Genomic DNA, 115,343 nt, shown 5'->3' with positions numbered 1-115,343 from the left:
GTCCTGGGGTGACCGAGCTATCCGGAAGGACGTAAATCGGAAAACGTGCACGAGAAGCGGATAGCCATGCCGGTGTGCGGTCCCTCGCCCTCGAGACTAAAGATCGTCTTCCTCTAAACATCGTCGTGCCGGCGCATTACCCGTCGGCGGCTCTGGAGCGGTCGAGGACAGAGTGACCGCTCCTGCGCAACGATGACCAATCACCGTCGATCGCAGTTGCAGCCCAGCCAATGTCGCCCTGCCATCTGATAGTCGGGGTTCCAGATTCGCGCACTCACGATCCTTCGGCTCACGACTTTTAGGCTGTTTGGCTTGAAGGAGCGCGATCACGCCGGGCGATCCTGAGAGCGCGCCCAGAGACCGCAAGATGAGGGTATAGGAATGCGGTTGTGTTGACGAACGCAATGTCATTTTCGCAACAGCTTGGCTGTCTCTAGACATGATGACGTCTGCTTCCGACCTTGGACACGCGCAGTCCAGGCGCGCGATTCAGCCGAACTGCAGACAAGGGGCGCTCTCCATCGTTGGCCTGGCTCTTGCTATCACCGATACTGTTGCAATGTGGCGAAACGCCAACTCGTTCAAACGCTCAGGAGGTCCGTATGAATTTCCGTCCGCTTCACGACCGCGTCGTAGTCAAGCGCATCGACGCTGAAGAGAAGACCGCTGGCGGTATCATCATTCCCGACACAGCCAAGGAGAAGCCCTCGCAAGGCGAAGTCATCGCCGTCGGCCCGGGCGGCCGCGATGAGACCGGCAAGCTGATTCCGATCGACGTCCAGGTCGGCGATCGTGTCCTGTTCGGCAAGTGGTCGGGCACCGAGGTCAAGGTCGACAGCCAGGAGCTGTTGATCATGAAGGAAAGCGACATCATGGGCGTTCTCACCGATGTGTTTTCCAAGAAGAAGGCCGCCTGACCCGGCTACTCGCACACCTCACCCCGACGGGCGCCTGCCCGGCGCGCCGAAGGATGAGAGAATAAACCGAAGGAATTGTTTATGTCAGCCAAAGAAGTCAAATTCGGAGTAGACGCGCGCGACCGCATGCTGCGTGGTGTCGACATCCTCGCCAACGCGGTGCAGGTCACGCTCGGTCCGAAGGGCCGCAACGTGGTGCTTGACAAGTCGTTCGGCGCTCCCCGCATCACCAAGGACGGCGTCGCCGTCGCCAAGGAGGTCGAGCTGGAGGAGAAGTTCGAGAACATGGGCGCCCAGATGGTGCGCGAAGTCGCGTCCAAGGCTGCCGACGCGGCCGGCGACGGCACCACCACGGCGACCGTGCTTGCGGCCGCAATCGTGCGCGAAGGCGCCAAGTCGGTCGCCGCCGGCATGAACCCGATGGATCTGAAGCGCGGTATCGACCTCGCGGTCGAAGCCGTCGTGGCCGACCTCCAGAAGAACTCGAAGAAGGTCACCTCGAACGAGGAGATCGCCCAGGTCGGCACCATTTCGGCCAACGGCGATTCCGAGATCGGCAAGTTCCTCGCCGACGCCATGAAGAAAGTCGGCAATGAGGGCGTGATCACGGTCGAGGAAGCCAAGTCGCTCGAGACCGAGCTCGACGTCGTCGAGGGCATGCAGTTCGACCGCGGCTACATCTCGCCCTACTTCGTCACCAACGCCGACAAGATGCGCGTTGAGATGGACGACGCCTACATCCTGATCAACGAGAAGAAGCTCTCCTCGCTGAACGAGCTGCTGCCGCTGCTCGAGGCCGTGGTGCAGACCGGCAAGCCGCTGGTCATCGTCGCTGAAGACGTCGAAGGCGAAGCCCTCGCCACCCTCGTCGTCAACCGCCTCCGCGGTGGCCTGAAGGTCGCGGCCGTCAAGGCTCCGGGCTTCGGCGATCGCCGCAAGGCCATGCTGCAGGACATCGCGATCCTGACCGGCGGCCAGGCGATCTCGGAAGACCTCGGCATCAAGCTCGAGAACGTCACGCTGCAGATGCTCGGCCGCGCCAAGAAGGTGATGATCGACAAGGAAAACACCACGATCGTCAACGGCGCCGGCAAGAAGGCCGACATCGACGCCCGCGTTGCCCAGATCAAGGCGCAGATCGAGGAGACCACCTCGGACTACGACCGTGAGAAGCTGCAGGAGCGTCTCGCCAAGCTCGCAGGTGGCGTCGCGGTGATCCGCGTCGGCGGCGCGACCGAGGTCGAGGTGAAGGAGCGCAAGGATCGCGTTGACGACGCGATGCATGCGACCCGTGCGGCGGTCGAGGAAGGTATCCTGCCGGGCGGCGGCGTCGCCCTGCTCCGTGCCTCCGAGCAGCTCAAGGGCCTGCGCACCAAAAACGACGACCAGAAGACCGGCGTCGAGATCGTGCGCAAGGCGCTGTCCTGGCCGGCCCGCCAGATCGCGATCAACGCTGGCGAAGACGGCTCGATCGTGGTCGGCAAAGTCCTCGAGAACGAGCAATATTCTTTCGGCTTCGATGCCCAGACGGGCGAGTACAGCAATCTCGTCTCCAAGGGCATCATCGACCCGACCAAGGTCGTGCGCACCGCGGTCCAGAACGCGTCCTCCGTGGCAGCTCTGCTGATCACCACGGAAGCGATGGTCGCCGAACTGCCGAAGAAGGCCGCGGCGGGTCCCGCAATCCCTCCCGGCGCTGGCATGGGCGGTATGGATTTCTGACGCCGTCCATCAAAGGGACGACACATGCGGAGCCCTGGCAGGAATGCCAGGGTTTTCAGCTTCGGGCGAACCATCTAGACACCATTTGAGCTGGATCGGCAGGTGGCGTCGAAAGCCGCATCGGTCATCCATGTCAGGAGCGGTTGGCCCGACCAGGCCGTCTGGTCTGACGCTCTGCGCCTCGGCAGGACAAAAAAAGAGCCCAGCTTGTGACGGAACCCTGGCTTGCGGGCCATTCGGCCTGACGAAGCTGCCACTGTTCATTCGAGTCTTTCGAAGAACCTCATCTGAGCAGACGCATATCCGGTGCCAAGCTACGGCTTTCACTTGCCGCCTACATTTACAATTCTGATGCGCAGTCCGAAGCGCCAGGTACCGTTCCTGGCTTCGGTCTGGCATCTCGTCGCCATCGGGCCGCGAAGTGCGTTCAAGAGGACGGATTCTTAAATTTCGCAGCGCATCTTCCTGGTATCGACACATCGATCCTGGAGCGACGTAACAGCAGGACATGTAATTGATGCTGTTGAGTGTTCGATCAGGCAGATCGCGGGACTCTGGCGAAGGAACAACTTGCTCAAGAGGCTGCAAAGATACTCCACTGCTGCGAGCCGTTCGCTTGATCAAAGATCAAGCGGCGCGGCAAGTTGTCCGGGCTGTACAAGCAACGGCCAAAGCCCATAGAGCCAACCGAGCATTGAACGCAGCCGCAAGACCGCCAATCTGATGCATCAGTTTCACAAATGAAGAGACCCCAGCGGGGAATCCCCGCTGAGGCCAGATTGAGGTTGCCGAACCGCTGGTCGCCGAAATCAGCAGCGGTACGTTGGGCTGAAAAAATACGAAATGAAAATTACCTGCCCATAGCAGCATGATCTGAAAAAACTTGGGTTCCGAAAATAACAGGTGTGAATCCTCTTGAGAATTGCCACATTTATAACGGCGGTATCATAGTCCCAACCTTCCAATTTCGCTTATCGGCTCCCTTTCCAAGAGCAAACACCAAAACTCCAGCCCCGCGCACCCAGTTCGTGGGTGGACACGTCAATCCGCTATGGAAATGCGCGCAAGATCGGCCGACTTTGGAGCAAAGCAGTGAGCCGCCCGGTCAGCGGTCTCGTGTTGTCCAGTGCTCCAAACTCGTCCTCGCAACCCGAGCTGAGCCGAAGGCCCGGCGTCGGCGAGCCATCGCGCTCGCCGACCGCTGGCGACACTCGGTCAGCCACTTCTCGACCCGGCCAGCTCATTCTTGTTGAGTCCCAGACTGCTGATTGCTTGACGCGCCCGTGTTCTGATTTATTGAATTGTTTGCCTTGCCTTCTGGCGACGCAGGACCTGAACCGGCCCCTGCTGTTCCTTCACTGCTTTTCCGTCCCGTTCATTGCTTCAAACACAGACATTCCATGCGGACCAATGCTCATAACGACAGGTTTGCCGTCCCGTGACTTCGCCTGAACAACGAACGACCTCGCAACGGCTTTGACGTCTGTAAAGCCGGCGTTCTGGAGGTCTTGTCGAATACGGCGGCTTCATCCCACGCCGACCTGGCGCACCGAGAGCCTCGACTCTCCATTAGAGCAGAGGTTCGCAAATGAAGCCTATGACCGCCTGCACCTAAGATGCGGATGAACTCTTCTTTTGTAGATCAAGCCACCTTGTCAGCTAGCGTTTTCAGCGCGTGGCTGAGAGGACGCGCAAGCTCCCCGAATACGCGGTCTGGCTGTAACACTTCGCCGATGGTAGCCGTACGTCCGGATGTCTTCGCGGATTTGCTCGCTCACCGACCGTACGACGCGTTTCTTCCGCCAGTTCCTGTTGAAATGGAGCGGAATGGAATCGCCCCGAGGAACGACGAGAAGGTCGTTCCGTTCGTTCACGTAGATATCGTACATGGATCCTCGCTCCCGACGAACATAGGCCGATGCTCAAGCGGTTTGGTGACTTTGACGACACAGTCGCGAGAAAGCACATGAGTCGCTTTGCTCCTCGAGAGGGTCACAATCAAGCCGCCGCCTCCACGGCAACGTGGCGCCGAGCGTGAACTAACCAAGTCGCCGGGAGAATCCCGCACGCGGACATCGAAAGACGCCTCGGCGTCTTCCTCAAGTTCAATTTTAGCGTCGGTCTTACTCAGCATGCTGCGGCAATAACCTGCAACGTAGTGAGCGAGAGGAAGGCCTCGGGATCTACAAGCAGCTTGCCGACCAACCTTTTTGACGTCCGCTGGAAAACGGCCCCAGCACCTCTGGGGGCCAAGGGCCGGTACTGGGGCCGCCATCTTGCCTGACTCTGGGATAAGAGACGGGCGGCTTGAAAATAAAGAGCGGGCCAAACTGGGCAATTAGCATATGTGAATCTCGGCCACGTTTTCCAACGAGAAGCGATCGGTGCAGACCTTGCACCCCCGCCTGAACTGGATGCGCGCCAATATTCTTTCCACCAAAGCGGCGGTTGACTCGCTTCTGAACGTTGGGCCCCCTCTGTCGCGAGGTCGGCGTAGCGTCTCGGTTCGAAATCGCTCCGACATCGATCGGGCCGGACTTCGTAAAGCTCGATGTGGGGAATCACCGGTGCCAGTCGGCGGGACGGTCCGGGTCGCCGTGTGGCAGACCGTCGGTCTGATCAAGACTCTTCCGCTTCGCAGAACTCTGCTGAGAGACCGGTGCCACGCGCCTGCTGCACGTCGTTCACTCATCGGGGCAGCGGACATCGCCAGGCGCCACGTTCTAATGCGGAGTAAAGGGGTCCTCAGAACTGGCGGTGCGCTCTGACCGGCAATTCCGCGGGCGCCCTGTTGCCTAGCGTCCCCCGCACAAATGCTGGGGGCTCTGGCGAGCGAGCTATACCAATGTGTATTCGGGCCAGCCGCGGGGATAATTGGCATAAAGCGCAGGGGCAATCATTCTGGCGGCATGGCTATGTCCTCTCAAGTTTGCGCCCTTTTCGAGGAGGCGCCGGAACGCTCAGCCGGAGTTCGTGCTTCCAGCCTATACTCCAGTCTGATCGATGACCTCAGTCAGTTAAATTTCGCAGACGCGGATGACCGTCGAGCATTCCCTCCGACCCTACATAGCATGCTGGCAAGGCATGGACTGTTCGGGCTCACCATACCGGCAGATCGCGGCGGATTGGCTCTTTCCTTGCAAAAGGCCATCGAGCTCATCTCTGCCACTGCATCTTTCGATGTCTCCGCTGCCTCTACCCTCGTCATCCATAACTTCCTGGCCTTGCCCTGCATCGAAGCGGCACCGCATCTCCCCAACCAAGAGCAGGTCATACGGGGGGCAACACGCGGCGATCTTTGCGCTTTCGCTTTGACGGAGCCTGGAGCAGGTTCTGCCCCGAGGCACATAGAAGCTTCGGCTTTCATGCATGAAGATACGGTTCGCATCTGCGGTCGTAAAATTTGGATTGGCCTCGCTGACTGGGCCCGGTGGATCGTTTGTTTTGCGCGAGCTTCCGGTCATGATGCCAAAGGTCGCCTCGTTGGTGTACTGGTTGATAGGCAGGCTCCCGGCCTTAAAGTCACGCACGAGCATCGCACCCTCGGTTTGCGTGGAATTATACAGAATACTCTCGAGTTCCAGGATGTCGAGGTGCCACGTGCCTACGTGCTTTCTCGCGACCAAGACGGTTGGGGCGCAGCAGCATCCAGTATGAACCGCGGCCGAATAGGTGTGGCTGCGATGGGCCTTGGCGCCCTTGAGCGCGCGATCCAGGTCGCGGCTTCATATGCAAATCATCGTCGCCTAGGTAAGCTGCGCATGATTGAGAACAGCTATATAGAGCAGCTGTTTGGGCAGATGGTACTTCGCCGCGAAGTCGTGAAGGCGATGCTTACGGCATCCTGCCGACTCGTCTCTGGGCAGGGCTCTCCCAATATCCACCTTGCGTCGGCAACGAAGGTACTGTCGTCCGAATGGTGCGGCCTTGTCGCCGATCAATGCGTCCAATTGTTGGGTGGCCGAGGGTACGACGAGGGGACCCCCTTAGCTAAAATCTATCGTGACGCTCGTATTCTCCGCATCTTCGAAGGTCCGACGGAGACGCTTTTATCCCATCTTGGCCGCTGTCTTCTTTCCAAAGCCACACGCGACGAAATAGCCGATCTTTTTGTCTCTCTGGGTGCGGCGTCAGTCCATGCGGACGCCGTTGAGGAGCTCCGCGGCCTCGATGAGACAGACGGTGCCGTGCTAATCTATGCAGGTTGGCTCACCACGTTGGGACTAGCACAAGCTGTCATGACTGCTGGCACTTTCACTGCCTCGGACTGTGCCACAGCGGCGGCTGATCTGGTCAGCACCGAACTAGCTGCTGTGCGTTCTCGCGCGCCGACACGCCTAAGTGTCGAACGCCGCACTCGTGCCAGCCAGACGCTGGCCAATTTTCTTCAAGACGCGGCCTGCTCCATCCGTTCCCCTGTTCTCACAGACGATTACCTTAAATTGGTACAATATGTCTAACGCCCAGCCACGAGGTGGAGCGAAGGCGATCTGCCACACAGGCACTGCGGATGCGCCGAGTCTCACCTCAACCATGACCTGACCTTGTCAGCGACAACAAGCCGCCGACCACGCAAAGCTGCCAGCTCATGATGGCGCATCGCGTCAGCCTTGAGCACGCTCCATCACCGCCCCGCCGGACGAAGGATCCACGATCGCGCGGCGCGGGACTTTCCGTTGAAAACGATCGGGTGGCTCCTGCAGTATTTTCGCTCTGGACCGTTGCTTGCTCTCGGCGTGTGCATTTGAGACGACATTGAACGGCATACGCTTGCTAAGTCTCGTATCTGCGTAACAATCCCTACTTCACTGAATCGATGCTCAAAACCGACTTGCACTTCATCTTTTCTGCTGATGCCTACGACGAAGCAGGCGTCGCCCCCCTCTTCCCCCTTCAGCATGTCTCGCAAGACGAACGCGAACAACCTTCACACCCGCTCGTTACTGAAATGAAGGAAGTTACAGACGTCAAAGTACTTTGCCTCATTCAAGCGGAATCCAAATGCCGATATTCGGCTCGTCAGAACACATGGATCGAAAGCAAACGCCTGGAAGCCGTTCGAGCAATCTAATCGGACGTAGTCATCTGTCCGCACGACAGCCTGAACGTTTATCCCGCAAAGATCATAATATTCTAGCCGCGCCACGGTCGCTGTCTCGCTGGTTGAAAAGAGCGACAACGCGAGATCAAAGGGCGTCTGGCACATTACCGTGAGAAATTCCATTGGACGATCCATGGTGCCAAGAAAATTGAACGGCAGAATGCAAAGCACTCTTCCGTCGTATCGCCGCATGATCTCACCGACCAGACGCCTCCTTTTAAAGAATTTGTTGGCCTCGCAGCGGACAACAGCCCCGTTGTCCCCCTTCAATCTTCGTGCACGAGGTGGATTGATATCGATACCAAGGTAATCACTATCATCGTTCTTGATACCGATAAGGCGGTAGCAACTGCAACCTACCTCAATAATTAACCGGTATGTGGTCGAACGCAGGAGCTCAAGACAGAAGGCTCTCTCACGTTCATGGAACTGACGCACCCGAGCGGTGAAGTAGCCCGGACGCATGAGACGTATGCCTTCGTCGCCCAGATAGATCGCTCGATTCACTTGGCGAGATCGGAATGCAGAGGAGTTCACTGGCGCCTCATCTGATTCCGCTTGCCCGAAACATAAAGTCTGCGACATCGGCGTCCGATCGCTGTGGTCAGCTCATCGCTCAGCATGTTCGCGGCCGAAGCCACATCTGCGACCGTCTGCTCGGGGCAGATCAGGTCGACCATTGTACCCGGCGCAGTCGAACTCTCGGGCAGATCGGTCACATCGATGCTGATGAGATCCATCGAAACGAAGCCGACGATTGGCGCGCGAGCACCACATATGAAGACATGACCTCGATTGCCGAGGCTACGCGGGAACCCATCTGCATAACCAATAGAGGCGGTCGCGACACGCATCCGTCTCTTCACTGGGTATGACCTGTGGTATCCGATCGCTTCCCCGACCTTTACCCTGCGACATTGAATAATTCGCGTTCGCAGGCGGACGACTTGCGATGGCCTGAAGTCGGGATCACCGGATATGGAAAGGCCGAGAATTCCTCCACCCGACCGTATGAGGTCGAAATGAAATTCACATCCGGCAAATAGTCCCGCGGAGTTCGACAGCGAAAGGATGGCTTTGGGAAACAGATAGGTGAGTTTACGGAACTGATACAATTGTTGCCGACTGATTTCGTCGCGCCACTCCGCGCAGGCGAGTTGGCTCATGAACAACACGACAGGCAGATCCGACAGCACCTTTTCATTCTCGGCGGCTTTTTGCAGCTCATCTATGGGAAACCCCAGTCGAGATAAGCCCGTGTCGACGTGGATACCTGCGGGCAACAGCCGATTGCGAAGGCGGCAATGCCGAAGCCATGCATCCAGCTGTTCCCTGCTGTTCAGGATCGGCAGCAAATCATGGTGCTCAATAGCCGCCTCCAAACCGGGCATAGCACCGTGAAGCAGGTAGATCTTCGCAGATAGTGGCAGTCCCTTGCGCAAGGCCGCGCCTTCTTCCACATCGGCCACGAAGAAATGCCCGCAGCCAAGCCGCGCAAGAAACGGCGCTATGCGCAGCGCGCCAAGGCCGTAGGCGTCTGCCTTGAGAACTGCGCCGCAAGCGCTTTGGGGCGCCAGCATCCGAAACTTCCGGTAGTTAGATTCTATCGCGCCGAGATCAACAACCATGGTCGATCTCGATGTGTTGGCATAACCGGCATCTGACGGATTATCAGAGAGATTGGAACTGAGACCAATCACATCCGGCATATGCCTTCCCTCATGTCGCCGTAATGGGGTGTCGATCCGCAGAATATAGGGATCGTACCGCCTCTTGCGCACATGCCGGTCCAAAGCGAAACCCATTACCCGAGCCACCGCCAATCACATGCAAACCTGCGATATCTTTCGCAGGACGGGAAAACGGGACTCCATCCGCCGAATAGCAGTCGCAGAACACACGTGCTGACGCCACCGCTGGCACCTCGGAGGAGAACCACTTGGCCAGAATTGCGTTGGCACGCGCGAGATCATCCGAACTGAGCCGCAGTTCATCGGTGACCGGCTTCACATCCCATTCCTGCGAGGTAAAGCTGAACAGCCAGTATCCTTGCTCGATCATGGGAATGAGGAACGCGTAGTCATCGAACAGCCCGATCATTGGACAGTTCGGCGTGGGCCGTGCGGCCAAATGGAGCGCGACGACCTTCTTAACTCGCAACCCCGGTTCGTCTGTTAGGTGCTGACGCAACGGTGACTCCGGTAACCATGGCCCGATCGCAAGAATGGCCCGCTTCGCCGCGAGTTCGCTGTTATCAGAGGTCTGGAGAAGAATATTGCGCGGCCCCTTCCGTATTCTTGTAATCGATGTACTCTCGCTTATCGTAACCCCCTTGATCTGGAGTCTTTGAGTCAGACCCTGAACAATGGAATCGACTTGACAGTACGAACCCCGATCTAACACGACGGCCACATCGCCGGGAACCAAGAACTGCGGCAGCGATAATAGCCGCTCGACAAGAGCGAAAGATGTTGATGGGATCAGGTGGCCTACGCTGCTCTGTTGCGCGAGTTCACCGGGATTGCGCGTCAACCAAAACACATCGCAGTCTCGTCCCTTGGGCCATTGTCCGTCGGGATAGATCCCGCGCCAGAATTTCGAACCACAGTCGATGAGGCTCCTTTCCTTCTGGTTACGACAGATGTTGATCTGGATCCCAGGCGCAAACCGGCTAGTACCAGATCCAACGATATCTCGTTCGGCGATGACTATTCTTTTTTCCGGGCGATCGCTCGCTGCGATGAAGGCAGCACTGAGGCCCATAACGCCAGCCCCGATGACTACGAGGTCACAGATACTGTCAGTCATTGAGCTTGTTTCCAGGATATGGAGAAGGCGCTCAGAACTTCGCTGCCACTATTCCGCAAATGATGGGTCTGATTTGGTCGCAGAAACACCAGATCGCCGGCCTTCACGGCCAACTCACCATCGTCGGTCACTACCTGACCGCGCCCGCTCGTGATTCGCCAGATCTCGGTGGAAGGATGAGAATGAGGCGCCGACACCGCAAGTGGATCGAGGCGGAATTCGATGAATTCGACCGGAACGGTGATCTCCGGATCATCTATCCCTTTGACGTCCTGTACCAGTACACCGGGGCTAAAGACCGTTACGTCCCCCAAAGTCATCAGCTGAGCATTCTTCATGGTGTATCTCCAATCATGCAGCTGATCGCGGCATGCTGCCCATTGTCGATCTTCAACGGGCGCTCTCGGGCACCGCGCCATTCCACTTGAGAGCTCCTGTTGCAGGTCCGCAATCGTAAGCCACCCGACCAATGATCGAATTGAGCACCGTTGAGGCGCGCCAAGGAACCAAACTCAGATTTGTGTCCGCGATGCCATGTTGAAATCGTGCGCCATTCTGGACGTATAGGCGGCAGCTTTCGGGGCCATCAAACCGGGCCCGGAACTCCTTGCCGACCACGATCTCCCGAGAGCCACCAGGCGCACTCACAATCGAAAGCCGGTTTGCGACCGGCTCCAGAAAGGGAGGGATCTCGGTACGATAGCCCGTGGCCAGCACAATAATGTCAGCGACATGTTCTGCGCGAACGCCGGTGGCCTGCTGACGCACCCCCAGGCGAAATGGAGATATGGCACGCAGCTCCTCAGCCATTGTGTCGACGCGTATTTCGACCTGAGCGGGATACGAACCTCGACACACTTCGCGATCGTAAAGTGCGTTGTAGATCGCGCGCAGTGTCGATGAGTTGACGCCATCGCTCGCCAAAGCTTGCTGTTCAAGGGTTTGCTTTCTGGCAGCTTCGCTTTGCTCAAGGAACCATCCGCCATACTGTGGAAAGAACCACTCATTGACGAAGGGACTATCTTCCAGGGCAAATATGCTTGCGCGGCGCGTGATCCAGGCCAGAGCTCCCAGCGCGCCGCATGCACCAGTTAGCAGATGAAGAAATATTTCTGCTCCGCTTTGGCCACCACCTATCACAACAACACGCTTGCTGGAGAACTCGCGGCGCCGCAGGAGGAAGGTACTCGCGTGAAACACCTGATTCTCCGGTGCATCTCTGCTCCAGTCAGGAACAGAGGGCACCCGGCCTACGCCGACCACTGTCGTACGGGTCTGATAATTGCGGCGATTGGTAGCGATACTGAACGCCTCGCCGCGTAGTTCGACTGAAATAACCTGTTCGCCGAATTGAACGTTCGCTAGCTTGTGTGCGGCCCATTTCAAATAATCTTCAAATTCATTCCGGCCAACCGAAGCGATTCCTCGAACAATGGCTTGATAAAGCCGTCTTTTCTCGTGCAGGTAGGCGAGAAAACTATATGCACTGGTCGGATCTGCCGGCGTTACCAGGTCCTTCAAGGGGCTGGTTTGCATGAAAGCCCCATCTAGAAGCAAACCTGGATGCCAATTTAGCGTCTCCGATCTTTCCAGGATGTGTAAGGAAATTTCCGGAATCGGGGCCGCGAGCGCTGCCAGGCTCAGATTCGCCGGGCCTGCGCCGATTGCCGTTACCTGATGGCCGCCGCCCTGCTTTGACATCACGCTATCCGCAAGATGAGCCACTTAACGCTCCCGGCTGGTCGAAAACACTTGGATTGCGAGAACGATTCCATTGCCACCGACAAGCATCATCATGCTCATCAGCAGATCATCGAAGCTGTGGGCGCTCACGATCTGCCCGGCGATATATGGAAATCCGAATAGGCCAACGAAGTAGGAAAGCGTGAAGACCTGAGAAGCAACCGCCAATGATGTCCCCTCTGCACCTGCAATGAGCACAACCATACCGTTTAGAGTCGAATAGCTAAGTCCGTATCCAAGGGCAAACATCGCTGTACCGAGGATGTAGATGTCTGCACTCCTTGCATTCATCAAAAGCAAGAATAGTCCCGCCATAGTGCACACGATGAGAAACGCAGCGACCCACTCAAGCCGGACCTTTCCGATGACCGGCGCCACCGCGAAGCGCAAGAAAACGGCTGTCAACGTGAAGACTAGAAAGAATGTATCGGCGGATTGCCCCCGCGATGATGCGTAAAGCGTCTGGAACGTGGACAGACCGGAAAACACGCATGCGCCGATTCCGATCATGACGATCGGATAACGAGTGTTCGACTTGAAAGCCTCCCGCACGCCCTCAACCGTGAGTCGAACAGCTGCCATCTTGATCTGAGGAGCCTGCGCCAGTGCCCTGCCGGCCAACTCCAGCAGCATCGCGCCAACGAGACATGCAGCCGCGAATAGAGAGTACGCTGCGATATAGGATCCGAAGATCTCCACGACGGTGCGCGCCAGGGGAACAGCAAGTCCGATCCCCAGCATCTGGGATCCGGAAAGCAAGGTGAGATACTTGACACGAGCCGCAGGCCGTACGCGTTCCAGGATTTGAAGCGGCGCCAGCATATAGAAGATTGACCATCCAATGCCGAGCGAGAGCCCGCCGAAATAAGCGAGGAACATAAAAATTGGAGCCGCTGCAAAACAGATCATTGCAATTGCCATCACCACGGCAGCAAGGATGATCGTTCGCATCACCCCACATAGATCGGCGATCCGGCCAGCCACAAGCGAACATAGTATTGTCGCGACCGTACCGGTCGAAATAACTGTTCCTGCTATGGATGCGCTCTGTGGTGCCGAGCGCAGAGCATCCACGAGAAAGAAGCTCGCCCCATAGGACGCGGCCACATTGATGCTACCAAGCATGAATGGAATCGAGACCTCGAGCGGCACTTCATCGGGCAGTTTCTCGGCGGCGACAATGTTCGCTGCGGCTCTCATTGTGCAACTTTTCCCGGAAGGCACGGCTCAATGTCTGCGGCCGTCAAGCTGCGCCCATCGATTCTTGGTACGCTTCCGCTTCGTTCGGATGAGGATCGCGCAGCGCAGGCTGCGAGGGGATGTCCTTCATGGCCGAGCCAGTGCCACAGAGCTTCTGTTATCCTGGGCATCAGCGGCCACCCCAGTATGCTGAAGCCCATCAGCCATGTGTAAGCGATCTGATGGTTCGGATTGGAATCAAGACAATCGAGCCATTCGGTCACCGATCTGGACGCGTGCGACACGCGCAGATGATCTAGCGAGAGAGCTGCGCTCTGTTGGCTGTACAGCCGGTTCAGCGTGATCATCATCGCATCATCTACGTGACACGCGGCAGAAGCCGGCATCGCTTTGATGATGTCCGTACAACGATTGATGACCACAGCGCTCTTGTCGAGAATCGCATTATAGCGATCAATCAATTGCTTCGGGATCAGATCGGTCTCCGCTTCTTCGGGGCAGATTTCCGACAGACACACTCTGAGAATATCGATACATATATCCGGCACTTGAGCGATTTCACCCGCCCAAATCACGTGGCCGCGACTGGTAGAGAACTTCGACCCGTTCAACCGAAGGAAATAATTGAAGAAAATTCGGTCAAATTGACGAAATGACTCCTGACCCAATGCACATCCGGTAACTCCCACGAGCATCGGGATTGTATTGTCGATGCCGGTCGCGCCGATCAGGAAAGTATCGGAATTGCGCGCAAAGGCACTTGGCGTGCCGGATGCCTCCGCATCTTTATGCCCACAATAGAGGGAATGAGCGTAGAGCAACGAGGAGTAGCTAAACAGGATCTGACGTGTGTTGAACTGCTGCGAATTCCAGGCCAATCCATGCAGGCCAGGAACGGTCAACCGCATTCGCTGCCCTTTACGTGCGATGTACCGCCTCCCTATCTCCACAAAGCCAGGTTCGATAGCCGCATCGTCCCACGCCCGGACGAGTTGGTCGTTTCGTGTAATTGAGAGAAAGGCAGAGATGTTATCTGTCCATTCTACGATCCGCCCTCGCCTCGACACTGGATTTCGCGCTTCATCTGGCTCGAAATGATCTCCACACTGTTCGCAGAAGAAGCTCCCTGCGGATGCTTCGCATACGGGGCAGGTTGCGCCAAACCAGCCTCCAATGCAGAAACGCTCTTCCGTTGGCGTCAGAGCAGAGCCCGCATCGTCGACGGGTAGCCGCGCTGCGCGAAACTCCAGCGATCCTGCTGCAGATAACGCATCCATGAGCGCGTGGCTGACATTGGAAAACCGCTGAAGATTTTTGCCATGGGCTGGATCATCGAAATGATCGAAAACGATCCCTAGTGAGGCGAGATCATGAGCAATCCCGACATGGAAGCCATGAGCCAAGTCCGACGGGTCGATGTTCTCGCGCGCTGCTCGGACTAGAACATGGTTCTCGAAACCGTCGGTCGTCAGACCGGAGCGAACATGATGCCCTGCCCTCTTCAGGTGCCTTTGTACGACGTCCATTCTGAGAAATGGCCCGGCAGCGTGGCCAAGATGTGCCCTGCCATTAGCCGTCAAGTTGACGGGCGATATATATACGTCGGCGGGATTCGTGTTCGCTACGCTTAGCGGCGTGATGATTGGGCTTCTTCTCATATCTGCACAAATGACATCCAGGAACAGATCCTGAAAACACCCGAATAGACATCCAGATAATTCGCCACGACAACGGGAATACGCGCGCGGCTTGACAGGTTACGGATCCCATCGGGTTGCGGATTTCGAACCAGGATGTTCAAAGCGTGTCACATACTCTTTGAGGTACCTCTAAACCCTCTCCTAGCTGGACGCTTCACGTATCGGTTCACCTCAGCTCGCAACCTGGCCAACCTCTTCACCTCTGCTTAGTCAATCGAACTGATCGCCCCTGGAGCGACCGAGATGTCGCCGTGAAGAAGCAAGTGACGCGCCAAATCAAAATCGTTGATTTTGACCGTGCCGCGGCCTGCATTTAGGTCGACTACCGACATCTGGTCACGAACCTGACAGGCGGTTCGGCCGGGCCGGCAGGAGTCCGCCATAGGTTCTTTTCCCTTCACTCCCTCATGAGCAACAGCGACTCGTGGGAGGGGTAACCGGCCCCGGCCAGGCGACTGCGAGCTCACGATCTATGCCAGGCGACCATTCCGGCCCTTGCAAGGTTGCTGATGATACCCCCCCTGCGGACGAGCGCGCAGCGATCAAATAGGCCCGCGCGAAACGGATGCACGAGCTCGCATTGGCAAGGATCCGATAGCTTGCTGCGAAAACTGCAGCGTGCCGACCAGCCGATTGCGCCTGGGAGTAGCTAGTTCCGCGCGTCGCGGAGAACCGGCCGGCCGGCGAACATGCCGACACTCGGAGGGTCGATGAAGCCATTGAAGCCAACGCCAGGAGCTTACCCCCTGTTTTTGAAGAATTTAGAGCTTCAGCCTTGCGCCTCAAAGAATCGAGTGGTCGTCCCAATCAACCGAGACCGTTCAGCAGACAACGTTATTGTGCCCTCCCGAGCCGCACAATCCGGGCGCAGGGCGATTCAGCCTTTGACGTGCGAGGCAGGCGTCCTCCGTCGTGCGTGAGCTGTCGGTCTCTTCCAAGTAAGCAAGGCAATCTCGCTAACGTACAGCACTTTCCCCGCAGAACTGTCCGGTCTCCGCCAAGCTGCGACACCTTCGGGGCACCACCGGGACGAATTTGTGCGGTCGAGAGCAGCAAATTCGACCTTCGATGGCTTCGGTGGCGCACCTCAAACCAATGCGGCTTCCGATCTCGATCGCCATTGTCAGGCAAGGAATTCGCGCCAGGACATCGGACTGGACCTCCGAAACCTCGATATGCTCACGTCATTCTTTGCGTGACGACCATGAATATATCAAGCCCGTTCACGTCACTGTAACGGTCGCCAAGGCTTTTGAACAACTCGCCCATCTGGTTTGACCGAACGGTAAATTCTCCATAATTTGGATCAAACAGGGTCGTCATTCCATTCGATGTCGAGGTCGCAATTGTATGCGCGCCACGCGGTTTAAAACGCAGGCTGATCAGATAGACCGATGGATCGTGGGTGATTTTATTCACTATCCGGGCAATTCCGGAGGACGTTCCAAGCTCATATCGAGTCTGATTGTTCGCAGGCTCTAATCCCGCCTCACGCAACATTGCGGTTTTTGCCTGAAGGTTGTTAGAATCGCCCACCCTGTCACTTCGCAACAACGCCTTGAGATCTTCATACCGTTGCTGCCGCACTGCCGCCGAGGCATGGTTTTGAGCGCCCGGCATCAGCGCGCTCATTCGGGACGAAGGGCTGCTGGCGAGATTGAGGAGCCACTCCGCGGCCAAGCCGACGCAAATGCCATCGACATTGGCGCCAGGCAATTCGGCAGTTCTGTACTGGAATAAAGGCTGGCTCGGCTCCGGTCTGCTGCAGCAGAGCCCCATTTTATCCGACAGCGCTTCGGGAGGCTGGCTCTCCTCCTGCGCGAGATCCGTAAGCGCTTGCTCGAAGTTGCTGTTGCCCGCCGACTGATTCAGTTCATCAGCTTGATCGGCGCGCGTGGCTTGGCCACTTACCGGATTGAACATGGCTTTCGCGTGCCTCTAGCGTATGCTTGCCTGGACCGAGTGACGCTGGCGAGCCCTACCTGCGAATCAATATTGCGGCAAGCTGACGACGAGCTGACGAGCAAGAACAGGTTGGAGAAGTCGCCGCATGGCGTCTCTCGGATGGCCACCTTTTCTGCTCACCCAATCCCGGCCGAAATGCCGGCGCCCAGGTCGACGACTTCGATGATACGGAGTGGTCGGGCACAATCGTCGGAGGATGCAATTTTATGCCGAGCTCGAGTTTGGCGCGGCTCTCCACGCAGATTTGACGCGGCGATGGTCCGCTTCTGACGCTGTCGTTCCGTCAATTCGCCAGCACGGGACTCGCCGGGCCCGTGCGTTATCATCACCTCCTGCTTTCGCTGGGCTGGCAAGCCCGCGACGTTAGGCAAACGGAAGAGCCGACACCTTCTGTTGCGGTGTGGGCTGACAGCAGCGCCGAACCACTGCTTTTCATCTGCCACGCGGACAATCCTTAGCCTACCTCATAATGCGGTCGCACTCATGCGCGCAAACCACATTGCCGCCTCCGATGGGCCGAGCCCAACGACGCCTACAAAGCCCGGTGGCGGCATTGGGATGTCCTGATGAGTTGGCCTCCACAGATGCAGGCAATACCGACTGTTATTTACATATTGCGAATGTGGGGGATGCAGTTGCATCACGCATTCCTCTTCATCCCAGAACAGGTCTTTGACGAAGCACATCTCTTCCCAATTCGGACAACGTCGCGGCGTTGAGACAGCGACATGCTCCCAGCCAGGACGGATTAATCCGCTGATCCTCAGTTCACAGCCGCAAGGCCCCTGTACAACGAACATGCCACAAGGACCTGATCCTGGAAGGCTGGCAAACTGGCCATATTGTACGCGACCGGCCTCCAGCTTCTCTATTATTTGCGCCCGCACGTTTCCTCCTTTGCCTCGTGGACCGCCTTGAAGTCGATGTAGATGACGTTGTTGTTTTTCAACTCGCGACTTGGCGCGTGTTCCGTCCTATTTGGGACGGCGCTCCAATACCATTCTTCAGCGAACCATCTGCTGAGAAAGCCGCAGATGTCCATCACTTGTTCTCCTCTTTTTTGGACGCTGACGCCCTGCCCGGGACGCTTGCGAATTCTTGCGGGGTCTTGATTGCCCGAATGCAAACCGTGCAAGATCCGCTCGATAATGACCCGGCGCATAGGTTGAGAATTGCCTCTCTGGGAGGCTTGACGGGCATGACGACCCGACATCTCGATCACAGCACGAGGCCCATGCGGAGCGCCTTGCTCATTGACTGCAGGGTACACCGCCGAACAACGCGCGCTTCAGCACATGATGTGGCCTTGAGCTTTCGCGGTTGACGCACAATGTTTCGTTGTGTGCGCCGCGTTGAGGTCTCGCGGAGATGTGCTTGATCCTACGGGGGCGTCGAGGGCCACCACCTCATCGCCGCCGGATCGCCATGCTTGGCATGCACTCCGAAATGGCCTGACATCTACATTCCATCATCGCTCGCAATACCACAGCGTAATTCGCCTATCCTCGCTCAATGCTTGGCAAGGGCGATTGCTGCCTCACCAACTGTCCTGCGGTCATTCGCCGCTTTCTGCTCGCCGAGTCTGAAACAGGGCCAATGCGTCATCTATGTGACCGTGATTGATTCGTCCGGGAGAAAAATCGAAACGGGCTAGCCTCACGCCGCGATGGTTAGGCATAACGTGTCTCTACACCGATAACATCCATGGGTTGATGAGGTCTCGTAAGCTAATGGTCAGAGAAGCTGATTAGTCTATCTTGAGGGACTGCAATCGCGCTGCCGTTGGCGGCTCCTTTGCCGCGTCCCTACAATGCAACTCCCAACCCCTGTTTGCCAAATGTCGCTAGCGAGCTCTTGCCTTTCGATGCGGATGTCGCCTTCCGGACAGCAAGGTCGCAACTCCGACCAAGTGCAGCGAGCTCGTGTCGCCAAACCGAGCGGGTGGCTTGCTTCGCATCAAGGCTGCGCCGGCACTAGTCCGCTCGTGGCATGCTGATTGCTGCAGTGAGTCCAGACGTCACTCATCTGGCTATCCTTTAGTTCTGAGCGATGCACTGCCCGGCGTCCCTCAGCTTTGGTAGCACCTCGTCTAACCGCCCACTGCATGAGAACACCATCACCTGGGTACAGGTCGCACCGCAAACAAGAATCCGATAACCCGAGCCATGAAGGAAGACTGCGAGCTTATGAACGATACGATGCATCCGGAGACCACCCGTTCCCCGCGGACCAGTGCGGCACGTGGTCAATGACTCACTGGCGCGCACCAAAGGACCCGACTGTCAGGCCTTACGACGCCGATTGCCGTTGTTTGCAGGCGCAACGGCGATGGAATCTATGGCCGCTGGCCGCGCTCCTCCTGGGTGCGCTGCTCTGGGCCAGCATTTACTGGATCGTCGCAGCGGTCTTCTTATGAGCCAAAGAAGCTCGCGGAACTGACAAATCACAAGTAAAGCTACGTCGGATGGCACGCGCGCGCACCTCCCGACCTCGGCGATCCGACTGTAGGCCAGGAATATCCCCACCGTCAGTTGGAAGCGGACACTTCTTTCACAGGTCAGCTTTGTGCCCCGGCGCGGCTAGCAGGATATGAATTCGCAACTGAGGCAGCAAGACGCCTCCAGCATACCATGCCGAACCAGCTTCGAGGCCACTCAATGTGCCTCGAAGCCGCAAGGCCTATCGTGGACCAAAACGCCAAATCCAGCGCTACTTGCTTGGATGTGCCGATTGCCGAGTGACATTTGCTCCGCGATCGGCGCTGCGGCCGTCCAGCTGAGGCGCGGCTTATCGAGGCCCGGCAAAGCCCTACAGCTCTCGCTCTGACCATGTTTCGTCCTCACTTCGGCGCGTCTGCCACTCTTGGGCACGCCGAGCCAGCTTATCGTACTCGATCGCAACGTTAAGAAGCCTGTCTCTGGGTTTACCATAAGCGAGTCCTTCCGCCTTTTTTCGCGTTGCTTCCGCGCGGCTTCGCCAGTGGTCGGGCTGGTAGAGTTTACTTTTCGGATTCATGCCGTGAGCATGCAATTTGGACATCAAAGAAATGCGACACCGGCGCTCCGTATAATCACCTAAGGGCTGGCGGCCACCAAAGCGCCATTTGCCACCGTAAGAGGATCTCGGTCGATTTGATCCAAGAAGGGACTTGAATCGCACGCAGCGTCAGATTGTACGATCCTGGACAGGTCGGGACCGCCTCCGACAATCCAGACGCTTCCTGCAGGCAATGAGAATAGCGAATGTGTCAAACATCTAAACTCAGCTGGCGAGAGTCGCTCGGGATCACACGCTTCCGCAGATACGTGCCTGTTCACACGTTATCCGAGGCTACCTCGGCCAGCAGCGGAAGAGATCGCGCCCTTCGATATTTCTACAGAAGGCGCTCTCATCCCGATCGCCGTCTCCACGTTAGTGTGGAGGGCAGGCCGACTACACTAAACATGACCTGGAGGCGTCTCATCAGGGTTCGTTACGCAGGATCAATTGCGTCATCAGCTATGGCTTGAGCGCACCTGGCTTTTGCTCATCTCTCTGCCTCGATAAGCCTGGCACCAGGCCGCAGGTCTTGTTCGATCCCGCATCGCGCCGGCCGTGGCGGCAACTATCGGCCGTGAGGTGGGCTGTGCTCAAATACCTCAAGACGTGCCACGCCGAATACTTCAGGACATCCAGGCATACTAGAGTCGGTAAAACGGAACTCGCAGGCATTGCACCTGGCGCTACACGTCTATTGCCGACGGACAGACCATTTTGCGCTTCGCTCAAGACATCGCAGACCTACCAACCTTAAGGAATGACATGACTCAAGACCAAGGTGCCGGTTTGGCTTCGCTCCTCAAATCCTGCCGCGCCATCGCTCTAGCTGCCGCAGTGACTACTGTAATCCCGTGGCAGGTAAACGCGCGAGATCAAGCTCCGACTCCCGAGGAGAGACAAGCGTGTATGGAGGACGTGTTCCGCCTTTGCAGCAATCACATACCGAGCCACGTCGCTATCCTTGCTTGCCTCAGATCCAAGCACGCCAGCCTCAGCCAGCAATGCCGTTACGTGATCTCCTCGCGAGATACGAGCAAGAACGGCGGCAACTCGAAGTAGAGGATCGGGTGGCCTGTTCGCCCGCCTCACGTTCCGAGATAGCCCACCTAGCACGCAGGACGTTCACGCGACGTCGGCTGGAGGCGACGAGCCCTGCCACTCACGACGGTTTGGTCCCTTCATCCTTATTTGGATAGGCAAATGCAACAATTGCCCTTCGATACCGTACTCATCGCCAACAGGGGCGAGATAGCCGCCCGCATCGTCAAAACGTTACGTAAACTTGGACTGCGTTCTGCAATTGCCTACCACGAAATAGACGCGAGAACACCCGCCGTCTCCATGGCCGACCTGGCCATTCAGATCAGCGGCAGCACGCCGATCGCAAGTTATCTCGATACTGGGCAGATTATCGCGGCCGCCGGCCAGGCGCGCGCCGGCGCGCTGCATCCCGGTTATGGGCTGCTTTCCGAAAATGCGGAGTTCGCCAGAGCCGTGACAGACGCCGGCATTGCGTTCATCGGCCCTCTTCCTGACACTATCGAACTGATGGGGGACAAGATCCGCGCACGCAATTTCGTTCAGTCCAACGGCTTTCCGGTCGCCCCCTGCGTCATCGAAGAAGATGATCCGGCGACATTTGCCTCCAGAGCGCAGGCCATGGGAGCTCCTCTGCTCGTGAAGCCATCGGCTGGTGGCGGCGGTAAGGGCATGCGGATTGTACGCGACCTTAATACCTTGGAGGCAGCCATCGAGCAGGCGCGCAGTGAGGCGGGCCGTTACTTTGGAGATGCCCGACTCTATGCCGAACGATATCTCGAATATCCGCGACACATTGAAGTACAGGTGCTCGGCGATTGCTTTGGAAACCTCGTGCATCTGTTCGAGCGCGAGTGTTCCGTGCAGCGCCGGTTCCAGAAGATTATCGAGGAAACGCCCTCGCCTGCGCTATCTCAAGAATTGCGGGCTCGAATTTGCGATACGGCGGTTCGCATCGCTCGTGCAGCGAACTACCGGAATGCAGGAACGGTCGAATTCATCTTCAGCGGAGACAATTTCTACTTCCTCGAAATGAATACACGACTTCAGGTCGAGCATCCGGTCACCGAGATGATTACTGGCCTCGATCTGGTGGCGGAACAGATCTATGCGGCAGCGGGCCGCAAACTTGCATTCTCCCAGTCCGATATCGTTTCGAACGGCCATGCAATCGAGCTCCGGCTGTACGCGGAGGCTCCTGAACGCGGATACGCTCCGACCACCGGAAAAGTACTTCTTCTCGAGTATCCCAATGACGTACGGATCGACAGCGGCATCATGCAAGGCCAGCACATCACGCCGGCGTTCGATCCGATGCTCGCCAAGATCATCGTGCATTCACCAAACCGCATGGAATCTGCTCTGAAAGCCCATCGTGCAGTTCGCGAATTGGTTTTACTGGGGTGCGAGACCAATGCGAGCTTGCTCGCCCGAATCGTTTCCGACGAGGCATTTCTCGGCGGTCACTTCCATGTCGGATACCTTGAACAAAACCCGCATCTCGCAGCGGGCAATTTTGCTGCCGGAATGTCTGCGTTCCTCGCATCCGCCGCTCTCCTGACGAGGCCGGTCCGCGACTCGGCAGATGCCGTGCCAGAGCTTCATTCAGCGATCGGCAATTGGAGAAACTGAAGTGTATCACTCGTTCGAGGTTGACGGCGTAGATCATACATTGTGGCTTTCGGCCGGCCGGCACGGCTACCGCCTTCATTTGCGAGACGAGGTGATTGCCCCCGTCGCATTCACCCAGCGCAGCGACAGCAGCGGTATCCTGACCATTGCCGGGCAGAGCGAACCCGTCAGGTTCGTGATCGACGGGGAGCTCATTCACCTCCATATCCGCGGCAGAACGCGTACTTTGCGCTACATCGATCCGCTACGGACCCACGCTGCTGGGAATAGCGGGACTTGTCCGCTCATAGCCCGGGCGCCAATGCCCGGGATGGTTGTCGCGATCACAGTTTCGCCTGGTGACTCAGTCTCGGCGGGGACGGCGCTAATGATGATTGAAAGCATGAAGCTGGAAACGATCATACGATCACCCCAGGACGGCATCGTCGAGCGGATTCACGTGAAGGAGAACGAGAGCTTCGAGCACGACACCGTACTCGTAACGCTGTCTAAAGAAGGGTTCTGAAATGCAGCGGATCGGTTCTGCGGCGGATGTCGATTCGCAGGAGTTTCGTCGCAATGACCTCCACAACAGACAACTGGCTGCCGAATTGAAGGAGCGCCAACGCTTGGCCCGGTTCGACAGACCTGAGAAAGACTTCGAGCGGCTGCGTCGGCAGAATAAACTGTTTGTTCGCAACCGCATCGCAGCCTTGCTCGATCCGGAAACTCCTTTCCTGGAGCTTTCCACGCTGGCCGCCAACAAGGCCTACAACGGAGAGGTTCCGGGCGCCGCGCAGGTGGTCGGCATCGGCATCGTTGCGGGTCGAGAAGTGATTATTCACGCTGACGATTCCAGCGTGAAGAGCGGCGCATGGTATCCACTCTCGGTCAAGAAGATCGTGCGGGCCTTGGACATAGCCATCGAAAACCGTTTGCCGGTGGTTCATCTATGCGACTGCGCCGGCGGCTTTCTGCCTTTGCAGGCGGAGTTCTTTGCTGATCGATACCATGCGGGTCGAATTCTGCGCAATCAGTCGATACTCTCGAAGATGGGCGTACCGCAGGTCGCCATCGTCATGGGCCACTGCACCGCGGCAGGGGCCTATGTCCCGGCGCTCAGCGAATACAACATTATGGTCGAAGGCACGGGAGCCATTTTTCTTGGCGGCCCTCTGGTCGTGAAGGCTGCCACTGGCGAACAAGTCTCCGCCGAAGAGCTTGGCGGTGTCCACATGCATACGAGCGTCTCGGGCACCAGTGACTATTTCGCAACTTCCGAGATCCACGCGATCGCGATTGCGCGCAACGTTGTCGCGCGCTTCCACCAACCTACGAAAACCCGCATCGATCGCGTCGCTCCCGAGCCGCCCGCTTATGATGCGTCCGAACTCTACGGTATTATTCCAAAGGACACCCGAGCGCAGTTCGACATGCGGGAGATCATCGCTCGTCTGGTCGATGGCAGTCGATTTGATGAGTACCAGCCGCGTTATGCGACATCACTCGTGTGCGGCTTTGCCCGGCTCTATGGATATCAAGTCGGAATCGTTGCCAATAATGGCGTGCTATTCGGCGAGACTGCGCTAAAGGGTGCTCATTTCATCCAAATCTGCGACCAAAACCGGACGCCCCTGCTCTTCTTGCAGAACGTCACAGGCTTTATGGTTGGCCGCGAATATGAGCGCCGTGGGATCACCAAGGACGGCGCCAAGCTGATCATGGCTGTGTCCGGCGCGTCTGTCCCGAAGTTTACCATCATTTGCAACAGCTCTCATGGCGCAGGAACTTACGCCATGTCGGGACGCGCGTTTGATCCTCGATTTGTGTTCAGCTGGCCGAACTCTCAGATTTCCGCGATGGGCGCCGAGCAGGCCGCCGGCGTTCTCACCCACGTCAAGGCGAGACAATTGGCCCGCACCGGAGGGCGCCTCTCTGAGCAGGAACTGGCAGGCATTCGCGAACCGGTTCTTGAAGAATATCGCGAACGATCAAGCGCCTATTATGCAACGTCCGAACTCTGGGACGATGGCATTCTTGATCCTGTCGATACCAGGACCGCCCTTGCAATCGCGTTGAGTGCTTCACTCCACGCACCGATCGACGCGCCGCAGTACGGCGTGTTCCGACTGTAGCGGGGTGGTTTGTAGAGGCAGATCAGCACTGCTCCGCCCAAAGCACGTGAGAAGCGACTTCAACCAACAGGACAGCGGTGCCGACAAGTCGCACGATTTTCCAAGTTTCCGGGCGCTTCGGCTGAATCATCGTGATCAAGAAGCCGCCGCTAAGGCACATGCGCGGTAATAGACCCTCGCCATCTTTGCTGGCGCAGCAACCGCACTGCTCTCATCGGTCGGCAATCTCTTGACGGCATCACGACATGGAGAGCTTGACCCTCACGTAGCGTCAGGTTGTAGCCTTGCCGAAATGGGGTGCCCAACCCAACCGATCATTCAAACGTCGACGTTCGGCCGTGCCGCCGATGGGCCGGACAGCTTCATCAAGACAGCCGGTGCCACGTCTTCTTCAACAAAAGCCTCCGTTGAAGCGGGACGCTTCAGATTCGGACAAATGAACGTGTAAAGTCGATGGAAGCGCTGAAATCAATTATCGGTAAAGTTGCCACCGGCGCCACTCTGACGCGCGAGGAAACTGCGTCAGCATTCGACGCCCTGATGTCGGGTCATGCGACTCCGTCCCAGATCGGCGGCTTGTTGATGGGTTTGCGAGTCAGGGGCGAAACGATCGAAGAAGTCACCGGTGCGGTCTCCGCGGTACGCGAGAGAATGCCGCGGGTCGAGGTCGCATGCGATCCCATCAATATCGCTAGTACGAGCGATACCGTTGCGCATTCGGCCAACGTGATGACGTGCGCCTCATTTATCGTCGCCGGAGCCGACGTTCCTGTTGCCAGGCATGCCAACAGCGATACATCTTCGGGTCCTGACACCGCGGACCTATTGGCGCATCTCGGTGTCAACGTCGACCTCAAGCCTGAGGCCGTTGCGCGCTGTGTGCACGAAGCCGGAATCGGCTTCTCATTTGCGTCAGCCCATTATCCGGCGATGCAGCGCGTCGGCCAGATCCGCACCGCACTTGGGACCCACACCATCCTTAACCTCATCGGGCCCCTGTCCAATCCGACCAGGGTCAAGCGGCAGATCGTTGGGATATTCGCTCGCGAATGGGTTCAGCCTCTGGCTTACGTGCTGAAGAACCTCGGCGCCGAATCGGCATGGGTGGTTCATGGCTCTAACGGGCTGGGCGAGGTTACCCTCACCGGGCCGACCTTCGTTGCCGCGCTTGAGGCCGGCAAAGTGCGCACCTTCGAAGTGACGCCGGAACAAGCCGGGCTTGCCCGTTGCGACAAGGAGACGCTGGAGAGCGGCGAAGCGAAGGCCAATGCCGTCGCCTTGCAAAACGTGCTCGACGGCGTTCCAGGTCGATTTCGCGACACTGCACTTTTGAATGCGGCGGCGGCATTGATCGTGGCCGGCCGCGTCGAGACGCTGCAGGAGGGCGTCGCACTTGCACAACATGCGCTTGACGGTGGCGGCGCAGCCGTTCGACTGAAACGCTTGATTGCAGTGTCCAACACGTAACAGGGGCTGGAAGATGGTCCCGACGGAGGCCGATTCTGACAAGCGGCTATGCAATAGCCGCTGCGAATGTGCGCCTATTCCTTCGAGATTTCGATGAGCATGTGCCGCCTGCGCGCGCCGTTCAAAGCAATCCGCGTTAAGGACGCGGTACGAGAGCTATCCCTGTTCATCGGCGAGAGTCTGCACCAGCCCCTGTTGCCGAGATACAGACCCGCGGCATGCGCTGCGTTCCAAAGGAGATAGTCAGATGATGTCATCACAGAAGTTGGAAGCACTCGGATCCATCGCAATGATAGAACACATCATTCGAAAGTTTCGTGAATTGATCGATACGGATTGCTCGATCCCACCCGAGCTGCGGGGTTCGCTGCACGCGACGCTCGATGTGCATCTTCTCGATGCAAAAAAGCGTGTTCTCTTACGCGTACATTGAGCGCGCTAACCTGGGCGGCACTCTGGTCGGCGCGCCGAGGACATCAATGTCATGTTCGGTCTCATCATTGCCCTCTGGACACGCGGTTTTCCGAGACTGCGCGCCCAATTGCGGCCGCGAGATCAATACGAGCCTGCCTAAGCAAACGGAGCATCAGAAGTGGGGTATAACTTTAGAGGCAGATCATGACGCACCGGTCATCCCCCGTGGTTGGGAACATGCCGTCTATTCAGCCGGCAGATTTCCGTCAGACTATGCGACATCTGGCAAGCGGTGTCGCCATCGTGACGACCGGAACGGCCGGCGGACGACGTGGGCTGACGGTGAGTTCTGTGACGTCCATCTGCATGGAACCGCCGTGCTTGCTCGTTGGCATCAACGCCAAATCTGAAGCGCATGACGCGATACTCGCTAGCGGCAGTTTTGCAATCAATCTTCTCCACAGTGACCAGGAGGACCTTGCCCTGCGCTTTGGCGGTCAGGAGGGAGCGAAAGGTGTTGATCGCTTCGGAACGGCTTCCTGGGCTCAGGGCGTGGTCGACGTGCCGCTATTGTCGAACGCACTTTGCGCGCTCGAATGCGTTTTGTATGACCACAAGATCATTGGCACACATAGGATCTTTATCGGACGAATTGTCGCAGCTCGGGCTGGCCATGGCAATCCATTGATCAACTTCCAGGGCGCGCTTCGAACCTTGCCCCTTGCCAAGTTCTGCGCAGAATGCCGCTAGAATGGAATAGGCGTTGACCGGACGACCGGTACTGGAGCGATCCTTATCGAACATTCATCCGGACAACTCGTGGACGATTTTGGTTCTTACGGCCTCACCTCGCGTTGAAAAGCGCGCGTACCTCGCGACTGATTAGACCATCCTACCGCACGCTGGACCGGCATAGCCCTGACGTAAACTACCAGCTTTGGTAGCTCAGTTCTCCTCGGCAGGCGCGTAGCATCAGTGTCGCGGCAGGATCATGGTTTAAAGGCACACTGCGTCACAATCTTCGTGCTCGATCCAGAAGCGAGCAAGTGGGTCGTACCATGACCTTGCGCGAGTGATGAAAGTCGAGATTCGAGGGGCATCAGACAACTATGTCCAGTTACCCGTTTGAAACCTCCGCGATCCTCGATGGCATCCGTCGCTGGGTCGAGATCGAGTCCCCGACGGAACGGCCGGATCAGCTCAACAAGCTGGCTGACGTCGTCGCGGCCGGCTATCGCGACCTGCCGGCCACCATCGAGCGCATTGCGGGACGTGAGGGTTGCGGCGATCACCTGGTCACGCGCTCGTCCTGGGGACAGGGCGTGCCGGGCATTCTGGTGTTGAGCCATCTCGACACAGTTCATCCGATGGGATTCATAAGACGACTACCGTTCAAGATCAACGGTGACAGCGCGTTCGGCCCGGGTACCTACGACATGAAGGGCGGCGCCTATCTGGCCTATCATGCATTTCGGCAGATCTGCGCCGACGACGCGCGCCCGCCGCTCGGCATCACCCACCTCTACGTGTCGGATGAGGAGATCGGCAGTCCGACCTCGCGGGCGCTGATCGAGGCCGAGGGCCGCAAGGCCAAATACGTGCTGGTAACCGAACCAGCGCGCGACGGCGGCAAGATCGTCACCGGGCGGAAGGGTGTTGGCCGCTTCGATGTGTTTATCAAGGGCGCGCCGGCGCACGCCGGCGAACGCCGCGAGGACGGCCGTAGCGCGATTCGGGAGCTCGCCAATGTGATCCAGACGCTCGAGGCGATGAACGATCTTTCGCGCGGCATCACCGTCAACGTTGGCGTCGTCCGCGGCGGCACCAAACCGAACGTAATCGCCGAACAGGCCTATGCGGAAGTCGACCTGCGCGTGCCGACTATGGCTCATGCAGACGAGTTGGTGCCGAGAATTCTCCGAATGACCTCGCGCACCGATGGCGTTCGCCTGAAAGTATCGGGCGGCTTGAACCGTCCTCCCTATGAGAAGAGCAAGGCCGGCGCTACGCTCTACGAACACGCCAGGCAACTTGCCGCCGAGATCGGTTTCGAGCTGCTCGACGCGTTCAGCGGCGGCGGCTCCGACGCCAATTTCACCGCGCCGCACACCGCAACCCTCGATGGCCTCGGCGTAGACGGCAAGGGCGCGCACACGCATTATGAGCAACTCTATATTTCATCGATCGAACCTCGCGCGCGGCTGCTGTATCGCCTTTATCAGACACTGCGATAATCCACTCATCGGTAGGCGAGCGAACTTAAGCGGAGGGTGTCGCGCAATCGGCTCCTGGTCGCGAGCACTCGATCGCTGGACGTGCGAGCCTTTTCGACAAGGGCCCTGCCAGCCGCAGAACCATTCTCATGGGAGCGCAACTTTCTGACGCAGATCGCGCGCTAGAAGCTCTCCACCCGTCCCGGAGGTCCGTCCCGATATACCTTTTGGCATGTTCACGGCGAGATTGTCAGAAAGGGCTTGAATCGGACGTAACGTTAAGTTGTACGATCTTACGGTTGGCACGCATCTTCATCCGCCGCCGGGACTGGAAGGATTGACGAATGTCTGAGCTGGTCAGAACAACCCCGCACTGGTTGGTCATGATCTTCATCCCTGACGGCCTTTCGGTCGAAACAGTGACGCAGCGCGTCTTGACCGCAGCCTTACGGCTCGCGGCTAGTTGCAAATGGTTGGGCATTGCAGAACTGCAATACTGTGGCTGCTGCAAGCCGGGCCCGCAGCGCGCAGGTGACGTCGGACGAGATCAATGCAGGGTTCGGTGCAGCGCCACTGCAGGGCTCGGCCTCTTCCCGATATTAAACCCACCCCCCTCTTCTGGCGGGACACAGCCCCAGAAGCAGTCCGCCGAACCGGCTCTTCGCTCCGCTCATGCCGGCCTGCCGGCGCATTCTCGTCGCGCAGATGTGCGACAGGCCGTGAGCCTCCAGAGGTTTTCAAAGGGCCCCAGCTGCAAGTGTCACTCGGCGTGACCGGAACGGCATCGAAGAGATTGCCTGGTATCCTGGAGCAGCAAGTTGAAAGAGCCTGACGGCGTCAACAAGGTCTTGTTGATCGACCATACTGAAGGCCAATGCCGGGCCATCATCGGCTTCAAGGATGGAGATACCAGAGCTGCCTATATGTGCGGCGAGCCTGTCTGTCAAAGACCGGGCAAGAAACAGTCGTCATGGTGCGCCTACCACTACCGGCAGATGCACACGACCGCCGCCGAGCCGAACAGAATGAGTAATCAGTCGCCAGCGATTCGCCAGGCAATATCTGTTGATCGCAACCGTGACAACAATCAATAGCTGCGTTGTCCTGCCGAAGGGTGCGATTGTCGCTTGTGCAACGGGCACCGAACCATGCGGTGGGCCTCGCGAGCGCGTTGCGAGGCCTGTCCGAACCGTTGCGCGGACCTGGATCATATGGAGATTTAGTTGGACCTCTGCACACTAGTTGAACGCAACGCAGCGTATGCTCCTGATAAAGCTGCCATCCGTTTCGAGCGGCAGACTCTAAGCTACGCGAGCCTCAATCGCCGGATAGGGCGGGCGGCTTGCGCCCTCAAGAGCCAGTTCGGGGTAGAGCGAGGAGACCGGATCGCGATCCTTAGCCTGAACCGACCAGACTATCTCGTGCTGCTGTATGCGTGCGCGCGGCTCGGCGCAATTCTCTTACCTTTAAATTGGCGCCTCGCGCCCGCCGAGCAGCTGTTCATTCTGTCCGACTCAGGAGCAAAGGTGTTGCTAGTTGAGCAGTCCTTCGACGCAGTCTTGCCTGTTGTCGCGAGGCAACTGCCTTCTGTTTCTGTTGTCGGGCTAGACTTCGCACCTATCGGCGGAAACAAACTGGACGATCTTCTGGACGCAGACTGTGGTGACGGACGCAATCCGGGTGCGGACCTGTCTTGCCCGCTTTTGATCGTCTACACTTCGGGTACGACAGGACGACCGAAAGGCGCCGTACTGCGTCAGGAAGCGCTGCTCTGGAACGGCGTCATGAGTCAGCACATGCATGACCTCACCTCGGCCGATCACGCCTTGACTGTCCTGCCACTGTTTCACGTCGGTGGACTAAACATCCAGACGACGCCCAGTTTGCATCACGGCGCGACGGTTACTATCCACAGCCGCTTTACACCGGAGACCACTCTCGACGCGTTCGAGCGCGATCGACCCACGCTGGCAGTTTTGGTGCCAGCCATGATGCGCGCCCTGACCGAGAATGCCCGATGGGATAGCACCGACCTCTCCGCGCTCAGGGCAATCTGTACCGGATCGACTATGGTGCCCCACGATCTTGTCGAGCTCTTTGTCGCGCGCGGGGTACCGGTCCTGCAGGTTTACGGTTCGACGGAGACCAGCCCGATCGCTGTGTATACTAAGCTCGGCGGGGGTCTCGTGCCCGAGGGATCGAGCGGCCTCGCAGGTCTGTGTTGCGAAGCTGCGATCATAGATGATGCTGGGCACACGCTGCCGGCCGGTGGCGCAGGCGAGATCGCAGTACGTGGGCCCAACGTCTTCTGCGGATACTGGGAGGATCAAGAGACAACCCGCAAGGCTCTGGACGGCGGCTGGTATCGCACCGGCGACATTGGTAGTCGCGACGCCGACGGGTATTTTTGGGTGCATGACCGCAAGAAGAACCTGATCATTTCCGGTGGAGAGAACATCTATCCGGCCGAAGTTGAACGTGTGCTTGTTGGTCATCCGGATGTTGCAGATTGCGCCGTCATCGGTCGACCGCATCCACGTTGGGAAGAAGTACCGGTCGCCTATGTAATCAGGCGACCGGGCGCCCGGATCGAAGCAGAAGCGCTGATCGCGCATGTCCGGTCGCAGCTCGCTCGTTTCAAGGTACCGCACGAGATCATTTTCACGCCAGAGCTACCGAAAACTGCGTTGGGCAAGGTCCAGCATTTCATGCTGAAGAAGGCTGGCGCGATATCAAGCTACAAAGCAAATGGCAATTGAGTTCGGCGGATTGCACGCGAGCTGTACTTCTCAGCGACCCCGCAGGTGACATCGTGACGGCGCAAAATGAGCTTTTCCGCCTGGGCATCTACAGGCTGTGCTGCAGCGACTTCGCCATTGTTGACCGTCTCTCGCTCTGATCACATCCCAATGCGCAAAGGTCATTGATGCCGCGGATCATAATCATGAATGCCGGCACGGCGCAAATGTCGGGCTCCGATCTGGTAGCAGCTCAACTTTCGCTCGCCGGCAACTCGGTTTACCGTTCGGCGTGGTTTGCTCAGGAGGGCGATCTGATAGTGTCCCCCCTACCTATCCCGACGGATCTGCTCTCCTACGTTGGCGCGACGCTTAATTTCGACGCCTCCAGTCTTTCATTGCTTGTACCTGGAGGCGGCCACGAAGCGCCGATCCTCAACGATTACGCACTGCTGTCCAACAGCATGGTTGAGCAGATCAACAGGCATATTCGTCAGAAATCATCCTGGAGCATGTATCCCTGCTACTCCAGCGAAGGCGTGGCGCGGCTGGCGTCCGTGCTGGGTATACAGCAGACTGGCGACGAATTCGCTCTACAGCGTGGGCCTGATCTATTGAACCGCAAGAGCCACTTCCGTCAACTGGCGACAAGTGTCGCACTTCCGTTGCCCAATGGTTCCATAACGACGAATTCGAACGAACTGCTCCGAGCGGTCAACTCGCTCCGGCACGAAACCGGCAGGGTCATTGTGAAGCTGGATAATGGGGCCGGCGGGGTCGGAAATGTCATTCTGAGCAGCAATGAAGACGGTCCGCTACCCGGGGCGAGAGAGACCCGACAGATTGCCTGGCCGTCGTTCGATCCGGACGCACTTTGGTCTGAGATGACAACTGCGTCATGCAAGACGTTGGTGGTCGAATCGTACCACTTGGCGCGAACTCCGTTCTATCTCGAGTATGAAATCGAGCGTGATGGCTCAATCACTTTCATCAACAGTGGGAATATTCGACTACGCCGGAGCACCGATCGATCTGAACGGGCTCTGATCTGGACAGGGCTTGAGCTTCCAAGCGATCTGGGGAATGAGCAATGGTTGACTGCGCAGGCGCATGCCTACCGATTCGTATCCCTTGTCCGCAATCTAGGATATCGCGGACCAATTAATATTGACGCCATTTTCGCGAACGACGGACGGCTGCTATTCAATGAAGCGAACGGCCGCTGGGGTGGCGGCTCGGTGTTGCACAGCATTGCCGTCCGGCTCCTGGGCTTCGACTACTCCGGCTCCTACGTTATTTCATCCGTGAGGAACGTTCGATCGAGTTCGCTCCGGGCTGCACATGAACGTTTCGCCAAGGAGGGTTTTCTATTCGATGGCACACGCAAGCAGGGCGTGATCCCGCTTGCCGTTGACGAGGAGGCTGGCACGGTGGAGTGCCTCGTGATTGCGTACGACCGGGCCGCCGCCGGCGATCTGAAACAACGGCTCCTGACACTGGTTTGATTCGAATCACAGTAACCACATCTATCCTGCCACTTCATTCATTCGAACTTGCCCCTGCTTCCGGTAGCGTGCTGGAGAACGGCACCTGGGAGGTGACCCGAAATCCGCGTCCGTCTCGCCTGATACGGATATCCGTTGCCGGCTGCGCTGTTCAGCCGAGAGACTAATCCGGGCGAAAACCGGCGGTCCGATGGAGTCCGTCAGCGCAAGCCGCGATCAGTCCTGAGGCGACCGCGAAGTGCCGGTCGATCGGCGATGAGGGGCTCGAGGTGCAGCGGCTCACGGTCCGGCCGCTCTCCTTGTGCCAATCGTCCGACCAGTGCTCGCGTCGCGTCCATCACGAAGACTTCGCATTCATGACCGTTCTGCTGCTGGGCCATCCGTGCCGCTTGAAAGCGAGAGCCGAGACGCGCGGCGAGTTGTTCTGCAACGGCACTGTTGCGAAGCCCGGCAGAGTCATAGTGATAGGCAACCGCGGCTGTCGGCATGCGCCAATCAACCAGCAGCAGCGACCAATGCGATCCGCCGCCCGCAACTTCAGCATCATTTACCGGGACGAACAGGAAGTTGGCGACATCTGTATCATCCTCATCGAACATCTACAGCAGGATCTGCAGGCGGTCGCTCTCACTCGGAACCAGGCGCAATAGCTGGACTTGCGCCGGCTGTTCGAATCGGGTCTTGCGAGCAAGATCTGGATTGTTCCAATACAACTCCTCTTCAACCAGCGTAATCGGCGGCGATATGTTCGTCGTGCAACCATTCGGTTAGGCCAAGCCGCTGTCCGCTGTGCCCATCCACCGAGGTTGTGGGAGCCACGCCTTCGGTCCCGGCATCAGTTGGCGTGCGTGATGGCGCAAGCTGGCCATCATCACGCAATCTTGAGACAGCAAATCAATCAGGGCCTCGACACCCCGCTCGACATCAGACGAACGAGTCTCGACAGAGGATGGCGTTGCCGGCAGCACGCTCCAATCAAAGTCGGGCGACGTCGGCGGCGACCAGCTCGAGGTGGATCCAGCTGTTGCCGGCCGTGCTACTTGCTCTGCCTCCGGCGCGCGCTCGGGGCTGGCTAACCCGGACCACGCCGGAAGGTCTTCCAACGCCCCCCAAAGCTGATCCTGATCGTAAGCCGTCGGCAGAAGCAATGGCCAGCTGACAGGTCCCTGCGATGGTCCTTGCTGCGAAGCGGCGTCCACAACGTCCCCCGAGGCAGCTTGCGGCGCCGTCCCGTAGCCTTGTCCACTCTGTTCCTGTGAGACGGAAGCATCCGGCTGATTGGCTGGAGGCTGCGCCAACGCTTCGGCTTCTGAAATGCTGATCTGGCTCGACTGCCGCTCGAACGCGCCGTTTTGCGCAGCATTGTCGATCCTTTGCCTCTTCGCCGGTCCGGCGCCCGCCGCCTCGTGCTCATCATCGCCAAGAACATGCTCGGCGGAGAGGAAATCGCCCCAATCAGGTGCATTGATCAGCCCGTCTGCGGCAATCGCATTCTCGTAGCTCTCGCTCAAGGGGTCCAGGTGCTCACCGGGATCTGGAGCCTCGTGAGGGTGCGGAATCCGCGCGAGCGGCGAGAGGGTGCTGGCTGCAGGCGGTACCGCCGAGAGATGGTCGTACTCTTCCGTGGCAACATCCACAGGCGAATTGGCGGCTCCTAGTGGTGCATTGTCCGGCGCAGCTTATCAGCCGCGCGCCTGAGTTCCATGGCGCGAACACCTGCGGCCGATTTGGCCAGATGTGCCAGTGCGGCACTGGTCTTTGCATGACCGCCGGACCTCTTGTAGGTCTCGACATCCTCATCCAGCGACTCGTCGGATAGTCGGGCGGCAATGCTCTGCTTGTGGTTTTGGCGCAAGTAACTGCTGAAACCGATAAGGAAAGGTGCATAGTTTCTGGCAGTCGGCCGGGATTCTGCGGCTTTGTAGTCTTTGATCAGGTCCGTATCTTCGGGATAAGGGCTGAGCTCAGCACGGGGCTTCCTCGGCGCAATCCCGGCAGCCGACTGAGAGGCCCGCAGATGAGCCAGTGACGCCGTGATCTGCTGCTCGCCCCCATTCGCCTTAAATGACGCGGCGTCTTTATCGAGCGACTCCTCTCCGGTCCGGGCGGCAATCGCCGGTTTGTTATTTGCTAACAGCCACTGGCTCAATTTGCGAATATGACGGGCGATCGCCTGGGCGCTTGCCTCTTCGTACCTGGCTGCGACGAGTGCCTTCTCGAGCGCCGAAACAAGCTGCGCGTCTTCGGGATGGAAGAGTTTCACGACCGTTTTGGCGCGACTTGCATTGGGCGCAATTCCGTCTGCCGACCGTGAGGCCCGCAGATGTCCCAGTGCCGTGAGAGCGCGCCGTTTGCCGCTCTTGTCAAAAGCTGCTGCATCCTCATCCAGCGACTTATCGTAAAGCCTGGCAGCAATGGCCAGCTTTTGGTTTGCAACAAGCCATCGGCTGAATCTTCGGAGAATCCGTACATTGGTTTGGGCGGTGATCTTCTCGAACTTCGCCTGGATGAGTGAGTTCTCAAGCCCGGAAATGAGTGGCGCATCCTCAGCATGCAGAGATGCAGGTTTTCTCGCACCTGTCCGCAAATGCTTTAGCGCGGCACGGATCGCCCTGGAGCCACCGGACTGCCTATAGAGATCCATATCTTCGAAGAGCGACTCATCCTTATCCAGCCCATCCTCGTCAAGGCGAGCGATAATGCTCTGCCTGTTGTTTTCGCGCAGGTAGTGACTGAAATCGGTCATAACACCTGCATAGATCCTGGCAATCTTTGATGAGCCGGCGGCCGTCGCGTCTTCCTCGTACTGCTTGATGAGTGCTGCGTCGTCCGGATAGGCCTTTAGGTCAGGTTGGCCTGCGACCGGCGCAACTCCGCCCGCCGCCTGAGAGGTCCGCAGATGGCCGAGCGCAGTAAGGATGCCCCGCTCGCCACTCTCTTTGAAAGCCACTGCATCGCTGTTCAGCGTATTGTCGTGAAGACGCCCGGCAATTCCCTGCTTGCTGTGTTTGACGAGCCAGCGTCCAAATCTGAGAAGCGAATCGACGTGCCCCCTTGCCGTACGCACCTTGAATCTGCGCTTGATGAGTGCCTCTCTCAGGCCCTCTACGAGATGCACATCTTCAGAATAGAGGGGCTCACTGCTACGGCCTGCGAAAGCCCACACTGCCTGGCTCGGCTGCTGCACGGAGGGCACCAGCATCGCCCGGGAGCTTCCGCCATGCGATGGCGTCGAATATTCATGCTCATCGGTCTCCGTGAGGGGCAGCCCCTCGTGTCGCGATGCGCCGACCCGCTGGGCGGCGGTCTGCTCCGGCACGCCACTACCCGCATTGGTGATCTCTCTCAGCTGTTGTTCGAACGCCGCCGCATTCGCCGAGGGGGAGATCGAGGAGCTGTCTTGCGCGCCCGCGCTACCCGACTGCTGAAGCGCGCGACCAGGAGAAGGAAAGTTCATACGCTGTCACTTTCAACGGTGAAATATCGAGCCTCGGCTACAGCATGCGACAATCGCGCAATCGAGCGAGTGCGATTAGAGCATCAGCTAAACGCTTTTATTCGTCTGCCCTTTGCAATAAACTCTGGTTTCGCATGCACCGTCCCAAGGGGTCCCAGCATCCAGCTGTTTTGCTAGGTCGGATAGCTGTCGAGAACCTGACGACCCGTAACTTTCTACGAGCGGCGCGACAACACCATCGCGCACGCGCCGGCCCCCCGTTCGAAAACAGTGACGAGGTCCTGCCGCGATGTTGTCCCCAGTATTCTTATGAGGCAGGTTGCGCGACTCTATCGATCGTGGCTTCCATGGCTCCGATCAGCATTTTGGCAGCCTGGGCGAAAGGCAGCCTGTCGCGCGGGTGTTTGCGCCGACTCCCTTAAGCCAGCACAATTTCGGTCGCCGAATTCCACCATCCGCCGCCACGCTCATTCCAGCAAGCGGATCAGGTGACGATGGGCGCCAGCGAACGCATCTCCGCGCTGGCCCTCCAAACAAATGGACCCAGCAAAAACGTGTTTACTGCGCGAAGCACCTGATTTCCGCTTTGACCAACGTCTTGGCGCACCTCGCTCCGGTGGAATCTGGAACCGCCGACGCCCCCTTTGTGCGCACGAACTCGCTGCACGGATCCTGACCGGTGACTACGTCATTCCCTGCCGAATGGCTCTCGATGACCCTCAACGGATCCGAGCTGACAGCGCGTGTCGTAGCGATGGACCACCTCGCAGGACAGATTTTCTGCAAGATGAGTGTGATCTGATGATCTCACTGCCTGAAAGCTCTTTTGCTACTAAACTTATTCACAAGTATTCGAGCTAACTTGCTTCATGGCCGCTGGTAGAGCTTTCGATGACGCGCCGGTTTGTGCCGCTGCGCTTCGAACAGAAGTAGACCAGCGACCGGCGCTCCCCGGCGGATACAGGCTTCACCTCATGGCGCAGCCTACATGTTGTGACAAGCACCGCACCAAACGGTGGTCGAAACACCTGCTGTTCGTACGCGCTCGGATATACGACGAATTCGCCACCCTCAAAATCTTGCGCGAGCTGCACAATTACGGAGTACTCAAAGTCTGGATCGCTCTCGGCATCCAGATGGATACCAACAAACGAACCAGGAGGCATACGATGCAACTGACATCTACGAATCACATATTCCGACGATGCTCCCAAGATCGTTTTTAATGCGAAGCCGCGGTCCTTCCTTTCAAGCAGATCGATGATTTGCCCCGCCGCCGCGCCATCCACATTGCTGGGATTGCGGCCGGGCGGGTCCACCCTCACGCGTTTGACAAAGACGTTGTGCGAGTCGCCAGCATCTCCCAACCGCACCTCTTCTTCGGGAATATCAGCCTGCAGCTGATTGATCCTCACCAGTTCATCTTGTGTGAATAACGTCTGGGGGCCGATTATGATCGTACCCTTCACCAGCAGCTCTACGCGGAATTTCGTCAGAGCCTCTTCTGAAAGTAGGCCCTTTTTGTCATTTGCAGAACGCGCCATTGGGTTCACTCCGGGGTTTGTTCTTCAATGCAGAGCCTCGGTCCTGTTTGCATCGAGCGGAATGCTTGTTCCCAATGCTCGCCATCGAACTCGTCTATTCTGATGCCTTCGATCGTTCTTTTATCCAGGCATCGAACATTGATGCTGAATCCGGAGGGGTTCGACCGCGGCCGATAGAATGGCTTGACGCCGCAAACCCGACAAAACGTATGCCGGGCGATGTTCTTGTTGAACTTGTAAGTGGTGAGGAACTCTTCGCCACATTCAACCGTGAGCCTATCGCCAGGTACCAGCAAGTGCATAAATCCAGACATCTGACAGATCGAGCAATTGCATCGAACTGCCGAGAGCTGCCGCGGCGCCCGGACGCGGAATTTGACAGAACCACAGTGACAATGGCCACGGTGTTCGATTTCAGCTCGGTCATTTTGCTCAAGTGAGACAATTCGGAGCAGATCGTGGCACCACTGCAAGTTCAGTCGATAGGCACGATCGAACTCGTCCAGAAAGACACCATTGCGATCAGCCGGGACAAGTTCGCCAATGAGGCGGCCTGTCATTTCTCCATGATACTGCTCGGCTGGATCGTTTCCACCGACGTGGCTGCGGAAGTACTCAAGATCGTCGGGCCTCGCATCAAAGGTTTTGACCGTGGTGGTCCACAGCGCCTGGATCATCTCGGCGGCGTGCAGCTCAAAGGCGACCATGTAGGCACAACGCACCACGGGGTCTTTTGCTGATAATCCGTCATAGAGAGAATGCAGGTACCGGTTCGTCGTCGTGCTATAGTTGGGACGTATTGCTCTGCCGAGCAGTCGCGATGCATCCCTTCTAAACAGGTTTGAGTGAAACTTTTCGGTCAGCAGAATGTCGGGTAGCGCCGCCTTGCCACCCTGGAGAATTCGGCCATAGCCGCCGGTCTCATCCCAGCAAATGAAGTTTGCGACGACGCTGGTCAGCTCAATATCCCTGGAAAGATCCCGATTATGATGCATTGCATCGAATATGAGATCCTTTTGCGATCCTGCCTGCAGGTATGGAAACGCCTGCGACATCGCCAGGTATTCAGGCAGCAGGCTAGCAAACTGCTCTTCGGACAGCTCCTCAGCAAAGGGATGTGCGCCAAACAAAGCTCGCGCGCGCTCGGTCAAATGCGCGCAGAATATCTGCGCAGGCTGATCCGGCGAAAATCGAGAAGCTTGAGAAGACGTCATTTGGACGATAGCCATGAGGGAGGAACAAGCCTTGAAGAGACGAATTCTCGTCGTGACCAACTATTGGCCAGTCGAGACAGAAGAGCTCGTTGGCGGGATGGCGCTTATGATCGCAGTCGCCCTCCAGGCGAACTCTACTCTTTGTGTCATCGCGGCCACCTTTAGCCGGACGTCTTGAGCCCAATCCTGTGCACACATGGAGCACGCCCACTGATTGAAGCGGCGATAACCTGTCGGATTACGATCCAGATCAGTCCAATTCCACGCATGGTTGGCGCCTCCAGGCATCACGCGCAGAATCATGGTGAGTTATTGGCCCGCGCAAACGCATCGGGATTTTGCGTGACAGGAAGGGGCGTCTGTTTGCACGTTCGTGCCTCGCTTGACGTCGGTCGTAAGATGCATCGAATCCTCGCGGTTTCTGCACATTGCTATTTCTGGCTGGCTACGCGCTCGGGACAGCGCTGCCGGAAGGAGGCGCACCTACCGCGCTCTTGAGAGCTTCGGCCGCGATCTGCACGAGATGTCGGCGGTTCGGCCGCCACGAGCATCTGAGAAAACACCGCCGCTGGTTCTTATCCGTTCCGCCTGCACTCGTCCGCTCCCGTTGTCTTGCACGTTTTCAGCAATCGCCGTGCCAAACCTGGTCTCACGCCATAAGTTTCGGAATAGTTTGGGAAAACGTTCATACCGGCTCGTCAGGGCAGGTGTCTTGAGTCTGACACGGTTTGCATGGCTGTCGGGAATCGAGCAGCGAATAAGTGCCAGCCTCTTTCCCGCGAGGGACATGTGTCCTTGACCGCCGAGATCGCCCCAACAAGCCTCATAGCTGCCGTGAGCCGGCAAACGAAATACCTCATGTACTTGTCAATTTTGGTCTGAAATGAAGTTAGCTTGCGGCAATTGACGTTGAGATCTGCTGGTGCTCCGCGAACCGGCGGCGAAATATGTGCACCAATCTAATTATCGCCGAAAATACGCCGAAAAGATCAGGCGCTTTCCGCGCGGCCGGTAATGTCACCGATGACAAAGTCACGGCCTGATGCAATTTGGGCTGGCGTGAGGTTTTCCGAACCGGCCATTTTTGACGGGAAGGAAACTCGCGTGTCACAAACGCTTATTCAGCACGGGACGGTTAAATCGCGCGTCAATGCGATCCTGCGTGCAACGAGCGGCAATTTCCTCGAGCAATTCGACTTTTTCCTATTTGGCTTTTACGCCAGCGCTATCGGACGAGCCTTCTTCCCATCCGAAAGTGAAACAGCCTCGCTGCTCAACACCTTCGGCGTGTTCTGGCTGGGCGCCTTAATGCGTCCAGTAGGCGCAATCGTCCTCGGCGCCTATATCGACCAGATCGGCCGTCGAAAAGGCCTGATCATCACGCTATCGATCATGGCGATCGGCACTGTCATCATCGCCTTCTGTCCTAGTTACGCGACCATTGGCATTGCTGCCCCGATTATCGTTTTGGCCGGACGGCTGCTCCAGGGTTTTTCCCGCCGGCGTCGAGGTCGGCGGCGTTTCAGTCTACCTGGCGGAGATCGCAACCGCAGGCAATCGCGGCTTCTATACATCCTTTCAATCGTCCAGCCAGCAGGTCGCAATCTTTGTCGCGGCGAGCGTGGGCTACCTGCTGAACGATGCGATACCGGCCGAAACCGTCGCCTCCTGGGGGTGGCGCATTCCGTTTTTTCTCGGCTGCCTTATCATCCCGCTTATCTTCCTTCTTCGTCGAACACTGGAGGAAACGCCGGAATTTCTGGCGATGAAGAAGCATCCGAAAGCCCGCGAGATCTTTGCCTCGGCGCTGGTCGGCTGGCGCATAGTCGTTCTCGGAATGATGATGGCGATCCTGAGCACAACCACCTTCTATTTCGTCACCGTTTACACGCCCACTTTCGGCAAGACAGTCTTGAAGCTGTCCGCTCAGGACGCTCTCCTGGTGACGCTCCTGGTCGCCATGACCAATTTCATCTGGAATCCAATTGGCGGCGCCGTCTCCGACCGTATCGGCCGAAAGCCAGTTCTGCTCGCCATTGCCGGCCTTGCATTGATGACAGCGTATCCAGCTTTGCACTGGCTGGTAAGCGCTCCCACCTTCGGCAAGATGTTGGCGGTCGCGATGATGTTCTCGTTCTATTTTGGCACCTACAGCGGAACTATGTTAGGCGCGCTCGTTGAGATCGTGCCCGCGCATGTGCGCACAACTTGCTTTTCTCTGGCCTTCGCACTCGCGGCCGCCTTGTTTGGCACCTTTACACCATTGGCCTCGACCTGGCTCATTGAGCAAACCAACGACAAGGCTTCACCGGGGTATTGGCTGATGTTTTCAGCCGCGCTCGGCATCATCGCCGCACTGACGATCTATCGGGGTACCGCCAAACCGTCGAGTATCGCCGACCGTTCACACCCTGAACCAAATGACAGCACTTTGAGCGTGCAGACGGCATCGCCCTAGCATGATGCTTTTGGATGCAGACGAGTTTCGCCTCGTCGTCCTCGCCACGTCGAGGCTCCCCTTGGTTATGGTCTGGCTGGCCTTCTTACCAGATCAAGCATCACGGGCTGATGCCGCAAGATCGACTTCGAGTTTCGGTTGATGCTTGAAAATGGCGTCTATCAGCGCCTGCGCCGGTTGCTCTGTGGCCTCAACCAAGGCCGCCTTCTCAGCGCGTGCAGATGGCGCGAACACTCGCTTGACGACGGTCGGCGAGCCCTTGAGACCGCATTTGGAGATGTCCTCGACGCCGGCGTCGTGCGCGCTCCATCTCACGATCGGCGCCCGTGCGGCACGTAAAGCATCTGCCATCGCGCCGCGCCGAATCTGGTTTGTCGCCTCCAGCATGGTGACGAGACAGGGAAGCCGAGTGTGCAGCACCTGGACACCACCTTCGGAACGTCGTTCCGCTTCGATTGTGTGTGCGGCGAGATCCAGGGATCTGACCTTGGCGACGTAGGTAAGCTGCAGCACGCCCAGCCGTTTTGCGATGCCGGGCCCAACCTGGGCGGTATCGCCGTCGATGGTCTGCTTGCCCGTGAAGATGAGGTTTACCGGGCCATATTCCTTACCAATCTTCCGGATGGCTGTTGCCAGTGCATACGTCGTGGCAAGGGTGTCGGAGCCCGCAAAGCATCGATCGGTGAGCAGTACGGCGCGATCGGCGCCATAGGTCAGCGCCTTCCTCAAAGAGTCTTCCGCCGACGGCGGGCCCATTGTAAGCACGGTTATTTCGCCGCCGAACCGATCGCGCAGTTCCAGCGCGGCCTCAAGCGCAAAGAGGTCGTATGGGTTGATGATTGTCGGCACGCCCTGACGCATGATTGTATTGGTAACGGGGTGCACGCGGATCTGCGCAGAGTCAGGAACCTGTTTGATGCAGACGACATTGTGCACGGAGTTGCTCCAAAAGTTGCGACAGCTGCGAAGAGGACAGCAAGTCTCGTACCATCACGACTCTCCTTGGACTTTGCTCGCTATTTCAAAGGCCTGGACCAAACCGATCGGGCGACCTGGCCCGGTTTTCGAGGGACGAATACCGACATGCGTCCAGGCCGCGACATCCCCGTGCCGCCGCCGGGCACGTTAGGTAAATGACGCCAAGATCCTTGCGTTCAAAACCGCTTGATCTCGATTCCGTATTTCCTCAACGCGTAACCAATCTGACGCGGCGTTAGCCCCAGCAAGCGCGCTGCTTTTGCCTGCACCCATCCAGATTTCTCCATCGCCGCAATGACTCGCTCGCGATCGGCGATCTTCGCGCCGCTTACGAGGACAGTGCCGGGAGGGGCAGCCAGCGAAGCCAACTCGCTGCCGCCTGGCGGAGCCGGCGCGGTCGCTTCCGATAGCGGAACGATCGACTTAGCCAGCACCGGCGTGCTCGGCACCGGTGGCATGATCATCTGCTCCGATGTACTTTTCCACAGCATCGCGGAAAGACATTGGCCGTGGCAACAAGCGAAATCATTTCTCACGATCGCTGGCCCAGCGGACAGTGTCGCCGTGCGCTGAATGCAGTTTTCGAGCTCTCGGACATTTCCGGGAAATCCGCAGTTCATGAGCACATCAATCGCGCTCGCCTCCAAGGTCAGCGTACGCCCGTTCTCGTTGTTGAAGTTCCTGAGAAACTCGCTGGCCAGCAGCGGAATATCACTGCGCCGCTCGCGCAGCGGTGGCAGGAGCAAGGGAACGACGCTGATCCGATAGTAAAGGTCAGCACGAAACTCGCTCTTTGCCACGGCCTCTTCCAAATTCCTGTTGGTCGCTGCTATGACACGAACATCGACCTTGATCGTCTGGTTGCTGCCGACGCGCTCGAACTCTTGCTCCTGCAGAACTCGCAGCAACTTCGCCTGGAACGGCGCCGAAATCTCGCCGATCTCGTCAAGAAATAGTGTCCCTTTGTCAGCAAGCTCGAAGCGCCCCTTGCGCGAGCTGAACGCGCCGGTGAAGGCACCTTTTTCATGGCCAAACAATTCGGACTCCAGCACCGTCTCGGGCAGCGCCGCGCAATTCAGTTTGACGAAGGGCCGCTTGGCGCGAGATGACGACTCGTGAATAGCTTTGGCTACCAGCTCCTTTCCGGTCCCGGATTCACCGCGCAGTAGAACCGTGCTGTTCGATTTGGCTACGATCGCGATCTTCTCGAGAAGCCCACGGAGCGCCGGGCTGTCGCCAATGATGCCATGGACGTGGACCTTCTTACGATCCCGTGCAGGTTGCCTCAGCTCAAACAATTGCTTTTGTAGCCGGTCCTTCTCCACCATCAGCCGTTCGCGATCGCAAGCGAACAAGCGATGCAGCTTCACTGTCTGTCCCACCAGGTTAGCGATCATGGCGAGCAGCCGTGTATCGTGATCGAGCCGCAGGCTCGACCTGTCGTCCCGGATACGGTCAATTGTCAGCGTACCCACGACCTTGGGGTCGATGCGAATTGGAACTCCGATGAACGACACGGGCGTACTATCCGAGGCGCCCAGCACTTCGAGATCGGCAGCGCTGAATGCCGGCTCGGCTGCCACATTTTCGGCGACGAGAGGCCGGTCCGCCGCGACGATTTGGTCGATCGCCATCCGGGGCAAGCGCATCCGGTAGCGTTCGTCGCTGCCTTCGCTCCAACCGGCGCCCACGGTGATGTCTGGCGTCCCGTCATCGTCGAACAGTGAGACGATGCCGTGTCGCATCTGCACAAATGACTGCAGAAGATCGAGGACGTTGGCCAATGTGACTTCAAGGCGGCAAGGAGCGTTCAGTATCTTCGATATTTCGAAAATGCCGGTCAGTGCGCTCTCGCGCAGCGGCTCGACGGAGAGCTCACGTTCCGGCTCCACTTGTGAGGCAGGTCTTTCGCGTGCGGAAGCGATATGCAGCATGGGACGGTCTCCGATGTTTTGATCATCCTCCCTGGCGTTTTCTTCTGGTTTGCGAGCTTCGTTCTGCATGTCATTCTCGATTTAGCGCCAAGCGGTGACGAGATGACATAGAAGCGTAACAGCTTTTCGTGGCACGACGATAAACTTTCAGTGCGTTTTGTTTTGCGGAATGGGTGACCGACGCCAGCGTAGAACGCACGTTCCACTGCTGCAGCTCACGTCAGCTGCGTTGTCAGGCGAGGCCGATCACAGATGTTGCCCACCGTTGATCGGCAGCTCGGCTCCCGTGACGTAGCTCGCAGCATCTGAGCACAGGAAGAAGATGACCTTGGCCACCTCGTCGGGCGTTCCCACTCTGCGCAGCGGGATGGTTGGCACAAGACGCGCTTCGGTGTCGGGCGACAACATGTCTGTCCCGATTTCGCCGGGAGCGATCGCATTTACACGAATGCCGTGCGGCGCATAATCATGCGCCATTTCGCGTGTGAGACTTGCAAGCGCCGCCTTCGATGTCGCATAGGCACTTCCAGCAAACGGATGCACCTTCGATCCGGCTATCGAAGTCACATTGACGATCGATCCTGACCCAGCTCTCAGCTCGTCAAATAAGCCCTGCGCCAGCAGGATCGGAGCCACGAGATTGAGGTGGAAGACCCTCATCCATGTCTCGGTGGATGTCGTCAAGGACGTTAGCCGGTCCCCATTAGGTGTTTTGGGCGAAATCCCGGCATTATTCACCAGCGCATGCAAAACTCCGCCGCTTAGGCGTTTCTTCACTTCGCTCACCGCGCGCGGCAGCATTCGATGGTCGCTTAGGTCGATCTGGACATGATCCTCATTCCCTGATTCCCACGGGCAGCGCTCGCCGTCAAACGGCCGGCGCGCACAAGAAATGATACGCCAGCCAGCTTCTGAAAACAGCTTGGCGGTAGCGTGACCAATTCCGCGCGACGCTCCGGTTAGCAGCATCGCCTTCCGTTCTCCTCGATGCACGCCAGCTTTATCGACATGAAAAGGACAAGTCGAGTGCATCGCCGATGGTGCGGCTGGGATCAGATCGTCATTTGGCAGATCGAGACCCACGCCCACCTCCTCTCCTGTTGCGTGCTCGCGCACTCCAAGCAGGAATTGGGCCACCATGACCGAGGCAACGCGGCTCCGGCTTTGCGGCCTGGTGTCGCGCACCTGGAACAGTCTGGGCTCGCGAGACGTCGGGTTGTCTTTGCGACAATAGTGGCGCGTCACCGACGAAATGTCAGGAGTCCGCCCTCATCTGTGTCGCGAGCAAGACAGGTCCCGAGGCGTACGCAGAATCCTGAACGCACAATCGAAGGCGCCCACCGCGGGCGGAGTTTTGCGCAGCGCAACGATCGGTCCACGGAGCCAGGTCCGTCGCCGTACCTCGAGCGATCCAAAGCTGACGCAATCATCATCGCACGTCCGATTTTCCTGAGCGTGACTCTGACCTGTCGCTCACCGCCAATGCCCCTCCTTTGGGCTGTCTGTGAACAAGCACGCATCCTGGCTACTTTAGAACACCTCCAGAAGATCCCTGCAGCGAACCACCAAAGACGAACCGACTGAGTGGGTCTTGGCCCGAGACCTCCTTCGCTTGCAGCGTCTGCGTTCCGTCGACGGTCTCGCCCGGATGAAGCCCATTTTTTTAGCCGAACGGTACAATGCGGCCCGCGAATTAAATTTGGGGCCTCAGGGTCTAAACGATGGTCGGCCCCAGCAAGGCGCGACGAATTTCGGTAAATGTGAGCGAGGTGATGAACAAATGGTTTTCAAGCTGCGCCCCCATCCAAGCCGGGAGCGGTTCCGACAGGTGCCGCTTGAGAACATTGCTGATGATGTTATTGGCGAGAGCAACGCTCATCGGGTCGCCATTGTGCCCTCCTTCGCGACGCCGTCACGTCCAGATCAGCGGCGACGGCCGGCGAGCGACGGAACGCGATCGGGATGCCAACGGACTTCGGGCTCGCCGGAAACGCCGGTCACAGTGGTGTCGCCGATGCCAAGCTTCCAATCGTTCCACTTACGCGCAAGCGCTGTGACGAGGTCGTGGTCGGTCTGAAGGCCTTGAATCTCGAACTGTACGGCGTCCGCTTTGGTTAGCGCAGGTCAGCACTTTTCCCCCGCTTCCGCGGCGTACTAGGGGTGTTTAGTCCCAGGCTTTGATGGTGCATTCTTGTCGCACGATTCGAAGGATGCGCTATGGGACGGGTTTTATACGGCTGCGTCACCACGGCGGAGGCTGTCCGTCGAGCAATACAAAATAGTCAAGGGAGCCTGAGAGCACTCGCCAGGCGCTACGGGATCAACAAGACTGCCGCGAAGTGGAAGCAGCGCGAGACCGTCGCCGATCGTTCGACAGGGCCCGAAGGAAGCCAAGTCGACAGTCCTTTGCATCGAGGAGGAGGCGATCATCATCGCTTTCCGGCGGCATACGCCGCTGCCCCTCGACGATTGCCTCTATGCCCTGCAGCCGACCATCCCGGCATCTGACGCAGTCATCCCTGCATCGCTGTCTCCAGCGCCACGGCGTCAGCCGATTGCCGGAGGTTGAAGGTGGCAAGCCTTCGAAGAAAAAGGTCAAGACTTATCCGATCGGCTATTTCCACATCGAATCACTGGCTCCAGACCGCCGAAGGCAAGCTCTACCTCTACGTCGCAATCGATCGCACCAGTAAGTTCGCCTTCGTGCAACTGGTTAAGAAGACCGGAATGACCTCAGCCCTCGGCCTTCCTCGAAGCTCTGATCGTGGCTTTCCCCCACAGGATCCACACGGTGCTCACCGCCAATGGGATTTAGTTCATCTTCCCCCCGCGCTATGCGGACGGCCCAACGGCAAGGTACGTGACGCATATGTTCGATATGCATGCGAAGAGAACGGGATCGAACATCGGCAGACCAAGATCAAGCATCCCTGGGCCAATGGCCAGGTCGAGCGCATGAACCGCACCATCAAGGAAGCGCGACCGTCCAACGCTACCATTGCGATCGACACGATCAACTGGGAGCTCACCTTGCCGACTTCATCACAGCCTACAACTACGCGCGGCGGCTGAAGACCCTGAAGGGCCTCAAACCCTATGAATACATCTGCAAATGCTGGACTTCCCAGCCAGAACGATTCAAATTCAATCCGCTCCAGCAAATGCCGGGACTAAACACACTAGACCGTTGTCGTTCAATGACAGAAACAAACGCTTGCTGCGTCGTTGCCATTCTGGTCGTGGACAATCCCCGTTGAGGTTTCCTGAAGCTCATTCGCGCTGCGAGCAGATGACTTTGCGTGGGCCCGACGAGCCGCGTCTGCGCCGCAAGATACTGATCATGCCTCCGCAACTGCTCGTGCAGCAGAGCGTAATCGGCCGCGATATCGTCACCTGGCAAATCCGCGGCGCCGTCCACGAAGCCGGCATCGGCCAGGGCTTCCGGTACAAAGCCCCGATTTGAAATGTTTGACACCACAAATCGTGCGGTGTGGACGGAAAATCGAGCACAGATCCAGCACTGCGATGGATGTCTGGCCAGGGAGCCGTAGCAGTCGATAGTGACGTGGGTCATGGCATCTGCTCCTGCGCAATCGAAGCTCGCGCCCTCGGGGCGCTTGAGGCAGCGGACTCCTCCTTAACCGAGCCAGATTGCCCAGCGTCTAGCCCGCCACCGGCGCAGAGATAGCCGTGCAGTTCGCTAAGACAAGCATCGGCGCTCTTGAGTTCCCGCCGGGCCTGTGGGGCAATCGTGAGATTGGCGAGCTTATACACAGGATTGCGCTGCTCCATCAGGTCTGTGATCATCTCGTCCCGGTCTGCGGTTTGTATTTTCGGACGGTTGGTGTCGTGTCGCAGGTTGCGCCTGATCACGTCCTCGTTGGTATTAAGCCAGATCGAGACCGCTTTCTCGCCGACACGACGCCGGACTTCTTCGGTCATGAAGGCTCCACCACCGGTTGCGAGCACCAGCGGCCCCCGATCGAGCAGCCGGCTGATCTCATTCGCCTCGAGATCCCTGAAATGCGCCTCGCCGTCCTCCGCGAAAATCTTGGTTATGGACTTGCCAGCCTTCGCCTCGATCTCTTTATCGGAGTCGACGAACGTCAGCCCCAGCTGCTTTGCGAGTGCACGTCCCACACCGGATTTCCCGGCCCCCATCATACCAACGAGCACGATCGGGCGGTTGTCGAGGGCGCCAACAATCTCTGTTGCGCGAGGCGACCGCGCTGCGCGTGTCGGCCGGGCCACGTTCGACACACGAGCATGGCTAGCGCCAACGCTGTTGCCGGCTTCGGCTTCCCAATGGGGGATCTCTGTGGCCCCCTCGGGGATGACAACCTTGTTGCACGCCCGTCGCACGCGCTCCAGGAGTTGCTCGGCTATAGACTCATCCGGGGGCTCCTCGCTCCCTCGCTGCAGCCGTCTGAGCTTCTGCAGCTCCTTGTACGTGTCATGATTGTCGAGCTTGGCCTTGTAGCTGTCTGCCGTGTGAAACTCGAGCTCAAAACGGTAACCGCCAAGCGTGGCGAGCACTGTCTTGATGCCAGCGAAGGTCCGCGATCGCGTCCTGAACCAGTTAGTCGTGCTGACCTCGCTATACCCGCTCTCCTCGAACGCTAGAATGGCTTTCTTGAAGGCAGGTGTAAAATCCCTGTCAGAGAATTCGAAGACGTGCCGTACAGCGTTGTTGAAAAGCTGGACGCCGGCCTCAGAGCTGGCCTGGATTCCGGTGAGCTCGTCTGTCATTGAGCTTGGCGATCTAAGACGCTTAGCCAAATGGGGCATCTTCACCTCGATGCCGGCCCCCTTAAGGGCTTCGGCAACCGACATTGCCGTCCGCGTGATGTCCTTCTCTTCGGCTTGAGCGCGGGACGCCTCCATTTGGGCGCGCTGTGCCGCCGCCTCGCGAGTCAACGTGATTGTGGTGGCGACATCTTCGGCAGCAAGCGTTGGAGCCGAGGGTTCGCGCAGAATCCCCCGCTCGGCAGCAAGCTTGATCGAGGCTTGCATGACCGACGCCGCGAGCGTCGGATTGTCATTAAGATCCTCCAAGGCCGCATCGACATCGAAACGACCGTGGTTGAGGGTAGCCGCCAAGCTCTTGGTGTATGGAGCCGATTTTAACACCGGGTGTCTGTTGAAGCAGGCGCTGAAGGTGCCTGCTCTTGATCATAAAGGTGTAAACGCCAGTGTCGGATTTGTAGGCGTCAGTTCCGACCTTGGTGCCGATGCTCAGCAGATTTTTTGCACTTTGCACGAGGTCGTCCGGCATGTAACCATCCGGTCGGGGCTCGATGCGCGCAGGGTAACGATCGACCAGAAGCTGGACGCGGTCCCGTGGGTGAGTCGTTGCCGGATAGGTCTCGGCTAGCGGCGGAAACAGCTCGCAAAGCTCTTGGCTCATTGCGAGCTGTCTCTCACTCGCAGTGGCGGCTGTTTCGGGCAGGAGTTGAGGCGGAACTTGCTCGTCGAGACCAGCCGCCCACGCCTCGAGTTCGGTGAGAAGCAACTCGGCCGCCTCGAGCGCGACGGGATGGTGTGCCAGCTCAATGTCGTGCCGCGCCTTCTCGAGCTTGTCCCGGACGTCGTGAGCACTAACCTGTTCCTGCTCCAGCAGGCCGCGAATGTCTCGCTTGAGCTCTCGGTCAATGCCTTCGTACGTGCCGAATATGGCACGTTCGGCAAACCACTGCCGGGCTTCATCTGATTGAGCCAGAAAGCCTCGCTGCAGGCCGGTATAGGTTTCCAGAACGTTCCGCGTGGCGGCGAGAATCTGGCTGGCGCGACCGAAGTTATAGCAACCGTCCTCAATCGCCGGGGTATGGGATTTTGGCGGCTTGAGCGAGCGCAGGCCGCGAGCTTGCTCCTCTTGGTCGAATTGACTGACATGCTCGTAAAGCTGCGGCCGGTCGCCAATGATAATGGCCGTATCGCCATCGAAGTCGCCGTCGAGTTTCTTCTGTTCATCAGGCGGGATGGCAACCAGGGACCCCGGAGCGAAGATCTCAGTGGCCTGCAGGATTCCGATACAATCGAGCGAGCTGTCCGCCGTTACGCGGTCCTTGCCCTTGATCCAGCTCGAATGGCACTTGACGTCCTCGGCGGACATCACCAAGCCACGGTCGGCGAAGTCGGCTGGCCACATTTCATCCGGCACCACGATCAGAAGCCCCTTGGCAAAGAAAGTCGGATCATCGACTGCCAGCTCCTCCCCCGACTTCTGGGCGACGTTGAAGCTGTATTGTATGGTCACGCACTGATCGAGAAACGCCGCAGTCGGGTCCCCGTCCGCAGCTGACCTGACGCGATCGGGGGCGAACGGGCGGAGGTTGGGCTTGTCGTAGGGCGATCGCCCGATCAGCACGCCACCACCGGTCAATGTTTCGCTCTTGAGCCTCGGCACATGCAGACAGCCATCAGCGGATGGGACGGCGACGGCGCCCGGACCATTGATATTCGCGGCTGTTACGACGCGAAACAGCTCCTCCGACGTCATCTCTTGCTTTACCCGACTCTCAAGCCAGCTCATCGCCTTCCGCCGGGCCTCATCCGCTACTTGCTCGCTGCGCGGATAATGTTGCAAGGCCGACGCTGGCAAGGATGCTCTCCTTCCCTCGGCAAAGGCCTGCACGCGGTCAGGACCTTCCTGCTCGCCGGCGCGGCAAACAGCTGGCATAAGCTTGGCCAGCGAGGCCCGGATGAAGCCGCAGCCGTCGTGCGGTCGCAATGCAATGGGTCCGGCCGCCCCCCTCAGCTGGAAGGGATGCTCCTCGTTGGCAGGGCGGTCCGGCAGCAACACCAGTTTGAAGGCGCCTTCCAGCGCGGAGTCGTGGGGTGATAGACCTTTGATCGCCGGCGGCGCCGCAAAGCCTCTGCGCTGAGTATAATAATAGGCCTCTTTGAAAGGGGCCCACGCGCGCGACAGCTGCTCGAATGCTGTACCCGGCGCGGTTTCGGCATAGGGAATCGCCAGCAGCTTTCCCCCCGAAAGCTTTGCTTGCTCGTCTGGGGCGCGGGTCGCAATTTGAGACACAGTTAATCGTGGCGGCTTTAACTTGCTGCCGCCGAACAGGTCCATCCGGTATGGAATACCGTTTACATTTACCGTACGCGCCAGCATGAAGGCGCTCGGGGGTGCCGGCAATTGTACCGCGACGACGGGCAGGGCCCCCGAAGTCAGGCGATGGAAAATCGAGTACCGCGTCTCCGGCTCCGTGGCCAACGGCCGCCCATGCATGTCCACGACCGGCAACTGCATCAGTCCCGCCTCACCTTGCGGAGACCTCGGGGCGTGGTCCATGGCTCGCAATACCTGGTGCACGTCGAACACCGACGGAGGACGTTGCGCCTGGATCGCCGCCGCATCCTGCTCCATGAATAAGTCCAGCGCATCCACTGGACTGTCCGCCTCGATCTGCGCAATCAGATTCCAGCTCATGCTGGACAGATCGTCTTGAATCAGGTCGCGAGCGCCAGCCAGGATCTCTCTCGTGCCGCACTGCAGCTCTTTCTGCCTGATCCGTAAATCGGACCTGTCGCCCTCGACATAGGGTGACCTGAACAATCTCTCCAGCACCGCACGAGCCTTGAGCGTCTGATAGATCGATAAAGCGGGGCGGCGGCTCGCAATGGGCCCACGGCTCCGCTCCGCACCGCCCGCGTTCAGATGCGCCTTGATCTTTTGCTCGAGCAAGGGCTGAAGATCGTTAAGCACGTTGAGGGCCTGCCTGCGGTGCCAGCGCAGTGGCTTCTCTGGGCTGCGCGCGAGCGGCAGCAGAGCAGCACTCAGATTACCCATGGTTTCGAGGTTGTTCTCGGCGGCAAAACCAGGAGCTGAACGCAATTCAGAGAGCCGACTCAAGCCTGTCGGCGCGAGCAAACCGAGATCATCGAATAGGCCAGCCTTACCCAGAGCCTTGAAAATGTTCGTGATGTTCAGAACCTCAGCCTTCAAGAGGCGATCATCATACTGCAGGTAGTGGGCGAGCTTGTGCAACCGATCCTTCGGCAGAGCGGCATCCGTAATCTCCCCACTCTCCTCCGCCCTCCTGATCGTTCGGGACAGAGCGTTGGCGAGCATAGCCAGCTCAGGCGTGGTGAACACACCAAATCGCTGTGCTCCAGCCCCCAATTCGCGCGCGATGTCCATGATGGACTGACAGCACATCGCGTCAGGCCACTTGCTGAAGCCGTTCAGAAGGTGCACCACGTCCTGCGGAGAGAACTTAGAGCGCTGACGCTGACGGGTTTCCCCGGCGATTACTATCGTGGCTTTGCGACAATCCTCACTCTCTGGCCATTTGCTGAAGCCGTTCAACAGGTTTGCCAATCCCTGGGGGGCCAAATCAGAGAGTTCGGCGCGAAGGACCTCACGCGCGATCGCAAACGTGACCTCGCGACAGTCCCGCGCGTCGGGCCATTTGCTGAAGCCGTTCACCAGGTTCGACAGGCTTTGGTGCGTAAACTCTGAGAGTCTGGCGTGACGAAGGACCTTACGCGCGATCGCAAGCGTCGCGTCGCGGGAGTCCTGCGCGTCCGGCAATTTGCTGAAGCCGTTCACCAGCATCGCAAGGTCCTGACGGTCGAAATCAGAGAGTCCGAACTCACTGCGCGCGTCGCGGCGAACGACCTCACCCGCGATCGCAAGCGTGGCGTCGTCACAGTCCGGCGCGTCAGGCCACTTGCTGAAACCGTTCACCAGGTTCGCCAGCTCCTGCGGAGTAAAATCAGAGAACTGGGTAGCCCGGCTAACGACCTCGCGCACGATCGCAAGCGTAGCGTCACGACAATCCCGCGCGTCCGGCCATTTACTGAAGCCGTTCACAAGCATCGCCAGGTGCTGGTTGTCAGAATGCCGGGCGCCGCGGCGAAGGACCTCACCCCCGATCGCAAGCGTGGCGCCGCGCGAGTCCTGCCCGTCCGGCCATTTGGCGAACCCGTTGACCAGATTCGCCAGTTCCTGCGAGTTGAAATGGAAGAGCTCGGCGCGGCGAATGACCTCACGTGCGATCGCAAACGTGGCATCGCGACACTTCGGCTCGTCCCGCCACTTGCAGAAGCCGTTCACCAGGTTAGCCAGATTCTGGTGAGTGAATTTAGAGAGCCGGGCATGGCGGTCCCGGCGAAGGACCTCACTCGCGATCGCCAAAGTCGCCTCGCCCGACTCCGTCCCGTCCGGCCACTTGCTCAAGCCGTTCACAAGATTCGCCAGTATCTCCGTGGCAAAATCGGATAGTCCGAACTCACCGCGGACGGCGCGGTGAACGACCTCAGACGCGATCGCAAAACTGCCCTCGCGACAGAGGCGCGCGTCCGGCCATTTGCTGAACCCGTTCACAAGCATCCCCAAATGTTTCTGATCAAAATCAGAGAGCTCGCAGCTGTGGCCGGCACGACGGACCACGCGGGCAATAGCTTCCGTGCCTTCACGAGTTTCCGCCTCGCGCGTCCACTTGCTGAAACCGTTCACCAGCAGCGAGATATTTTGGCTATTCGTCGCGCCAAGTACCTTGGGTTCATCACGACAAAACTCGGCAATTCTGATGACTCCATTGCGGCATGTCTTCGACTGCTGATGCCGACCGAATGCTGCCGCGAACAGCGAAAGAGCAGCGGGCTTAAGTTCGCGCAGTAACGAATTGGAAAGCTGCGACACCCGAGATGCCACCGCTTTGCAAGCTTCGAGGCCTTCCTGACCGCCGGCCTCGCGGCTCACAACGTTGCATGCCGTGGCGTAGCCCCAGGATTCCCCGCGGCGGATATCATCCTCGAAGTGGGTGACAAATTGGCTCCTGAACTGGGCGGCAGCCTTTTGCACAAAGACCGCACGGATCTTCTCGTCCTCCCGCTGCAGCCGCTTGTCATTTTCCACCACTGCACGTGAAAATTCGACAATGTCGCGAGCGAAATAAATGGCGTCCAGAGCGGCGTTACATTGCTGTTGTGAAATCGCAGCTTGCGCGCCCTGCGGGGCGACAAAATCCAGGCGCCGCCGTTTTGGCCCTGCCTCGAGGTCCGATACAGATTGCCTGTACGAGGAAGAGGCACCTCGTGAACTCCTGGACTGATCGGCACAGCGGCTCTCGGCACCGGAACGCGACGAACTTTCTTCCCAATTTGGCGCGCCGCGATGCGCCAAATACCGCAAAGCTGGCTCGTCGACATGCGTATTCACGGAAGGTTCGGTTGACGTACGGCGTTGGGCATCGCTGGCCGAAGTCGGCCTTCCAGCCGAGCCCGCAGCCAGGTCCTGATTTTCAGAGCTCAAACCCTGCAAGATAGAACTGAACTTCGAGCGATCGTTTCCGCCGCCAAGATCTGCTTCAGGACCGGACCAGTCCATGTCTGATCCGCGGGCTTCGTTCGCTCTCCAGTCGGCTCTCGTCAAAATCAATCTCCCATGCGAGCTAGAATGCGCGATTGCGGCGGTGGCATAGAGGCCCTCAGTGCCGGCCTCAACGACTTTTGTTTCAGCGCGGAGCTCCTTGGCCGCGTCGACAGGACGTCACTCGCCACAAAACTGACGCGCGAGTCAGCTTTGTACGATATTTCTAGGGGTGCCGAAGATATGCCCTGCACCTGACGTAAATCTGACTAGCGCGGGATTCAACGGAGTAGTTGCATTGGATTACCAGCCTTTGATCGCAGCGGCCGGACCGAACGTACACTGATCGCCTCACCCCGCGGGTACGCTTTGACGATCCTTCCTGAGAGAGCCTCCAACGTGCCGCAGGCGAATTTGAACATGCTTTTGCCGGAAGCCACATCCTCGGCCTCCTGCTTGCGGATGTATTCCCTGATCACCACTTCGTTTCGACCGACGGTCGAGACGAGGTATCCAAGTGCTGCCCTACGAGATTGCGCTTCCTCTCTCCATTGACCCGCGCCAGGTGGATAGCGCTCTTGCCCTTGATGTACCCGATCACTTGCGACACCGCATATTTGGGTGGGATCGAAATCATCATGTGAACATGATCGGGCATCAAATGCCCCTCTTCGACCTTGCACTCTTTCTGCATGGCCAATCTGCGGAACACCTCCCCGAGATGCAGCCTCAACTCGCCGTACAGCGTCTTCCTGCGACACTTGGGAATGAAGACCACGTGATATTTGCACTCCCATTTGCTGTGGCTTAGACTCTCGTAATCATCCATCGCGAAACTCCTTCTCGTGCGCGTGGTGGCTCACGAGGCGCGAGCTTCGTCGATGGACGACTGCCTGAAATGTCACACTTCTGCTCCCTCCCCGGCAGAGCCGGGGGCCTCCCTTGGTAGGCTAGCGCCGACTGCGTCGACTGTCCCGAGTAGCGATGGCGGCGGGAATATGGGGTGGCCATTGTCCGACGTCAGGATCAATGAGATTGACGAGGCTCGCGCGAAGCGATGACGAAGAACGGTTGCACTTTCTTGAGCGCGACGGAGCCGCTCTTCACCGTGTTCGAGTGCCGCGGTCCCTATTTGGCTGTTCGCGGCTGGTGTCCTTTAATGGAACCTCGCCGCCAGGAGCTACTTTGGCAACAATTCTGCGCGCGGAGAAAAAGTGATAGTACTTCTCGATACAAAGAGCGACCAGTAGATCAATCAGGCGAGCCACGACTTTCATAGCGTCACAAGCTCTTGGGACGCTTCTTCAATCAAGATTAGCCGGCCCGGATCGTTCAGGTCGAATTCTACCACGCGTGGCGCAAACAGGCGGGCATAGCGCGTGAATGCGCTCGTCGGGGGAAAACGAATTGCAGTGTCGCACCTCGCAAGAAGATACATTTCGATAAGAGCGGAAAAGCCGCCCGCGGCTCCGAGCGCGCCACTGTGCAATGGTCCGGCTTGAGGCGCCTGGAAACTCTTGGGAACCGTGAAGACATCAGGAAATATCGCCGAGATCTCTTCGAGGACGACCGCACTGTCCGTGCAAAGGAACACTCTCGCAGGTTTTGCGTGCGGCAACGCTTTGGCCATTTCGACGGCATTGCAGACCTGTCGCAGGGCCCGCTCCGGATCGGTCCAATAAGGGGTATGCCCCATAATGTCCTCGCCGTTGCCATGTCGAACATGCACGCCGATCATGCTGTATGGCTCAAACTGCTCGCGGTAGATCGCATCAATCCTGGCCTGAATCTCAGATCGTGGTTTGATGGTCCGAAAAATTTCTCGTTCTGCTCCTTGATCGCAGCGCCACATCAGGCAAGCGTCACATACAACTGTATTGGCTTCACTATCCTGCTGACTTTGAAACAATTGATCGAGCTCGTCACGTTCCCGGAAAATCTGCTCGTCCGGCCGATAGACGCAGTCGATCGATGGCTTGTTCCACCAAGCCGGGAAAAATGGTCCCGGAAACGAGCACTGATTGATCTGGTCGTCGCAAATCACCCGCACACCCGCAATGTCTTGAATTGGTTCGAAGAACACGGGGAAGGCATTGATGAACGGTTGGTGGAGATAACAGGATCCACGCCAATCGATCACCAGGGTCCGCTCGGTCCGCTGTGCAAAACGCCAAGCTGCCGCCAGCGACCACAGGCAGTCGCCGAATCCGGTACGTCGTCGCGAGACAATGAACCGATCGCTCCTCGAGCTGCCAAGCATCTGCACTACCTCATTCCGGGCTTCGGGTTGGGCCAGAGACGTCCTAAGGGACGCTAAACGTTTTGTCCTGTCCGAGGCCATGCTCGGCGATCGAAGCGCTGGCGATGTCCTTCGGTAGAATTTCATAGCAGCGATTATCCCTGGTGTCGCCAGCACTCATTCGCACCCGCTCTGGTGACAGGACCGTAAACGGATGTAGGGCGCGCCATAGCGCGTCTGAGGTGGTCACGTGACACTGCTTCAATCGATTTTTTCCCGACGCTGCACTTCTCAACGCAGCAAGCGGCGCCGAAACAGCGCTGTCGACACGAAGAAGGGCAAGACGGCGTACAGACAAAGCGCCCCGATGTGCAGTGCAATGCCGCCGGCGTCGTGCTCAAGCATCACTGGGCGAATAAGGTCGATCGAATGCGCGAGCGGCAACAAGCCAGCCAGACTCTGTACTGAGCCGGGCAGTTGGCTGGTCGGGAAGACGACGCCACATAAAAACACCATCGGTGTGAGGAAGAGTGTCTGGTAAAAGACGAAATAGTCGTAGGTCGGAGCAAGAGATATGACGACCATGGCCAGGCTCGCGAAGACAACACCGGTAAGAGCGACGGTTGGAATAGCGCAAAAAATCGAAAGCCAGGATGCATAACCAAGCGTGGCGGCGACGATCCCGATTGTTGTTCCGGCCAGAACGGACTTGCTGGCCGCCCACACCAACTCACCGAGAACGATATCGCCAAGCGTAAGCTGTGTGGATAGAATGGCCTCCCAAGTACGCTTTGCATCCATGCGCGCGAAAGCCGCGTACATTGTTTCAAAGGTAGCGGAAGTCATGGCGCTGGTCGCGACCATGCCCGCCGCTAAAAATGCGATGTACGAAGTCCCATCAACCGGCCCGACAATCAGTCCAAGGCCAAAGCCAAGACCGAACAGATTGGTCATGGGATCTGCGAGATTGCCGAGAATAGCGGCAAGTGCGACTTTCCTCCACGCTAGGAAGTTTCGCCGCCACACCGCGAGCCAGTTGTAAGCGTTGGCTGGCATCATCGTCGCATAACTTTCGGCCATCGCTCACTTCTCCATCTCGCGTCCGGTCAGGCGCAAAAATACGTCCTCGAGATTCGGCGGCCGCTGCAGAATGCGCAGACCCACTCGCCCCCGCAGTTGGACACGAACCTGCTCCGGATACGGCGCATAGCAAAAGAGTGTCTCTCCACTGACCTCGACGTGCCGTGCATAGGGTCTGACCAGGTTGCATAGCTCGTGTGGATCGCCGCCATAGACTTCAATTACGTTGCAACCAATATGCTCATCGATCAGTGCGTCCGGTTTGCCTTCAGCGATCTTGCGTCCACTCTCAAGCACACACAAGCGGTCGCATAGGCGTTCGGCTTCTTCCATGAAGTGGGTGGTCACCAGGATCGTCTTGCCACGCGCCAGCAGAACTCGCAGACGCTCCCAGATCAGATGACGTGCGTGCGGATCCAGACCAGTCGTCGGCTCGTCCATTACGAGCAGATGCGGGTCATTTATTAGCGCACGTGCCAAGGTCAATCGCCGCTTCATGCCACCTGACAGTTCTGAGACCCGTGCGTCCGCCTTGGTTTCGAGCCGCGCGAACTCGAGCAGTGATGGTATGGCGGCCTCGATCTTGCGGGCGCTCATGCCGAAATAGCGACCAAACACCAGCAGATTCTCGCGTACGGTAAACTCAAGCTCAAGGTTGTCGAACTGCGGTACGACACCGATCCGCATGCGTGCGACACGAGCGCGCGCCGGTACAGGTTCATTGAGTACCATGATCTTGCCTGCGTCCGGCGAGATCATGCCGAGGAGCATACGGGCGATCGTGCTCTTGCCGGCTCCATTTGGCCCGAGCAGACCAAAGCACTCTCCGCGGGCAACCGAGAACGACAGTTCATCGACGATAATTCTGCCGCCAAAAGACTTTCCGACGCCGGCAAGTTCGATTGCTACCGTGGACATGCTCATTTTAGGCCGACTGGAGCCGTTTAGCCGGCGGTTGCTTCCTTACGACGGGCTTGGTCCAGAGCTGGCCGTCGCACCACACATGCTCAACGCGCCCCCATTGACAGGCCGCGGCGGCGTCCGGAAAGAATCCACGCCCGTTCAGGTTCGCGCTCGTGTTGCAGAGCAGCGGAAGCCCCGTAAGGCGCTCGAATTCGACGAGAAGCTCAGCGACTTTGTGTGGAGAGCTGCGGGAGATTGTCTGCAGCCGCGCCGAACCGTCCAGATGGATGACAGCGGGGATCTTGTCGCACCATTCCGCCCTGGTCTGATGATCGAACAGCATGTAGGGGTCCGGCGTACCTGGGTTGAATATCTCTGGCGCGCGATCCTCCAAGCAGATCGGCGCCACCGGTCGGAAGTGTTCACGACACTTAATGTCGTTGAGATGATCCTTCATCGCCGGTGACGTCGGAGCCGCCAGAATACTTCTGCCGCCCAACGCTCGCGGACCCAGCTCGGCACGCCCGGACATGAACACTACCGGCTTGTTGTCGGCGAGAATGGCGGCAAGCTCACGCAGACTGCACGGATCGGCCTCCCATTCCGACACCCCCTCGGTGGCCTGCAGAGCCGGACCGCTGTAAACAGACCATTCCAACGGTCCAAACCCATTTCGTGCCGCCATCGCCGCGCAAGCAGCACCTATTGCCGAGCCACTGTCATTCGGGAAAGGCGGTACCCACACCTCATCGAACAGGCCCGTCGCGCGAAGCGCACTATTCCACTTGATGTTGAGACCGCACCCACCTGCCACACATAGATTTCGCGCGCCCGGAAGAGAGGAGTGCTGCAACAGAACCATCGCGATTTCCCGAACCAGAAGACGTTCCAGGAACATATGGAACGAGGCAAGGATGTCCTCCGCTCGTTTGCCCGTAAGGCGCAATGCGCTTGCCTCGAAAAACTCGTGCGTGGCTGCAAGTAATGCTTCCGGATTGTGGATGTCCGCGCGGTAGCGACGAGCCTGCTCCGTGTCCGCGGCGAAGCGCTTTTCGTAGAGTTCTTGAAAAACTGCGACAACGCCTTCGTCGACAGAGCCAAGCGCGATGTACGCCATCAGCTTGCCGGCGATACCCAAATCCCAACTGGTGCGGCTCGGCTGCCTGTAAGGCCCGAAGTGAAGGCCGGCGGCAGCATAGACCTGACCAATCATGGGAAACAGGGATCCCACGAGCCGCGCGCCGCGAGGTTCGACATAGTAAAGGCGGGGAAAGATGGAGCCGTCCCATACCAGACAGAACGCGGGTTTTCCGGTACTGGCAAAGGGGCTGGTGCTATAGGCTGACGCAACGTGGCCCGTGACGTGCGGGTAACTTTTATAGGGAAAGACCTTGTCGCCGAGGATCAGGCCAAAGCCTTCGACGGAATCAAGAAGGCCCTCAGCATGACGCTCGACATATGGCCCGCCTTTCAGCGTGATCGGCACCGCCCCACTAAGGACCTGGAACCGCGACTCGATCTCTCCATCCCAGCCATCGATGACGAACTGATCAATGTCTCGCGGATCAAGACCATGCTCCGCCAATGCACGCACGACCTCATCGAGGTTGTCGATGGATTGATAGCGTGGGTTGTTGCCGCGCTTTTCCTGCTCGGTGCAGAAGACGAGCCGCCCGTCCTCGACGAGAGCAATTGCGCCGTCATGTGTTAATTTGATGCCGCAGATGCGCATACGATCCCCTGATCTAATGACCGGCAATTGAGTGTTTTAACGACTGCCCGGACTTCCGGAACAGAACGAGTAAGCAGTCTTCGTTGACCGACGTGGTTTGGCAGTGCAGACGCTCCACCTCCAACAGGCTCTCCTTGAAGAGAGAGATCACCGTCTCGGCACCAGCGGCATGACCCCAGTGTCGACAGGTGGCATCACGCGCGGACCCGAACACCAGAGCGCCGTCTGGGGCAAGCATGCTCACCAGGTTGCGGACCGCCGCGTGCATCTCCGAAACGTCATTGAGATAGTAGAGAACCTCGGCGACGACGATCAGATCGAACTTCTCTGTAGTCGAAAACTGCTGAATATTGCGGGTTATCCAATTTATATGTGACCGATGCCCGGTCCGCAGGCGCGCTCGTTCGATCGCCTGCGGCATGACGTCGACCACCGTTAGGCGATGGCAACGCGGTGCAAGCATTTCCGTGAATGCCCCGGCTGCGCATCCGACTTCGAGGGCATGCTCGACACCCCCATTGCAAAACGACATCCGGAGCATTTGCGCGTACCGTTCCTGCTCGAACGCACTGCTGTCGAGATGCCATGGGTCATCCACAGCGAGCTCGCGTTCCAGTAATTGATGGTTCTTGTACACAGTCATGCGCCGATCGACCTACTTATACGCGCTCGATCGTTTCCGACCGCAAATGCCCTCCGGCGCCGCCAAGCGCGATGGACGGTGAGAAACCGCCGGCTTCGGAATTGTGCCAGAAGCCGCCCCTGTAGCCACAGGACCTGCTGCACTGTTCGGCACCGGCATGACCGCCTGCTCATCTCCTTCAGTTGGCTCGTTGACGATCGTGCGCGACAGCCAATCGCTGTTGCTCAATGTACAAAGGGCATACGCTTTGAGTGGCAGTAAAAGAAAGATGTTTATCGGTGTGTGGAGCGAGAAGCCGAGAAATCGCAATTCTCTCGCCCGAAGTGCAGCTACACTGCACCGAACCATCGTCATCGCCGCAATTGTCAAGCCTGTCCACCAGGGTACAGATCCGCCGACTGCAAGCTCGGCAAGCGCCGCCAGTGCTGAAAGGGCGAGTAGCAGTGGGCCAAGATTCTGCCCGACAACGTCCAGTGTGAGGTAGCCATCGAGTTCCGGCAGCAGACGCAATGCGAGAAACGTATCGCGAAAGGTGCTGCGCGCCCAGCGCAGCTGCTGACGCAGGTATGGCCCGAGAGTGTCAGGGACAACCGTTGCCGCAACCGCGTCCGGAACATACTCGGTTCGAAATCCCGCCTTGAGCATGAGAATCGTCAGATGGCGATCTTCGCCGAAATCACTCGGCTTGCCGCGAAAGAATTGCGTTTCGTATTGATCAAGCAGCAGGGCAAGAGCAGAGCGACGATACATCGCACATGGACCGCAGCAGCACATGACCGCACCGAACCGAGCTTGCGCCGCGCGCTCTTCGTTGCACGCCAACCAGTATTCCATGTCGATCAGGCTGGTCAGCCATGTATCGTTGCGATTGCTCGCTACCAACTGGCCCATCGCGGCACCAATGTCGGGGTCCCGCATCTTCGCCGCAAGCTTGGTGACTACGTCGGCGGCCAGTATCGTATCCGAATCGACGTTAAGCACCAAGTCACCGGACGAGCCGCGTATTGCGGCGATCTGCGCTTTGCGCTTGCCAACATTCCTGGCAAGCAAGATGATGCGGAAGCGCGCATCGTTGGCATAGATCTTGTGTACAGGCCCCACAACATCGCGATTTGCCGAGCCGTCGTCGACCACATAGACCCGCAGCTCTCCTTCGTAGTCTTGCCTGGCGAGCGACTCCAAACACTGGGCGAGCGTGTCCGGCTTCTCGTTGAAGCAAGGCACGATAATATCCACACTTGGCAGAGCCTGCGCGGATTGTCCCAGATCGTTTCGCAACGATGGGGCATTCCCCCGCCGCGCATACAGCGCTTGCGTGCTTTTGTAGATGGTCGAGAGCAGCGCGTAAGACGAAACCGCGACGGCGCTGGTTGTAGCGAGCAGGTCCATAGGGTGCCAGTTGTTGTTCAGTGAAGCTGAGGGAGCGGGCGGATCACGAAGCCGCGACGTTGTAGTGCTGGAACCAGGTAAGCGAGCGCTCTAACCGTCTGATCTCGCCGAGTTGCATCAGCGCACGGCCCGTCCTCATCAGGAGGATATCCGTCGTGCAGGAGAACAATTGAACCCGGTCGAACGGCTCCGAGTACCGAAGTTACAATTCTGTCCACCCCGGGCTGGGACCAATCTCTCGGATCGACCGACCAGTGCACAGCCGTAAGGCCAGCCTGCGCCGACGTGGCGAGCACCTCTTCGGTCCATTTACCGTATGGGGCCCGCATGTGCCTGGGCGCGGCCTGCCGACATGCCGAACGAATCGCCTCGCTGGCCATTAGCACCTCACCGCGCACCTGAGCCGGCTCGCATCTGGACAGATCCGGATGCGTCATCGTGTGGTTCGCCACCTCGTGGCCTTGCGCGATCATCCGCCGAATGAGCTCGGGCTGCTCGGCCGCGTAGGTACCGATCACAAAGAACGTCGCTGGCACCCGATGTTGCGTCAACACATCGAGAACCTCTGGCGTGCAGAATGGATTTGGCCCATCGTCAAAGGTCAAGTAGACAGGAAAGCTTCCGCTCACATCGGCGTAGTCGCAAGGAACGGCAGACACGGGGACAAGCTCTTTCACAGCTCGGGCCCGTTCCGATCGATCATCGTGCCGGCGGGCCACTCGCCGATCGCGCTTTGAACCGGGAACACCACCACGATCACCTCTTCGATGCGGATCGGCGACAAATTGGGATAGACATCCGGATGCGTGGAGCGGACGCGAAGGCCCGACATGAGGGTCGCGAGGCCCTGTCTTTGCACCAGTCGGGTAAGATGCTTCTCAAGCGCGGGCCGGACCGTCCCGAAGCCGAACGGGACTCCAAGTTCGTGCAGGATAGGATACATCACCCGCAGCGCGTGGCTGATTCCCAGTCCCTCGAGATCCGGCCGCACGGCATACAGCCCAAGTTCAGCCACGAGTAGATCGACTGCACCGATCTTGATGAAGCGGCGCAGTAGTCCGACGTGAGCAGCTACACCATGGGCGTCGCGACCAATCACGCGGACCTCAGGCCTGGCGCCCGCCCAACTTCTGTTGCCTTCAAATGGCTGCGCATTGAAAGCACCGGTCGGCCCGTAACTCTTGCGAAAAAATTCGGCGAGCTCGGCATGCTCGGTAAGCCGCAGCTCGTTTTCCCAGCGAACGCTCCAATGAACTTGAGTGCGCGCAGAAGGCGCTTCCGCGGTCCGAGATGCGACAATGTTCATGGCAGGCTTTCCTACGCGAGTCATTTCAAGAGCGGGCTCAGTCACGCAAACTCACTCACCGGACGCAGATCGATCGAGAAATGCGCCGTCGCGTTTTGTTGGATGCCGGTTCTCCTTTGCGCCCGGCGCCGGGGCAGATCGCCTGGGGGTGGCACCTTTGTGTGCGATCAGCTGATCGCGCCGTTGAGGTTTGTCATCCCGACCGAATGCTGTGCCGAAGGTGTACGGACGGGGCGATTTGATCGTGCAGATGTTATCTGCACCATGGAGCCCTTTCGCCTCGTCTACGGCGGCCGTCGGCGCTTTGCCGCTAGTGACCGGACCATCGATGCGGACCACCTCGTTGAGGGAGCGTCCCAATGACACCAGATCACCTTGGTTCTCATGCATCTTCGACACGCCCCGAATGCGATTGACAGTCAAGCCAATGGACTGTCGTCAGATCTATTTGGCATTCGCAATCTGCGCTTGCCTCTGTGTTGCGACACTAGGTCGATGCTGATCCGGCCCTCAAGTGTACGCGGGTAAACCGCCGATATGGAAAGGGTTGGAATGCACATACGAAGGTTTACCGAGCGCATCGCGTTACGTCGAATGCGCGGGTCGCGCCGGTCAAGACCGACGCAACACGTACGCATTCACTTTGAATTGCAGCCCAAGGCGTCGACAGCAGCCGCTCGCGTTCAAGGACTTTCCGAGAGCCCGCGCAGCGACCAACAGCCATTGTGGTGTTCCGATTATTTTCCAAACTGATGTTTGCTATCCAACAACCCGCAGTTTGGTAAAATCGATTGTTTCGATAGAATGCATCCACACGATGGATAGACTCAAAAGATGCGATTCAAGGGACTCGATCTAAACCTGCTTGTTGCGCTCGATGCTCTGATGACCGAGCGCAACCTCACAGCAGCGGCGCGCAAGATAAACCTGAGCCAGCCCGCTATGAGCGCGGCAATCGCGCGGCTGCGCACCTACTTCGGCGATGAACTTTTCACGATGCGCGGTCGAGAGCTCGTCCCGACACCGGGCGCGGAAGCGCTCGCGGGTCCCGTTAGCGAGGCCCTGTTGCACATTCAAATTTCGATTATTTCGCGAGATTCGTTCGACCCTGCTCAGTCCAGCCGTCGCTTCAGGGTCATTCTCTCCGATTTCATGACAATCGTCTTTTTTCGACGAATTATGGACCGTATCGCACAGGAAGCCCCGGCTGTGCGCTTTGAATTGCTGCCCTTTTCGGATGAGCCCGACGAGTTGCTCCGCCGGGGCGAGGTCGACTTTCTCATTCTGCCGGAGTTGTTTATGTCGAGCGCTCATCCCAAGGCGACGCTGTTCGACGAGACTCTCGTATGCGTGGGATGCCGCACGAACAAGCAGCTGTCACGCCAACTGACATTCGAAAAATACCTTTCGATGGGTCACGTTACGGCCAAATTCGGACGGGCGCTGAGGCCCAACCTGGAAGAATGGTTTTTGCTTGAACACGGCCTAAAGAGACGAATCGAGGTGGTAGTGCAAGGCTTTAGCCTTATCCCACCCATAATATTGGACACCCGCCGTATCGGCACGATGCCTTTGCGACTCGCTAGGCACTTCGAAAAGCGGATGCCCGTGCGGATCGTCGCACCACCCTTGCCTCTGCCCACATTCACCGAAGCATTGCAATGGCCTGCGTTCCACAACACCGACCCAGCGAGTGTTTGGATGAGGCGAATATTGTTGGAAGAGGCGTCCAACATCGCATCGGGGCATCTCGAGACATCTACTCGCAGGCGATGTTAAGTTCAGCATAAGGCGATTCCGGCCGTGTCTCGAGTATGGCGGCACGCCATTAATTCTCCGCCGACGCTTTCCATTTTTCGACGCGCGATGTTGCAGACGCCTGACGTTAGATGACGAAGCGCTCCGAGGGCTTGGCAGGTTGAGCGCGTAATGTTCCGGCTGAGGTTGGGATACCTGCGGTACAGGTCAACGGACGTCCAGCGTTGCTGCTGGTACATAATCCTTATTGGTGCGCAAATGTCCCGCACGTCCAATTATTCGCTTGAATCCCACGCTGCGTGAGGTTGTAGGCTGCGCGCCTTGGCTCGCGCTGCGTTAAGCGGCGGTCGACCGGGCGCACAGCCGAACGCACGGCTTTGGCGGAACACTTGGACTGGTGCCAATAGTTAACGACCGGGTCTTGTTACGAGGTTCGCCGGAGCGGCGAGCCTATTAGCTTAGGGCTTGTAACGGCCTCCGGCTCCTGATGTCCGCCAACGGCCGAACTGTCCATTGTTGCGATGATTCCGCGACCTTCCTCTCGCGATCGCAAGGTGGGACGAAACCGATTCGGACGAGCTGGTGAGACCGTCCCAGACGTGGCCGCGGCCGGCCGTTTATACATCGCAAGCCCGTTTGCGCCGGACAAGAAGATATGCGTTTCAAAGGACTGGATCTAAATCTTCTCGTGGCGCTCGATGCTCTAATGACCGAGCGCAGCCTGACTGCAGCGGCAGGTAAGATCAGCCTTAGCCAGCCGGCCATGAGTGCAGCCGTCGCCCGACTGCGCTCCTATTTTGGTGACGAGTTGTTTGCAATGAGAGGACGGACACTTGTCCTGACCCCACGCGCGGAGGGACTCGCCGCTCCGGTTCGTGAGGCGCTGATGCACATTCAGCACTCGATTATCGCGCGGGAGGCCTTCGACCCTGCCCGATCGAACCGGCGGTTCAGGATCTGCCTGTCAGATTTCATAACCGTCGTATTCTTCCGCCACGTCGTGGAGCGCGTCGCGCGAGAAGCACCCAATGTCAGATTCGAGCTGGTGACGCTCACTGATGAGCACGATGAACTGCTTCGGCGCGGCGAGGTCGATTTTGTCATCCTGCCGGAACTATTCATGTCCGGTACGCACCCCAGAGCGGCCTTGTTCGAGGAGAGCCTCGTTTGCGTGGGCTGCCACACGAACAGTCACCTACTGAGGCGGTTGACATTTGATCGGTATATGTCGATGGGCCACGTTGCGGTCAAGCTCGGCGGCACACGCAAGACCTTCGTCGAGGATTCCTTGTTGCTCGATCTCGGCCTCAATCGGCGCATCGATATTCTTGTGCAGAGCTTCAGCATGATCCCGCCCCTGCTAGTGGGCACAGGCCGCATAGGGACCATACCCTTAAGGCTCGCAAAGCATTTTCAAAGAACCGCGCCGCTCCGGATTGCCACGCTTCCCCAGCCATTCCCCACCTTCACCGAGGCAGTCCAATGGCCAGTCCTGAATAACAGCGACCCAGAAAGCATCTGGCTGCGGGAGATATTGCTGCAGGAGGCAGCTCGTATGGCAACTGCGCGTGAAGAGGTATTCAGCATTAGCCGTTCGGAGCAAGCAGATGATGCCGGCAGCTTCGCAGGATCGGTCTCGCCGTGAGCGTAAGGACGTTGGCAAAGGTGAGTGAACCCGGCACCCGGACCGTATCGCAACGCGTGCAATTTCGGATCGTCTCGCTCGAACTCGTTGTCTCTCGTCAAAGCTCCTCATAGTTGGCGACCGTCACAAGCCCGAGGCCGTCCTTCTCGCACCGGCGACGGGCTCGACGTAAAGCGGTCGCTCGAGCATTAGCCCGGCTTTGAGAGACAGAGAGGCCGCTACGTGCCCGCGCCAAAGCTACGCTGGCGCATTGCAAGCCCGGCTTGCGGCCGCGCCGCTCTTGTGACGGCAGGATCGGCTCGGCGGCTAATCGCATCAACACGGCGAATCGGTCGCGGCGCTCGCAATGAGCCGACGGTTCGGACTCGTCGGAGACCCAGCACCACGACAGCGAACGCAGTGCCGATTGATTGTGCATATGAATGTTGGACTCGCTCCGTCCAAGCAAGGCATCGCACGTGCGTGTTGCTCTGTCGCATCACTCTGGAGCGCATCGCATCTTCGTCTCTCTACGCCGCCGGTCTGACTTCTTTTGGCCGCACCTCGGCCAAACGTCTTGACGAGGTGCGCTATGCCGACGCAATGACGAACAAGGAGCCGTACGTTGGAGCAATACAGTGGAGTATTCGATCCCGAAGAGCTTTCTGTCTTGGGAAGTCTTTTTGACAGGGCAGTCTCCGCGCTGCCGCCATCAATGCGAACTCCGGAAAATCGAACGGCGATCGCCAAACTCATCCTGGAGCGTACAGCGGCCGGCAATACCCAGCTGACATGCTTAACGAACCTGTTGATCACCATTTCCCCTCAGGGTTGATCGCGCGCCGTTCTAAGGATAGTCACCACACCTGCGCTGGAATGGAAGACGATCCAGCTAGAGCTTTGAAATAGCTTGAATCCAACGTGACGTCAGGTTGTAGGCTTTGAAATTGAACAACATGAGCAAAGCTACACCAAGACGGCGTCGATGGCGCATTGGCGAACTTGCGGAAGCGACCGGAGTGACGGTACGCACGCTGCATCATTATGAACACACCGGCCTGTTAGCCGCTTCAGAGCGCACGGACGGCGGCCATCGGATGTACGACCGCGAAAGCGTCCAGCGGGTTCATCAGATCCGGGCGCTACGCGAGCTCGGCTTCTCCCTTTACGAGATCCGTAAAGCTATGGAGGGAACGACTTCACTGACCGACCTATTGCGCAAGCATTTGGAGCGTATAGAGCTTCAAGTTGCTCGAGCAACGCTGTTGCGAGATCGATTGCGCAACATGACGACCGACAGTGACGTTCAGGTCAGCGTGGATGAGCTACCTGCCACCTTGGACGCCATGTCGCGGGTTGAGACACGTAGTCAAACATCCCGATGCACATGCAAGTTGGCTGCAGAACGCGAAGAGCGATGGCGACGCATTCGGGACGACCTCCGCGATTGTATGGATAGAGGCGAACACCCTTGCGGCGAGCGCGCGAAAGCTGTCGCGATTGCCGCGCGCCTGCTGATCGGCGAAATCGCTGGAGCGGATTCTCGGGTTTCGACGATCCTGAAGGTCCTTGCACGCCTAAGCGCCCCACGCAGTTTGGCTGGTTGGGATCCCTGCCTCATGCAATATCTCGATCTTGCCCTCACCGGCCTGGAGGATCAGCCATACTGAGATCACAAGGCGGCTTCGGACGGCTTGACCAGTCCGCTTGGCCGGCTCGATCGTCATGGCGGTTCGGCGTGATCCGACGGCTTTGATGCCCGGCGGCAGCTTTACCAATCACCGGTCAGATTTTCTGCGAGGTCTCAACGATCCGCCGCTTTCTCTGATGCATTGAGCGAAGCTCCCGTTCAAGGAAGGCTTGAATCGCACGTAACGTCAAATTGTAGGCTCCGCCATGGTCGTTGCCCCGAGCTGACGCATGCTTCGCTTGGCGATCCTTCGACCTGCGGGCCCGTGCTGGCCGCAGACAGTTGGGGTTAGATCGAGGTGAGCACTAGGAGTTCTGCAGTGTTGAATAGGCGTTACACTCCAGCTGCAGCTGCAGCCTTCCTTCTCTGTGCCCTCGCCTCGACTGCGTGGGCTTCGGACGTTCATATTGCCGTGGCCGGCCCAATGAGCGGAAGCAGCGCGGCGTTCGGCACGCAGATGCGCAACGGCGCCGCCGCGGCTGTCGAGGCATTGAACGCTTCGGGCCTGCTTCCCGACACCAAGGTGATACTGAGTGTCGTTGATGACGCCTGCGACCCGAAGCAAGCGGTCGCTGTTGCAAATAAGCTCGCAATGGCTCAGGTGCGTCTGGTCGTCGGCCATTTTTGCTCGTCTTCGTCCATCCCAGCCTCCGACGTCTATGCCGAAGCAGGTATCATCCAATTGTCACCTGGTTCGACAAATCCTCAGCTAACGGAACGCGGCATCCAGACCGTGTTTCGGATCTGCGGCCGCGACGACCAGCAGGGCACCGTTGCGGCTGAATACATTCACCGACATTACCATAGCGACAAGATCGCAGTGCTCGACGACAAGAGCACCGCCGGCAAAGGTATCGCCGATGCGGTTGAGGCACAGCTTCAGGGATTCGGCGAACACGTCATTCGGCAGAGCTATATAGCCGGTGAAAAGGATTATACGGCGCTGATTTCTAGATTGAAGAAGGACGGGGTACGCCTCGCCTATATCGGCGGTTATCACACCGAGATTGGGCTGATCATCCGTCAGGCATCAGAAGCAGAGGCCGGCCTTACCGTCATGGCCAACGACCCGTTGATGACCTCCGAATTCTGGGGCATCACCAGCAGCGCGGGAAACGGTACGCTATTTACCTTTATGCCCGACGTGGCAACGAATGCCAATGCGGCCGACGCGGTGGCCAAACTCAAGGCTTCCGAGCTGTCGTCCGAAGGCTACACACTTTACGCCTATGCCGCAGTGCAGGCGTGGGCAGAGGCGGTGAAGCGGGCCGGTTCCCTCAATGCTGCGCGGGTCGCAACCGAACTCCGTTCACGACCGATCGAAACAGCCGTTGGTCCGGTCAGGTTCGATACCAAGGGAGACAATGCAGGCCCAGGCTTTGTGGTTTACCGCTGGCTCGACGGGCATGTTGAAGCGCTGGATCAGAATTGATCGACGCGACCACAGCCCTTCTCCCTCAACCCAGCTACCGACACAGATGATGAAACGACATCGGGACCTTGCTGCCGTTATACTCGCGAGCTCTCTTGTGCTCGCGGCTTTCGGAGCGCTTGTCGCCCTCGCTGCAGCGCTCGCAGAATTGCCAGACGTCGACGTAGAGGAGGAGTTACGTCCGATGTTAGACAAATAGCATCCCGATAAGGGCCCGTTCTTGCGACGCTTCACTGCCAAACATCCGCAACAGTCTGATTGGCAATGCTGCGAGTTCCGGCCGTTGCCGCTCATGCGACAGCAGCCATGACAACCAAACCGCCGCGGCAATCTCTCTGTCGGCCGCGCATGCTGACAAATGCAACTGTACTTCCCAACCTCCAGCGACCTCACATTGCGCGAAACGCGATTGCGATCCAATCGCTGTTTCGCCAGCGCGTCCCTTGTCGATTCTGCCAGCGCCTCGACCGATCCCCAAGCGACTTACGTCAAACTTAAGGTCTGTGCGAACGCGATCCCACCGCCGGCCAGTTTGATGCGACGCAGCTTGTTGCGAAGCGAATTGCCGATAACAACCTCACATTGATTCCGGCAGTCGGTAATTCGGGCATGGCGCCTCAACAATCGGGCAGAGTTACAACATTGAGAATATTATCGACATGACTTCGATCAGCTCTCCTATCGCCTGCGCGTTCTTGGACGTTGTTCTACTTTCGGGCATAGCCGCCGATCCGTTTGGCAAGAAGGATGGAACGCTCCATCTGACATCGCGGAAACTTGGAATATCTACTGCGTGTCTTGAGCCAACCTTCGTAAGGGCGCCGACGACAGCTGATGTCGCATTGCATATTGCCTGCACTTCGAGTGCAAGTGCTGTGCAAAACGGAACGGACAGATGAAACGACCGAGATTCACAGAAGAGCAAATTATCGCGATACTGAACGAGCATGGGGCTGGTGCGAAACCGGCTGATCTAGCTCACAGACACAAGATCTCTGAAGCGGCGATCTACGACTGGAAGGCCAAGTTCGGCGGCATGGACGTTTCGGCCGCCAAGCGGTTGAGCGCCCTGGAAGAGGAGAACGCGAAGCTAAAGAAGCTTCTGGTCGAGCACATGCTTGGCGTGGATGCACTTCGCGAACTCCTATCAAAGTAGTCGCAACCAATATGCAGGTTCTCACGCCCACGCTGCATGGCGCAAGCCCAGAGCGTTAGCTCCCGCAGAATAGCCAGATCGGCCAAGTGATGCACACCACGTCTTTGACGCCGAAGGCACAAAGCAACCAGGACTCCCATTCCGAAATCGGAGATGATCGAGTGAAAAGCGGCCTTCCTTCAAGACTGACATGCGCAATCTTTGACCACTTGGACGACGACGGCCGCGACATTGCGCGACAGTATGAAGATCGTCTCAAGCTGGCGGAGGCGTGTGATTCTCTGGGCTTTTATGCTTATCACCTGGCGGAGCACCACTGCACCCCTCATGGCAGAGGGCCCTCGCCGAACCTGTTTCTAGCAAGTCTTGCGCAGCGCACCCGGAGGCTTCGCTTTGGTCCGCTCGTTCTGTTGCTCAATCTCTATCATCCATTGCGCGCGTTCGAAGAGATCTGCATGCTTGATCAATTGAGCGGCGGCAGGCTCGAACTCGGTATCGGGCGCGGCTCCCAGCCGATCGAATGGGGCTATTTCGGCATCAGCGCAGGCGCGGCGCCAAGCCGCTATGTGGAAGCCAGCGAAATCTTAAATGTTGCGCTGAAGAGCGATACGTTATCCTACCAAGGAAGCCATTTTGAGCTGAACAGTGTACCCTTAACCTTGAGGCCTCATCAGCGCCCTTATCCACCGACCTGGATCGCCAGCAATCGGACCGAATCGGCGGAATGGGCCGCGGCAAATGGTGCAAATCTGGCGTGTGTCGGCCCCGCCTCTGCTGTCCGAAGCATTACGGATGCTTTTCGTTGCCGTCGAGCGCGCTGCACAGCCGCGGACGATCGAGAGCCATTCCTAGGGTTGGCTCGTATGATCGTGATTGCGAGATCTGACGGAGACGCTCATGCGGCTGCCGAAACCGCTTATGGACAATGGCTGGATAGCTTTAAGTTCCTTTACGAGTTGAACGCCAATCCGACACCGCCGACCCTGCCGCTGTCGTTCGATGCAGCGCTGGAGAGCCAATTGTGCGTCGTCGGAACGCCAGCTTCCGTCCGACAGCAGCTTCTTAACCAGATGGAAGAGGCAGGTACCAACTACCTACTCTGCCAGCTTGCATTCGGGAACCTTCCGCTCGACAATTCACTATACACCGCGAGCGCGATCAGAGCCGAAATCATCGATAGCTTTGGCTGACAATGTCTATTCAACTTCGCTACTTCGGGATGCCCGGCCCCTTCTTGGCATGCGGTACGTGCCCATTGGCGTACGATCAAGGCGTTCTTTCTTGCTCGACGGGAGATCCCAAACCGATAAGGATATAGGCGCGACCTCAAGCATCACTTTGCCGGCCGCGCAGCCGATGTCGTCGGCAGCGACATGACAGGTTGAATAGCGTTGGCATGACAAACCGGCTCAACCCGTATGCGGGCTTGTCTTATGCGTCGTCCAGAGCAGGTCAAGGATAGTCGCGCGCTATCCGCGGACTGGATGCATCCCATCAAAACTTTCGATTTTACGGATTTCAGCCAAATGCACCATAGTCGCTCACCGGTTTCCGGAAAGCACCTTTGACGAAGCTCGTGTGACCATGGACCCCCTTTGCTTTCTGCCAAGTCGCAGGCCGGCTCAAGCCTTTCGCGCCAACATCACCAACGATATCCCTCGACCTTTGAAACCGCGCCACCAGCGGCCTAGCTTCAGCCGGCTGGCTCGCCGAAAAGTATGGCCTTCATTCGAAGTCGCCGACAGCAATTTCGTCATCCTAAAGGCGTTCCCGATGATTAGGCGCTTCGCACGCGCATTGGCCGGGTTGCATGCGTGCGTCGCATAGAAGCCAGGCAGGCGCACTGCCTCTTGCGCCAGCCTCGGCAAGGCTTGTCGGCCTGACCAGGTGGACAGCCCCGTTACTTCCGCGATGTCGCGATTCCCATGCTATGCGACCTCAGCTATCTGACCTCCTTAAACACAAAAGGGACGTGCTGGTATCAGTGGCGCCTATCGACGTCGATTTCGGCGACGCGAAAGGCTATGCGACAACACTAGCCGCCCACTTACGCGCTGTGATCGCGGGGTTCTCATGCCGCCCATCCGCTCCGCGCTGTTTGATGGGCTCGACCTATGCCAACGGCGTTCCTGCGAGGTCCGCTAGCTTGGAGTGCGCCGGCTCGATAGCTCAATCAAGGACGAGCGTTCTACCACGCAGCGCACAGCGCTCTATAGCGACCAGACCTCCTTCGGGTTTTTCTGCGAAACCAGCCTGTCCCTTTCTTCGGTTGCACATGCGCGAGGTGTCTTGTCCAGCGGCAATTCGGTCACGCACCGCATCGGCGGCCTCGCAAACCGGAACGCACACAAAAACTACACGTCAATCTCGTTTAATTAGTCTGGAGCAACACTGTGGAACTTGACCCTTCGAATTCACGCATGCAAGACCTTGAGGATCGCATCGACCTACAACTCGATATCGTGGCAACTCTCGTACGCGAAGGAAGCAACGAGCTCGAGGCAATCCAGCTGCTCAACGCACTCACGAACGAAATGATATCAGCGGAACTGGAGCTCGGCCAGCTCGGCGATACGAGCACCGGTGGCCATCCTGGCGGCGGGCGAGCAGCGCGAATGAGACGGGACCATGGCGTCTACAATCCAGAAGAGCTTCAAATCTTGGGGCGCCTTCTCGATCAGGCAGTGGCCGCCTTACCGCCTGCACTTCGCACTCCGGCCAACCAGATGCGGATTGCCAGATTGATTCTGGCACGTGCGGGGGGCTGAGAGCCGTTTTGCTCTTCCGCGATTGACGGCCGCTCAGCGTGAGCTTCATCGCTGGGCTGACCGTGGCTGTGCTCTCCTACCCACGGATAAGGCCGGTTCAAGACCGCGGCTCACCGCTACGTGAGTGAGCCGCTTCCACGTGCTGATCATTTCGCTTCGAGGAGCGAGACATCCATCCGATTTCCGCTGGACTACACCTCAAACGCTTGATCATGGCATCTTACACGGTCGCAGTTTACTCCAAGGCAGATAGGGGGCGCACGATCCGAGATATTCGTGCGAGACACCGCACGGTTGACCGCGCCTTGCGATATTCGGATCTTGGCAGCATAAGCTAGCTCCCTGATCGCGGCCGCATTGTTCTAAAGTTGCGGGCCACCTGATATTTCGTTGCCAGAACGAGCTCCTGGCAGATCAACGCAATTGTCGCGATAGCTTGTCCCGTTTCTTTGGTACGACCCATCCGGAGCAGAATCGTATCGCAAACGTGGTGCCGCGCGCAGGAACCGGCGGATGTGGCCAGGCTGTTGACGCATGTCGGGAAGCACACGAACGGATTGTCGAGAATGAGCCACACAGCTGGACGCGACATAAAGAGCGCATACGACATCTCCCAGAACACTTCTTAGCCTTGAAAGTGGAAGGTAGCGAACGGCCTGCTCCGTAAGACGGCTGTAGTTCGACTGCCCCTTGGGAGCGTGAGCCCGGCGAACGGCGAAGGGCAAACGCCGGGCAACAAGATGCGGGGCGCAAAGAGGCAAATGTCAACGCAGGGTCTCTTCAGACAATTCAGAATCGTTCGACTCGCGCTGGCACTTCAACACTCGGTCATCCGGACTTCAACAAGCGGCATTATAAAGTTCGCTGTAGCGCCGCGGGCAGCTCGACACACATTTTGGCTGTGGCTCCGACTTCTTGCCGGTCAGGACAGGCCGCAGCTCGTCGGTACGCTTCGGACGAATCTTTCACCTTGTGCTAGGAGTCGAGGAGTTTCGAGATGGATCAGGTCATATCCGACCAGGTGCAAGCGCCAGAGGCTATCGTAAGTATCGCATTTGAAAAAGCGTGGCGCTTTGTCGAGAAGGACCCAGTTCTGGCGCATCATCTCAAGACGTTCCTTCACCGCCGCTTGCGAGCATTACTGGAGTGTTCGATCAGGACCGGCGAACGGAATACCCTGCATCTGGCAAACGAAGCGATACGCAATTTACGAGCGGAACTGGCGTCGCCGAGCAAACAGTAGGTGGTTCGTTCCTCTAGCTGGCCGCCCCCCCCTTGTTATCGGCAGGAACGGGACGGTGTCGTCAACTCCGAAGGGTCAGGTCGTGGTCGAGCTGAGTTTTCACTGCTCATCTTCTACACCGACGACTGCGTCAGAGAGCGCTGCTCGCGCAGCTCTCGTGGTCCCTACACCAGTAGGATAGAAACGGGAGCACACCGGCAACGAAAGGCGGGACAAGCACGCGTTGCCCCGACGTGACACAATGCGCACCGTATCTGGCGGCCTGGCATGCGTCTCAGCAATCTCGATGCGGGCTTCATCCGGCGCGGTGACCAACATTCTGCGGCAGACGATCTTGGCGGCGCACCGGCTCGATTGGCTTTCCTGTCGCGGCAAGAGCAGTCACAGCTCGCCAGATACCGCTCCGGATCTTCAGGATGTCCGAATTTAGATCGATCAATGCCTCTGATGGGTCATTTCCGACGTTACCACAATCTTAAGTCGCCACACGACTCCTGACCCAAGATAAATTCAAATCCCATCCCGATAAGGACGCCTTCATCTGTGCGGCTCATGACGAAACCCGCTGAACGACGCGCAGCCGGACATATCGCCAGGAACCTGATTGTGGCGGTGCTTCAGCAAATGCGCTCGCAGCATTGCGTCGCACAGTGCCATCACGATCGCATCGCCTTCAGGTAAAGGCGCCACGAGGCGCCCTATCAATGTCGCTGCATCTTCGTCCAGGCGTCGCAAGTTAGGCGCCTCACAACCTGACGCACCGTGCGTTTCGACCCATTTCTTGCGGAGGAATGTTGTGCCTCAGTTACAGCAATTCGCAAGCATGTTGTTAAGACGCACGGCGCCGGGGGCATCAAAAGGAATGACACTGGAATGAAGAATTTGCTGATTCTGACCGCAAGCATCGCACTCAGCGCTGCAACTCCCACATTCGGCGCTGACCTCGCCGGGCAGCCTGTCAACATCAAGGCGCCCACATTGCCGGTGGTAGCCCCGATCAACGACTGGAGCGGCTACTATATCGGTCTCAATGGCGGCTGGGGATCGAGTCACAATTGCTGGAATTTCAACGGCGCCACTTCCGAGGGCTGCCATAATTCGACCGGCGGCACCGTCGGCGGCCAGATCGGCTATCGCTGGCAGATCTTCAGAACGGTGTACGGCATCGAAGGTCAGGGCAACTGGGCCGACTTCAGCGGCTCCAATGTCAGCACCGCTTTCCCAGCGGACACCGTTGGCACCAAGACAGATGCATTTGGATTGCTCACCGGCCACATCGGCTACGCATTCAATGCCGTGCTGCTTTACGCCAAGGGCGGTGCGGCGGTGACCAGCAACACCTATCACGTCAACTCAGTGGCTGCTGGCACCGAGCTTGGCAGGAATAACGATGTTCGCTGGGGTGGCGCGCTCGGCGCTGGCGCCGAAGTCGGCCTGACCCCGAACTGGTCGGCTGGCCTCGAGTATAATCACTTGTTCATGCAGGGCAGCAACGTAAGCTTCCCCACGGCCGTTGGCTTCGATCGCGTTCACCAGGACATCGATCTTGTCACGGCACGGCTCAACTACAAGTTCGGCCCAGCGTTTGCGAAATAGCGAACACCACGCGCGCAAGCGTTAAATCGAGAGCCCCGACTAACGGTCGGGGTTCTTTCTCGAAATGCTGCCCTACCGCCTCGCAACCAGCCAGCGGAACCGGCTCGAACTCGTCTAGGCTCAGATCACTGGCTGGCAGAGCAGACCGCAGGCACACCCGAGGGCACCAAGCCAGTCGGCTTGACATGCGTCGTTACACTCCAGAACCTCACGCAACGTGAGTTTCCCGTCGCCTGTCTCAACGAAGCACTGTTCGAATGACATGAGCCTTGCCAGGGCTTGGCGTCAATGGCACTTCCTGGCAGTGAGGATGGGATCTCAAAGAATATTGAGGCGAATAGCTATAGCGGTCGCCTGGATCCGGCTGGTCGCACCCAGCTTTCGCATTGCATTCTTGATATGAAAATTGACCGTATTTTCGCTAATTTTTAGGATCTTCCCAATTTCCCAGGACGATTTCCCCTCTGCCACCCACCGCATGCAACTGATCTCCCGTTGCGACAACGCAATTTGTTTCCCGCAGCCGCCATTAGAGGGTCGAGCAATCTCGCCATAGGCGCTGTGAAAGAGCGAAGCCAGGGCATTGAGATGACCGATGCGATTCTGAGGATCAGCATCGTCGGACGGAGATGCAAAGGACACCACAGATACTTGGCCCAACGGACCAAATAGAGGCACGCTCATGCCATGTTTCAGCCCGGCCTCCCTGGCCTCATCCAATACGCGTCTCTCGTCCGGTTGAAGCTGACAATGATCAGCGAGTTGGTCCCACAGAAACGGACGCGAATGCATCGGCGTCCGCCGGACCACCGGATCGATGGTGTGGTACTTGCGTTTGAAGTATCGATCGCACCAGGCCGGCGGCCAATTCACAGCGACAGTGGGCGGTGGATACTCAGCCAACCGAAGCGGCTCGACGAAGTTGAGGGCTCCGTAAGCGACTTCACTGAATCCTTCCTCGGTGGCACGGTTTACAAGAAGATCGAACAACGCTCTCAGCGAATGCGTCTGGTTTGCGCATTCGGTGAAGCTAAAGAGATCCACAATGGGCGCTTCGGCACGCCGATCCGGCTCGCCATCGCTGCGTTCGATTGCATTTGTTTCAGGCCGAGCCACATTCCATTCCATGAGCTGAACTCTCAGGTTTGCTCTTCGTGAAGTCTGGAGCGCGCGCTGCGTCAGACGCCATTCCCGAATTCCTCGCCTTCCGCCAGCTGCGGCGCGACAATTGTTCCGTCAAACGCCGGGATCCAGCTGCTATCCTCGTCGGACACCCGACGGCACGCCACAACCGAAGCGCCGTCAAATTCCGTCCGATCGGTCCTGCTCGCCGATGACGCGCTGGCCAAGCAGGCGGTCACCGCATTGTCGTTCGTCTGATGGTCTGTGCCCTCGATGCTGTCTTAATAGTGCGGCCAAAGCAGCCCTGAATGACAAGATCGGCTCTACTCAGATTAAATGGTAAGGAGCGACTGTCCTGCCCGAAGGACGCCTGGCTTCGCCTCAAGGTTGAGCGCGATGATACCCTGAACGTTGACCTTCGCGATTCAAGCGGGATGGAGCACGTTGGCCAACTTGGCGGTGCCGGACTCGATCTTCGCAGTTCTGACATCAGCCTTCTGCTTCCTGCCGACAGGAAGGTCATTTTTTCTTCCCCATCCTGCGAATTGCTGTCGCGGATTCTTCGCTCATCCTCCGTCCTTCGACGGCGTCGGGAATGCGGCCTGCGAGCAACGCGGAAGAGCCGCACCAGCAGGTGACCGCGTGATATAACGGCCCGGCGCCTGATCAGGCGCGTTGAAGAGGTCCAGCGCACCTGAATTGAAGGCACAGATGATCCGCGCGCCAGGTGCGCAATGGGAGATGCGCGCAGAAACGACACCTGCCGGCCGCAGAGGACACCTTGCATGCGCATCTCCATAAGGGAGAGGACCTGGGCGCGGATCAGCAAGTGTCGTACCAACTGGCGGCCTCGCAAGATTCAATCCTCGATACCAGGGATTCAAGGCAAGAGCCCGGTTTCGGCGCACGAGGGCTTGAAGCAATGGCGACAACTGGAGGAAACGCGACAGCGCCACTTGCGCTAGGCTCCCACGGCCTGGAAAGAGTGCTGCTCGGCGCGGCGGCTCCCAAGCGCCTTTCAAACAGCCGGGCGCTGGCGTACCACTTTCACATCTTGGTCAAGTACCAATGCTGACAATTGAAGAAGCCGATCCACAATGGCAATCGTGTGGGAACCTTAGCCGGTGCCAACTGCGGCGCGCGGCCGCGCGGCATCCGATTAAGCGCTCGCTTGGACTTCTTCCCTCGCGGAAAGGCAGTTGGGACTGCGTGCAGTTAGTGCAAGGCAAGCGAAGAGCTTTTCGCAGGGCTGGTGACGTATGCTTTCTCTGTTCTTCGCGATTATCTCACTGCTCTATGCAATGGTTGGCCAAGCCGGTGGAACCGCGTTCCTAGCGCTTATGGCGTTTTCTAGCTTGCCCTCCACAGAGATGCGCCCGACGGCGCTTGGCCTCAACATAGTTGTCGCGAGTTATTCCACGTGGTTCTTAAACCGCAACAGAGTCATCGACTGGACAGCGCTCCGGCCACTTCTATTGTCATCGATGCCGGCGGCACTTGCCGGCAGCTTGCTGGTGCTCGGGGAGCACGTTTACAGGACGTTGACTGGTCTTGTCCTCCTTTTGGCGAGCGCTGTGATGATCGTTCGGCGCGGCCGCGTTGCCCATCGTATTTTCGAAACTCCGCTCTGGGGAAGCGTAGGCATTGGAGCGGTCGTCGGGTTTGTTTCGGGTCTGACCGGCGTGGGCGGTGGAGTTTTCCTGGCGCCCGCGCTCATGACACTGAACTGGGCGTCAGCCAGGCAAGTCACCCTGCTGTCTCCTCCGTTCATCCTAGCGAATTCCACAGTGGGCTTCGTCGGAGTTCTTTTCACCGGCCAGTTTCCGTGTTCGGATTCGGCCGTTTACGCAATCGCCGCACTGGGAGGAGCCGTCGCAGGGACGGTTATCGGCCTGAAATGGCTGAGCCAGGCAGCTATTAGGTTCATCCTCGTGGCGGTTCTGCTCATTGCCGGCGTGCAGTTGGTGCGCACCTAAATGCCGTCGGATCTGCTTTTGCTGCAGCTGTCGTTGCGGTCATCGAGCACACCGAGGCTCATGACAACAGTCGCAAAGATTCCAAAACGAACGATCCGAGCCCCTGAAGCAGAACAGACGCGTATCGTCTGACTTGGACGTGCCAGGGAGTGCAGAAGCTGACAATGCCCGCGCGTTGCGATTCCGGCACAGCCTGCGGCCTGTTTGGAATTGGTGAACTCGCAGCGCTCACAATGGCTCGGCCGAATTAAAGCGCCCCGACGCACCTGCCGGGGGTTGAAGTGCGCCGGGGCAGCCCCAGCATCATCAGTACATCCGTGACGATGCTTGGCGCAATGAGACAAGCGGCGTGGCGGAATTGAGGCTGATCCATCCTTATGACGTGGAATGCAAAATGTTTTTCACGCCGGTTCGATGGCTATTGAAACTCACGTTGCGTCACGTTGTACGATCTCACACCCTGCGTTTCATCGACCGAGACTCCTTGTCTGACAATCCCGGCTTGAAGAGCATTCTGACCGTTGCATCCGGAGGCGTCGCGCTAAATACTATCCCTACCCTCGTTCGCCTATACCATTTTATCCTGCACAACCTAGGCAGCCCGGAACGCAAATCGGAACACGACATCGCGCCCCGAAGCATTTCCCGCCAAGTCGCTGAATGCAAATGGGCTCAAATCCCGTCTGCGCAGGTTTGAAAAGGCGCGACTGACAACGATGCGGCAGATTGTGCAGCTTCAATAGAAGCGCCGACTAGCGCTCCTCGACGAGCCCTTCTACCGTAAGAAAAACAACATCGACGCCGAGACCCGCCGGCGCTTTCTCACCATTACGTGCAAGCGTGTGGCAAAGGTGCTATTGCGCGAGGGGGAAGTGCCAGGCGCGAGCCGAACGGTAGCATGCCAACCTGTCAGTTCGCACAGGGTGTATGAAATCGAAGCCGAAAGAAGCTCAACTGTGCGTCGCATTTGATTATGACGCTTTGCGCTCCGATTGGGCCAAGCATTCCAGCAGCGGTGCATCGAGGCTCGGGATTTCCGGCATCGCCTTGCCGGCGATCGCCTGAAGGTCACCGACCATGCCAACGGTAGATTCGATGACAGAGAGGATCTGCGTCTCGCGCTTGGCCCATTGTCGGCCCATGAACTTGCGCTCCTTGTCGAGATCTTCTCGCATGTCGTTGAATTTTTCAACGACAGCTTCTACCCGCTGGCGGAACCTGGTGCCGGTCAGATACCGGTACACCTGCTCCATTTTGGTTTGCTGGCCTTGCTGCACCAGGCGCGAGCTGCTCAAATCAATCAGCCCCTGACGGAGCGCGATCGCGACCGCAACAGCACAGCGGGGATGAGCAACCCATATTCCGTCGATCAGATCGAAAAATTCGACGTGCTTCGGCAGCGCCTGTGAAATGATGAGGGCCACATCTGCGCCACACCGCCTTTGGTCGTCGCGCAGTTTCCCGAGCCAGCCGTCGCTCCATGCCTTCGTACGCTTGGATTCCCAAAGGATGAGGCCCGCAGGATGACCGATTGAACCGTTGACCTGCTGGACGACGTCCGCACCCAGCTCTCCCTTGCCGATCGGCTCGATTGTATCAGTGGGAAAACGGCTGCGAAGCAGCTCTTCGAGCTCGAGCTCAAGCACTTCGCCCTGGGATTGCTGCGAGCCCTGCTCAGCCTTGCGCTTCAACTCTTCGATCGTCCGCGCCATGGATTCGATCGTTTGATCCTTCTCGAGCACCCGAAAGCGGGCGGCTTCGTCGGCTTCCTGCCTGGCTTTGGCCCGGATATCTGCGATTGAGGCCTGCACGCGTTTTTCGATGGTCAGATCGAGTTCACGTTTCTCTTCGTCAAGGGCACGTTGCCTGCGGATCAGTTCGGCCTGAGCCTGCTGCGCCTCAGCAAGTTTGGCATTGTTGGCCTCCAGGCTTTGACGAAGCTCGGCTGCTTCGGCAGCTTTTGCCAGCAGCTCGGCCGCCGCGGCCTGCCGAGCCTTCTTCGCTTCCATGGCGACGAGTTCGGTGCGCTCGGCCGCCAGGCGCGCGGTCACTTGATCCTCGATCTGTTCGCGTTGCCTCGCCAGTTGCTCCTGCTCATGGCGCAAGGCCTCGGCCTTGCGGGCAACCTCGGCATCCTTGTCCGCCAACTGTCGCTGAAAACGTCGGCGAGTTTCCTCGATCAGGGGAGCAGCAAGAGATTCGGTGAGGTGAATCTCATGATTGCAGTTCGGGCAATGGAGAATAGGCTGATGCGCGGCGCCCGCCGCGGGTGCTTTCAGGTTCATGAGCCCTCCTGGCCGATTGGCCCTGTGCTGCCGGCCCAGCGTGGCGCGGACTACCAATCGGATTTAGCGTGATTTCCTGACTCGATCGAACGCCTGGGGCATCCACATCAGCTTTTCCACCGAAAACACCTTGAAACGCTGAGGCCGACTGGTTCGCCGCCGGCAATGCCTTGGATCCTGTCTTTGTCGCAAAAGCCCCCGCGTTGGAGAATGCAGACGCAATGTGCGCTCCGATGAATCATTGTTCCTGCGCACAATGATTGGGCGGATCGAGCCCGGGCGGCCGAGCTCATGTGAGACATTTGTTCTCTTACCGGGTGCAAATGATGGCTAGCGCCTGACTTTCTCTCCGCTCCCAGTTCGCAGGCTGTCCTGGCAGCTACATCGAAGAAGGGTCTCGAGCTTCAGGATCAAGGCAGTGCCTTTTGACTTAACGCAAAGACAGAGCAGAGGATATCCGTCAGCCTCATAGCGTATCAGCGCGGAAAGGTAAGCGTTGCAGACCTCACTCCTGAACAAGTATTGTGATGCTCGCCTGCCCTGGTACACCATCTACCCAACGGTACCGGATTTCTCTGCTGCGGTCGGCGCCACGACCTATGAGGCGTGGTTGCGGCGGCTGCCGCCTGACGAATCCGTATCGCTCTACCTTCACGTTCCGTTCTGCCGGTCGATCTGCTGGTATTGCGGCTTCCCAACAAGCCTCACTCACAGCGAGCGGCCGATTCGCAATTACCTGCTGACGGTACGTGAGGAAATTCGTCTGGTCACAGAGCAAACGCCTCACGGTCTTCCGGTGAGCGACCTGCATTTCGGCGGCGGCACGCCGACTACTATCCCACCGGCCGATTTCTTGGCTCTGATGGAGCTTTTGCGCCGCTGCTTCGCGTTCAGCAAATCGACCGCGCTCGCCGTCGAGATCGATCCCCGCGCGTTCACGGCCGAGATGGCGGAAACCTTGGGATTAGCGGGCGTCAGCCGCGCGAGCATCGGCGTGCAAAGCTTCGATCCCGTAGTTCAAAGGGCGGTCAACCGTCTCCAAAGCGAAGCGCAGGTCGCTTTTGCGGTCGAACGCCTTCGCCAACATGGAATAAGCCGTATCAATTTCGACCTGCTCTTCGGATTGCCGCATCAGACCGTGCAATCCTGCGTGAACTCAGCGCAGACGGCTTTGACCATGCGGCCCGACCGCCTTGCGGTGTTCGGCTATGCCCATGTTCCCTCCTACATGAAACGTCAGCGCCAGATCGACGAGACGGCGCTGCCCGACAATGTTGCACGCGCCGAGCAAGCTGCGGCCATGGCAGATACGCTGGTGTCCGCCGGATATCGCCAAATCGGGCTCGACCATTTTGCCCTCCCGGACGACGAGCTCGCGCACTCGCAGAAAACCGGCCGGCTGCGCCGCAACTCGCTGGGCTATTCGGCCGATACGTGTAACACAGTGATCGGCTTTGGTCCGTCAGCCATCGGCCGTCTGCGCGATGGTTACGTGCAGAACGAGACGGCAACCAGTTCCTATAGCCGACAGATTAGTGCTGGCCATCTGGCAACCTCAAAGGGCCACTGCCTCACCGCCGAAGATCGCGTTCGGGCTGCAATCATCGAGCGGCTGATGTGCGACTTGCAGGCCGACGTGCCGGCAATCTGCGCCGCCCACGGATTTGCTCCGATGCCCTTTGTCGATTCAGCTGACCGTCTGGGAATGCTTGCCGAAGACGGGATACTGGACATCGAAGAGGGTTTCGTCCGAGTCAAACCAGAGCACCGTTTTGTCATTCGCGCTGTTGCTGCCGCGTTCGACGCTTACCTCGACCGCGCCCCCTATTAGCAGGCGACGGATAGGGAAGCTCTGGCATCCAGTGACGACCTCATGATTGAAGCGACTTGGTGAGTTTCCGGCGTCCCGACAAATTCCCAGAGGTCAGCCCAAAGCCAGGCGCCAGCAGCACTGGAGCCCACGAGGACAGGAGAACCACCAAGGCACAGAAAATGCCCCGCGACGGCCCTCGCAAGAGCGGTCGCAAATCCGAAGCAACCGCATCGTCAATCATCACCATCGCGCCTCGTCCAGCATTCCTCTTTCGACCGGTTTGCTTCGCCGATCCGAGGGCTTGCGGTGTTCGCGCGCTCCAGAGGTCCCGACTGCCGATAATGTCATGTTCGCGGTCCTCCTCGACCGCTTGCCCATTTGCTTCCTGCGCGCCTTGAAGGACCTGCCGCTTCACTCAAGACGCGCCGTTTAAGCGCGTCGGCTGAACCTCAATTCCTCATACGAAGGGCAACCATTGCGCACGATCAACTACCAATCTCAGCAGGTTGATTGAGATCACGGGCGCATGCCAAGCGGGACCAACGAAAGCCGCACACGGGAAGGACCCGCTATGCAAGACAGATTCGGCCGTCCCAACGGCTCTTACGGCGCCAGCTGCTCGCCCGCCTCAACCAAAGCGGCTCGAAGGCTGTCTCGTCCGTTCACCTATGACGACCATGATGGGCATCGTCGTGCGATCTGCGAGCGCAGACATTCCAGAGGCGGCTGGTCGCGGATCCAGTCGATTGTCTGGCGCATCACCAAACTCCGTGAACCCGTGCCTCGTGCACCACGAGATTTGCTTCCTGGTGCTTGCCACTTCGTCAGTAAAGGGATCTTCCCGCAAGGTACCCGCCAACACCAGCCTGCTCTGTCCCAGGGCGAGCAGCCTGGCTGTGTTCATAGAGTGAGGGCGAGGGTAAAGGCACGCGTCCTCAACCTCTTGCCGCGCCAGCGCGCACCGCTCTCTTTCGGCGCTCCGGCCTGATGCGCAAGTTATTTGTAGAGCGGATCATCTGCTGCCTCCTCGGGAACGAAAATGTTGGGATGCCACTCTCGGCCAATCAGGCGACAGTTCTTTCCGATCATGACTGGCTGACACGGACCTGAAGTACGCTATGCGTGATTGGTTTCTTGCGGCGACGTCGCTTCGAGCATCTTCGGCCGCCTTGGCATCTGTTTTCACGTTTCGGCCAATCGGCAAACGATGGAGACGGGCTATCGCAGTTTCGCTCGCGGCTTGCCTGTTCGGCAACGCCGCGCGGGCACAAACCGGTGACGAGTTCGATCCCGGAAACGACACTGTAGGTCAAGCCGGCGAAGGCAGACAAGCTTCCGGTCCGGCGATAAAGTTGCGGACCGGGATGATGCGTGCAATCCGGCCTCGGCGCCCGTGGTCTGCGGCACGTGCCGATACGTCTGGCGAAAAGCGCAGCAGTGTTGATAGATTTGCTCAGACGCGAACGCAAAAGCCCATCGATCCCTTCGCCAGGTACGACAATCTGCGTGAAAAAGGGTTGTGGCTCGCCATTCCTGGTCCTGCAGATACGATTGATCAGGAGGACGGCGGCGTTCGGTCCGCGCTGGCAGATGTCGGCATTGGCTATATCGGCTGGACACACAACATGTTTGTAGATAATCAGCTGCCGAATGCAGCGAGAAGCCCAATCGCAAACCAGCTTTACATGGGCCAGAACCCGACCTTCGCTTCGGCGAACTTCTTGATTGTCACTTACGATCTCAGCCGATTTGGCATTCCCGATGGCCAGATTGTCGTCGGAGCCGAGCAGCAATACTGGACGTGGGACCGCCCGGGGCCTGACAGAGTGGGGTTCAACACGCTCGCCTACTACCAGACTTTGCTCGACAGGAAACTCGAACTCAAACTTGGTTACCTGAGAAACCAAAATGAGTTTGCCGGCACATTGTTCGGAGGGATGACCGGATCGAACATGTTCGCCTTAATCCAGGCAGGGGTGAGCACCAATGCTGCGCCCACGCCGGCGGTCAACCTGAAGTACAATTTTGATGATCGCTTCTACAACAAGTTCTCACTTCAGCGCTCAATCAGTCCGGATGGTCCCTATGCCGAGATAAGGGAGAATCCCGCCGGCTTGAACTGGAGCACGGCCAATGCGGGCACGCTTCTCATCGATGAAATCGGCTACAGGAGCAAGGCCGCTCCTGGATCGCCCGACACATGGCTGCGGGCCGGCGCTGGTTTCAACACCAGCCGCTACAAGAATTTGGCGGACCCGGATCAACAGCGAGTAAGCGGCAACAATTTCCAGTACATCGCTGCGGACCGGCAATTTTGGCAAACTGATGCCACTGGGTCGCCGTCTCGCGGACTCTATGGCGGATTCTCCTTCATGGCAGCTCCGCCTGACCTCAACAGGATCAGCCAGTATTACGAGCTTCGTCTTTATACGAAAGGGCCGTTTGATAGTCGCCCCAAGGATCTGGTTGCTCTTGTCGCCAGCAACACGACCTGGAGCAAATTCGCCGTGGATGCTGCCCTGGCTAAGGGCCAACTTGCGCATCGCGATACCCTGGCGATCACGGGCACATATACTGCCCATCTTGCCCCGGGCATCTATGCAAGCGCCGGACTGTCATACATCCACAACCCGACAAGCGTCACACATACGCTTCACACCGAGCACGCCCTCAATCTGCTGGTGTCTACGCTGGTTTTCTTCTGATTATGGCAAGCGCCGTTCTGCTGCCACCTTCGCGTGCCCCCGGGAACCGGAACTCTGCGATCTGCTTGCAGGATCGGTCCTGCATCTGAGTTTGATGAGCCGGTGACATCCGATGTAAAGGGACGCCACCTGTAAGTGATTGCGCAAAATGGAGGACGTTAGGTCTGTAGGGACGGTCGACGGATCGTCGAGAAGAGGCAGATACCGAACGCCGTCATTTGCGGGATTGGCCAACACCAATAACCTCAAGTACGGAACCTTAACCACGTCAGGTTCTCGAAAGCTTGACCGACTAGGCAGACCTGTTCAGGTGATCCTGGACGAGAGGTTAGCGTGGACCCGCAAGATTTTGACCCGTCTAACGTGCCAGCTTGGCCGCAGGTGCAGCACGACGTCTCGCAAGAGCTGCAAGCGAGCCAAGCCGGACAAGAAGGCTTTGAGCAGCACTTGGCTGAGACAAGGCAGTCCGAACCTGCGTCCGTCGGCGCTGGTGGCTCCTATCCCCATCTAGCTGCCGAAGACCGCGACCTTATCGACAGGGCGATTGCTCAATATAGGGCTCAGAAGGGTCTACAACCGAACACGGTCAAGCTTTATACTCACGCACTTTTTCGACTGGCGAATGATCTCCGCCGCCGTGGCCAAACGACTGACCTAAGGGACCACCAGTCCCTGGTTATTCACCTAGATACTTACTTTCCGAAAGACGCCCTCATGAAGACAGGCGTAAGCGTGCTTCGTGCGTCTCATGATTCCGGTCATTCGGTTTCTCGCGGGCGACCGCGCGCGCTCCCCTCGGCGAAAGACACATCTAGCGATGGCCAGCAATCCCCGGACGAAGCGATGGATCCACGTGCCAGAAGCAATCTCCTGGCAAGCGAGGATGTCCCCATCAATCATGAACCTGACACAGTTCAATCGAGAGCATCGAAAAGAAAGAGGACGCTGAACGATCTGGAAGAAGTTCAGGTATATAGGAAACCGAACGCAAGCGCCGCTTCGACAGGAAGTGGCGGAGCAATGCCGGTCGCTTCAACGGGCGTCATAATCCGGGGACAGTGGGACAGACGGCCTCTTTATCCCGAGGATGCTGCCGATATCTTCAGGCTTGAGGAGGCGCTTTTTGAGGGCGGGACGGCTGCCGTTACGGCGAAGCAGCATGCAGGTTTTCTTATTGGCTATAGTCGTTGGCTCTTCGCAAATAACAAACCAAGCATTGTTGCTCGGTTAGACGGCAAATCGCTGAACGATGGCAGTGACATGCGCGAGTTCAGCGGTGCCTCTAATAGCGATAGACTCGCTAGAGCATTAGAGCATCTGCGGACCTTTCGGTCGACGGGAACCGTCGCGCCCATCGTGCGTCCAGGGCGTACGCGCGCTAAGCTCAATCCTTCCGTTCAGAACCCGGCGCTCATCAATCCCGAAGGCGCCTTACTGACAGAACCGACACGCATCGACATCGCCGCTGCGCAGCACCGCACGTCGTACGAAGCTAATCGGCAAGTGGAGCATCAGGAGGGACACGACAATCAAGCTGTCCCGTCGGCTCTCCTCGAAGGGGCGGTCGCGGTCGAGCCAGAGCAGCTTCCTCAGGAGCAGCTTCGGCGCCTGCAGGACCATCTCGATGACCAAGCTATCCCCTTGCTAGCTTCCCTGCCTTCAGAGGAGCTTCAGCAACTGGAAACGGAATTGGCCAACGAGCTCCAGCGGCAATCGGAGAATCCCCCTGCTCCCTCGTTTTCCTTTGACCCAGTAGAGTTTATCATTGATCCAGAGCAGTTCTCACCAGCGGAGTTTCGGCGACTGCTCGAGGATGAAGATGCGCAGGAGGAGCTTACCGAGGGACGAGATGATCAACCCGCCACCTCGGCTTTCGTCCAGGAGCAAGTCGCATCCGATTTAGAGCAGCTCCCTCAGGCAGATCTTCGGCGAGTACTGGATCATCTCGATGATCAACCCAGCGGCTCGCCAGTTTCCGTTTCTCCAGGGGAGCTGCGGCAACTGGAAAAGGACCTGCACGACGCGCTTCACGGACTACGGGATGATCACCTCGCTCCTCCTGTCTCCATTGATCCCGACGAATTTACCTTCGAGCTCGAGCAGTTTTCTCCAGAGGAGATTCGGCGACTGCTTGATGATGAATAACCAGAGGAGAATTAGGAAGGGTGGGACGTCGCTTTCGTGCAAGGCACATCACCGCCTTGCGACAAGATTCACCAGGACGCCCGGCTCGACCTTGAGGCGCGCGAAGAAGCGGCTCGACCGGGTGGCCTGACTCCCGGAAAGCCGGAGACACAACAATGCGGCAACATGCCTGCGGGTCAATAGGGTTTGAGCAGCAGTTAAAACGAGCCGCAAAATCAACTCCTCTAATCAGAGCTCCGCAAAAGTAGATGGACCGATCCGGCGCTCTGACGTCGGAGAGGACGATGTACCGACGAGCTGCGAGGTGGCCGCTTGGGAAGCTAACAGAGCCAACATCGCCGTTGAAATCAGGCGTGTACGCACGCCACCTCTGCAATCTGCATCGATGAAGCGTCCGCGTGATGGAATGCCTCGCGCGCGCTGCCTGACAGCATTTGGAATTGCAGCCAACCGTTTCTTCACCGAGGTTCGGGATAGATGCGAACGCGCTGGCGTCCTTCGTTTTCCACCAACTCGCCCCTATAAGGCATTCCTCGGATCTCGAAATAGCTCGGCCGCCCCGGCGCGGGCATGATACGCTCGCCTTCCAGAACGCGGACGAGGTAAGGCGGCAGGAACCGCTCTCTGTGCTCCCAGCCGCCCCGGATCAGATGGCCAAGATCAACCACACCTTCCCCGGGTCGTCTTGCGCTTACGATTGGCGCTGGGTGGTGTAGCGACCGGGATGGCCCGGCTTCGTTCATCCCGCCAATGCGCGGGTGATGGATCAGGTGAATATCCCTGCGACCGCCCGGTCCAAATGTCGCCGAATAGCGCTCCCCATTAATCGCAAATTGACTTGGCACGAACTGGTTTGGCAGCAGATTGATGTTGCCCAACGCATCGATCAACACCTCTGAGGCAGCCTGGGAGCCGTGGCGCCAATTCACCCCAACGATCGCTCCGATGTCCCGCAGCTCCGGAGTCGCCCCCGGTGGGCCCGCGAACGACGAAGCTGCTGCAAATTCAGGTGGCGCAGAGCGCGCATCGTCGCGCAAATCATGCGGTGTGGGTGGATCCAGATCAACGAAGGATTCGAGACCGCCGTAGATGTTGGACGATCGAGGCCTCACGGACGACGGCGATGCAGGTTCTTGCACCTGCTGCCCAAGCCAGGCCCAAGCTCCCTGGCTTGGGGTGGCCGGAGTGGCAGGAAGCTCGAATGGCGGATGAGCCTGCGCGGCCCAGTGCGGCGCAGGCATTGGTGAGGCGGGCCCATGGATCTGCTCACCAAGCCAATCCCAGGCTCCAGCACTCGGCGTCGCAGGCGTTGCGGGAAGCGGTTGAGATGAGCTGGTCTGCCAACCGCTGTGCGGCACCGGCATCGATGAACCGGGCCCGTGCATTTGCTCTCCAAGCCACTGCCAAGCCCCCGCGCTCGGCGTGGCAGGCGTTGCAGGAAATTCCTGTGGCGAGTGGGCCTGTGGAGCAGCCACCTCAGAAGGCTGACCTGCGTACTCAGGAGGCGGCAATCCCAATGCCCTGTTCGCCTCGAGGATTTGCTGGTAGAGCCCAAGCCTGACCAGATCAGCGTTGATCTTGCCGTCTTTGGTTTCTTGCTTGTATTCCTCGACGTCTTGGACGAGTCCAGGGGTAGAAAGTCGGCCGGCGATCGGCGGTCTGTCGTGCGTCTGCAGCCACTCACTTAGTCTGAACATGCGGCGAGTTTGCCTATCGATCGTCTTGGGATCGATCCTGCCGGTTGCCTTTTCCGCCGCCGCCCACATGCGGATGAAGCTTGCGTCCTCAGCACGAGGGGCCAGCCGGCGGACATCGGCTGCCAATGCGTTTCCGGCACCGACTTCACGAAGCTTCTTTAGGGCCGCCTTGATGCGCCTGCCGCGGTCCTTTGCGTAAGTGTCTACGTCCTCATCGAGCTCAGCTTCCAGCTGGTGGTTTTCCACATCGGGATTTTCCAGCTGCGCATTCTCCAGTTCGCGGCGAATTCGATCGGCAATCGAGGGCCTGCCGGCGTCGCTTAGGCGCGCGCTCAAATGGCGTAAATCGGCTGCCGCGTTCTTGATCGTACCGTCGCTGAGATTACCCGCCGCCTTGTTTCGGAAATCCTCGATGAGCTCCTCATCGGCCCGGGAGACCCCACGCGTCCGGCCTGGCTGCCTGGCGTGATCAATTCGTAGGTTCGTCGAAATAACGTTAGATTGCCCCGCGTCGCGCGACGACTTTGCGCTGCTCCCGCCAAGGGCCTTGCCAAGTCCCGACTTGAAGCGTGACCATATTCCGCGGCTTTTTCCACTCTTGGCCGACGCGGCAGACTCAGCCTCCGGAAAGCTGTAGCGTGCGCTGCTGAACAGATCATCTCGCAAACTAGACTGCGGTTGCGCCGAAGCGGGAAGCTGAAAGCTCGGAATGTCTACGCTCCTGCGCGTGCCGCCTAGCGCGCTCTCCCTAGAACTGGAACGCGGCGGCGTCCGCATCGAACCGCCAAAATCGTCCCTCCGCACTGCTCGACCACCTGCTGCGGGAGACCGATCAGGCGAAGTTGAATTCCTATGATCAATCGGATCGAGGTTCAAGTCCTGCAGCCGCCCTTCAAAGTCAGCCTGCTCGCTTGGGCTACCCGCTCGCTGCCCAGTCCGCCCCTGAAGGGCGGCGTATTCGCGCATCCAGGCTCCTGAATCGAAGAATGGGTCAACCCGATCCATCCTGCTCTCCTCATGTTTGCATAGGCCCTGCAGCAATCCGCACTTCCTGGATTACGGCCAGGCAGCAGTTCGTTCAGCAAGGGTCAGATTCTCTGATTGTTGTAGCTGCAAGCTTTCCAAAAGCTGACGAGATCAGGATATTGCTGCACGCAACAGCGCCTTCGCATCACCCGCCTGACGACAGGACGGGGTCGCTCCGGTTTTGCCGAACCTCTTCGCCGGCAGCGAGTTGGTCGACGGATATAACAATGGATCGCCTGTCGATCGTGCGCCGAATTCAAACATCACGGCGGGATTCACATAGCCTCTACCCGTCTCCGACAGATAATACGTGACGAGTATCTTGTCGTCCGTGTCATCAACTTTGGCGCTGAGCTTGTCCTATTGCAGGCGCTCATTGATGACGGACAATGTCTTTTCCTTGACGCTGTTTTGACTGAGAACCGCAAGGCTTCCCGTGCAATCTCGAGACTGCCCCACTGGAGCGCGCGCACGACCTCACCTGCAGGACGGCTTGTCCATCGTAAGCTGCCGACGCGGTGCATGCTTGAACTGCACAACTTGCTTGCCAAGATGGAGCAGGCGGGAGGCGCCCGAAGTCAAATAGACCTGCCGAACGGTTAGCTGCCTCGTCAACCTGAGCCCGTTGGCTGGGCAGCGCCTCCGGAACTGATGATTTCACCGCTGTGCGACTTGGTCTCTCAACAACTTTTCGACCGATGGAGCTCTCGTCCCATAGCGGCTTTCGGCCCTACGCCCTCCCTCGCCTCGCGCGCGGGATTTCGTCGCTCGGCAAAAACGAAAAGCTCAGACCGACGGCAGCGCACTTTCCAAGGTGCAAAAGCACGTTGGCAGCGATGGACGAGGCTTCACGATCGATCTTTACGTGCCGCCGCAGAGCAATGATAAACATCTCTGCAGCGGTTCGGGAGCGTCATAGTTCGAGGCCATGCTCTGCCAGCACACGGTCCATGACCTCGCGTTTGATCTCGCCAGCGATCTCGTTTCGGACTTGCGCTCCGAGCACCCGCTCGGCATCCGCGTCGCCCAGCAGACCATGCTCGGCCAGTCGCTGGCCGAGGCGGCTTTGAAACTCCTCGCCCATGGCTTCGAGCACCCGGTCTTGCATCGCGGCATGTTCGTCCGAAGCGATGCGCTCCAGCACCGTGTCCCAGGGCTGCCAGCGGCTTGCCATATAGTCGATGAACTCGCTTGCTTCGCGCCTCCGGACCAGATCCAGCGCGTCCGTCGCATCATCCTCGCTTACGTCAGCGACCGCCAAGAAGCGCATGTCAGGAGCGATGTGACTGAGCTCGAGCGGCTCGCGCAGCCGATGTTGATAGGCCAAGTAGACCTCGACGTCGTCTACGTTCGGGTTGACGCTAGCGAGCAAGTTGACCCTGTCGCGCGCGATCTCGTCCAGCGCCTCCAGGCGAAACGCGAGACGACCGCACTGGATCAGTTCGCCAAGCCGGTTGTCATATAGCCCATCCTTGACCTCAGCGTTGATGCGCGCCGTCTGCATACCGTTCCAGTGCAACGTAACACGATCCTCGCAGCTGGTGTTAGCCTCGGAAGCCTGTGCAAAGAACTGCTCGCGCAAATCCGCATTGGCAGCCGCCTGCCGCAGATCATTGGCCACGGCCTGCCGAAACGCGTCATTGCCGTAGTTCACAGTGCCACGTAGCCTTTCCAGGAACTGTGCGTAGTCCTGGGCGCCAGGCTCATCGGCAAAGTTCTGCCATTCGGCCAGCGTGGCCGGGTCGTCTGCGAGCCAGTGTGCCGCAGCCTCATGCAGGGATTGCTGCGCAAGCTGCGGTGGTGGCGCTTCGGCCGCCGCCAGATGAGCGAGAATGTCGTCCGGCAGCGGGTTATCCCCGAACTCGGGGCTCTGCAGATGCGGGTAGTTGAGGCTATTCATCGGCACGAGAGCATCTAGCAGACCTTCAGGCAGGCTGGTCAGCCGGTTACCACTGGCGTTGAGCGATTGGAGCGTGCTCGGAAGTAGGTCGGGAAGGCTGGCCAATAGATTGCTGCTGACATTGAGTTCAACGAGCCGCGACGGGAGCGACTCGGGCAGATCGGTCAACTGATTGCCGCCAACCGCAAGCGAGGTAAGCCCGCTCGGGAGAGCGTCCGGCAGGCTGGCTAGCCGGTTGTCGTTCGCGTTCAGGATCTCGAGGGTGGCCGGAAGGTTGGCCGGCAGACTGGTCAATCTATTGTCGGCGACCTCCAGCTCAGAGAGGGTCGCCGGAAGATCGTCCGGCAAACTGGTCAAGCGGTTATGGCTGATGAAAAGACGCCGGAGACCGGGTGGGAGCATGGCGGGCAGGCTGCTTAGCTCGTTGTGCCTGGCGCGCAGTTCCAGCAATCTTGGCGACAGGGCGGCGGGCAAAACGGTCAGCGAAAGCGAGGACAAATCCAGCGAGTGCGAGCCTGTGTTCTCCGTATTCCTGATTCGTGTGCGCCCCTGCCGCCGATTCTCGGCCTGGCCCCTGCCCCACTTCGGCAACCCAGTTGTCGATGACCTGCGCGCGCGCGGAAGCCGGGGTCCGATAGCCCGTCAAGCTTTCGACCAAATTCGCCACGGCGCGGTTGAAACCGCCGAGGTAGCTTTCCTGGTCCGCCTCTTCGGAAGGCGCTGAGGAAGAAGAACCTGCGTTCCACTGTGCCCGTCCCGCGTCCATCAATTTCTCCATCATCAGAAACAAGAATGCCCCCCGCGAAGCAGGCGGTTGCACAGCGCGAATGTCCCTCGATAACCGCTACAAGTGCTCTACGGTCCCGGGTCCGAGTGGGTACGGGTTCACACGAGTCCAAGCGCGGCAAATGGATCGACACTGCTGCGAGCTTTGCCACCACTTCTTTGACCAGATAAGTCCGGTAGCACCCGCTCCCAGGGCAGCGTTCCGCCGTTAACAGCCTTACCTGTCGAGCAGCTGACGAGTGTCGCTGCAGAACCTCGGATCGCTCGTTTGCCACGGGGATGACCGAAGCACGTGCAGGTTGGAGATAACTGCCCTCGGCGGAGATCGAGTCACTCCAGCGTCGTCGCACCGACAGTCATTCGGCTTGGATACCATCGTTGCCACCCTACGGTGATAGTCTGTCAGCTTATCGAAAGCTAAGTGTCTTAGGTACAAGAGCAGGTCACCATGGGCTGAGGCTACTCAGTTTCATAAGGAGGGTGAGTTGGATCCTTTTGAGGCAGGACAGATTCAGCGCGGCGGAGGCGTCCCTTCTGCATCTTCCGGACAAGAGGGCGGGCAAAACGGGGCGGCGGCGCAGTGGAACGCAGTCGTGACCGGCTACGCCGCAAACTCCGGGCACTCAGTCCATGCAGAGAACGACGAAGACGAGGTGCTCGAGAGTTGGGCTGCCGAACCGGAGGTAGGCCCGCTCGAGGATCGGGAAGAAGCGGTGCGCCGAGTGAATGCTCTCGGTGAGGCCATTACACTGAATCTCGCATCGCTGTCGCTTACAAGCCTGCCTAGACTTCCGAGCGCCATCGTTATGCTTGATCTGCCCTTCAACCGGCTGACCACTCTGCCCGATAACCTGCCTGCTTCGCTCCGATGTCTAAACGTCAGTGCCAATCAACTGGCCAGTTTGCCTTCGCTTCCAACCGAACTCAGAGGCCTCGACGCGAGCTCCAACCGGCTGAGGAGCTTGCCTGAGGTCCTACCCGCTGCGCTGGAGTTTCTCGACCTCAGCCACAATCAGTTGCAGGATCTGCCCGCGGTCCTACCTGCTTCGCTCCGGTTTCTCTACGCCAACCACAATCAGTTGACGAATCTGCCGGCGGTCCTTCCTGCCACGCTCCAGTTTCTCGACGTCAGCGAAAACCAACTCACGCGTTTGCCGGAGGCCCTTCCTGCTTCAATTGAGTTGCTCGATGCCAGCCAAAACCAGTTGACGAGTTTGCCCGAGGACCTGCTGACGCAGTTTCGCGCTGATGGCAGGATAGGTCTGACTGAAAATCCGTTGCCCGAGCAGGTGTTAGCGAATCTGGGTACGATACTTAGCGCCGGTGACTATGTCGGTCCGACCGTCCACCTTTGGCGCGATGACGAGAGTGAATCGTCCGGGACGGACGATGAGGCGGCCGATGCTCTCATCGAGAAGGTCGCAGACTGGCTCCGCGCCAATCCACAGGAGGCTGATCGAGAGGTGCTGGCAGCTTGGCAGAGCCTTGTTGAAGAGCCCGGCGCCCGGGAATACACGCTCTTCCTTGGCAAACTGTTCGACTCCGTGAACTCAGGTAATGAAGAATTCCGCCAGTCGGTCGCCGATGATCTGCGGCAGGCGGCGAACGACCCGCAATTATGCAAGCGCTACTTCCAACTGGCCCTGGACGCCAACCAGAGCTGCGAGGATCGCCGAACTTTGACTTGGAACGGCATGCAGACCGCACGGCTCATCGCGGACGTCGAAAACGGCGCCTATAACAACAAGGCCCGGCTTCCCGATCTCATCGATCTGGGGCGGGTCATGTTTCGCCTGGACGCGCTGGAGAGAATTGCGCGCGAGAAGGTTCACTCGCTAGTCACGTGAATCTAAAGTTCACCACATAAAGTCTGGTGGGCTTTGTGGCAGAAGCGTTTGACGGAAGCCAAAATCTGGTCAGCAGACTTGGTCCATTTGAAGGGCTTCGGATTTTTGTTGTGCAGGTCGATAAAGGTACGGATGTCGGCCTCGAGTTGTCTGACTGAGGTGTGCACGCTTCGCTGGATTTGCTTTCTGGTGAGTTCAGCGAACCAGCGCTCGACCTGATTGATCCAGGACGCAGAGGTCGGCGTGAAGTGGACATGATAGTGCGGCCGACGAGCAAGCCACGCTTTGATCCTGGGCGTCTTGTGAGTGGCGTAGTTGTCCATGACGATATGGACAGCGAGCCCCTCAGGGATTTGAGCGTCGATCTCTTTGAGGAACTTCAAAAACTCGACTGCCCGATGGCGCGTGTAGCATTTGCCGATGACGAACCCCGAGGCGACATCGAGCGCTGCAAAAAGCGTGGTCGTGCCATGCCGCACGTAGCTGTGCGTGCGACGCTCCGGCACGCCAGGCATCATCGGTAAGACCGGCTGCTCGCGATCGAGAGCCTGAATCTGGCTTTTCTCATCGATGCTGAGGACGAGGGCTCGGTTCGGTGGGGATAGATAAAGGCCGACGATATCGCGTACCTTGTCGACGAACAGCGGATCGCTCGACAACTTGAATGTCTGGCTACGGTGCGGCTGCAGGCCGAACGCCGACCACATTCGGCGGATGGTGGTGTGGGAAAAGCTAGTTTCCGCAGCCATTGAGCGGATCGACCAGTGCGTCGCGTCGGCCGGCGTCGTACGCAATGTCCGCTCGATTACCTCAGCAACCTGATCGTCGTCGATGGTGCGAGGGCGGCCAGGGCGGGCTTCATCAACCAGGCCATCGCAGCGATCCTTCAAAAATCGACGGCGCCACTTGCCAACGGTGTGTTCATGGATCCCGAGTTCGGCAGCCACAGACTTGCTCGGCAAGCCATCCGCACAGCGCAGGATCGCGCGGCACCTCTCAGATAGCGATCGCGCAATGCGATGACGACGAACTTGCCTCTCTAGGTACGTGCGCTCCTGCGGACTGAGCACTAACGGCGCGATCGGCCGGCCTCTTACACCTACGTTCCCCACAAGCGCTCTCCTCTAAAAGATTCGAGCCATCAACTAATGTGACGAACTTGCGTTCCAGATGACTAGGCTCGGGCAACAACGTCGAAGACATCGACGCGATTGAGGTCTCTCTTGCTTATCAAAATAAGCTCCGCGAGCGACTGGGATTGCAACACGTCGCGCCGAACATGCGCTTCTTTGAAGTCTCCGGCGTCACCGACGCTGACGTTGATAGCGCAGAGGCATCCGTGCGGGAGAGGGAGGCGACGGAATTCGCCGACTATTTGGCGGTGGACTGGCAACCTTGGGACGACGTTGTGAGTCATATCGCGCCCAAAGACCATGCCATGGCGCACGACGAGCTCATAGCTGCAATGGGGCCGGAGTTCGCCAGGCGGCTGCAGCAACAGCTCACCGACAGAGGTTTGATCGGGGTCGAAGCTGACCTTGTCGAGGATGCCAAGCTAGAGTTGGGTGCCGCAGTTCGTAGGGAAATCGCCCGTGAGATCAAGGGCGCTCTCAGAGACAAGGTGCTCAATGATCACGGCCTCAAACTGTAAATCGACTTTTGCTGCAGAAAGCTGCTAAGTCTCCTGTTGCAGTTTTCTTCCGGTGGGGCGAGTGGGTCGCCGAGAGAATTTGCGTGATGCGCAGCGAGTGCTGCGGAACGCCGATCTAAGGCACCGGCGTTGCTCGACTCATCCATCGGTGTTTCACTTAAGCGACGAGGGCCGATCTCGCGATGATGCGGATGTCCTCGGCGGCGAGGGCGGCAATGGATAGAGCGAATTGCCGAAATCAAGATAGGCGCTGTTTGTAGGCTCCCGATCCAGGATGGATGAACGTCGGACTCCACCGTAGTTGCCCCGCAGTATCGGCTGATCGAGCCGACCGCTACTGGCTGAGCTACGCGGGTCCCGAACATCACCGGCCGAGCGAAGATAGCCGCGAAGTATCATCTCACTTCGTTGTCCGCAGATCTGCGCAAGGAGCTGAACAAGCAAATCAGCCAGTGCCGAGCTATGACGACGGCGCTGACGTGACGGTCCGCAGCCCTCGCCGACACTGAGCCGCCAAAAGGAAAAGATGATCTGCGAGCTGGCGCGGACGCATGTGGGCGCACCGCGAACCGATGAGATCGTCGGGTTGGCCCCTTCTATCGCTTTGACTCGGGCGCCAGTTGGGTTTCTATACAAGACTCTCCATGACAACTGGGCTCTCCTCCCGTCATTCATCCGAGAATCGCCGTCGAAGCCCTTCGCCCTGACCGCTGCTCTGTGTTCCATCGTGATGGCTGGTTGGCAACCAATCTGTGGCGCCTCCGAAGAACACGCTCAGCGACCATCTCGCAGCTTCGCCATCTGTCAATTGATGGGAGTGAGGCTCGCGGCCTGAGGGGTTGGCCCCGCCGCCGAATGATCTGTATTCAGCATAATAGCTTGTCTTCAACGTGAAGGTCTTACCGGGCGTCCATTCGCGCCACCCTTCCGCGATCACGGGGGCATCTATCTTCGCTGACAGGAAGACCACTGTGGCGTAGGGGCGCCAAGGGCGGCCAAGTGCGATATAGCCCGCAACAGGGTCGGCAGTTAGCCTGCAATGATCAAAAACATAGCCACTGTCCTCATCCCGCGCTGCCTTGCTCTGAGCGGTATAGATGACCGTTTGATTGGCGATGCCGTGCAACTCACATTGCCGAAACCAGGCCTTGGCGTTGCCAAATATAAAATCGACATGCCCCTCGATGTAGCACTTCGAGAAGTATTGTCGTGACATTCGGCCGTTCGGTCCCTTGCCAGCAAACAGCGTGTCCTGGGCGCCTAGCAGGCGCACGCGCGTAATGACGTCCCGGTCTCCGGTAACTGACAGCGCTACTGCTTGCGAGGGGGGATTGGCTGGATTGAGGGCGTAGTCGTTCTGGATCGTCAGATTTTCGAGCCGGAAGTCATCGCCAGTGGCATTCAGTGTTGCCGAACGCGCGGTTCCTCCCGCATTGATCGCGCCGTCGCCATACACAATGACCGTATCCTCCGGTTTGCCGCCAGTCCCCACGATATGAATACCGGATTTTGAGGTGTTGACCTTCTCGCGATAGGTCCCCGGCGCAATCCGAACATCCCCGCCTTGCGCCGGCAACGCGTCGATGGCTTCCTGCAGGGAGTGATAGTCTGCATTTGCGGCATGCGACACCAATAATGCCTCGGCGTATACTGCCGGGAGACAGAAACATCCAGCCAGAAGCGCGGCGGACATCAAAATCATTCTCATTTGACCTCCCCTTGGTCGCGTTTGCGGCGCGTTCTGTGCAGTCGATGTAACGGGCGGCCGCGAGATAACCCCGAGGATCCTGAGCGCAACTTTCGCAATGTCCGCCCTTGCTAATCAGTCGCAGCGGGGCGCGAGCCATGAGGCTTTATTCCGCCAATATCGGCAATCCAAGCCCATCGATGCGGCCTCTCCGTTCCGACGTTCCGCGCCGGCGTCGTAGTGTTTACCGGTCGGTGTCTCGGAATGCGCTGGAACAAGCGTCCGATCCGCGCGACGGCGGTTCTGTCGTTTGTCCCGGCAGCGGCGGCGATACGTCAGAATGATCGGCTGTCACCTTTGCATGTTCGAGCTGCCAACTCGCGGAACTGGCAAATCGGACATCCTCGAGTGTTACGTCAAGGGCATGCCGCTCGTCTGCGCCACGCATCATCAGCACGCCATTGTCGCCACGCACATGGCGCAGAACAATCTGCCGATAGATCGGAATCCTCGAGCCCTGTGCACGTGGATCGTATTTCGTATCGAACGCCAGCGGCCACCGGTTGCCCCTCAGGCAGATGTTTTCATAAGTCACGCGCTCGACCAGACCGCCTCGACTGACATCGCTCTTGATGCGCAGACCAGACGTCGTTCCATCCAGCGTCAGATTACGCACCACTATGTCGCTGGCCCCGGAATTCACCTCGCTACCGATCGACATGCCGTGCCCCCAGCCGAAATAATTGTCGGTGATGGAGATATGGCTGCTCGGGCCATTATCGCCGGCTTTGATTGCGACGTTGTCGTCTCCCGTTCGGATGAAGCTGCGGGTAATGGTCACATCCTGGCTCGCGCCAGGGTCGATGCCGTCGGTATTGCGGGCGTCCGCCGGTGCATCGATCGTGAGGCCCCAAAACGTGGCCCCCTCGACCCGGTTCATCGCGATGTGAAAATTGGGCGCATTGCGCAAGGTGACACCCGCGAACGTGATGTCTTGCGCATGATCGATCTGGATCAAACGCGGGGCGTTTTGGTTGCCGCGCTCGGCTTGGGCGCGGCGGGCCAGCTGCCACCAGCTTTCGGCGCCGCCGACCATGGTTGCACCGCCCTGACCATCGATGATGCCGTCTCCGTAGATACCGCCGCCACGGGTTTTGGAAAAGCTGATGAACGGCCGGCAACCATCGCCCTTGCCCGAGATGCGACCACACTGTCCACGGCCCTTGTCGTAAGCAGCCGGTTCGGGGATGGCGATGAGCTTGGCGCCTCGCCCGATCCATAACGTCACCCCCGATTTCATCTCGAGAGGCCCCGACCGGAACTCGCCTCGTCCTAAATAAACGGCGGCCCCCGACGGGCATTGGTTGATGGCATCTTGCAAGGTGACCGTATCTTGCTTGCCGGACGGCACAGGCCGGTCGCAGATCGTCTGAGGTGCAATGGGTTCGGTAACGATGCGACGATCTTGTGCATTGGCGGCCGGACTGAGAATGATGCAGGCAATGATGGATAACGGACTGCATGCTCGAAAAGGCTGTTTCATCGACCTCGTCTCTCCGCCGCGTTGATCGATGCGGCGTAATTGTCTCACGTACACGGAACTGATCCGTCGCGGCTCGCCTCACTCGCCGCGCATGATGACATTTATAAGACGCAGAGCACGCATAGACTTTTACGAGCTCGCAGCAGCATTGCTGCAAGGGGCGATGAACGGCCCTGCAAGGGCGCACACAGCAAGGCTTACAGGTCAGCCAGTAATCCGCTGTCGATGTCTTTATTTCACCGATGAGAGCCCGACAGGAACACTCTGGGCCACAAACGCATCTTCATCGCTCGCTCCAAGAGCACTGTGCGCGAAAGCAATCCAGTTGAGCCAGGGTTATCGAAGCAAAGCCGACTGAAGCCAAGTCGCACGCTCGATACCGGCTAGACGTGTCGTGCCGCGCCGCAGTTTAACAGGCGCCAGAGCATCTGCGGCGATGCCTCGTGTGTGGCCTAATAGCCGCTCGGCAAGTGGCGAGGCGGTTGATCCGCGGCTCGAGATGCCAGCTCATCGTCAAGCAATCGCCGAAGCTCTCCTGGCGGCATGCGTGGCTGATCCCGCTGGCCCTGCCCGACGCCCCTGGTCCTGACTGCCGGTGAACCACCGCGCTGTTTCTTGAAGCGCCCGCAAAGCTATACCTACCCTAATCGGGCAAGCTGTCGAAAAGCTGACGAGGCTACGGCCGGCACCGGATCGCATTCGTCGCGGGCCCCTCTTCCTGGCGTCTACGAATTTAGGTGACTGCCGCTAACCGCTCTCTTCCGGATCGAATTGTAATCGCTTGCGGCCCCATGATCAGTCAGTTCTCGTCATCATTCATGATTCATGCGATGCCGGACGAGGCATGGTCGGCGTTCCCGGTCAGCACCGCCCGGAACATCGCAAGCCCTGCCCCACGGCCGCGCACCACCTTGATCATTGAACGCCCGCTCCAGATACGTCTATCAGCAATCTCAACGACCTGAAGACGAACAAGACGATCACTCGGCGTGGGTCCGGGTGGAGAGCTTTTGACTCGTCAAAATGCTACGATACCGTTCTGCAATTCCGAAAGCGCAACGCGTCCAAAACGCCCGAGCTTAGCGGCAGAGCCGCGCCCGTTATCCAGTTCACCCTCCGGTTTGCAACACGATGCGTCTCGATATCTTTACCAGCTCCATGACAATACCTCTCTGTGTTAACGTCCGCGGCGTCAGCTTTCAACGGTCCCATGATCGGCTCGAAAACGCCACAGTAGCATTCTGATCAACAGGATCATTGACGCTTCGGGATTCGCGCGGTGGCGTGTTGCGTATTGAACTATTGACTGCAGAGTTGCGCTGTCGTGCATCGATCGGCGGCGAGACCGCTCGAGCCTCACGTCTCCGCTCGAGCTCCGCCAATTCTGCCTTACATTCGGCTATAACCGATTGGGCACAAAGTATCTTGACCTTGAGCTCGTCCCGTTGCCTGAATAGTTGCTCAGGATCCCAATCGTCCTGCATCAGCTCATCAATCATCTGACGGCGCAAGCTCCGATGCCTCGCTTGTTCAGCTTCAAAGGAAACAGCTCGGCATCTTGCCGGTGATCGACGCTCACGCCTGCGATGTCGTGGAGCGCGCCTGGTGACACCCCTGAAGTCGAACGGATCCGGCAATCCTCATTTGAAAACCCGTATGGGTTACTGGAGAAACATCATGGCCGCATAAATCTTCTCACATCTTTCAAGCAATCGACATGCCAATGGCGCTTGAGAGTTTTTCATTGAAGAATGATGCGCCTCTCGCAGCATTAAGTCGCTGCAAACGTCCTGTTGTCGCGCTTGAGCCAGTCAGCGTCTGAAACGCAACAGCCGAAGTCGCGAGCACAACGCTCATAACAACGACTGCTTTCCTTGGAGGCCAAACGCTCTCACCATTTTTGAGCGGAGCGTCATCAATTGAGAACATGCTATCAGCAATGACAATGCCGATGACCCGATCGTCATTGCAGCGCAAATGCCGTGTCAGCAGGGCAATCAGCTGAAGCGCGGAATCCAGAGCGGTGTCATTCAATGAGAAAGACTGGGGACGACACGCACCGATCATCCTGCCGTTGCCAGTTGGTCAAATGGGTAACGCGCCATCGTCTCAGTGGCGAACTCGCCGCAACCGCGACACTCGCGACCCCGATCGCACTCACGCAACTTGCGCAGATCGCGATGATGGCGACGGATCTGGCCTGGATCGGCCACATCGGCACCGAGGCCCTCGCGGCAGCCGCGCTTGCCGGCATGATCTTATCGGTTGGCCTGACCATCGCAGCTGGCGTGATCTCGGCAGTGGGACCACTCGCGGCGCAAGCACGTGGCGCGGCAAACACAGCTCTGGTACGGAGCTCGCTGCGCATGGGGCTATGGATTGCACTCGTTCTATGGGCACCGATCATGGTTTTGCCAGTGCAAGGCGAGCAAATCGTGCTTGCGCTTGGCCAGGAGCCAGCTATCGCGCGCTTAGCTCAGCAATATCTGCTCGGGCTCGCCTGGGGCATCTTGCCGGCGCTGTGGTTTTTGGCGATCCGCAGTTTCATGGCAGCGGTCGATCGACCGGCGCCGGCCTTGTGGATCACGCTCGCCGCCATTCCGACCAACGCACTGCTGGCCTATCTGTTGATCACCGGCAAATTCGGCTTGCCGCAACTTGACTTGTTCGGGGCCGGCCTTGCGACCAGTCTGGTGAACAGTGGGACCTTTCTGGCTGGTATTTGGTTCGTTACATACTGCCGTCCTTTTCGCGACTACCAGGTGCTCCGATATCTTTGGCGGTTCGATTGGCCATTGATGCGGGAGCTCCTCGTGGTCGGCACCCCGATTTCGGTCGCTATTTTCATGGAATCGGGTCTTTTCTCTGCGACGGCCCTCCTGATGGGTGTGATCAGCACCACCGCGGTTGCCGCCCATCAGATCGCATTCCAGGTTGCAGCCGCCCTGTTCATGATCCCGTTTTGCATCGGAATGGCGGTGAGCGTGCGAATTGGACACGCACTCGGCCGCAACGATCTACCAGGTATCAGACAAGCTGGTTTTGCCGCCATGCTGCTTGGAGTCCTGATCGCGGCGATCGCTACGATTGCGGTGGTCGGCACGCGCTTTGAAATCGCCGAGCTGTTCGTCGACCAATCGGCCAGCAATGCGGACGCCACGATCAAGCTGACTGCAGCTCTCATCCTTGTCGGAGCGAGCTTCCTCATTACTGATGCACTTCAGAGCATTGCCGCTGGCGGCCTGCGCGGCTTAAGGGACACGCGTGTGCCGCTGCTCTTCGCAGGCATTGCTTACTGGCTGATCGGCCTTTCGGTCAGCTACGTGCTCGGCTTGAAAACTGGCCTCGGTGCCATCGGTATCTGGATCGGCTTGTCCATCGGCAAGGCCGTTTACGCAGCCATGCTTGTGATACGTTTGCGCGTTTTGGCGAACAGAACTCCCGTAGCAGCCATGAGCCAGGCTTCAGCTCGAGCGGTGGTGGGCCCGCCATGAGCCGACGCTATCGCGCAAGCAGAAGATGCGCGTGAATGACAGGCTCCCCAGTCTGTGGAGCGCGGTTCCTCATTCTCTTCGGACCACACAGGCGGCCGGCTCCTAGCCTATTACAATGGCCAGTCTTCGGGATCCGAATCTTCGGCACCCTTGTTCCTGAACGTAGAAGAACCCCGGCGGGATACGCGGGCCCTGGAGCTCCAGCCCTATGGCGTCGGCGGCTGAAGCCCAGCCGAGGAGACCCAATCGTCAATATCTGCTGCAATTTCCGCGGTGCGGGCTCGCTTCAGCAGATTATCTCGCTCCGCGCCCGCAGGCGTGGTCGCCGCCATTTCAGCAAGACCTCTTGCAAATACGGCCAGGCGGTCCTGCAGTGATGTTGTTTGCCTCGCATGATTTCGCTTTTTCTTCACTGAGGCGTTCCTCGTTTCAAGCGTCGTCGCTCTGCGGATCTTCGAGCAGCATAACTTCCGACAAGAGTTTTACCACGCCAACCTAGGTTTAGTTGCGAGATAACTCTCGACGGTTCGCGTGCAGCAAGCCATCGGACGCGATGTCGCTACCGTTTCTGTGGCAAAAAAAACAGGCCACTCCATATTGGCTAGGGCTTTCTAAGTGGCTTACTCCATTTGCTTCTTGGACTAACATGCGGCCGGGGCTTTGGCTTGAGGTGATCGATTGAAGCCGATGCCGGACATCGCCCATATAGACAAGATCTTTGCCTTCCTGCTTGCCAATAGCAGCCGGAGCAAAGGCGTCGGCTCAGGGATGAAAGCGCCTTGATTGACGATATTGCGCCTGCGAGCTGAATCCTTTGCTTGACGGTCATTCCCTTTGGACGGGATGAAGCAGCTATGGTGTGTTTCTCAGCAGGCGGTCGCGGTCGACGAAAATCCATCCACGGCGAATGCGATGCGCCGCTGGCCCCCGCGGCATTCAGGACACCCGGGCCGCACATCGCACGATCTACTGTGCTGGAGCGGGCGATCACAGTAGCGCGCCCACGGAAACCAAATGCAAGGATCGGTGAGCCACTTTTTGTAGCCGGGCGGAAGGCCCGCCAGCTTCTCGCAAGCTTGCCGGCGTAGCTGTGCTGCCACCGTCCGCGGAGTGAGAAGAGCGTGGACAATCCTTTCCCATCCAGTCCGGCAGCTTTGATACAAGTGCAACGGGCCGCCGCGGAAGATCGTCAGGCAGGCGAGGCGTTCGAGCAGCAGTTGGCAAGCGCCAGCGAGCCTCACGAGGAGACCGGGCTGTACGCCGGACCAGTCAGTTTCCAACCAGCAAAGCGGTTCAAGGTGACCTGCCTCTGAGTATTTCGTCCGGATGGAGTTATGGTCCGGCCTGAGCAGCAGTCTGGAGTCCGACGCTGCGAATGTGGAATTGAAATATTTGAGCAGCTGCGCGACAGCACAGGATCCTCACCAAGCGAACATAGAGTAGCTTTGCAACCGCTTCATGGCGGATGACCTGACGCTCGTCAGCTTATCGACAGCTGAGCTTCCTACCATGCGAACGTCTCGATCTAGCCGATAGAACCGCCTAATCGGCTGAGTCCAAACATGTCATGGAGTTTAATGAATACCGAACGAGCTCAGCCTGGCGCTGGCGTACCTTCCGAATCCGAAAGCACCGCACCAGCGTCTGCGGCCGCTGGGCAGTCCCCCTCATGCCTTCCCCAGTGGGCGTCAGCCCTAACGCGGTGGGTCACGGGAGCGGCCGGCGCCGACCTCGTCTCGTCGCAGGACAGCGCCCTGGCGAGCTGGGCAGCAGAAGAGGGGCAGGGCCAAAACGAGAATCGGCAAGAGGGGGTCAACCGGACGAGGGCATGGCGGGACGAGGGTAATGTCAGAGACGAGCTGAATTTGTCGTCATTGTCCCTGACCAGCTTGCCAGCCTCACTCCCGCCCAGGCTCCGGACCGTCATCGTCATCGGTAACCAGTTGAGCAGCCTGCCGGCCCAGCTTCCGGGCGGACTCCGGGACCTCTACGCCTCTGACAACCGGCTGACTAGCCTGCCCGCCCTTCCGAGCAGGCTGCGGAACCTCCACCTCATGGCCAACGAGCTGACCAGCCTGCCGGCAGAGCTGCCATCCAGGCTCCGCAGCTTGATGGTCGATGGCAACCAGCTGACCGATCTGCCCGCCCTTCCCGCCACGATCGAGGAGTTCTCCGCCAGCAATAACCAGCTGACCAGTCTGCCCGACCTTCCAGCCAGGCTCCGCCGCTTGGACGTAAGCGAAAATCAGCTGACGAGCCTGCCCAATCTTCCAGCCAGACTGCGCTACCTGGACGCAAGCGACAACCAGCTGACAAGCCTGCCCGAGATTCCGGCTAGAGTTGGATACCTGGACGTCAGCGAAAATCAGCTGACCAATCTGCCCGAGACGCTCCCGGTCAGCCTTGAAATGCTCGGCGCCAGCAATAATCAGCTGACCGGCCTGCCCGCGACCGCGCTGACGCAGCTCGGCAGCGCGTCCAGCATCGACCTGCGGTCTAATCCGATACCGCCCCCGGTGCTGGCCGATTTGGCGTCAGTCACGCGTGGCGCGGATTATGCCGGTCCGCAGGTCTTGCTGTCGATGCCGCTACAACCGGTGGAACATCAGCCGCCTCTCCTGCACGCGGTTGTCGCGGATTGGCTCGCGGACGAGCCCGGCGCAGTGGACACATGGCAGGGCTTCGCCGAAGAGCCGGGTGCGCAGGACTTCGCACTGTTTCTCGAAAGGCTCGCGGGCACCGTGAACTATGGTCATCAGGCGTTCCGCGACCAGGTGGCCGAGAGTCTGCTACAAGCCGCGATGAGGCCGCAGCTGCGCAAGCAGTATTTCGAGCTGGCCAATGGAGCGACTGCATCCTGCGAGGACCGCATCACTTTGACCTGGAACGGCATGCAGACCGCACGCGTAAACGCTGATGTCAAGGATGGGCTCTATGACAATCGGCTCGACCAATTGCTCCAACACGGCCGTGTCATGTTTCGTTTGGGGGCGCTTGACGACATCGCACGCGAGACGGTCAGCTCGCTGCGTCGCGCCGACCCGGAGGCCGATATCGACGAGATCGAGGTCTATCTTGCCTATCAGACCCAGCTACGGGATCGGCTTGAACTGCGCCACATCGCCCCCGATATGCGCTTCTTGAATCTCGCTGAGGTCACGGCGGACGACGTTGCCAGGGCTGAGACGTCGGTGCGGCAACAGGAAGCGACGGGTTTTGCGGATTTTCTGGCAACGCGCTGGGAGCCCTGGGATGCGGCAGTGAGGCGGATCGCCCCCGATGATCATGCCGCGGCGCGGGACCGGATTGCCGATGCGCTCGAAGATGAGTTTCCGGCGCGCTTGAACGAGCGACTTGCGGAGCATGGCCTGACGGATGATGTCGATGCCCAGCGGGTGGTCGGAGCCCAGATCCTCAGCGAAATCGCTCACGAGATCAAAGGCGAGCTGATGCATAAGGTTCTCCGGGAGCACGGCCTGGAGCCCTGATCGATGCGATAGCTGCCCTGCAGTCTCGTTTGGTCGTTACGGGACGAGCGATTGTTCAGATTGAATGGATACGCGCAGTTGCCGTCTGCTGACTACATCCGACCAGTCCGGCGTGTTGTTCGCGCGCCGCGCCGTGCCCAGAAACCCGCAATTCTCAACTTGTAAGCGCCGCCAGAAGATTGCTCGCCTGGATTTCGACGAACAGACCATGTTCGACGGGTCCGAATACAAGGCTGTGCCAGGACACGACTGGCATTGCCTGGGTCGAACTTGATCACGCGCAGGATACTTCGGCAGCGCGAGCCAATGAACCTCCGTTCCCATCGGCGCAAGGTTTCATAGCTCAACAGCTAGGGCGATCGTCTGGCATCGGCTTCGCGGCACAGAGCGCCTCGCCGTAGGTCTGCGAGCAGGATAGCTAGGGTGCCCGCCCCACAAGCTACCGGGCCGGAAGGCAGCCCCTGCTGACCATCTGAGGGCGTCACGCGGCTCACCTTCAGAATGTCGATGATCCAAAGTCACTTCGGCGCGCTCGGCTCGACGTCATGCCGAGAGGGAGGCCGATGACGTAAGCGTGACGGAATAGATCGGTGCTAATTTCGAGCCGCCCGATCGCGAGCAGCTACGCTGCGGCTTCGTCAGCTTTTCGAAAGCTTGCTCTGGTAGGATGTCTGTTCAGGTGATCTTGGACGTGAGGCTACGTGGACCCGCACAATTGTGACCCATCCAACGTAACAGTTTGGTCGCAGGTGCAGCATGCCACCTCGGAAGAACAGCAAGAGGGTCGGCGAGGCACCAGGCGTTTGAGCCGTCCTTGGCGACGGCGCTCCCAGCCAGCAGCTGGTACATGCCCTCATCAGTCTGAAGAAGACCGGCGCCGAATTGATGACGCGACGAATAATGCGGCGGCTCGGACTCGTTAAAGGGCGCACATTAAGCCTGCATACTACCGAACTTGGCCGATTGCGGGCATTGTTCTCCGCTTTCGACGTCGAGCGTTTGATCTGCGCAATCAGCAATCCTATCGCTCACGTCAACGAATTCTAATAGCCGAAGGATGAAGGCGCCGCTGAGCAATCTTCGCGACTGCTGCGAGCCCGACGCTCGCCGTGCGATTCCACCCAGGCCCCTCAGAAAACGACGAGAGTTTCATTGAAATGATGACGCGTGCCAATCGGCGCAGCGAGGCCGCCCTTGACCCGTATCGCCCTGCTCTTCGTAGATTCTCCGAGGCGCTTCTTTTAGAGGGCCAGACGATATCTGGACTGGACCATGACGCGCGGGTTAAGTCCGCTCGGAGGCTGTTCCCATACGACAAGACTCTCATCTCCGCGCTGAATTTGTTTCGTGCTGCGGAGCTCCGCGATAAATTTGGGTCGTGATGCGGAGCCCGCCTCCGGTCCAGGCGCCTCGAGCGGGCAGCTGAGCGTTGCAGCTTGGCGGAGTAGTCCTGCGTAGCAGAATTGGCGCCTGCTATTCACCGACAAGATCTGTCCGGTCCCGTCCTGATAAATTATCATCGTCGGGGAACATCACTGACATTACCGCTGTATTGTATGGTTTTGTGAACAACGACGACTTTGGCTCTCGAGATAAGAAACCAAGCGAATCACGGTGGATCATTCAACTGCCGCACGGCCTGTCATCACAATGCCGAGCCGACGATCGGGAAAGTGACGTCGATTTTCCGCTCTCGATCTCATTCTACGTGCATAGCGCAGGGGCCGCGGAGCCTGAAGCAATCCCTATCATTGCGCTTGACATACTGACCCCGCTCCTAACGACCTCGTCTTGAGGCCAAGATAGCGGGCATGTCGCCGCAATCTCACTACGCGAACGCCCTCTACGAAGCCGTCGGATTATTTTGCTGCTCGGGCAGCCGTTGGACCAAATGTGCGAGCCAGGCGAACGTCCGCCATAAACTTTCGTATCGTCAGGTGCTCCCCTTGAGGTGCCCAATCTTTACCAAGGTTCGATTGAGCCGCTGATCACGATCCTCTTAGCTGCATGTGCGGCTGGCTACAGCGACAACTCATTCGTCTTCGCCGGCTTCGTCAACTGATAGCTGATCAGGAGGTCGCGAATTCTATTTTTCGTCGGAGTGGCAGCCTTTGCCGAAATGTGGATAGAGATACTGATGGAACCATTCGAGCTTGCGTGGTGCGAGTTCGAATACCAACAGGCTCTCAGATTCCTTGAAAAGATGGAGAACAGGGCGGACGACGTCTAGTCCCAGAGCGCGGAGATTCAGCCGTTCTGATTCGTCATGCGGAAGGGCCTGTGGGCCAAACACTCTATGACAGCGCACGGCCACGCACGCCAGCAATGTCCTTCAGCGCGCCAGCGAACCGGCCACGCACGAACCCGTGCCGCTCGATGAGATGGCGGGCAACGGTAGTCTTGCCGGACCCAATAAAGCCCTTGAGGCCGATGATGATCATGAAAGGAAGCTCCCGATTGGAACCATACGGTCTCAATCGGTATTGTTTCCTTCGAGCGCGTTTCGGGATCCCTTCGCGCCGCCGGACGACTCCCGGATCAAAACATCAATTTCACCCGACAAGAATCGCCAATCTGATGTTTTTGCGGACCGCCCGGGTGCCTTGACTCCGCAGCCACTCCGAGAACAGAAAGTGCCTTTCGAAATTTTGCATCTAGCCAGATCGGTCGGTCGCGCGTCACCCGCATGGGGAAGGGCCCTGGCAGGACCCAAGTGTTGCAACTGTGCGAAATGTTCGACGCTGGCGACAGGTGCGAAGGGCTAGATCATGGAGGCGAGGCTGATCTCGGGCGACGTCGGTCCGAGGTTGGCCGGTGCGACCGCTAGGACACATGACCACGTCAGTTTCTCGAAAGGTTGCCCGAGTAGCAAACTTGGTCAGGTGATCTTGGACGTGAGGCTAACATGGACCGGCAGGACTTTGATCCATCTAATGTACCAGCTGGACCGCTAACGCAGCACGCCGTTTCGGAAGGGTCGCAGACGGGCCAAGCCGGACAAGAGGTCTTTGAGCAGCACTTGCCCCAGGCAAGCCAGGCTGCTGCCAGCACGGGGGATTACTATCCCCATCTGTCTAGAGAAGACCAGAACGTTATCGATCATGCAATTGCTCAATATGCGGCTCAAAAAAGGCCACAGCCTACAACGCTTAGTAAGAATACTCAGACACTTCGTCGACTGGTGGGTGAAATCCGCGCTCGCGGCCAAACCAGCCCTCTAACGGACCACCAGTCCCTGCTCGATTACGTACGTACTTACTTTCCAAAAGACCGCCATATGATGAAAATGCCTCGCAGCCCATTCGAGTCAAAGTTGAAATCGCCACACGCGAACGAACCGCCTACGACGGAGAGAAGACCTTCCCATTCGAAGTTAAGAACCCCTGGTTCAACGGGAAAGCGGATATTACGTCGTTCAGCCGAGAAGAAATCCTAGCGACGAAACTCCGTGCACTTCTCCAACGCGATAAAGGCCGAGATCTCGTTGATCTTGCGAAGGCCGTTGCGCTGTTTGACGGGCTCGACGCTGCACGTGTCGTCGAGCTGTTTGGCAAACATCTGAGTGCGTCCGGCCAAACCATTTATCGAGCCGAGGCCGAGGAGCGCATGTGGGCTAAGCTGGAAGATCCCTCGTTCTTGGCCGACGTGCGCCCGCTGATGGCTCCCGATGACGCGGAAGAATTTGACTCCGACGCGGAGCGGACCGCGTTCGTGACCGTCTTCACTGAATTCGTAAAGCGCCTACCGAGCCAAGCTTGGTTGGATACGCCTGCCATGGCGAAAAAGAACGAAATGCCTGAATTGGCTAAAGCCTAGCGCCATGACTCGCCCGAACGCTCCGATCGCATTGCGACGCCAACCACCTACGAACTGCATTCGTTGGGTTGGAAGGCATTTCAGCAATTACGCGTGTCTGTAGCCTCAGAGATCTGGGGGCAGACCGTTCAGGGCTTTTTCGACTCGCATGACGGAGGCCGCGACGGCACGTTCTACGGCACCTGGACTTCGAACAAGGGGGAGACGTTCACAGGCAACTTCACGGTTCAACGCAAGTTTTCGCAGAAGCCGCACCGGCACCTGAGACTGACTTTCCTGAAGGATGAACTCGCCAAAGCTGCTCGTCTCGCGTCACGGGGGCTTGCGGACAACTACTTTCTCTTCACGAATATGCGACTCACTGCCACGACCGATGAAACCGTTCGTGCCGCGTTTGAGGCCATTCCAGGGCTGAACACTGCCGCATCTACGGCGCAGACCAAATTTCCCAATTCATCCGGGAGTCTGCACGCCTCCGGATGCTGATCCCTCATATTTATGGTCTTGGAGATCTCAGTCAAATCCTCGGCCACCGCGCCTATGACCAGGCGCAGGAAATTCTCAGCGCGCCCGGTGATGACGACATGAACAAGTTTGTCATGACCGATGCATTCCGTGCCGCAGCTCGTGCCATTGTCGAACGTAGCTTCGTTCTTTTTCTCGGCGAACCGGCATGTGGAAAATCTGCGATCGCAGCGGCGCTCGCTCTCGCGCTCTGGACGAATGGAACTGCTTTACAGTGAAGTTACGCGACCCGTCCGAATTTTTGGCTGCGTCGAACCCACATGAAAGGCAGTTTTTCTGGGTGGATGACGCCTTTGGAGCCACCCAGCTCGATTGGCAAATGACGTCAGAATGGAATGCCAACTTTTCCCCATATTCGGGCAGCAATTCGACGCGGGGCCAAATTTGTCTTCACATCCCGGGATTACATTTACAAAAACGCCAGAACTTTTCTGAAGGAATCCGCTCTACCGGTAATCCAGGATTCACAGGTCGTCATTCGCGTGGAGCAGCTGTCAAAAGACGAGCGGGAGCAAATCCTCTACAATCATATTCGCCTCGGTGCTCAGTCCGTACCTTCAAGCGTCAGCTAAAACCGCATCTCGACACGGTCGCTGCTCACCAGCGTTTCAGCCCGAGATCGCACGGCGTCTTGGAAATCCGCCTTCACGAACAGCTTTTGATTTCTTCAAGCGCACTGAATGATTTCGTCGGGCGCCCCATACAATTGCTGCATTGTCGCCTGTGCGCCGTAGCCACGCGATTTCAAAAAATTCTCTGTCGCCGCACGGACCGAGGCGTCGTTGTCAACAACGGACATCACAGGCGCGGACAAGACGAGCCGTCCTGAAGGGGGAATAGGGGCTGCAAGCATTAGCCGCCTTCGGCGAAAGATGGGCTGGACTGATGAAATTGTAAAATCATACTTGTGTTTATTCAGGACGATTGGCGCGAATTCCCAACGTCTCAGTCATTCTGATCAAGTCGGCCAGCGACCGTGCACGCATCTTCTTCATTACGTGTCCCCGGTAGATCTTGACCGTGATCTCGGCGAGCCCAAGCTCGGCGGCTACCTGCTTGTTCATCAGGCCGGCAGCGACCAGTTTCATCACCGCCTGCTCGCGCAGGCTTAAGCTCTCGAATCGACACTGCAGGTTCGCGACGATGTGCTGAGCCTCCCGTCTTTTGCGATCGCGTTCGGTCGCCGCAACCACGGCATCAAGCAGTTCCTGATCGCGAAACGGTTTGCTGAGAAAATCGACCGCTCCTTCCTTCATGGCCCTGACGGTCATGGGGATGTCGCCATGGCCGGTAATGAAAATGATCGGAATACGTATGTTCAACCTCGCTAGCTCGGTCTGGTAGTCAAGGCCGCTCAAGCCTGGCAGCCGGACATCAAGAACTAGACAGCTAATAACGTCCGGGATTGTGCTCTGCAGCATTTCGTGCGCCGATCCGAATGCAATGACGCCTAACCCTACCGATTGAAAAAGATTCGTAAGCGAGCGACGCATGGAGATGTCATCCTCGACGACGAAGACAACCGCCCTTGTCGAGGACTCGGCGTTGCTGACTTCACTTGGCGAGTCAAATCGTCCTGTCACGAGACGGCCTCCTTATGCAGCGGTAGGGCAACCTGGAAGGTCGCGCCCGGTCCACTTTTGTGAACCATTGACAGCCGTCCTCCGTGAGCTTCCACAATCGACCGGCAGATCGAAAGACCCATTCCAAGGCCACTCGACTTGGTGGTGAAGAAAGGATCCAAGACGCGGTCCGCGTCGTTCTCGGCGATGCCGACGCCGCAATCGGTCACGGCAAGTTGGATGTGCCCGACATCGTCCTTTGATGATTGAATCAGCAGTTCGCACGTCCGGTCGGTAACTGCCTCCATGGCTTCGATTCCGTTCATCACCAGATTGATGATCACCTGTTGTAGCTGAATCCGATCGCCAAGGATCGGAGGCAGCCCTGCCGTCAACTCGGTTCTTAACGTCACTCGGTGGCTCACCAGCTCTCGTGTTACCAGCGCAATGACCTCCTTAACGACCTCATTGATGTCGAGCCGCACCAT

The 115,343-nt window shown here is 58.4% G+C and carries 74 protein-coding genes and 7 pseudogenes (1 of these 81 only partly in view); 38 read left to right on the top strand and 43 right to left on the bottom strand.

The genetic code is table 11. The features are described 5' to 3' along the window. The first annotated feature begins 602 nt into the window (after positions 1 to 602). The 3 genes from ACVMIH_RS38990 (at position 603) to ACVMIH_RS38980 (ending at position 7,099) form a co-directional block, all read left to right on the top strand. Positions 603 to 917, top strand: a complete 315-nt coding sequence (locus ACVMIH_RS38990) for a co-chaperone GroES (RefSeq protein ID WP_163149306.1) — start codon at positions 603 to 605, stop codon at positions 915 to 917. 81 nt (positions 918 to 998) lie between these two features. Next, the gene (groL, locus tag ACVMIH_RS38985; protein WP_456865882.1) at positions 999 to 2,639 is read left to right on the top strand and encodes a chaperonin GroEL; all 1,641 of its coding nucleotides are present in this window, start codon (positions 999 to 1,001) and stop codon (positions 2,637 to 2,639) included. Positions 2,640 to 5,452: 2,813 nt separating this feature from the next. Beyond that, positions 5,453 to 7,099: an acyl-CoA dehydrogenase family protein gene (locus ACVMIH_RS38980; RefSeq protein WP_456865880.1), complete on the top strand. Its 1,647-nt coding sequence runs from the start codon at positions 5,453 to 5,455 to the stop codon at positions 7,097 to 7,099. Positions 7,100 to 7,566: 467 nt separating this feature from the next. Here ACVMIH_RS38980 and ACVMIH_RS38975 read toward each other — a convergent pair whose 3' ends face one another. From ACVMIH_RS38975 to ACVMIH_RS38930, 10 genes are all read right to left on the bottom strand, one after another. After that, positions 7,567 to 8,277 carry a hypothetical protein gene (locus ACVMIH_RS38975; protein WP_456865877.1) on the bottom strand — a complete coding sequence of 237 codons (711 nt, stop codon included), beginning with the start codon at positions 8,275 to 8,277 and terminating at the stop codon, positions 7,567 to 7,569. Further along, entirely contained in the window at positions 8,274 to 9,449 is a 1,176-nt protein-coding gene (gene alr / locus ACVMIH_RS38970; RefSeq protein WP_456865874.1) for an alanine racemase, read from the bottom strand. The genes ACVMIH_RS38975 and alr overlap by 4 nt, the downstream gene beginning before the upstream one ends. A gap of 10 nt (positions 9,450 to 9,459) precedes the next feature. Further along, positions 9,460 to 10,548 carry an NAD(P)/FAD-dependent oxidoreductase gene (locus ACVMIH_RS38965; RefSeq protein ID WP_456865872.1) on the bottom strand — a complete coding sequence of 363 codons (1,089 nt, stop codon included), beginning with the start codon at positions 10,546 to 10,548 and terminating at the stop codon, positions 9,460 to 9,462. Then, positions 10,545 to 10,886, bottom strand: coding sequence for a cupin domain-containing protein (locus ACVMIH_RS38960; RefSeq protein ID WP_456865869.1), 342 nt, complete (start codon positions 10,884 to 10,886; stop codon positions 10,545 to 10,547). Before ACVMIH_RS38960 ends, ACVMIH_RS38965 begins: the two co-directional genes overlap by 4 nt. Before the next feature lie 52 nt (positions 10,887 to 10,938). Then, positions 10,939 to 12,249 (bottom strand): lysine N(6)-hydroxylase/L-ornithine N(5)-oxygenase family protein, encoded by a 1,311-nt coding sequence (locus ACVMIH_RS38955; protein ID WP_456865866.1) that lies wholly within the window; start codon positions 12,247 to 12,249, stop codon positions 10,939 to 10,941. 24 nt (positions 12,250 to 12,273) lie between these two features. After that, complete coding sequence (locus tag ACVMIH_RS38950; protein ID WP_456865863.1) at positions 12,274 to 13,491, bottom strand: MFS transporter; 1,218 nt, start codon at positions 13,489 to 13,491, stop codon at positions 12,274 to 12,276. After that, positions 13,488 to 15,149 carry a class I tRNA ligase family protein gene (locus tag ACVMIH_RS38945; RefSeq protein ID WP_456865861.1) on the bottom strand — a complete coding sequence of 554 codons (1,662 nt, stop codon included), beginning with the start codon at positions 15,147 to 15,149 and terminating at the stop codon, positions 13,488 to 13,490. The genes ACVMIH_RS38950 and ACVMIH_RS38945 overlap by 4 nt, the downstream gene beginning before the upstream one ends. Before the next feature lie 1,221 nt (positions 15,150 to 16,370). Continuing rightward, the gene (locus ACVMIH_RS38940) at positions 16,371 to 17,114 is read right to left on the bottom strand and encodes a YopT-type cysteine protease domain-containing protein (RefSeq protein WP_456865859.1); all 744 of its coding nucleotides are present in this window, start codon (positions 17,112 to 17,114) and stop codon (positions 16,371 to 16,373) included. Between the two features lie 506 nt (positions 17,115 to 17,620). Then, positions 17,621 to 17,956, bottom strand: a complete 336-nt coding sequence (locus ACVMIH_RS38935; RefSeq protein ID WP_456865857.1) for a DUF7694 domain-containing protein — start codon at positions 17,954 to 17,956, stop codon at positions 17,621 to 17,623. 71 nt (positions 17,957 to 18,027) lie between these two features. Next, positions 18,028 to 18,318, bottom strand: a complete 291-nt coding sequence (locus ACVMIH_RS38930) for a hypothetical protein (protein WP_456827097.1) — start codon at positions 18,316 to 18,318, stop codon at positions 18,028 to 18,030. Positions 18,319 to 21,395: 3,077 nt separating this feature from the next. On the opposite strand from ACVMIH_RS38930, the gene ACVMIH_RS38925 reads away from it, so the two are divergent. The 10 genes from ACVMIH_RS38925 to ACVMIH_RS38880 all read left to right on the top strand — a co-directional run bounded on the left by ACVMIH_RS38925 (position 21,396) and on the right by ACVMIH_RS38880 (position 33,316). After that, on the top strand, positions 21,396 to 22,865 hold the full coding sequence (locus tag ACVMIH_RS38925; protein WP_456865855.1) for an acetyl-CoA carboxylase biotin carboxylase subunit: 1,470 nt from the start codon (positions 21,396 to 21,398) through the stop codon (positions 22,863 to 22,865). A gap of 1 nt (position 22,866) precedes the next feature. Further along, positions 22,867 to 23,370: a biotin/lipoyl-containing protein gene (locus ACVMIH_RS38920; RefSeq protein ID WP_456865853.1), complete on the top strand. Its 504-nt coding sequence runs from the start codon at positions 22,867 to 22,869 to the stop codon at positions 23,368 to 23,370. Position 23,371: 1 nt separating this feature from the next. Then, on the top strand, positions 23,372 to 24,979 hold the full coding sequence (locus ACVMIH_RS38915) for an acyl-CoA carboxylase subunit beta (RefSeq protein WP_456865851.1): 1,608 nt from the start codon (positions 23,372 to 23,374) through the stop codon (positions 24,977 to 24,979). A gap of 453 nt (positions 24,980 to 25,432) precedes the next feature. Further along, the gene (gene trpD, locus ACVMIH_RS38910) at positions 25,433 to 26,446 is read left to right on the top strand and encodes an anthranilate phosphoribosyltransferase (protein ID WP_456865849.1); all 1,014 of its coding nucleotides are present in this window, start codon (positions 25,433 to 25,435) and stop codon (positions 26,444 to 26,446) included. A 247-nt stretch (positions 26,447 to 26,693) separates the two neighbouring features. Continuing rightward, complete coding sequence (locus tag ACVMIH_RS38905) at positions 26,694 to 26,879, top strand: hypothetical protein (RefSeq protein WP_050404901.1); 186 nt, start codon at positions 26,694 to 26,696, stop codon at positions 26,877 to 26,879. 218 nt (positions 26,880 to 27,097) lie between these two features. Continuing rightward, positions 27,098 to 27,610, top strand: a complete 513-nt coding sequence (locus ACVMIH_RS38900; RefSeq protein WP_456865847.1) for a flavin reductase family protein — start codon at positions 27,098 to 27,100, stop codon at positions 27,608 to 27,610. A gap of 359 nt (positions 27,611 to 27,969) precedes the next feature. Beyond that, complete coding sequence (locus ACVMIH_RS38895; RefSeq protein WP_456865845.1) at positions 27,970 to 29,094, top strand: M20 family metallopeptidase; 1,125 nt, start codon at positions 27,970 to 27,972, stop codon at positions 29,092 to 29,094. Between the two features lie 797 nt (positions 29,095 to 29,891). Then, on the top strand, positions 29,892 to 30,167 hold the full coding sequence (locus ACVMIH_RS38890) for a hypothetical protein (RefSeq protein WP_456724742.1): 276 nt from the start codon (positions 29,892 to 29,894) through the stop codon (positions 30,165 to 30,167). Positions 30,168 to 30,296: 129 nt separating this feature from the next. Further along, positions 30,297 to 31,832: a class I adenylate-forming enzyme family protein gene (locus tag ACVMIH_RS38885; RefSeq protein WP_456865843.1), complete on the top strand. Its 1,536-nt coding sequence runs from the start codon at positions 30,297 to 30,299 to the stop codon at positions 31,830 to 31,832. A gap of 185 nt (positions 31,833 to 32,017) precedes the next feature. Continuing rightward, positions 32,018 to 33,316 carry a preATP grasp domain-containing protein gene (locus ACVMIH_RS38880; protein WP_456865841.1) on the top strand — a complete coding sequence of 433 codons (1,299 nt, stop codon included), beginning with the start codon at positions 32,018 to 32,020 and terminating at the stop codon, positions 33,314 to 33,316. 200 nt (positions 33,317 to 33,516) lie between these two features. Here ACVMIH_RS38880 and ACVMIH_RS38875 read toward each other — a convergent pair whose 3' ends face one another. The 5 genes from ACVMIH_RS38875 to ACVMIH_RS38855 all read right to left on the bottom strand — a co-directional run bounded on the left by ACVMIH_RS38875 (position 33,517) and on the right by ACVMIH_RS38855 (position 39,546). Continuing rightward, the gene (locus tag ACVMIH_RS38875; protein WP_456865839.1) at positions 33,517 to 33,915 is read right to left on the bottom strand and encodes a hypothetical protein; all 399 of its coding nucleotides are present in this window, start codon (positions 33,913 to 33,915) and stop codon (positions 33,517 to 33,519) included. Positions 33,916 to 34,083: 168 nt separating this feature from the next. Next, positions 34,084 to 34,827, bottom strand: coding sequence for a hypothetical protein (locus tag ACVMIH_RS38870; protein WP_456865837.1), 744 nt, complete (start codon positions 34,825 to 34,827; stop codon positions 34,084 to 34,086). A 143-nt stretch (positions 34,828 to 34,970) separates the two neighbouring features. Continuing rightward, complete coding sequence (locus ACVMIH_RS38865; protein WP_456865834.1) at positions 34,971 to 36,773, bottom strand: hypothetical protein; 1,803 nt, start codon at positions 36,771 to 36,773, stop codon at positions 34,971 to 34,973. An 857-nt stretch (positions 36,774 to 37,630) separates the two neighbouring features. After that, on the bottom strand, positions 37,631 to 38,317 hold the full coding sequence (locus ACVMIH_RS38860; RefSeq protein ID WP_456827084.1) for a 2OG-Fe(II) oxygenase: 687 nt from the start codon (positions 38,315 to 38,317) through the stop codon (positions 37,631 to 37,633). Between the two features lie 5 nt (positions 38,318 to 38,322). Beyond that, positions 38,323 to 39,546, bottom strand: coding sequence for a GFA family protein (locus ACVMIH_RS38855; protein ID WP_456865832.1), 1,224 nt, complete (start codon positions 39,544 to 39,546; stop codon positions 38,323 to 38,325). Between the two features lie 1,089 nt (positions 39,547 to 40,635). Here ACVMIH_RS38855 and tcuC point away from each other — a divergent pair. Beyond that, positions 40,636 to 41,989 (top strand): annotated as a pseudogene (gene tcuC / locus ACVMIH_RS38850) (tricarballylate/proton symporter TcuC). A gap of 93 nt (positions 41,990 to 42,082) precedes the next feature. Here tcuC and ACVMIH_RS38845 read toward each other — a convergent pair. The 4 genes from ACVMIH_RS38845 to ACVMIH_RS38830 all read right to left on the bottom strand — a co-directional run bounded on the left by ACVMIH_RS38845 (position 42,083) and on the right by ACVMIH_RS38830 (position 46,780). After that, positions 42,083 to 42,925 carry an electron transfer flavoprotein subunit beta/FixA family protein gene (locus tag ACVMIH_RS38845; RefSeq protein ID WP_456827082.1) on the bottom strand — a complete coding sequence of 281 codons (843 nt, stop codon included), beginning with the start codon at positions 42,923 to 42,925 and terminating at the stop codon, positions 42,083 to 42,085. A 218-nt stretch (positions 42,926 to 43,143) separates the two neighbouring features. Next, positions 43,144 to 44,970: a nif-specific transcriptional activator NifA gene (nifA, locus tag ACVMIH_RS38840; RefSeq protein WP_456865830.1), complete on the bottom strand. Its 1,827-nt coding sequence runs from the start codon at positions 44,968 to 44,970 to the stop codon at positions 43,144 to 43,146. A gap of 177 nt (positions 44,971 to 45,147) precedes the next feature. After that, positions 45,148 to 45,984: an SDR family NAD(P)-dependent oxidoreductase gene (locus ACVMIH_RS38835; RefSeq protein WP_375166498.1), complete on the bottom strand. Its 837-nt coding sequence runs from the start codon at positions 45,982 to 45,984 to the stop codon at positions 45,148 to 45,150. A gap of 631 nt (positions 45,985 to 46,615) precedes the next feature. Next, positions 46,616 to 46,780: a PIN domain-containing protein gene (locus ACVMIH_RS38830; RefSeq protein ID WP_143271014.1), complete on the bottom strand. Its 165-nt coding sequence runs from the start codon at positions 46,778 to 46,780 to the stop codon at positions 46,616 to 46,618. Positions 46,781 to 47,118: 338 nt separating this feature from the next. On the opposite strand from ACVMIH_RS38830, the pseudogene ACVMIH_RS38825 reads away from it, so the two are divergent. Both ACVMIH_RS38825 and ACVMIH_RS38820 read left to right on the top strand, forming a co-directional pair. Beyond that, positions 47,119 to 48,158, top strand: a pseudogene (locus ACVMIH_RS38825) (IS481 family transposase). Then, the gene (locus ACVMIH_RS38820) at positions 48,155 to 48,364 is read left to right on the top strand and encodes a hypothetical protein (protein ID WP_456865827.1); all 210 of its coding nucleotides are present in this window, start codon (positions 48,155 to 48,157) and stop codon (positions 48,362 to 48,364) included. The pseudogene ACVMIH_RS38825 and the gene ACVMIH_RS38820 overlap by 4 nt, the downstream one beginning before the upstream one ends. Before the next feature lie 107 nt (positions 48,365 to 48,471). Here ACVMIH_RS38820 and ACVMIH_RS38815 read toward each other — a convergent pair whose 3' ends face one another. The 12 genes and pseudogenes from ACVMIH_RS38815 to ACVMIH_RS38760 form a co-directional block, all read right to left on the bottom strand. Further along, the gene (locus ACVMIH_RS38815; RefSeq protein WP_456865824.1) at positions 48,472 to 50,001 is read right to left on the bottom strand and encodes a shikimate kinase; all 1,530 of its coding nucleotides are present in this window, start codon (positions 49,999 to 50,001) and stop codon (positions 48,472 to 48,474) included. Beyond that, the gene (locus tag ACVMIH_RS38810) at positions 49,943 to 55,246 is read right to left on the bottom strand and encodes a hypothetical protein (RefSeq protein ID WP_456865821.1); all 5,304 of its coding nucleotides are present in this window, start codon (positions 55,244 to 55,246) and stop codon (positions 49,943 to 49,945) included. The genes ACVMIH_RS38815 and ACVMIH_RS38810 overlap by 59 nt, the downstream gene beginning before the upstream one ends. Before the next feature lie 422 nt (positions 55,247 to 55,668). Further along, positions 55,669 to 56,057 (bottom strand): annotated as a pseudogene (gene tnpA / locus ACVMIH_RS38805) (IS200/IS605 family transposase); the annotation flags it as partial. A gap of 444 nt (positions 56,058 to 56,501) precedes the next feature. After that, positions 56,502 to 57,614 (bottom strand): nodulation protein NodZ, encoded by a 1,113-nt coding sequence (locus tag ACVMIH_RS38800; protein ID WP_456827078.1) that lies wholly within the window; start codon positions 57,612 to 57,614, stop codon positions 56,502 to 56,504. Positions 57,615 to 57,758: 144 nt separating this feature from the next. Further along, positions 57,759 to 58,547 carry an ABC transporter permease gene (locus ACVMIH_RS38795; protein WP_456865819.1) on the bottom strand — a complete coding sequence of 263 codons (789 nt, stop codon included), beginning with the start codon at positions 58,545 to 58,547 and terminating at the stop codon, positions 57,759 to 57,761. Positions 58,548 to 58,550: 3 nt separating this feature from the next. Then, on the bottom strand, positions 58,551 to 59,471 hold the full coding sequence (nodI, locus tag ACVMIH_RS38790) for a nodulation factor ABC transporter ATP-binding protein NodI (protein ID WP_456865816.1): 921 nt from the start codon (positions 59,469 to 59,471) through the stop codon (positions 58,551 to 58,553). Position 59,472: 1 nt separating this feature from the next. Then, positions 59,473 to 61,182 carry a nodulation protein NodU gene (gene nodU, locus ACVMIH_RS38785; protein ID WP_456865814.1) on the bottom strand — a complete coding sequence of 570 codons (1,710 nt, stop codon included), beginning with the start codon at positions 61,180 to 61,182 and terminating at the stop codon, positions 59,473 to 59,475. A gap of 13 nt (positions 61,183 to 61,195) precedes the next feature. Continuing rightward, positions 61,196 to 61,825, bottom strand: a complete 630-nt coding sequence (nodS, locus tag ACVMIH_RS38780) for a nodulation methyltransferase NodS (RefSeq protein WP_456865811.1) — start codon at positions 61,823 to 61,825, stop codon at positions 61,196 to 61,198. A 12-nt stretch (positions 61,826 to 61,837) separates the two neighbouring features. Continuing rightward, a complete protein-coding gene (nodC, locus tag ACVMIH_RS38775; RefSeq protein ID WP_456865809.1) occupies positions 61,838 to 63,214 on the bottom strand; it encodes a chitooligosaccharide synthase NodC in 1,377 nt (458 codons plus the stop codon). Positions 63,215 to 63,231: 17 nt separating this feature from the next. Further along, the gene (gene nodB / locus ACVMIH_RS38770; RefSeq protein ID WP_456865806.1) at positions 63,232 to 63,891 is read right to left on the bottom strand and encodes a chitooligosaccharide deacetylase NodB; all 660 of its coding nucleotides are present in this window, start codon (positions 63,889 to 63,891) and stop codon (positions 63,232 to 63,234) included. Continuing rightward, the gene (locus ACVMIH_RS38765; RefSeq protein WP_456865804.1) at positions 63,888 to 64,520 is read right to left on the bottom strand and encodes a NodA family N-acyltransferase; all 633 of its coding nucleotides are present in this window, start codon (positions 64,518 to 64,520) and stop codon (positions 63,888 to 63,890) included. The genes nodB and ACVMIH_RS38765 overlap by 4 nt, the downstream gene beginning before the upstream one ends. Before the next feature lie 51 nt (positions 64,521 to 64,571). Beyond that, a complete protein-coding gene (locus ACVMIH_RS38760; protein ID WP_456865801.1) occupies positions 64,572 to 64,910 on the bottom strand; it encodes a hypothetical protein in 339 nt (112 codons plus the stop codon). Between the two features lie 444 nt (positions 64,911 to 65,354). Between ACVMIH_RS38760 and nodD1 the strand changes: the two genes are divergently transcribed. The 10 genes and pseudogenes from nodD1 to ACVMIH_RS38710 all read left to right on the top strand — a co-directional run bounded on the left by nodD1 (position 65,355) and on the right by ACVMIH_RS38710 (position 77,787). Next, the gene (nodD1, locus tag ACVMIH_RS38755) at positions 65,355 to 66,299 is read left to right on the top strand and encodes a transcriptional regulator NodD1 (protein WP_456865798.1); all 945 of its coding nucleotides are present in this window, start codon (positions 65,355 to 65,357) and stop codon (positions 66,297 to 66,299) included. A 634-nt stretch (positions 66,300 to 66,933) separates the two neighbouring features. Beyond that, positions 66,934 to 67,923: a LysR family transcriptional regulator gene (locus ACVMIH_RS38750; protein WP_456865796.1), complete on the top strand. Its 990-nt coding sequence runs from the start codon at positions 66,934 to 66,936 to the stop codon at positions 67,921 to 67,923. Between the two features lie 604 nt (positions 67,924 to 68,527). Then, positions 68,528 to 68,737, top strand: a complete 210-nt coding sequence (locus tag ACVMIH_RS38745) for a hypothetical protein (protein ID WP_456827067.1) — start codon at positions 68,528 to 68,530, stop codon at positions 68,735 to 68,737. Positions 68,738 to 68,858: 121 nt separating this feature from the next. Beyond that, positions 68,859 to 69,572 carry a MerR family transcriptional regulator gene (locus tag ACVMIH_RS38740; protein WP_253626023.1) on the top strand — a complete coding sequence of 238 codons (714 nt, stop codon included), beginning with the start codon at positions 68,859 to 68,861 and terminating at the stop codon, positions 69,570 to 69,572. A 444-nt stretch (positions 69,573 to 70,016) separates the two neighbouring features. After that, positions 70,017 to 71,024 (top strand): branched-chain amino acid ABC transporter substrate-binding protein, encoded by a 1,008-nt coding sequence (locus tag ACVMIH_RS38735; protein WP_456865793.1) that lies wholly within the window; start codon positions 70,017 to 70,019, stop codon positions 71,022 to 71,024. Between the two features lie 895 nt (positions 71,025 to 71,919). Next, a pseudogene (locus ACVMIH_RS38730) lies at positions 71,920 to 72,177 on the top strand (transposase); the annotation flags it as partial. Positions 72,178 to 72,266: 89 nt separating this feature from the next. Further along, positions 72,267 to 73,370 (top strand): LLM class flavin-dependent oxidoreductase, encoded by a 1,104-nt coding sequence (locus ACVMIH_RS38725; protein WP_456852562.1) that lies wholly within the window; start codon positions 72,267 to 72,269, stop codon positions 73,368 to 73,370. Between the two features lie 1,230 nt (positions 73,371 to 74,600). After that, positions 74,601 to 74,948 (top strand): NolY, encoded by a 348-nt coding sequence (locus ACVMIH_RS38720; protein ID WP_456827064.1) that lies wholly within the window; start codon positions 74,601 to 74,603, stop codon positions 74,946 to 74,948. A gap of 997 nt (positions 74,949 to 75,945) precedes the next feature. After that, positions 75,946 to 76,191 carry a hypothetical protein gene (locus tag ACVMIH_RS38715; RefSeq protein ID WP_253624363.1) on the top strand — a complete coding sequence of 82 codons (246 nt, stop codon included), beginning with the start codon at positions 75,946 to 75,948 and terminating at the stop codon, positions 76,189 to 76,191. Between the two features lie 873 nt (positions 76,192 to 77,064). Next, positions 77,065 to 77,787, top strand: a complete 723-nt coding sequence (locus ACVMIH_RS38710) for an outer membrane protein (RefSeq protein WP_253624364.1) — start codon at positions 77,065 to 77,067, stop codon at positions 77,785 to 77,787. Between the two features lie 318 nt (positions 77,788 to 78,105). On the opposite strand, the gene ACVMIH_RS38705 is transcribed toward ACVMIH_RS38710, so the two are convergent. Beyond that, complete coding sequence (locus ACVMIH_RS38705; RefSeq protein ID WP_253641083.1) at positions 78,106 to 78,831, bottom strand: helix-turn-helix transcriptional regulator; 726 nt, start codon at positions 78,829 to 78,831, stop codon at positions 78,106 to 78,108. 1,337 nt (positions 78,832 to 80,168) lie between these two features. On the opposite strand from ACVMIH_RS38705, the gene ACVMIH_RS38700 reads away from it, so the two are divergent. After that, the gene (locus tag ACVMIH_RS38700; protein WP_456827063.1) at positions 80,169 to 80,885 is read left to right on the top strand and encodes a sulfite exporter TauE/SafE family protein; all 717 of its coding nucleotides are present in this window, start codon (positions 80,169 to 80,171) and stop codon (positions 80,883 to 80,885) included. 971 nt (positions 80,886 to 81,856) lie between these two features. On the opposite strand, the gene ACVMIH_RS38695 is transcribed toward ACVMIH_RS38700, so the two are convergent. Next, positions 81,857 to 83,170 (bottom strand): DUF2130 domain-containing protein, encoded by a 1,314-nt coding sequence (locus ACVMIH_RS38695; RefSeq protein WP_253624366.1) that lies wholly within the window; start codon positions 83,168 to 83,170, stop codon positions 81,857 to 81,859. A gap of 496 nt (positions 83,171 to 83,666) precedes the next feature. Between ACVMIH_RS38695 and hemN the strand changes: the two genes are divergently transcribed. From hemN to ACVMIH_RS38680, 3 genes are all read left to right on the top strand, one after another. Next, positions 83,667 to 85,001 (top strand): oxygen-independent coproporphyrinogen III oxidase, encoded by a 1,335-nt coding sequence (gene hemN / locus ACVMIH_RS38690; protein ID WP_456827062.1) that lies wholly within the window; start codon positions 83,667 to 83,669, stop codon positions 84,999 to 85,001. A gap of 1,100 nt (positions 85,002 to 86,101) precedes the next feature. Then, the gene (locus tag ACVMIH_RS38685) at positions 86,102 to 87,688 is read left to right on the top strand and encodes a carbohydrate porin (protein WP_456827061.1); all 1,587 of its coding nucleotides are present in this window, start codon (positions 86,102 to 86,104) and stop codon (positions 87,686 to 87,688) included. Between the two features lie 333 nt (positions 87,689 to 88,021). Further along, entirely contained in the window at positions 88,022 to 89,833 is a 1,812-nt protein-coding gene (locus ACVMIH_RS38680; RefSeq protein ID WP_456865791.1) for a hypothetical protein, read from the top strand. 458 nt (positions 89,834 to 90,291) lie between these two features. Here ACVMIH_RS38680 and ACVMIH_RS38675 read toward each other — a convergent pair whose 3' ends face one another. Together ACVMIH_RS38675 and nopM are read right to left on the bottom strand one after the other, a co-directional pair. Further along, positions 90,292 to 92,196 (bottom strand): hypothetical protein, encoded by a 1,905-nt coding sequence (locus ACVMIH_RS38675; RefSeq protein ID WP_456865789.1) that lies wholly within the window; start codon positions 92,194 to 92,196, stop codon positions 90,292 to 90,294. A gap of 1,273 nt (positions 92,197 to 93,469) precedes the next feature. Further along, positions 93,470 to 95,222 (bottom strand): annotated as a pseudogene (gene nopM, locus ACVMIH_RS38670) (T3SS effector NEL-type E3 ubiquitin ligase NopM). A 505-nt stretch (positions 95,223 to 95,727) separates the two neighbouring features. Here nopM and ACVMIH_RS38665 point away from each other — a divergent pair. Further along, entirely contained in the window at positions 95,728 to 97,089 is a 1,362-nt protein-coding gene (locus tag ACVMIH_RS38665; RefSeq protein WP_456865786.1) for an NEL-type E3 ubiquitin ligase domain-containing protein, read from the top strand. Between the two features lie 2 nt (positions 97,090 to 97,091). Here ACVMIH_RS38665 and ACVMIH_RS38660 read toward each other — a convergent pair whose 3' ends face one another. After that, positions 97,092 to 98,201 carry an IS630 family transposase gene (locus ACVMIH_RS38660; RefSeq protein ID WP_456865783.1) on the bottom strand — a complete coding sequence of 370 codons (1,110 nt, stop codon included), beginning with the start codon at positions 98,199 to 98,201 and terminating at the stop codon, positions 97,092 to 97,094. Between the two features lie 86 nt (positions 98,202 to 98,287). Between ACVMIH_RS38660 and ACVMIH_RS38655 the strand changes: the two are divergent. Continuing rightward, positions 98,288 to 98,740: pseudogene (locus ACVMIH_RS38655) on the top strand (NEL-type E3 ubiquitin ligase domain-containing protein); the annotation flags it as partial. 667 nt (positions 98,741 to 99,407) lie between these two features. Here ACVMIH_RS38655 and ACVMIH_RS38650 read toward each other — a convergent pair. The 3 genes from ACVMIH_RS38650 to ACVMIH_RS38640 all read right to left on the bottom strand — a co-directional run bounded on the left by ACVMIH_RS38650 (position 99,408) and on the right by ACVMIH_RS38640 (position 104,004). Next, positions 99,408 to 100,448, bottom strand: coding sequence for a pectinesterase family protein (locus ACVMIH_RS38650; protein WP_456827057.1), 1,041 nt, complete (start codon positions 100,446 to 100,448; stop codon positions 99,408 to 99,410). A gap of 223 nt (positions 100,449 to 100,671) precedes the next feature. Further along, positions 100,672 to 101,970 carry a glycoside hydrolase family 28 protein gene (locus tag ACVMIH_RS38645; RefSeq protein WP_456827056.1) on the bottom strand — a complete coding sequence of 433 codons (1,299 nt, stop codon included), beginning with the start codon at positions 101,968 to 101,970 and terminating at the stop codon, positions 100,672 to 100,674. 1,704 nt (positions 101,971 to 103,674) lie between these two features. Continuing rightward, on the bottom strand, positions 103,675 to 104,004 hold the full coding sequence (locus ACVMIH_RS38640) for a hypothetical protein (protein ID WP_456865781.1): 330 nt from the start codon (positions 104,002 to 104,004) through the stop codon (positions 103,675 to 103,677). Here ACVMIH_RS38640 and ACVMIH_RS38635 point away from each other — a divergent pair. Then, positions 104,004 to 105,464, top strand: coding sequence for an MATE family efflux transporter (locus ACVMIH_RS38635; protein WP_456865779.1), 1,461 nt, complete (start codon positions 104,004 to 104,006; stop codon positions 105,462 to 105,464). The two genes, ACVMIH_RS38640 and ACVMIH_RS38635, sit on opposite strands and share 1 nt — an antisense overlap. Before the next feature lie 206 nt (positions 105,465 to 105,670). Here the strand turns inward: ACVMIH_RS38635 and ACVMIH_RS38630 are convergent, their stop codons facing one another. Continuing rightward, positions 105,671 to 105,877 carry a hypothetical protein gene (locus ACVMIH_RS38630; RefSeq protein WP_456865776.1) on the bottom strand — a complete coding sequence of 69 codons (207 nt, stop codon included), beginning with the start codon at positions 105,875 to 105,877 and terminating at the stop codon, positions 105,671 to 105,673. Positions 105,878 to 107,518: 1,641 nt separating this feature from the next. Here ACVMIH_RS38630 and ACVMIH_RS38625 point away from each other — a divergent pair. Continuing rightward, the gene (locus ACVMIH_RS38625) at positions 107,519 to 108,952 is read left to right on the top strand and encodes an NEL-type E3 ubiquitin ligase domain-containing protein (protein WP_456865774.1); all 1,434 of its coding nucleotides are present in this window, start codon (positions 107,519 to 107,521) and stop codon (positions 108,950 to 108,952) included. A gap of 2,294 nt (positions 108,953 to 111,246) precedes the next feature. Here the strand turns inward: ACVMIH_RS38625 and ACVMIH_RS38620 are convergent. Next, on the bottom strand, positions 111,247 to 111,393 hold the full coding sequence (locus ACVMIH_RS38620; protein WP_456827052.1) for a hypothetical protein: 147 nt from the start codon (positions 111,391 to 111,393) through the stop codon (positions 111,247 to 111,249). 859 nt (positions 111,394 to 112,252) lie between these two features. Between ACVMIH_RS38620 and ACVMIH_RS38615 the strand changes: the two genes are divergently transcribed. The 4 genes and pseudogenes from ACVMIH_RS38615 (at position 112,253) to ACVMIH_RS38600 (ending at position 113,865) form a co-directional block, all read left to right on the top strand. Beyond that, entirely contained in the window at positions 112,253 to 112,768 is a 516-nt protein-coding gene (locus tag ACVMIH_RS38615) for a nucleotidyl transferase AbiEii/AbiGii toxin family protein (RefSeq protein WP_456828421.1), read from the top strand. A 63-nt stretch (positions 112,769 to 112,831) separates the two neighbouring features. Beyond that, positions 112,832 to 113,254, top strand: coding sequence for a hypothetical protein (locus ACVMIH_RS38610; protein WP_456827051.1), 423 nt, complete (start codon positions 112,832 to 112,834; stop codon positions 113,252 to 113,254). After that, positions 113,248 to 113,573 (top strand): annotated as a pseudogene (locus ACVMIH_RS38605) (nSTAND3 domain-containing NTPase); the annotation flags it as partial. The gene ACVMIH_RS38610 and the pseudogene ACVMIH_RS38605, both read left to right, overlap by 7 nt. Positions 113,574 to 113,628: 55 nt before the next feature. Continuing rightward, positions 113,629 to 113,865 (top strand): nSTAND3 domain-containing NTPase, encoded by a 237-nt coding sequence (locus ACVMIH_RS38600; RefSeq protein WP_456828420.1) that lies wholly within the window; start codon positions 113,629 to 113,631, stop codon positions 113,863 to 113,865. Positions 113,866 to 114,204: 339 nt separating this feature from the next. Here the strand turns inward: ACVMIH_RS38600 and ACVMIH_RS38595 are convergent, their stop codons facing one another. Both ACVMIH_RS38595 and ACVMIH_RS38590 read right to left on the bottom strand, forming a co-directional pair. Further along, a complete protein-coding gene (locus ACVMIH_RS38595; protein ID WP_456827050.1) occupies positions 114,205 to 114,876 on the bottom strand; it encodes a response regulator transcription factor in 672 nt (223 codons plus the stop codon). Next, positions 114,873 to 115,343 carry the final stretch of a PAS domain S-box protein gene (locus tag ACVMIH_RS38590; protein ID WP_456865771.1) on the bottom strand. It continues 2,199 nt past the right edge of the window, so only the last 471 of its 2,670 coding nucleotides appear in the window; its start codon lies beyond the right edge, outside the window — the gene reads right to left on this strand; the stop codon is at positions 114,873 to 114,875. Before ACVMIH_RS38590 ends, ACVMIH_RS38595 begins: the two co-directional genes overlap by 4 nt.

This window comes from Bradyrhizobium sp. USDA 4503, from assembly GCF_054055815.1.
The sequence above is the reverse complement of the archived record's forward strand: the minus strand, read 5'-3'. Positions and strand labels throughout refer to the sequence as shown.

Coding starts and splice junctions, on each gene's coding strand:
- ACVMIH_RS38990 (WP_163149306.1), top strand. CDS start 603: ATGAATTTCCGTCCGCTTCACGACCGCGTCGTAGTCAAGCGCATCGAC.
- groL (WP_456865882.1), top strand. CDS start 999: ATGTCAGCCAAAGAAGTCAAATTCGGAGTAGACGCGCGCGACCGCATG.
- ACVMIH_RS38980 (WP_456865880.1), top strand. CDS start 5,453: ATGCTGGGGGCTCTGGCGAGCGAGCTATACCAATGTGTATTCGGGCCA.
- alr (WP_456865874.1), bottom strand. CDS start 9,449: ATGCCGGATGTGATTGGTCTCAGTTCCAATCTCTCTGATAATCCGTCA.
- ACVMIH_RS38965 (WP_456865872.1), bottom strand. CDS start 10,548: ATGACTGACAGTATCTGTGACCTCGTAGTCATCGGGGCTGGCGTTATG.
- ACVMIH_RS38960 (WP_456865869.1), bottom strand. CDS start 10,886: ATGAAGAATGCTCAGCTGATGACTTTGGGGGACGTAACGGTCTTTAGC.
- ACVMIH_RS38955 (WP_456865866.1), bottom strand. CDS start 12,249: ATGTCAAAGCAGGGCGGCGGCCATCAGGTAACGGCAATCGGCGCAGGC.
- ACVMIH_RS38950 (WP_456865863.1), bottom strand. CDS start 13,491: ATGAGAGCCGCAGCGAACATTGTCGCCGCCGAGAAACTGCCCGATGAA.
- ACVMIH_RS38945 (WP_456865861.1), bottom strand. CDS start 15,149: ATGAGAAGAAGCCCAATCATCACGCCGCTAAGCGTAGCGAACACGAAT.
- ACVMIH_RS38940 (WP_456865859.1), bottom strand. CDS start 17,114: ATGTTCAATCCGGTAAGTGGCCAAGCCACGCGCGCCGATCAAGCTGAT.
- ACVMIH_RS38935 (WP_456865857.1), bottom strand. CDS start 17,956: ATGTTCGTTGTACAGGGGCCTTGCGGCTGTGAACTGAGGATCAGCGGA.
- ACVMIH_RS38930 (WP_456827097.1), bottom strand. CDS start 18,318: ATGCGCCGGGTCATTATCGAGCGGATCTTGCACGGTTTGCATTCGGGC.
- ACVMIH_RS38925 (WP_456865855.1), top strand. CDS start 21,396: ATGCAACAATTGCCCTTCGATACCGTACTCATCGCCAACAGGGGCGAG.
- ACVMIH_RS38915 (WP_456865851.1), top strand. CDS start 23,372: ATGCAGCGGATCGGTTCTGCGGCGGATGTCGATTCGCAGGAGTTTCGT.
- trpD (WP_456865849.1), top strand. CDS start 25,433: ATGGAAGCGCTGAAATCAATTATCGGTAAAGTTGCCACCGGCGCCACT.
- ACVMIH_RS38905 (WP_050404901.1), top strand. CDS start 26,694: ATGATGTCATCACAGAAGTTGGAAGCACTCGGATCCATCGCAATGATA.
- ACVMIH_RS38900 (WP_456865847.1), top strand. CDS start 27,098: ATGCCGTCTATTCAGCCGGCAGATTTCCGTCAGACTATGCGACATCTG.
- ACVMIH_RS38895 (WP_456865845.1), top strand. CDS start 27,970: ATGTCCAGTTACCCGTTTGAAACCTCCGCGATCCTCGATGGCATCCGT.
- ACVMIH_RS38880 (WP_456865841.1), top strand. CDS start 32,018: ATGAATGCCGGCACGGCGCAAATGTCGGGCTCCGATCTGGTAGCAGCT.
- ACVMIH_RS38875 (WP_456865839.1), bottom strand. CDS start 33,915: ATGTTCGATGAGGATGATACAGATGTCGCCAACTTCCTGTTCGTCCCG.
- ACVMIH_RS38865 (WP_456865834.1), bottom strand. CDS start 36,773: ATGAACTTTCCTTCTCCTGGTCGCGCGCTTCAGCAGTCGGGTAGCGCG.
- ACVMIH_RS38860 (WP_456827084.1), bottom strand. CDS start 38,317: ATGGCGCGTTCTGCAAATGACAAAAAGGGCCTACTTTCAGAAGAGGCT.
- ACVMIH_RS38855 (WP_456865832.1), bottom strand. CDS start 39,546: ATGGCTATCGTCCAAATGACGTCTTCTCAAGCTTCTCGATTTTCGCCG.
- nifA (WP_456865830.1), bottom strand. CDS start 44,970: ATGCAGAACGAAGCTCGCAAACCAGAAGAAAACGCCAGGGAGGATGAT.
- ACVMIH_RS38830 (WP_143271014.1), bottom strand. CDS start 46,780: ATGAGCGTTGCTCTCGCCAATAACATCATCAGCAATGTTCTCAAGCGG.
- ACVMIH_RS38810 (WP_456865821.1), bottom strand. CDS start 55,246: ATGGACTGGTCCGGTCCTGAAGCAGATCTTGGCGGCGGAAACGATCGC.
- ACVMIH_RS38800 (WP_456827078.1), bottom strand. CDS start 57,614: ATGAAATTCTACCGAAGGACATCGCCAGCGCTTCGATCGCCGAGCATG.
- ACVMIH_RS38795 (WP_456865819.1), bottom strand. CDS start 58,547: ATGGCCGAAAGTTATGCGACGATGATGCCAGCCAACGCTTACAACTGG.
- nodI (WP_456865816.1), bottom strand. CDS start 59,471: ATGAGCATGTCCACGGTAGCAATCGAACTTGCCGGCGTCGGAAAGTCT.
- nodU (WP_456865814.1), bottom strand. CDS start 61,182: ATGCGCATCTGCGGCATCAAATTAACACATGACGGCGCAATTGCTCTC.
- nodS (WP_456865811.1), bottom strand. CDS start 61,825: ATGACTGTGTACAAGAACCATCAATTACTGGAACGCGAGCTCGCTGTG.
- nodC (WP_456865809.1), bottom strand. CDS start 63,214: ATGGACCTGCTCGCTACAACCAGCGCCGTCGCGGTTTCGTCTTACGCG.
- ACVMIH_RS38765 (WP_456865804.1), bottom strand. CDS start 64,520: ATGAACATTGTCGCATCTCGGACCGCGGAAGCGCCTTCTGCGCGCACT.
- ACVMIH_RS38760 (WP_456865801.1), bottom strand. CDS start 64,910: ATGCATGAGAACCAAGGTGATCTGGTGTCATTGGGACGCTCCCTCAAC.
- nodD1 (WP_456865798.1), top strand. CDS start 65,355: ATGCGATTCAAGGGACTCGATCTAAACCTGCTTGTTGCGCTCGATGCT.
- ACVMIH_RS38750 (WP_456865796.1), top strand. CDS start 66,934: ATGCGTTTCAAAGGACTGGATCTAAATCTTCTCGTGGCGCTCGATGCT.
- ACVMIH_RS38740 (WP_253626023.1), top strand. CDS start 68,859: ATGAGCAAAGCTACACCAAGACGGCGTCGATGGCGCATTGGCGAACTT.
- ACVMIH_RS38735 (WP_456865793.1), top strand. CDS start 70,017: ATGAGCGGAAGCAGCGCGGCGTTCGGCACGCAGATGCGCAACGGCGCC.
- ACVMIH_RS38720 (WP_456827064.1), top strand. CDS start 74,601: ATGCAAGACCTTGAGGATCGCATCGACCTACAACTCGATATCGTGGCA.
- ACVMIH_RS38715 (WP_253624363.1), top strand. CDS start 75,946: ATGGATCAGGTCATATCCGACCAGGTGCAAGCGCCAGAGGCTATCGTA.
- ACVMIH_RS38710 (WP_253624364.1), top strand. CDS start 77,065: ATGAAGAATTTGCTGATTCTGACCGCAAGCATCGCACTCAGCGCTGCA.
- ACVMIH_RS38700 (WP_456827063.1), top strand. CDS start 80,169: ATGCTTTCTCTGTTCTTCGCGATTATCTCACTGCTCTATGCAATGGTT.
- ACVMIH_RS38695 (WP_253624366.1), bottom strand. CDS start 83,170: ATGAACCTGAAAGCACCCGCGGCGGGCGCCGCGCATCAGCCTATTCTC.
- ACVMIH_RS38685 (WP_456827061.1), top strand. CDS start 86,102: ATGCGTGATTGGTTTCTTGCGGCGACGTCGCTTCGAGCATCTTCGGCC.
- ACVMIH_RS38650 (WP_456827057.1), bottom strand. CDS start 100,448: ATGAGAATGATTTTGATGTCCGCCGCGCTTCTGGCTGGATGTTTCTGT.
- ACVMIH_RS38645 (WP_456827056.1), bottom strand. CDS start 101,970: ATGAAACAGCCTTTTCGAGCATGCAGTCCGTTATCCATCATTGCCTGC.
- ACVMIH_RS38635 (WP_456865779.1), top strand. CDS start 104,004: ATGAGAAAGACTGGGGACGACACGCACCGATCATCCTGCCGTTGCCAG.
- ACVMIH_RS38625 (WP_456865774.1), top strand. CDS start 107,519: ATGGCCAACGAGCTGACCAGCCTGCCGGCAGAGCTGCCATCCAGGCTC.
- ACVMIH_RS38620 (WP_456827052.1), bottom strand. CDS start 111,393: ATGATCATCATCGGCCTCAAGGGCTTTATTGGGTCCGGCAAGACTACC.
- ACVMIH_RS38600 (WP_456828420.1), top strand. CDS start 113,629: ATGCCAACTTTTCCCCATATTCGGGCAGCAATTCGACGCGGGGCCAAA.